Annotated in this window: 92 protein-coding genes and 2 tRNA genes (1 of these 94 only partly in view); 44 read left to right on the forward strand and 50 right to left on the reverse strand. The window is 50.7% G+C overall.

Going from position 1 to position 115,343, the window contains the following annotated elements; all coding sequences use genetic code 11:
- The 4 genes from IE054_RS01280 to IE054_RS01295 all read left to right on the forward strand — a co-directional run.
- On the forward strand, positions 1 to 159 hold the 3' portion of the coding sequence (locus tag IE054_RS01280) for a M16 family metallopeptidase (RefSeq protein WP_189403276.1). The gene continues 2,664 nt to the left of window position 1, outside the view; only the last 159 of its 2,823 coding nucleotides appear in the window; the start codon falls outside the window, past its left edge; it ends in the stop codon at positions 157 to 159.
- 188 nt (positions 160 to 347) lie between these two features.
- Positions 348 to 1,949 (forward strand): glutamate--cysteine ligase, encoded by a 1,602-nt coding sequence (gene gshA / locus IE054_RS01285; RefSeq protein ID WP_189403277.1) that lies wholly within the window; start codon positions 348 to 350, stop codon positions 1,947 to 1,949.
- A gap of 63 nt (positions 1,950 to 2,012) precedes the next feature.
- Positions 2,013 to 2,651 (forward strand): transglycosylase SLT domain-containing protein, encoded by a 639-nt coding sequence (locus IE054_RS01290; RefSeq protein ID WP_189403278.1) that lies wholly within the window; start codon positions 2,013 to 2,015, stop codon positions 2,649 to 2,651.
- A 304-nt stretch (positions 2,652 to 2,955) separates the two neighbouring features.
- The gene (locus tag IE054_RS01295; protein ID WP_189403279.1) at positions 2,956 to 3,081 is read left to right on the forward strand and encodes a DUF3149 domain-containing protein; all 126 of its coding nucleotides are present in this window, start codon (positions 2,956 to 2,958) and stop codon (positions 3,079 to 3,081) included.
- Between the two features lie 21 nt (positions 3,082 to 3,102).
- On the opposite strand, the gene smrB is transcribed toward IE054_RS01295, so the two are convergent.
- Positions 3,103 to 3,690: an endonuclease SmrB gene (gene smrB / locus IE054_RS01300; RefSeq protein ID WP_189403280.1), complete on the reverse strand. Its 588-nt coding sequence runs from the start codon at positions 3,688 to 3,690 to the stop codon at positions 3,103 to 3,105.
- Positions 3,691 to 3,778: 88 nt separating this feature from the next.
- Between smrB and prmB the strand changes: the two genes are divergently transcribed.
- Positions 3,779 to 4,717: a 50S ribosomal protein L3 N(5)-glutamine methyltransferase gene (prmB, locus tag IE054_RS01305; RefSeq protein WP_189403281.1), complete on the forward strand. Its 939-nt coding sequence runs from the start codon at positions 3,779 to 3,781 to the stop codon at positions 4,715 to 4,717.
- Positions 4,718 to 4,722: 5 nt separating this feature from the next.
- A complete protein-coding gene (gene aroC / locus IE054_RS01310) occupies positions 4,723 to 5,820 on the forward strand; it encodes a chorismate synthase (RefSeq protein WP_189403282.1) in 1,098 nt (365 codons plus the stop codon).
- A 25-nt stretch (positions 5,821 to 5,845) separates the two neighbouring features.
- On the opposite strand, the gene IE054_RS01315 is transcribed toward aroC, so the two are convergent.
- The 4 genes from IE054_RS01315 to sodB form a co-directional block, all read right to left on the reverse strand.
- Positions 5,846 to 7,363: a SpoVR family protein gene (locus IE054_RS01315; RefSeq protein ID WP_189403283.1), complete on the reverse strand. Its 1,518-nt coding sequence runs from the start codon at positions 7,361 to 7,363 to the stop codon at positions 5,846 to 5,848.
- Positions 7,347 to 8,654, reverse strand: coding sequence for a YeaH/YhbH family protein (locus tag IE054_RS01320; protein WP_189403284.1), 1,308 nt, complete (start codon positions 8,652 to 8,654; stop codon positions 7,347 to 7,349). The genes IE054_RS01315 and IE054_RS01320 overlap by 17 nt, the downstream gene beginning before the upstream one ends.
- A 28-nt stretch (positions 8,655 to 8,682) precedes the next feature.
- Positions 8,683 to 10,605 (reverse strand): PrkA family serine protein kinase, encoded by a 1,923-nt coding sequence (locus IE054_RS01325; RefSeq protein ID WP_189403285.1) that lies wholly within the window; start codon positions 10,603 to 10,605, stop codon positions 8,683 to 8,685.
- A gap of 249 nt (positions 10,606 to 10,854) precedes the next feature.
- Positions 10,855 to 11,439 (reverse strand): superoxide dismutase [Fe], encoded by a 585-nt coding sequence (gene sodB, locus IE054_RS01330; RefSeq protein ID WP_189403286.1) that lies wholly within the window; start codon positions 11,437 to 11,439, stop codon positions 10,855 to 10,857.
- A 456-nt stretch (positions 11,440 to 11,895) separates the two neighbouring features.
- Between sodB and IE054_RS01335 the strand changes: the two genes are divergently transcribed.
- The 5 genes from IE054_RS01335 to IE054_RS01355 all read left to right on the forward strand — a co-directional run bounded on the left by IE054_RS01335 (position 11,896) and on the right by IE054_RS01355 (position 20,023).
- A complete protein-coding gene (locus IE054_RS01335) occupies positions 11,896 to 12,246 on the forward strand; it encodes a Grx4 family monothiol glutaredoxin (protein ID WP_189403287.1) in 351 nt (116 codons plus the stop codon).
- A 345-nt stretch (positions 12,247 to 12,591) separates the two neighbouring features.
- A complete protein-coding gene (locus tag IE054_RS01340) occupies positions 12,592 to 15,174 on the forward strand; it encodes a TonB-dependent receptor plug domain-containing protein (RefSeq protein ID WP_189403288.1) in 2,583 nt (860 codons plus the stop codon).
- 103 nt (positions 15,175 to 15,277) lie between these two features.
- The gene (locus IE054_RS01345) at positions 15,278 to 15,826 is read left to right on the forward strand and encodes an RNA polymerase sigma factor (RefSeq protein ID WP_189403289.1); all 549 of its coding nucleotides are present in this window, start codon (positions 15,278 to 15,280) and stop codon (positions 15,824 to 15,826) included.
- A gap of 2 nt (positions 15,827 to 15,828) precedes the next feature.
- Positions 15,829 to 16,890 (forward strand): FecR family protein, encoded by a 1,062-nt coding sequence (locus IE054_RS01350; protein ID WP_189403290.1) that lies wholly within the window; start codon positions 15,829 to 15,831, stop codon positions 16,888 to 16,890.
- Between the two features lie 148 nt (positions 16,891 to 17,038).
- A complete protein-coding gene (locus IE054_RS01355; protein WP_189403291.1) occupies positions 17,039 to 20,023 on the forward strand; it encodes a TonB-dependent receptor in 2,985 nt (994 codons plus the stop codon).
- A gap of 118 nt (positions 20,024 to 20,141) precedes the next feature.
- On the opposite strand, the gene IE054_RS01360 is transcribed toward IE054_RS01355, so the two are convergent.
- Complete coding sequence (locus IE054_RS01360) at positions 20,142 to 20,336, reverse strand: bacterioferritin-associated ferredoxin (protein ID WP_189403292.1); 195 nt, start codon at positions 20,334 to 20,336, stop codon at positions 20,142 to 20,144.
- A 223-nt stretch (positions 20,337 to 20,559) separates the two neighbouring features.
- Between IE054_RS01360 and IE054_RS01365 the strand changes: the two genes are divergently transcribed.
- Positions 20,560 to 21,165, forward strand: coding sequence for a peroxiredoxin (locus IE054_RS01365; protein WP_189403293.1), 606 nt, complete (start codon positions 20,560 to 20,562; stop codon positions 21,163 to 21,165).
- A 55-nt stretch (positions 21,166 to 21,220) separates the two neighbouring features.
- Here IE054_RS01365 and rnt read toward each other — a convergent pair whose 3' ends face one another.
- Positions 21,221 to 21,874, reverse strand: coding sequence for a ribonuclease T (rnt, locus tag IE054_RS01370; protein WP_189403294.1), 654 nt, complete (start codon positions 21,872 to 21,874; stop codon positions 21,221 to 21,223).
- Between the two features lie 303 nt (positions 21,875 to 22,177).
- Here rnt and IE054_RS01375 point away from each other — a divergent pair, with 303 nt between their 5' ends.
- Positions 22,178 to 22,984, forward strand: a complete 807-nt coding sequence (locus tag IE054_RS01375) for a flagellar protein MotY (protein ID WP_189403771.1) — start codon at positions 22,178 to 22,180, stop codon at positions 22,982 to 22,984.
- Positions 22,985 to 22,988: 4 nt separating this feature from the next.
- Here the strand turns inward: IE054_RS01375 and glpQ are convergent, their stop codons facing one another.
- The 3 genes from glpQ to metE form a co-directional block, all read right to left on the reverse strand.
- Positions 22,989 to 23,990 (reverse strand): glycerophosphodiester phosphodiesterase, encoded by a 1,002-nt coding sequence (glpQ, locus tag IE054_RS01380; protein ID WP_189403295.1) that lies wholly within the window; start codon positions 23,988 to 23,990, stop codon positions 22,989 to 22,991.
- Positions 23,990 to 24,382: a lactoylglutathione lyase gene (gene gloA / locus IE054_RS01385; RefSeq protein ID WP_189403296.1), complete on the reverse strand. Its 393-nt coding sequence runs from the start codon at positions 24,380 to 24,382 to the stop codon at positions 23,990 to 23,992. Before gloA ends, glpQ begins: the two co-directional genes overlap by 1 nt.
- A 201-nt stretch (positions 24,383 to 24,583) precedes the next feature.
- Complete coding sequence (metE, locus tag IE054_RS01390; RefSeq protein ID WP_189403297.1) at positions 24,584 to 26,866, reverse strand: 5-methyltetrahydropteroyltriglutamate--homocysteine S-methyltransferase; 2,283 nt, start codon at positions 26,864 to 26,866, stop codon at positions 24,584 to 24,586.
- 151 nt (positions 26,867 to 27,017) lie between these two features.
- Between metE and IE054_RS01395 the strand changes: the two genes are divergently transcribed.
- The gene (locus IE054_RS01395; protein ID WP_189403298.1) at positions 27,018 to 27,899 is read left to right on the forward strand and encodes a LysR family transcriptional regulator; all 882 of its coding nucleotides are present in this window, start codon (positions 27,018 to 27,020) and stop codon (positions 27,897 to 27,899) included.
- Between the two features lie 343 nt (positions 27,900 to 28,242).
- Positions 28,243 to 30,375, forward strand: coding sequence for a tetratricopeptide repeat protein (locus IE054_RS01400; RefSeq protein ID WP_189403299.1), 2,133 nt, complete (start codon positions 28,243 to 28,245; stop codon positions 30,373 to 30,375).
- A 74-nt stretch (positions 30,376 to 30,449) separates the two neighbouring features.
- Here IE054_RS01400 and nth read toward each other — a convergent pair whose 3' ends face one another.
- From nth to IE054_RS01445, 9 genes are all read right to left on the reverse strand, one after another.
- Positions 30,450 to 31,082 (reverse strand): endonuclease III, encoded by a 633-nt coding sequence (gene nth, locus IE054_RS01405; protein WP_189403300.1) that lies wholly within the window; start codon positions 31,080 to 31,082, stop codon positions 30,450 to 30,452.
- A gap of 30 nt (positions 31,083 to 31,112) precedes the next feature.
- Positions 31,113 to 31,805 carry an electron transport complex subunit E gene (locus tag IE054_RS01410; protein WP_189403301.1) on the reverse strand — a complete coding sequence of 231 codons (693 nt, stop codon included), beginning with the start codon at positions 31,803 to 31,805 and terminating at the stop codon, positions 31,113 to 31,115.
- Positions 31,802 to 32,446 carry an electron transport complex subunit RsxG gene (rsxG, locus tag IE054_RS01415; protein WP_189403302.1) on the reverse strand — a complete coding sequence of 215 codons (645 nt, stop codon included), beginning with the start codon at positions 32,444 to 32,446 and terminating at the stop codon, positions 31,802 to 31,804. Before rsxG ends, IE054_RS01410 begins: the two co-directional genes overlap by 4 nt.
- Positions 32,447 to 32,463: 17 nt before the next feature.
- A complete protein-coding gene (rsxD, locus tag IE054_RS01420; protein WP_189403303.1) occupies positions 32,464 to 33,546 on the reverse strand; it encodes an electron transport complex subunit RsxD in 1,083 nt (360 codons plus the stop codon).
- Between the two features lie 3 nt (positions 33,547 to 33,549).
- Positions 33,550 to 35,730: an electron transport complex subunit RsxC gene (rsxC, locus tag IE054_RS01425; protein WP_189403772.1), complete on the reverse strand. Its 2,181-nt coding sequence runs from the start codon at positions 35,728 to 35,730 to the stop codon at positions 33,550 to 33,552.
- Between the two features lie 5 nt (positions 35,731 to 35,735).
- On the reverse strand, positions 35,736 to 36,305 hold the full coding sequence (gene rsxB, locus IE054_RS01430) for an electron transport complex subunit RsxB (protein WP_189403304.1): 570 nt from the start codon (positions 36,303 to 36,305) through the stop codon (positions 35,736 to 35,738).
- On the reverse strand, positions 36,305 to 36,886 hold the full coding sequence (gene rsxA, locus IE054_RS01435) for an electron transport complex subunit RsxA (protein ID WP_189403305.1): 582 nt from the start codon (positions 36,884 to 36,886) through the stop codon (positions 36,305 to 36,307). Before rsxA ends, rsxB begins: the two co-directional genes overlap by 1 nt.
- 219 nt (positions 36,887 to 37,105) lie before the next feature.
- Positions 37,106 to 37,182, reverse strand: a tRNA-Asn gene (locus IE054_RS01440).
- Between the two features lie 29 nt (positions 37,183 to 37,211).
- Positions 37,212 to 37,288, reverse strand: a tRNA-Asn gene (locus IE054_RS01445).
- A 1,100-nt stretch (positions 37,289 to 38,388) separates the two neighbouring features.
- On the opposite strand from IE054_RS01445, the gene IE054_RS01450 reads away from it, so the two are divergent.
- The 3 genes from IE054_RS01450 to IE054_RS01460 all read left to right on the forward strand — a co-directional run bounded on the left by IE054_RS01450 (position 38,389) and on the right by IE054_RS01460 (position 42,931).
- Positions 38,389 to 39,753: an MATE family efflux transporter gene (locus tag IE054_RS01450; protein ID WP_373293794.1), complete on the forward strand. Its 1,365-nt coding sequence runs from the start codon at positions 38,389 to 38,391 to the stop codon at positions 39,751 to 39,753.
- 14 nt (positions 39,754 to 39,767) lie between these two features.
- On the forward strand, positions 39,768 to 41,783 hold the full coding sequence (uvrB, locus tag IE054_RS01455; RefSeq protein WP_189403306.1) for an excinuclease ABC subunit UvrB: 2,016 nt from the start codon (positions 39,768 to 39,770) through the stop codon (positions 41,781 to 41,783).
- Between the two features lie 221 nt (positions 41,784 to 42,004).
- Positions 42,005 to 42,931, forward strand: a complete 927-nt coding sequence (locus IE054_RS01460; protein WP_189403307.1) for a LysR family transcriptional regulator — start codon at positions 42,005 to 42,007, stop codon at positions 42,929 to 42,931.
- A 36-nt stretch (positions 42,932 to 42,967) separates the two neighbouring features.
- Here IE054_RS01460 and queC read toward each other — a convergent pair whose 3' ends face one another.
- The gene (gene queC, locus IE054_RS01465) at positions 42,968 to 43,624 is read right to left on the reverse strand and encodes a 7-cyano-7-deazaguanine synthase QueC (protein ID WP_189403308.1); all 657 of its coding nucleotides are present in this window, start codon (positions 43,622 to 43,624) and stop codon (positions 42,968 to 42,970) included.
- Between the two features lie 94 nt (positions 43,625 to 43,718).
- On the opposite strand from queC, the gene queE reads away from it, so the two are divergent.
- Positions 43,719 to 44,393 (forward strand): 7-carboxy-7-deazaguanine synthase QueE, encoded by a 675-nt coding sequence (queE, locus tag IE054_RS01470; RefSeq protein ID WP_189403309.1) that lies wholly within the window; start codon positions 43,719 to 43,721, stop codon positions 44,391 to 44,393.
- Positions 44,394 to 45,296, forward strand: a complete 903-nt coding sequence (locus tag IE054_RS01475; protein ID WP_189403310.1) for a transporter substrate-binding domain-containing protein — start codon at positions 44,394 to 44,396, stop codon at positions 45,294 to 45,296.
- Positions 45,297 to 45,563: 267 nt separating this feature from the next.
- On the opposite strand, the gene IE054_RS01480 is transcribed toward IE054_RS01475, so the two are convergent.
- Entirely contained in the window at positions 45,564 to 46,511 is a 948-nt protein-coding gene (locus tag IE054_RS01480; RefSeq protein WP_189403311.1) for a transposase, read from the reverse strand.
- Between the two features lie 485 nt (positions 46,512 to 46,996).
- On the opposite strand from IE054_RS01480, the gene IE054_RS01485 reads away from it, so the two are divergent.
- Positions 46,997 to 48,604, forward strand: coding sequence for an OpgD/OpgG family glucan biosynthesis protein (locus IE054_RS01485; protein WP_189403312.1), 1,608 nt, complete (start codon positions 46,997 to 46,999; stop codon positions 48,602 to 48,604).
- Complete coding sequence (gene mdoH, locus IE054_RS01490; protein ID WP_189403313.1) at positions 48,580 to 50,685, forward strand: glucans biosynthesis glucosyltransferase MdoH; 2,106 nt, start codon at positions 48,580 to 48,582, stop codon at positions 50,683 to 50,685. The genes IE054_RS01485 and mdoH overlap by 25 nt, the downstream gene beginning before the upstream one ends.
- Before the next feature lie 59 nt (positions 50,686 to 50,744).
- Here the strand turns inward: mdoH and asnB are convergent, their stop codons facing one another.
- Together asnB and IE054_RS01500 are read right to left on the reverse strand one after the other, a co-directional pair.
- Positions 50,745 to 52,418 carry an asparagine synthase B gene (gene asnB / locus IE054_RS01495; protein ID WP_189403314.1) on the reverse strand — a complete coding sequence of 558 codons (1,674 nt, stop codon included), beginning with the start codon at positions 52,416 to 52,418 and terminating at the stop codon, positions 50,745 to 50,747.
- A gap of 641 nt (positions 52,419 to 53,059) precedes the next feature.
- A complete protein-coding gene (locus IE054_RS01500; protein WP_189403315.1) occupies positions 53,060 to 54,730 on the reverse strand; it encodes a M28 family metallopeptidase in 1,671 nt (556 codons plus the stop codon).
- 70 nt (positions 54,731 to 54,800) lie between these two features.
- Here IE054_RS01500 and IE054_RS01505 point away from each other — a divergent pair, with 70 nt between their 5' ends.
- Entirely contained in the window at positions 54,801 to 55,670 is an 870-nt protein-coding gene (locus tag IE054_RS01505; RefSeq protein ID WP_189403316.1) for a DUF3025 domain-containing protein, read from the forward strand.
- A 133-nt stretch (positions 55,671 to 55,803) separates the two neighbouring features.
- Here the strand turns inward: IE054_RS01505 and IE054_RS01510 are convergent, their stop codons facing one another.
- From IE054_RS01510 to IE054_RS01585, 16 genes are all read right to left on the reverse strand, one after another.
- Positions 55,804 to 56,508, reverse strand: a complete 705-nt coding sequence (locus IE054_RS01510; RefSeq protein ID WP_189403317.1) for a Yip1 family protein — start codon at positions 56,506 to 56,508, stop codon at positions 55,804 to 55,806.
- 239 nt (positions 56,509 to 56,747) lie between these two features.
- Entirely contained in the window at positions 56,748 to 58,478 is a 1,731-nt protein-coding gene (locus IE054_RS01515; RefSeq protein ID WP_189403318.1) for an SLC13 family permease, read from the reverse strand.
- 17 nt (positions 58,479 to 58,495) lie between these two features.
- Complete coding sequence (gene cysN / locus IE054_RS01520) at positions 58,496 to 59,911, reverse strand: sulfate adenylyltransferase subunit CysN (RefSeq protein ID WP_189403319.1); 1,416 nt, start codon at positions 59,909 to 59,911, stop codon at positions 58,496 to 58,498.
- A 2-nt stretch (positions 59,912 to 59,913) separates the two neighbouring features.
- A complete protein-coding gene (gene cysQ / locus IE054_RS01525; protein ID WP_373293795.1) occupies positions 59,914 to 60,711 on the reverse strand; it encodes a 3'(2'),5'-bisphosphate nucleotidase CysQ in 798 nt (265 codons plus the stop codon).
- On the reverse strand, positions 60,702 to 61,295 hold the full coding sequence (cysC, locus tag IE054_RS01530) for an adenylyl-sulfate kinase (protein WP_189403321.1): 594 nt from the start codon (positions 61,293 to 61,295) through the stop codon (positions 60,702 to 60,704). Before cysC ends, cysQ begins: the two co-directional genes overlap by 10 nt.
- Complete coding sequence (cysD, locus tag IE054_RS01535) at positions 61,295 to 62,209, reverse strand: sulfate adenylyltransferase subunit CysD (protein ID WP_189403322.1); 915 nt, start codon at positions 62,207 to 62,209, stop codon at positions 61,295 to 61,297. Before cysD ends, cysC begins: the two co-directional genes overlap by 1 nt.
- Before the next feature lie 292 nt (positions 62,210 to 62,501).
- Positions 62,502 to 63,992: a sodium/proline symporter PutP gene (gene putP / locus IE054_RS01540; RefSeq protein WP_189403323.1), complete on the reverse strand. Its 1,491-nt coding sequence runs from the start codon at positions 63,990 to 63,992 to the stop codon at positions 62,502 to 62,504.
- Between the two features lie 294 nt (positions 63,993 to 64,286).
- Positions 64,287 to 64,991: a DUF3379 family protein gene (locus IE054_RS01545; protein WP_189403324.1), complete on the reverse strand. Its 705-nt coding sequence runs from the start codon at positions 64,989 to 64,991 to the stop codon at positions 64,287 to 64,289.
- Entirely contained in the window at positions 64,984 to 65,541 is a 558-nt protein-coding gene (locus IE054_RS01550; protein WP_189403325.1) for a sigma-70 family RNA polymerase sigma factor, read from the reverse strand. Before IE054_RS01550 ends, IE054_RS01545 begins: the two co-directional genes overlap by 8 nt.
- Positions 65,542 to 65,595: 54 nt before the next feature.
- Positions 65,596 to 67,464, reverse strand: a complete 1,869-nt coding sequence (locus IE054_RS01555; protein WP_189403326.1) for a DUF885 domain-containing protein — start codon at positions 67,462 to 67,464, stop codon at positions 65,596 to 65,598.
- Between the two features lie 101 nt (positions 67,465 to 67,565).
- Entirely contained in the window at positions 67,566 to 69,296 is a 1,731-nt protein-coding gene (locus IE054_RS01560) for a BatD family protein (RefSeq protein ID WP_189403327.1), read from the reverse strand.
- A complete protein-coding gene (locus IE054_RS01565) occupies positions 69,297 to 71,279 on the reverse strand; it encodes a VWA domain-containing protein (RefSeq protein ID WP_189403328.1) in 1,983 nt (660 codons plus the stop codon).
- Complete coding sequence (locus tag IE054_RS01570) at positions 71,276 to 72,301, reverse strand: vWA domain-containing protein (protein WP_189403329.1); 1,026 nt, start codon at positions 72,299 to 72,301, stop codon at positions 71,276 to 71,278. The genes IE054_RS01565 and IE054_RS01570 overlap by 4 nt, the downstream gene beginning before the upstream one ends.
- Positions 72,294 to 72,818, reverse strand: coding sequence for a DUF4381 domain-containing protein (locus IE054_RS01575; RefSeq protein ID WP_189403330.1), 525 nt, complete (start codon positions 72,816 to 72,818; stop codon positions 72,294 to 72,296). Before IE054_RS01575 ends, IE054_RS01570 begins: the two co-directional genes overlap by 8 nt.
- Complete coding sequence (locus tag IE054_RS01580; RefSeq protein ID WP_189403331.1) at positions 72,818 to 73,777, reverse strand: DUF58 domain-containing protein; 960 nt, start codon at positions 73,775 to 73,777, stop codon at positions 72,818 to 72,820. Before IE054_RS01580 ends, IE054_RS01575 begins: the two co-directional genes overlap by 1 nt.
- Positions 73,778 to 73,786: 9 nt before the next feature.
- Entirely contained in the window at positions 73,787 to 74,743 is a 957-nt protein-coding gene (locus IE054_RS01585) for an AAA family ATPase (protein WP_189403332.1), read from the reverse strand.
- A gap of 455 nt (positions 74,744 to 75,198) precedes the next feature.
- On the opposite strand from IE054_RS01585, the gene fadI reads away from it, so the two are divergent.
- The 3 genes from fadI (at position 75,199) to IE054_RS01600 (ending at position 79,043) form a co-directional block, all read left to right on the forward strand.
- Positions 75,199 to 76,509, forward strand: coding sequence for an acetyl-CoA C-acyltransferase FadI (gene fadI / locus IE054_RS01590; protein ID WP_189403333.1), 1,311 nt, complete (start codon positions 75,199 to 75,201; stop codon positions 76,507 to 76,509).
- A gap of 1 nt (position 76,510) precedes the next feature.
- Positions 76,511 to 78,667 carry a fatty acid oxidation complex subunit alpha FadJ gene (gene fadJ / locus IE054_RS01595; RefSeq protein WP_189403334.1) on the forward strand — a complete coding sequence of 719 codons (2,157 nt, stop codon included), beginning with the start codon at positions 76,511 to 76,513 and terminating at the stop codon, positions 78,665 to 78,667.
- A gap of 178 nt (positions 78,668 to 78,845) precedes the next feature.
- Positions 78,846 to 79,043, forward strand: a complete 198-nt coding sequence (locus IE054_RS01600; protein WP_189403335.1) for a hypothetical protein — start codon at positions 78,846 to 78,848, stop codon at positions 79,041 to 79,043.
- 42 nt (positions 79,044 to 79,085) lie between these two features.
- On the opposite strand, the gene IE054_RS01605 is transcribed toward IE054_RS01600, so the two are convergent.
- The 3 genes from IE054_RS01605 to IE054_RS01615 form a co-directional block, all read right to left on the reverse strand.
- Entirely contained in the window at positions 79,086 to 79,247 is a 162-nt protein-coding gene (locus tag IE054_RS01605; protein ID WP_189403336.1) for a hypothetical protein, read from the reverse strand.
- 146 nt (positions 79,248 to 79,393) lie between these two features.
- Positions 79,394 to 83,953, reverse strand: coding sequence for an EAL domain-containing protein (locus IE054_RS01610; RefSeq protein ID WP_229804962.1), 4,560 nt, complete (start codon positions 83,951 to 83,953; stop codon positions 79,394 to 79,396).
- 171 nt (positions 83,954 to 84,124) lie between these two features.
- Positions 84,125 to 86,875, reverse strand: coding sequence for an insulinase family protein (locus IE054_RS01615; RefSeq protein WP_189403337.1), 2,751 nt, complete (start codon positions 86,873 to 86,875; stop codon positions 84,125 to 84,127).
- 172 nt (positions 86,876 to 87,047) lie between these two features.
- Here IE054_RS01615 and sixA point away from each other — a divergent pair, with 172 nt between their 5' ends.
- A complete protein-coding gene (gene sixA, locus IE054_RS01620; protein WP_229804963.1) occupies positions 87,048 to 87,563 on the forward strand; it encodes a phosphohistidine phosphatase SixA in 516 nt (171 codons plus the stop codon).
- A gap of 176 nt (positions 87,564 to 87,739) precedes the next feature.
- Complete coding sequence (locus IE054_RS01625; protein WP_189403339.1) at positions 87,740 to 87,922, forward strand: hypothetical protein; 183 nt, start codon at positions 87,740 to 87,742, stop codon at positions 87,920 to 87,922.
- Between the two features lies 1 nt (position 87,923).
- Here the strand turns inward: IE054_RS01625 and IE054_RS01630 are convergent, their stop codons facing one another.
- Together IE054_RS01630 and IE054_RS01635 are read right to left on the reverse strand one after the other, a co-directional pair.
- Positions 87,924 to 89,225 (reverse strand): HlyC/CorC family transporter, encoded by a 1,302-nt coding sequence (locus IE054_RS01630; RefSeq protein WP_189403340.1) that lies wholly within the window; start codon positions 89,223 to 89,225, stop codon positions 87,924 to 87,926.
- 179 nt (positions 89,226 to 89,404) lie between these two features.
- The gene (locus IE054_RS01635) at positions 89,405 to 90,196 is read right to left on the reverse strand and encodes a cytochrome C assembly family protein (RefSeq protein WP_189403341.1); all 792 of its coding nucleotides are present in this window, start codon (positions 90,194 to 90,196) and stop codon (positions 89,405 to 89,407) included.
- Positions 90,197 to 90,430: 234 nt separating this feature from the next.
- Between IE054_RS01635 and ffh the strand changes: the two genes are divergently transcribed.
- From ffh to IE054_RS01690, 11 genes are all read left to right on the forward strand, one after another.
- On the forward strand, positions 90,431 to 91,822 hold the full coding sequence (ffh, locus tag IE054_RS01640; protein WP_189403342.1) for a signal recognition particle protein: 1,392 nt from the start codon (positions 90,431 to 90,433) through the stop codon (positions 91,820 to 91,822).
- A gap of 461 nt (positions 91,823 to 92,283) precedes the next feature.
- On the forward strand, positions 92,284 to 93,786 hold the full coding sequence (locus IE054_RS01645) for a catalase (RefSeq protein ID WP_189403343.1): 1,503 nt from the start codon (positions 92,284 to 92,286) through the stop codon (positions 93,784 to 93,786).
- 227 nt (positions 93,787 to 94,013) lie between these two features.
- A complete protein-coding gene (locus IE054_RS01650; protein ID WP_189403344.1) occupies positions 94,014 to 94,490 on the forward strand; it encodes a hypothetical protein in 477 nt (158 codons plus the stop codon).
- The gene (locus IE054_RS01655) at positions 94,487 to 94,705 is read left to right on the forward strand and encodes a helix-turn-helix transcriptional regulator (protein WP_189403345.1); all 219 of its coding nucleotides are present in this window, start codon (positions 94,487 to 94,489) and stop codon (positions 94,703 to 94,705) included. The genes IE054_RS01650 and IE054_RS01655 overlap by 4 nt, the downstream gene beginning before the upstream one ends.
- 354 nt (positions 94,706 to 95,059) lie before the next feature.
- Positions 95,060 to 96,157 (forward strand): MBL fold metallo-hydrolase, encoded by a 1,098-nt coding sequence (locus IE054_RS01660; protein WP_189403346.1) that lies wholly within the window; start codon positions 95,060 to 95,062, stop codon positions 96,155 to 96,157.
- Positions 96,158 to 96,245: 88 nt separating this feature from the next.
- Positions 96,246 to 97,148, forward strand: a complete 903-nt coding sequence (locus tag IE054_RS01665; RefSeq protein WP_189403347.1) for a WYL domain-containing protein — start codon at positions 96,246 to 96,248, stop codon at positions 97,146 to 97,148.
- Positions 97,149 to 97,297: 149 nt separating this feature from the next.
- Entirely contained in the window at positions 97,298 to 100,981 is a 3,684-nt protein-coding gene (locus tag IE054_RS01670) for an ATP-binding protein (RefSeq protein ID WP_189403348.1), read from the forward strand.
- Positions 100,978 to 101,613 (forward strand): hypothetical protein, encoded by a 636-nt coding sequence (locus tag IE054_RS01675; RefSeq protein WP_189403349.1) that lies wholly within the window; start codon positions 100,978 to 100,980, stop codon positions 101,611 to 101,613. Before IE054_RS01670 ends, IE054_RS01675 begins: the two co-directional genes overlap by 4 nt.
- Complete coding sequence (locus IE054_RS01680) at positions 101,610 to 102,833, forward strand: phosphoenolpyruvate carboxylase (protein WP_189403350.1); 1,224 nt, start codon at positions 101,610 to 101,612, stop codon at positions 102,831 to 102,833. The genes IE054_RS01675 and IE054_RS01680 overlap by 4 nt, the downstream gene beginning before the upstream one ends.
- Positions 102,834 to 103,078: 245 nt before the next feature.
- Complete coding sequence (locus tag IE054_RS01685; protein WP_189403351.1) at positions 103,079 to 103,498, forward strand: tellurite resistance TerB family protein; 420 nt, start codon at positions 103,079 to 103,081, stop codon at positions 103,496 to 103,498.
- A 12-nt stretch (positions 103,499 to 103,510) separates the two neighbouring features.
- Complete coding sequence (locus IE054_RS01690; RefSeq protein WP_189403352.1) at positions 103,511 to 104,686, forward strand: alpha/beta hydrolase; 1,176 nt, start codon at positions 103,511 to 103,513, stop codon at positions 104,684 to 104,686.
- A 354-nt stretch (positions 104,687 to 105,040) separates the two neighbouring features.
- On the opposite strand, the gene IE054_RS01695 is transcribed toward IE054_RS01690, so the two are convergent.
- Positions 105,041 to 105,196 carry a hypothetical protein gene (locus tag IE054_RS01695; protein ID WP_189403353.1) on the reverse strand — a complete coding sequence of 52 codons (156 nt, stop codon included), beginning with the start codon at positions 105,194 to 105,196 and terminating at the stop codon, positions 105,041 to 105,043.
- A 146-nt stretch (positions 105,197 to 105,342) separates the two neighbouring features.
- Complete coding sequence (locus tag IE054_RS01700) at positions 105,343 to 105,837, reverse strand: retropepsin-like aspartic protease (RefSeq protein ID WP_189403354.1); 495 nt, start codon at positions 105,835 to 105,837, stop codon at positions 105,343 to 105,345.
- Positions 105,838 to 106,096: 259 nt separating this feature from the next.
- Between IE054_RS01700 and IE054_RS01705 the strand changes: the two genes are divergently transcribed.
- The gene (locus tag IE054_RS01705; RefSeq protein WP_189403355.1) at positions 106,097 to 106,438 is read left to right on the forward strand and encodes a hypothetical protein; all 342 of its coding nucleotides are present in this window, start codon (positions 106,097 to 106,099) and stop codon (positions 106,436 to 106,438) included.
- A gap of 52 nt (positions 106,439 to 106,490) precedes the next feature.
- On the opposite strand, the gene IE054_RS01710 is transcribed toward IE054_RS01705, so the two are convergent.
- The 4 genes from IE054_RS01710 to IE054_RS01725 form a co-directional block, all read right to left on the reverse strand.
- Positions 106,491 to 106,685, reverse strand: coding sequence for a hypothetical protein (locus IE054_RS01710; RefSeq protein WP_189403356.1), 195 nt, complete (start codon positions 106,683 to 106,685; stop codon positions 106,491 to 106,493).
- Between the two features lie 273 nt (positions 106,686 to 106,958).
- Entirely contained in the window at positions 106,959 to 110,072 is a 3,114-nt protein-coding gene (locus IE054_RS01715) for an efflux RND transporter permease subunit (RefSeq protein ID WP_189403357.1), read from the reverse strand.
- A complete protein-coding gene (locus IE054_RS01720) occupies positions 110,069 to 111,118 on the reverse strand; it encodes an efflux RND transporter periplasmic adaptor subunit (RefSeq protein WP_189403358.1) in 1,050 nt (349 codons plus the stop codon). Before IE054_RS01720 ends, IE054_RS01715 begins: the two co-directional genes overlap by 4 nt.
- 130 nt (positions 111,119 to 111,248) lie before the next feature.
- Complete coding sequence (locus IE054_RS01725; protein WP_229804964.1) at positions 111,249 to 113,000, reverse strand: ABC transporter transmembrane domain-containing protein; 1,752 nt, start codon at positions 112,998 to 113,000, stop codon at positions 111,249 to 111,251.
- A 260-nt stretch (positions 113,001 to 113,260) separates the two neighbouring features.
- Here IE054_RS01725 and rpsP point away from each other — a divergent pair, with 260 nt between their 5' ends.
- From rpsP to rplS, 4 genes are read left to right on the forward strand one after another with little or no spacing between them, the layout of a single operon-like run.
- Positions 113,261 to 113,512 (forward strand): 30S ribosomal protein S16, encoded by a 252-nt coding sequence (gene rpsP, locus IE054_RS01730; RefSeq protein ID WP_189403360.1) that lies wholly within the window; start codon positions 113,261 to 113,263, stop codon positions 113,510 to 113,512.
- Between the two features lie 23 nt (positions 113,513 to 113,535).
- Positions 113,536 to 114,057 carry a ribosome maturation factor RimM gene (gene rimM, locus IE054_RS01735; RefSeq protein WP_189403361.1) on the forward strand — a complete coding sequence of 174 codons (522 nt, stop codon included), beginning with the start codon at positions 113,536 to 113,538 and terminating at the stop codon, positions 114,055 to 114,057.
- Positions 114,058 to 114,819: a tRNA (guanosine(37)-N1)-methyltransferase TrmD gene (gene trmD / locus IE054_RS01740; RefSeq protein ID WP_189403362.1), complete on the forward strand. Its 762-nt coding sequence runs from the start codon at positions 114,058 to 114,060 to the stop codon at positions 114,817 to 114,819.
- 18 nt (positions 114,820 to 114,837) lie between these two features.
- A complete protein-coding gene (gene rplS / locus IE054_RS01745; protein ID WP_189403775.1) occupies positions 114,838 to 115,197 on the forward strand; it encodes a 50S ribosomal protein L19 in 360 nt (119 codons plus the stop codon).
- The last annotated feature ends 146 nt before the right edge of the window (positions 115,198 to 115,343 follow it).

Consider the following 115,343-nt stretch of genomic DNA (forward strand, 5'->3'; position numbering starts at 1 on the left):
ATTCGGACAGTGTCGCGGGATAAACTCAACAGAGTGGCCCGTGAGCAATTAACGACAAGTCGTATGCAGGTTATTGTGGTGGGCGATAAAGAGAAAATAATGACACAGCTCTCTTCACTGGATATACCGATTGTTGAGCGCAAACTGGTGGCTGACTAATGTCTGCGAAGCTGGCCTCGCTGAAACAAAGGCAGGGGCTGGCTGAGTGAGCATAGACTTTTTTACATCCTCCTTAGTACACTGTTACGCGCAAGACAAAGCGGACGAAGATGCGTGAAGGCTAGCGGTTTTAATATAATGCCTGGTGCCCCACACAAAGGTGACCAGCACACTCTTGGAAATCAACATTGACGGCGAATCAGAAAAGTTTTGAAGAACGGGTAAGTGCCCTGAAATCATCCGGTTTTAACGCGACCCTGACAGGCATAAAGCGCGGTATAGAGCGCGAAGCATTGCGTATTAATACAGACGGGACACTGGCAGCCACGCCGCACCCGAAGGCGCTGGGCTCAGCGCTTACCCACGACTCTATTACCACCGATTTTTCCGAGTCGTTGCTGGAATTTATTACGCCCCCGGAAACACGTACAACGACCACCATGGAACAGCTTTACGATATTCACAAATATGTGCATGACAACATAGGTGATGAGTGGCTGTGGCCGATGAGTATGCCGTGTTTTATCGACGATGAAAATGACATTCCACTGGCCTACTTCGGCGAGTCGAATGTCGGCAAAATGAAACGGATCTACCGCTCTGGCCTGAAAAATCGTTATGGCAGTATGATGCAGGCGATATCTGGTGTGCATTACAACTTTTCCTTACCTGAGGCGTTCTGGCAGCAATGGGCGCAGATGCATGGCAAACCCTATTCACCGGAGCAGGTGTCGGCAGATTACTTTGCGCTTATCCGCAATTACCGTCGGCTTTGCTGGCTTATACCCTATTTGTACGGTGCTTCGCCCTCGCTGTGTGGCTCGTTTTTAAAAAATAAGACGCACAATATGGATTTTTCCGTCACCGGCAAGGGGACTTACTATCTTCCGTATGCGACGTCGTTGCGCATGAGTGACCTAGGTTATACCAGTTCAGAACAGTCATCGCTTAAAATCTGCTACAACACACTGGATAATTATGTCCGCCTGTTGCGAGGTGCCATGCAGACGCCATCAGACAGGTTCAGTCAGTTTGCGGCCGGAGAGGGCGGACACTATCAGCAGCTCAGCAAGAATGTTCTGCAAATTGAAAATGAGTTGTACTCGCCCATCCGCCCCAAGCAACCTACGGAGTCGATGGAAAAGCCGACCGATGCTCTGGTTAAGCGGGGCGTAAGCTATATCGAAGTGAGGGCGCTGGATGTTGATCCTTATTCACCCATTGGCGTGAGTGAAACGCAGAGCCATTTTCTTGATGTCTTTTTGTTGTCCTGTCTGCTGATGCCCAGCAAGGAGTTGGATGAAACACAGATAGCCGAGGCCAATGACAACATGCGTACCATGGTGCTCGAGGGCAGAAAACCCGATGTGACACTGCAGCGTGACGGGCAGCATGTTGCGTTTCGTGACTGGACCGCCACCTTGTTTGAGCAGTTCAGGCAGGTTGCCAGCGTGCTGGATGAAGCCCACGGCGATCAGCATTATCAGGACGCTGTAAGCAGCGAATGGCAAAAAGTGAACGACCCGGAGATGACGCCTTCAGGAAAAATTCTACAGACCCTTCTCAGTGAGAACAAAGATAATGGCACGCTGGGAATGGAACTGGCCGCGGAATACCGTGATGTCTTTGACCGTTGGCACTACAAGCACCAGGATGCGGCGGTGTTTGCACAGGCAGCACAAACTTCACTGGACGCGCAAAAAGCGCTGGATGCTGAAGAACAGGAAGACTTTGACAAGTTTATCAAAGATTACTTCACCAAACCGCCGGCAAAAAAAATGCCTGACTAACAAGCCAGGCATTAAGGTTCCAGGGAAACACACACATTACTAGAACACTTTGTTGGACACGTGATGACGGAAAAGTTCAAAAAATTAACACTTTTTTTATCCGGATTTATCGCAATGTTACCGCTCATTATGGTGGGGTGTGCCACAACACCACCAAAAGATATCAGCAACCTCTGTAATATTTTTTACGAGAAAGATGACTGGTATGAAGCGGCAGCGGATGCCCGCGACAAATGGGGAGTCCCAATTCATGTGCCAATGGCCATGATGTATCAGGAAAGTTCATTCAGGCACGATGCGCTGCCGCCGAAAGACTATGTGTTTTTTGGTCTCATTCCCTGGGGCAGAGTGAGTTCTGCTTATGGCTACTCACAGGCGAAAACGCCAACCTGGGCCGATTACATCAGAGAAACCGGCAACAGCGGTGCAGACCGGGACGACTTTGATGATGCGATTGATTTTATGGGCTGGTTTATTTACAAAACCTATACCATCAATGGCGTATCGAAGTGGGATGCCTATGCACAGTACCTAAATTATCACGAGGGCTGGGGCGGATATAAACGTCGCAGTTACAACCGCAAACCCTGGCTGAAAAAAGTGGCTGTGAAAGTTAAAGCGCGCTCGCTGCGTTATGCAACCCAGCTTAAAACCTGTGAAGAGGATCTCAAGGAAGGCTGGTTCTGGGGGCTGTTTGGCTAAGATAAACGTGTTTGCAAGTTCCATAGCAAAAAAACGTGCGGGCAGACAATGCTGCCCGCACCTGACGTTAAGCCAAGACCGTTTTTTACCCAACGTCAAACAGGCAGCTTCAGATTAATGCTAATGAGAATGATTTGCAATAGCTTTTTTGCGTTGGGTCATTATTTTTTGATCTGGATCAGCAAGTAACTGCAATCCCGGGGGCCAGCCTCACTGACCCCTATGTTCTTTGATGTAGATCACAATTTCTCAGCGGATGCTGACGCATACTTCTCCTGCAGCAAATAAGGACAGGAGAAATATCATGTTAACCACTATGTTTGCCGATCCCGTCGTATGGGGTTCACTGCTTGGTATTTTCATCATCGTTGTGATGATGGGGTACTACACCTATTTATTTATGCATAACAGCGCAGACGAAGACAAATAATAGCCGGCCAAATGGCGGCTGCTACTTTGGCGTCTCGGTATCCAGCAACACCAGCAGCGCGGCCTTACCACCGTATTCTTTTGGCGCCTGGTGAAATGCACGGACATTGGGGTGCTGCACCAGGTAATGGGGCAGGGCTTGTCTTAACACGCCCTGGCCGAAGCCGTGCATTACGGACACGCAGTCAATCATTTGTTTTTGTGCGCCGTGGATAAGGGCCGTGAGTTCCTGTTTGGCAGACTCCCGGGTTAAGCCATGCAGGTCGAGCATCAGCTCAGGATAATAGTCTCCCCGACGCAGACGTTTTAGTGAGTGCGCTGGCTCATCCTGTCGGCAGTAGCGGACGGGCCCCTCAGAGGGCAGAGTCGTCTGATACATATCAGAAAACGTAAAGCTGGCCTGCTGCTGACGAGCATCCTGGATGTGCTGTGAAACTTGAGTAGCGTTGCGCTGCTTGTCTTTTAAGCGCTGTCGCGCAGTGACATTGATCTTGTCCTGTTTCAGCGGCGTTACCCCTGCCATCGCGTCACGAAACTCATCCTCTTTCGAGTCTTCGACACGTGGCGTCTGGCGTTTGGCATTTTTTAGTTCGTCGTAGAAATTACTCATCCCGATCTGTCAGTAAATTAACCATGGGCGCAGCCTGTAACTTTGGGTATGATATCAGTTTTACATCAGCCAATGTACCTGAAGGCATATGACTGACAAATTTTATCTGCAGGAAGCAATTGATGACCTGCACAGCGTGCTGGACCTGACTCGATGGGCAGCCAGCCGTTTTAGCGATGCGGCGCTTTATTTTGGTCACGGTACTGACAATGCGTGGGATGAAGCGATCAGCTTAGTCCTGCAGGCGCTGCATTTACCTCATGACGCACTGACACTGACCGGCGAAGGGTTGTTCAATGCCCGACTGACACATTCAGAGCGCGAGAAAATCGCGGAACTGGTACTGAAACGGGTGCAGACGCGGTTGCCGCTTCCCTATATTACCAATCAGGCGTGGTTCTGTGGGTTGCCGTTCTTTGTGGATGAGCGTGTTCTGATACCACGCTCCCCGTTTGCGGAGCTCATTGAGCGACGGTTTGCGCCTTATATTGATACTGCTCCTGCCCATATTCTTGATATGTGTACTGGCGGTGGCTGTATCGCCATTGCGCTGGCCCATGCGTTTGAGGACGCTGAAGTCGACGCGGTGGATATCAGCAGTGACGCACTGGAAGTGGCTGAACTCAATATTCAGGAGCACGGCCTGAGTCATCGCGTGTACCCTATTGAGTCAGATTTATATTCGGGTCTGGCCGGCCAGCAGTACCAGTTAATTGTATCCAATCCGCCCTATGTCGATGCCGAAGATATGGCAGATCTGCCGGATGAATACCACCATGAGCCTGCGCTGGCCCTGGCTGCAGGCGAAGACGGTCTGGATTTGGTGGATAAGATTTTACGTCAGGCGCCCGCGTATCTTAGCGATGATGGCTGGCTGTTTGTCGAAGTCGGCAACAGTGAAGTGCATATGCACCAGCGCTATGCGGGCCTTGAACTTGACTGGCTGGAATTCCAAATGGGTGGTCAGGGCATTTTTGTTGTGTCTAAATCGGCACTGGTTTCTTATTTTTCGACAGCTAACGAGTAGGTATTATGCCGGGAAACAGTTTTGGAAAAGCATTTACGATCACCACCTTTGGAGAGAGTCATGGGCTTGCCATAGGTGGCGTAATTGATGGGTGTCCACCAGGACTGCCGTTGTCAGAGGCTGATCTTCAGGGCGACCTTGATCGCCGCAAACCCGGTACTTCAAGGTATACCACGGCGCGCCGCGAAGACGATGAAGTGCAGATCTTATCCGGCGTGTTTGAGGGTAAAACCACTGGCACCAGTATTGGTCTGCTGATAAAAAATAAAGATCAGCGCAGCAAAGATTACGGCAACATTGCCGATCGCTTTCGTCCCGGGCATGCAGACTATACCTATCAGCAAAAATACGGGCTGCGCGATTACCGGGGCGGCGGGCGCTCATCCGCACGGGAAACGGCTATTCGTGTCGCTGCAGGTGGCGTGGCGAAGAAATACCTGAAAACCATGCTGGGTATCGAGATCAGAGGCTACCTGTCTCAGTTAGGGCCGGTTGTCATTGAGCAGGTTGATCATGGTGTGACCAATACTAACCCGTTTTTCTGCCCGGACGCCTCTAAACTGGAGGCGCTGGATGAATACATGCGTGCGCTTAAAAAGTCAGGCGACAGTATTGGTGCCAAAGTATCTGTGACGGCGTCAAATGTTCCTGTCGGACTGGGTGAGCCTGTCTTTGATCGGCTTGATGCCGATATTGCCCATGCCATGATGGGGATCAATGCGGTCAAAGGGGTGGAAATTGGCGATGGCTTCGATGTTGTCACGCAGCGCGGCAGTGAGCATCGTGATGAACTTACCCCGGACGGTTTTGCCAGTAATCATGCCGGCGGCGTGTTAGGCGGTATTTCCAGTGGTCAGGATATCAATGTCCACATGGCGCTCAAACCGACATCCAGCATCTCGGTACCGGGCAACACCATTAATGTCGACGGCGAGGCCACCGATATCGTGACCAAAGGCCGGCACGACCCCTGTGTCGGGATCCGCGCAGTACCCATCGCTGAAGCCATGCTGGCGCTGGTACTGATGGATCACGTTATCCGTCATCGTGGTCAGAACGCCGGCGTTGGCAGCAGCACGCCGGATATTGCCCGCCAGTCCTGAACCTTTTACTTGTGAGCAGCGCCGTTTATGCGATCTCGGCGGCGCGCTTGCAACTGGCGATCACGTCAATGCCATCGTCACTGACCTGCTCTAGCGTCACATCAAACTTCCAGAGCCGGTGAAGATGACGCATCACTTCCTGCCGGGAGTCGGCCAGCGGAATACCATTGTGTGGAATATAGCGTAGCGTCAGTGAACGATCACCGCGCACGTCGACGTTGTACACCTGAATGTTAGGCTCCAGATTGCTTAAATTGTACTGCGCCGATAACTTTTCCCGGATCTGCATATAGCCTTGTTTGTTGTGAATAGCGTCGACAGTGACAAAGCTTTTGTCCGCGTCGTCGTCAACCGCAAACAATTTGAAATCCCGCATGAGTTTGGGCGACAGGAACTGACTGATAAAACTTTCATCCTTAAAGTTTTTCATGGCGAAATGCACAGTTTCCAGCCAGTCTTTGCCGGCGACTTCAGGTAAATATTCCCGGTCTTCATCCGTTGGGTTCTGACATACCCGCTTGATGTCCATAAACATGTTAAATCCCAGTGCGTAGGGATTAATACCCGAATAGTAGGGACTGTTGTACTCAGGCTGCATAACGACACTGCTGTGGCTGTGCAGAAACTCCAGCATAAAGCGGTCGGTGACCAGCCCTTCATCATACATCTGATTCAGAATATGGTAATGCCAGAAACAGGCCCACCCTTCGTTCATCACCTGCGTTTGCTTTTGCGGATAGAAATACTGCGATATCTTGCGCACAATGCGTACCAGCTCACGTTGCCAGGGCTCCAGCAACGGCGCGTTCTTTTCAATAAAGTACAGAATATTTTCCTGAGGCTCGGCAGGGAAGCGTTTGCGTATCGGTTTGCTGTCCTCTCTGCCCTCGGGGAGCGTACGCCAGAGTTCGTTAACCTGTGATTGCAGGTACTTTTCGCGCTGCTTCTGACGGGCTTTTTCCTGCTGCAGCGACAGCTTTTGCGGGCGTTTGTAGCGATCTACACCATAATTCATCAGGGCATGGCACGAATCGAGGGTGTCTTCTACTTCCTGAAAACCGTATTTCTGCTCACACCTGGCAATATAGTTTTTAGCAAAGACCAGGTAGTCGATGATTGAGTCTGCGTCTGTCCAGGTGTCAAACAGATAGTTACCCTTAAAAAACGAGTTGTGGCCATAGCAGGCATGTGCCATGACCAGCGCCTGCATGGTAATAGTGTTTTCTTCCATCAGGTAGGCAATACAGGGGTTAGAATTGATCACAATTTCGTAGGCCAGCCCCATCTGACCGCGACGATATTGTTGCTCATTCTGAATAAACTTCTTGCCAAACGACCAGTGGCTGTAATTGATAGGCATGCCAATACTGGCGTAGGCATCCATCATTTGCTCGGCGGTAATCACCTCAATCTGATTAGGATAAATATCCAGCTTAAAGTTGCGGGCAATACGATCAATTTCTGTCTCATACTCGGTTAACAAATCAAAGGTCCAGTCCGGCCCATCGCTGAGGCAAGCGGAAGATTTACGGCGCGCTGGCATAACTGCTGTCTCCTGCGTCGGCGGGGTGGCCGGATTTCTTAAAGAGATCACGGAACACCGGGTAAATGTCACTCACTGTCTGAATATGTTTGCATACGAAGTTGTCATACACCTCAGCGACACGTTCATACTCACGCCACAAACTCTGGTGCTGGCGATCAGTGATTTCGATATAGGCAAAATAGCGTGTCACCGGCAGCAGACGCGAGGCCAGGATCTCTCTGCACTGAGGTGAATCATCGGCCCAGTTATCACCGTCTGAAGCCTGTGCGGCATATATATTCCAGTCACTCGCGTCGAACCGATCGCGAATAATCTCGTCCATCAGTGTCAGGGCGCTGGAAACGATGGTACCGCCGGTTTCCTGTGAGTAAAAAAACTCTTGTTCATCCACCTCTTTCGCCTGGGTATGGTGACGAATATAGACCACTTCGACATTCTGATAGGTGCGGGTTAAAAACAAATACAGCAGAATATAGAAGCGCTTGGCCATGTCTTTGGTGGCCTGATCCATGGAGCCGGACACATCCATCAGACAAAACATCACGGCCTTGCTGGTGGGCACTGGTCGCCGGTCGTAGTTTTTAAACCTGAGATCAAAGGTATCGATAAACGGAACACGGGCGATTTTTTCTTTCAGTTCACGTATGTCCTTCTCAAGCGCCATGATGGCCAGTGTATTGTCGTGGGGATCGTCCTTTAGTGCCTGCAGATCTTCTTCAAGGCGCGCCAGTTTTTTGCGGTCAGCGCCTGTCATGGCAATGCGTCTGGCCACCGACCCCTTCAGTGAGCGTATGATATCAAGATTACTGGGCACGCCGTCAGTCTGATAGCCGGCGCGGTAGGTCTCATACTGTACCACCTTGTCATACTGATTTTTCAGCAAATTAGGCAGCGCCAGATCATCAAACAGCAGGTCCAGGTATTCGTCTTTTGAAATAGAAAAAACAAATTCATCCTGGCCTTCGCCGCTGTCACTGGCATCTCCTGAGCCCGCGCCCTGACCGCCGCCGGATGGTGGCCGGTTAATTCTGTCACCGGCGGTGAACTGATCGTTGCCCGGATGGACAATAGAACGCCGCCCACCTTTACCGGTGTGAAACACCGGCTCGGTAATATCTTTGCTGGGAATGCCAACCTCTTCGCCATGATCCAGATCGGTCACCGATCGTTTGCCGACTGCATCCGAGACCGCACGCTTTATTTGCTGCTTGTAGCGGCGAATAAAACGCTGGCGGTTTACGGTGCTTTTTCCCTTACTGTTTAAACGTCTGTCAATAAAATGCGCCATAAGCACCTACTTATAATACGTGCCTGCCTTACGACGCTTTTCTTACGCGTAAGTACCATTCACACAATAGCCGGACTTGTTTTTGCGTATAGCCTTTTTCGGTCATGCGATTGACGAAGTCGTCGTGTTTTTTCTTGTCTTCGGATGAGCCTTTGGTGTTGAATGAAATAACCGGGAGTAAATCCTCGGTGTTTGAGAACATTTTTTTCTCAATCACTGAGCGCAGTTTTTCATAACTGGTCCAGGTCGGGTTCTTGCCTCCGTTATTGGCGCGGGCACGCAATACAAAGTTGACAATTTCATTCCGAAAGTCCTTCGGATTGCTGATTCCGGCGGGTTTTTCGGTTTTCTCTAACTCGGCATTCAGCGACTCACGATCAAATAGCTGCCCGGTTTCTGGATCCCGGTATTCCTGATCCTGGATCCAGAAGTCGGCATAAGTGACATAGCGGTCAAACAGGTTTTGCCCATATTCAGAATACGACTCGAGATAAGCGGTCTGGATCTCTTTACCGATAAATTCAACATAATGTGGAATTAGGTAGCCTTTCAGAAATTCGCGGTAACGATCAGCGGCTTCCTGCGGAAACTGTTCGCGTTCGATCTGTCGTTCAAGTACGTAGAACAGATGGACGGGATTGGCGGCCACTTCCTGGTGATCGAAGTTAAATACGCGCGAGAGGATTTTGAATGCGAAGCGGGTTGATAAGCCTTCCATGCCCTCATCAACACCGGCATAGTCACGGTATTCCTGATAGGACTTGGCTTTAGGATCGGTATCTTTGAGGCTTTCGCCATCATACACCCGCATTTTTGAATAAATACTGGAGTTTTCCGGTTCTTTAAGCCGCGAAAGCACCGTAAACTGTGCCAGGCTTTCCAGTGTATCCGGTGCACATGGCGCGCCGCTCAGTTCACTGTTATCCAGCAATTTGCGATAAATCCTTATTTCTTCTGACACGCGCAGGCAGTAAGGCACTTTGACGATATATACCCGGTCCAGAAAGGCCTCATTATTCTTATTGTTGCGAAAGGATTGCCACTCCGATTCATTAGAGTGAGCCAGAATCAGGCCGTCAAAGGGCAGGGCCGAAAATCCTTCGGTAGGATTGTAATTACCTTCCTGAGTAGCGGTCAGCAAAGGATGCAGCACTTTGATGGGGGCTTTAAACATTTCCACGAATTCCATCAGACCCTGATTCGCTTTACATAACGAGCCAGAGTAGCTGTACGCGTCAGGATCGTTCTGAGCGAACTGTTCAAGACGCCGGATATCGACCTTGCCCACCAGCGATGAAATATCCTGGTTGTTCTCATCACCGGGCTCGGTTTTGGCAATGCCTGTCTGATCGAGCACGGATGGATAGACCCGTACTACCTTAAATTTTGAAATATCGCCATTGAATTCGTGCAGTCGTTTGCGTACCCAGGGCGACATAATGGTTTTCAGGTAGCGCTGGGGAACACCGTACTCCTGCTCAAGGAGCCTGCCGTCTTCCTGCAGATCGAACAGGCAAAATGGATGATCATTGACCGGTGAGTCTTTAAGCATGTAAATAGGGACTTTTTGCATCAGCTCTTTAAGCCGCTCTGCAAGGGAGGACTTACCGCCACCGACTGGCCCGAGTAAGTACAGAATTTGTTTTTTCTCTTCCAGTCCCTGCGCTGCGTGGCGTAGGTATGAGACGATTTGTTCTATCGCTTCCTCCATACCATAGAACTCACTGAATGCGGGATAGCGTGCGATGACGCGGTTTGAAAAAATGCGGCTTAATGCCGGATCTGTGGACGTATCTATCATTTCCGGTTCGCCTATAGCGTGCAGTAAGCGCTCGGCGGCATTGGCGTAAGCCATTGGATCTGACTTACAAATTTCCAGAAATTCCTTGATGGTGAACTCTTCCTGTTTACGCTCCTCATAGCGACTTTGATAATGCTCAAAAATACCCATGAATACCCCTAAGAAAAAAACGGTTCCCCGTATCTTTCAGCTTAGACGGTATTTTAAAAAAAGAGATGAAATATTACTCAGATTAAAGTTGCATTTTTGTCATAAGTATTTAAAGAAAAAGTAAACTTTTGCGAAAAATGGTAAGGAGAGCAGCGTGCTGTAAGGGGTTGCGAAGTGGCTGGTCTTAGGGGCCCGGAAATAAAAAAACCTGCCGAATGGCAGGTTTTTAACGATGAGTGTCAGTCACCCTTACTTAGCGAAATTTTCGCTGGCAAATTCCCAGTTAACCAGGGCCCAGAAACCTTCAAGGTACTTAGGACGCGCATTGCGGTAATCGATGTAGTAGGCATGTTCCCACAGATCGACAGTTAGCAGTGGCAGGTGCGCATCACCAGAAATCGGGGTTTCAGCATTGCTGGTATTTACGATATCCAGTGAGCCGTCTGCAGTTTTTACCAGCCATGTCCAGCTGGAACCGAAGTTATTAACTGCTTTGTCGTTGAAGGCTGCTTTGAAATCGTCAAATGAGCCCCATTTTGCGTTGATTGCATCAGCCAGCGGGCCTGTTGGTTCACCACCACCATTCGGGCTCAGGCAGTGCCAGTAAAACGTATGATTCCAGATTTGTGCTGCATTATTGAAAACGCCGCCATCAGAAGACTTGATGATCTCCTCAAGGCTTTTGTTTTCCATGTCAGTGCCTTCTACCAGGCCGTTTAGCTTGGTTACGTAAGTGGCATGGTGTTTACCATAGTGGTAGTCCAATGTCTCAGATGAGATATGTGGTTCCAAAGCATTTTTTTCATAAGGTAATGCTGGTAATTCAAAAGCCATACGAGTCTCCATGTTGGGTTTGTGTAGTGTGTCGGGACACCAGAATTACTCTGTGCTGTGTCAGCCAACACTGGTCTTAGCGTCTAAAAAGATAAGGGCTAAATCCGATAACTCAATGACAAAGTTATGAAAAATTCCTTTTAGTGGGCGTTTTGGTGATCCTTTCACCACCCATGCCCCTTCGCATCCTGCGTCAGCGTGCTGTGTTCCCTATATCAGCAATTAGTGATCATAGCCGAATAAGGCGTTTTCAGATCACTCTTTGTGCCGCCTTAGACTGCTACGCGAAGACGGCGACCATTTACGGCGGCGCCTGCCTCGCAGTTTTGCTTTTCAGCAATCACACCGTATTATAGATGCATTCGCACTTTCCTTAAGCATAATATGCTACAGTTCCTTGAAATCTCACCAGAACGTGCCCACGTTACTGGTAAATAAAGCTGCAAAGAGGTTCTAATGGAGAATACCGATACATCGTCAACGCTTGACAATATCAAGCAACAAATCGCTGAAAACCCAATTCTGCTTTACATGAAGGGATCACCGAAGCTGCCAAGCTGTGGCTTCTCGGCCCAGGCCGTACAAGCACTGATGTCATGTGGCGAACCGTTTGCTTACGTCGATATTCTGCAAAATCCGGATATTCGTGCCGAGCTGCCTAAACATGCAAACTGGCCAACCTTCCCACAACTATGGGTTGACGGTGAACTGGTTGGGGGCTGTGACATTATCCTAGAGATGCATCAGCAGAATGAATTGCAACCATTGATAAAAGAAACGGCTGAGAAACATAAAAGCGAAGAGTGATCGACCCAATTAAGCTGATATCAAAAGCCGCTCGTCAGAGCGGTTTTTTTTATTTTAGGAAAAAATGTTGTGGCCTCTGAAACGGCTAAAAAATAGTGTAAAACCCTGCCTTTTTTACTCCCCAAATACTAATAGACAATCCACAAAACGAAATCCACTACGGGTAAAAAATAAATAGTGTTTTTTTGTAAAAACGTTTGTTTTTTAAATATTTACATCCTATAACCGGAATGGCTGACCGCCGTATTGTCAGTGCAAAAGATAGGTTTAAAACAACAACAGTCTGAGTAAATCTGAACCTGACTAACAGGCTACTCTCAGAGGAAAACATTCCGGGAAACCACTATGAAAACATCCTTAAGTTTATTGACGAAACACGTTCGCCAGGTGTTCGCTGCGTCAGCAGCAGTCTCATTGCTGGCGTCCAATGTGGCCTTCGCGCAGCAAAACGAAGAGAACGAAACTGACCCCGATCTTGAAGAACGTTATGAGCAAATAGCGGTCGTAGGTACGCGTGCAGCGCCTCGTTCGGTTGGGGAGTCGGCCGTTCCCATTGATATCATTTCAGACGAAGAGTTCAAAAGTCAGGGCGCCACAGACATGGCTTCCATGATGCAGACGGTTGTACCGTCGTTTAACGTCAATGACCAGCCTATTAACGATGCGTCGACCCTGGTACGTCCGGCTAACCTGCGCGGTATGGCATCGGACCACACGCTGGTGCTGGTCAACGGTAAACGCCGTCATCGTTCGGCGGTTATTACATTCTTAGGCGGTGGGTTGTCGGACGGTGCCCAGGGGCCGGACATTTCTGTCATTCCGGCTGCGGCACTAAAACAGGTAGAAGTGCTGCGTGACGGTGCCGCTGCGCAATATGGCTCAGACGCCATTGCCGGGGTTATTAACTTTGTACTGAAAGATGCTGATGAAGGCGGCAGCTTCGAGGCGCGCTATGGTTCTTTCTATGAGGGCGATGGCGATATGGTGCAGTTCTCAGGCAATGTAGGGATGCCGTTAACCGATGCCGGCTTTGTTAATGTAACAGCCGAATATCGTACCGCCGATCCGACGTCGCGCAGTGTGCAGCGTGATGATGCCGCCGGGTTGATAGCTGGTGGTAATACGGCGGTTGCCGATCCTGCGCAAATCTGGGGCTCACCGGAGATCAAAGATGACATCAAGCTGTTTGCCAATCTTGGTTTAGACCTTGGCAATGACAGCGAAGCTTACCTGTTTGGTAACTACGCAGAACGCGAAGTAGAAGGTGGCTTTTACTACCGTAACCCGCATAACCGAGGCGGGGTTAACAACGGGGGGATTGATGAAGATGGTAATCAGCTATTGCTGGTGGGTGATTTAACCGGCGACATGTCAGGTAACTGTCCCACTGACATCCAGGTCGGCAGCAACGTGCTTGAGAACCCGCGTTATATCAATGAAGTTGCCAATAATCCGGATTGCTTCGCCTTTAACGAAATCCTGCCTGGTGGTTTTACCCCACGTTTTGGCGGTACCGTTACAGATATGTCGCTGGTATTTGGTACGCGCGGCGAGTGGGTTAACGAGATTTCCTATGACGTCAGTGTCAATCTGGGTCAGAACGAAATTGAGTACGCTATTTCAAACACCATTAACCCGTCTCTGGGCCCGGACACGCCTTTTGAATTTGCGCCGGGTAAATACATCCAGTCAGAACAAACGCTGGATATTGACCTGACCAAACCGGTTGATGTGGGATTATATGAGCCCGTGTATGTGTCGGGTGGTTTCCAGTACCGACATGAAACTTATGAAAGTAAGGCCGGAGACCCCGACTCGTACACCATTGGTCCGCTGGCCAAGCAGGGCTTTGGGATTGGCTCAAACGGCTTCCCAGGCCTGGCGCCAGACAGCCAGGGCGAGGTCTCTCGTCACAATATCGCTTTTTATCTTGATGTTGAGTCATACCTGACCGAAACCTTTATGCTGGCCGGTGCGTTACGTTATGAAGACTTCTCCGATTTTGGTAACACCACTAAAGGTAAAATTGCATTTCGCTGGCAGGCCATGGAAAGTATCGCGTTTCGCGGCGCGTTCTCAACCGGCTTCAAAGCACCTACGCTGGGGCAAAGTAACGTAAGAAACGTGACGACTGCCTTTGGTACCGACGGACGACTGATTGACCGTGCGACACTGCCGCCGACCGATCCGGTATCGCAGCTGAAAGGCGGTGAGCAGTTAACACCGGAAGAGTCAGAAAGTATTACCTTTGGTGTGGTGGCTGATTTCGAAAATGGCTTGTTTATCACCGCGGATTACTACCACATTGAACTGACTGACCGCTTGAGTACAGCATCAGGTATTTCGTTAACCGAGGAAGACATTCAGACGCTGCTTGCACAGGGCATTACTGATGCCTCAAGCTTCTCTGAAATCAGTTTCTTCACCAACGACTTTGACACTACCACGGAAGGGGTGGACGTGGTTGCCAACTACTCGATGGAAATGCTGGGTGGCGATACCAAGTTCTCGCTGGCATACAACTGGACGGACACTACGGTTGATGAAGCGTCAGACAATATTTCATCATTCCGTATTCGCATGCTGGAAGATAACCTGCCATCGGTGCGTTATAGCCTGACCGCCAATCATACCAATGGTGACTGGCGTGTTCTGGGACGCCTGAATTATTACGGCAGCATTTATGAGGACCACCTGGATTCTGGCTTACCAATTGAGAACATCGGTTCAGAAATGACCCTGGACCTTGAGCTGGGCTATGATGTGTCAGAAAACTTTTCAGTGGTGCTAGGTGCGAAAAACGCGCTGGATGAGTATCCGGACGAAAATACCCAGTGGAAGGGCATTGCAGGTTCATTGTACCCGACGACGTCTCCCATCGGGATCAATGGTGGTTTCTATTACGTGAGAGGCTTATATACCTTTTAATCAGAAACCGACATAAAAAAGGGGGCGCATGCCCCCTTTCATGGTATAACACACAATAAAAACAGACGGGCTTCGACACCCGCAATGGAACACCGTTACAATTATGCGCACAACGTCAACACTGACTGAGACATTTCTGAAGTACCGTAACCGGCTGCGAAAGGCAATAAGCCCGATTGTCAGCGGTGACGATATTGAAGATATCGTGCAGGAAGCGTTTATAAAAAGCTATGAGGCTCAGCTCAAACAGGAAATTCAGTATGAGCGGACGTACATGCTGAAAACGGTGCGCAACCTGGCGATTAATCACGTCAAAAGTGCCGCCAGTCAGCACAATCTGAGCGTCGATAACATGGATTCGTTACCCCATGAACTCGTAGGCTATAGCCTTGATAAACATGTAGAAAGTAAAGAGCGATTTATTCACTTTTGTCGTGCAACAGACAGCTTGTCCGCCGATGTCAAACGGGTATTTTTACTCAAAAAAGTGTATGGTATGAAACAAAAAGATATTGCTGACCTTATTGGGATCAGTGAGAGCACCGTGGAAAAACATGTCGCTAAAGGCCTGTTGCACTGTTCCCGGTTTTTAAAAGAAGCCTCGCAAAATAGCAGTCGCGAAATCGCTTCCAAGGACATAAAAAAGCAGTAATCATGAGTAATATAAGGCAGTTCTCCAGTAAAGACGATCTCGAGGAGCAGGCGTGCTTGTGGATAAGCCGTCTGGATCGCGGCTTATCAGCGTCAGAGAAACAGACCCTTGATGCGTGGGTTGCCGCAAGTCAGGCGCATCGTAAGGCGCTGTTTGATGCGGCCAGCCTGTGGGATGATATGAGTGTGCTTAATGAACTCAGTGGTCTGTTCCCACAAACAAAAACCAAACAGGACAGCGGCCGTGTAAAGCGCCTTGTGAATCAGGCACGCTGGAGTGTTGCTGCAGGTTTTATGCTTGCGGTAGTGGGCGTGAGCCTAATCATCAATCATGTGATTTTCCAGCCGGATACGAGCATCGCCAAAACCGTCGAGCAGATTCGTACTGGCGTGGGTGAACAGAAAAATGTGGTGCTTGCCGATGGCTCTGAATTGCACGTAAACACCGATTCCTTGTTGTCAGTCACCTACAGTAATGCGTCGCGCGATATTGTGCTGTTGAAAGGCGAAGCCCATTTTGAGGTGGCGCACGATGAGGGGCGCCCGTTTACGGTCACAGCCGGTGAGAACCGGGTTACGGCAGTAGGAACGGCGTTCAATATGCAGTACGTGGATGATCAGGCCTTTGAGTTGGTGGTAACAGAGGGCAAAGTACTGGTTAATGACCGATTTACGCCTTTAGCTGACAATGAATCACTGTTCTCCGATAACAGTGAGACAGCCCGGGGACTGTTGATGGTCGCCGGAGAGAAGGCGAAGGTGAAAGGGGATGTAGAGGCCCGCAATAACCTCACGCAAACAGATATTGATGATGATCTTGCCTGGCAAAAGGGCATGATCGTGTTTAAAGGTGAGCCACTCTCGGCCGTGCTTGAAGAAATTGGTCGCTATACCCCGGTTCGTTTCTCTGTACAGGATCCTGCACTTAAGCAACGTCGGGTAGCGGGCTACTTTCGGGTCGGCGATATTGATGGCTTGCTGTCGGCACTGAAAAACAGTTTTAATATCGAGCATCAGAAGCTAGGTGAGAGCAGTATCCTGTTGTCCACCGCCGGCAGCAGCTAAGCGGCCTGTTTATTACGCGCCGTACTGATATTAAGCGGCGCGAATCTGTAGTGTGCCGGTTGATGACTCAACACAGCAGCCGCTTCACCAATGTATGCCACTGATAGACGCCCTCATACACTGGTGAATATTGCAGCAATGTGACACTATGTTTTTCCTGAATACCTGCCGCGAAGTTAATGCCTTGTTTAGTTTGCCCATTATCCAAACAGCCTGTCAGGTCTGCGGATTTTATCGCAGTGGCTCACGGCGTGCGGGTATCTGGCTGATTTGGTTTCCTATTTTGTTCACGCTTGGCAGCGCTTCTGCAGCGCCCGCAACATCTACGTTTCGCTTTGATATTCCGGCACAGGACGCTAATGCCGCACTTACCGAGTTGGCCAAACAGGCCAATATAACCCTTCTTTTTCCGTTCGAACTGGCAAAACAGGTAAAAACGAATTCTCTGCAGGGCACGTTTACCCTCAATGACGCGCTGCGCTCATTGCTTGAGGGCACAGCACTTGCTGTCACAACTGACGACAATGGCAGTATCAGTATTCGTTCCCGCGACAGTCTTACAGTCAGGACGCCGGCGCCGCAGACAGAGCAGCAGTCAGACACCAATGCTAATCATGGACTTGAGCGAATTGCCGTGGTCGGGACCCGGAATTCCCCGCGCAGTGTTGCAGAGTCTCCGGTTCCGCTGGACATCTTGTCTGCTGAAACACTGGGCGCTCAGGGTGATACCGATACGCTGTCGATGTTAAGCGCGCTGGTCCCGTCGCTGAATGTTAATGACCAGCCTATAAACGATGCCACCAGCCTGGTACGGCCTGCCAATTTGCGTGGCATGGCCTCTGATCACACCTTATTGCTGCTTAATGGAAAGCGGCGGCACCGCTCTGCTGTGATCACGTTTCTTGGCGGCGGGTTGTCGGATGGCGCTCAGGGCCCCGATATATCGGTGATCCCTGCTTATGCACTGAAGCAGGTGGAAGTGTTGCGCGATGGCGCTGCTGCACAATATGGCTCTGATGCCATTGCCGGTGTGATCAACTTTGTGCTCAAAGATGCCCGTGAGGGGGGCAGCGTTAGTGTGCAGAGCGGACAATACGGTGAGGGAGACGGAGAACTGCTGCAAATTCAGGGAAATGTTGGTTTGCCGCTGGGCGAAAAGGGCTTTGCCAATCTTACTGCGGAGTACCGGCAGCAAAATGCGACCTCCCGCTCTGTGCAGCGCGATGATGCGCAGGCCCTGACTGATGCAGGTAACCCGTACATTGCCAATCCTGCGCAAGTTTGGGGAACGCTGGACGTGGACAGCGATATTAAATTTGCGGCAAATTTAGGTTGGGAAATATCGGCGACAACAGAGGGGTTTGCGTTTGCCAATGTGGCGCGACGTGAAATCCACGGTGGCTTTTATTATCGTCACCCACATTTGCGTCAGGGGGTGTTCAGCCGGGAAAGTGCGGTGTCAGAGGACCCGGTACTGCTAGTCGCCGATCTGGACGGGCTGGACCAGGGTATTGCTTGCCCACAGATCTTTATTTCTGGTGATAACGTCCTGGAAAATCCGGATTATCAACGTATTGCCGATAACAGCACGGCACTCGGACAGAACTGCTTTGCGTATAATGAGTGGTATCCGGGAGGCTTTACCCCCCGTTTTGGGGGGACCGTGACAGACGTAGCTGCGTTTGTGGGTGTCACCAGTGAACTTCGTTCTGGCTGGTCGGTGGAACTGAGTGCCGGAGTAGGGTATTCCGATATCGAGTACGCCTTGAGTGAGACGGTGAATCCGTCATTAGGGCCGTCCTCGCCGACCCGGTTTTCGCCCGGCAGTGTGAGTCAGGTTGAACGTACCGTGAACCTGGATTTTGTGCGTCTGCTGGACATCGGAATGGAGGAAATGCTTAGTGTGGCGATTGGTGCAGAATGGCGCCGGGAAACGTACTTCCAGAAAGCAGGCGATGAGGCGTCCTACCTTGCTGGCCGGTTTGCCTATAACAGTGAGTCAGAATTGTCTCAGGGCTTCAGTGTCGGCTCTAATGGGTTTCCGGGCTATCAACCGCAATCTGCCGGGCACTGGAGCCGCAGAAACTGGGCACTTTATTCCGATGTCGAGCTGTATCCGACACCAGACTGGCAACTGGGCGTTGCTACCCGGGTTGAACGTTTCTCTGATTTTGGTACTACCTTTGATGGTAAAATCAGTACCCGCTACATGCTCAACGAGGCGTTTGCGTTGAGAGGATCGTTAAGTACCGGTTTCAAAGCACCGACCGTAGGGCAAAGCAATGTGATTAATGTGACGACTGCCTATGGTGCCAATGGTCTGGAAGATCAGGCAACCCTGCCGCCTACCGATCTGATTTCACAACAGTTGGGGGCGACACCTCTGACTCCTGAAGAGTCGGTTAATCTCAGTCTTGGCGTGGTGTATCAGCTGGACGAAAAATTTTTACTCACCTTTGACTATTTCAATATCCGTCTGTCAGACCGGATCAGCACGACATCAGCGATTCCTCTTACCGATGAAGACATTCAGGTGTTAGATGCGCAAGGCCGGCCAGAGGCGGCGACGTACAATGCAGCAAAATACTTTACCAATGACTTCGATACCCGTACTCAGGGCGTGGACCTGGTGTTGCACTATGATTTTGGCGTTGGCGCGTGGCAGCATAACCTGGTTGGGGCATTTAACTGGACAGACACGCAGGTTGAGCGGGTCACACTATACCCGGCGGTAGTTGAATCAGAGCGTGTCCTGACACCGAACCTGACAACAGCACGTATTCGTATGCTGGAAGATAATCTGCCTGCCTACAGAGGCAGCTTAACCTGGACGCAAAAACAAGGCGCATTGTCACTGGTGTGGCGGCTCAACCACTACGCTGGCTTTTACGAGGATCATTTGGATGCGTCTGCAGGCTTTGACATAGAGAGCGGCAGTATCACGACCCTTGACGCGGATGTCCGCTGGCAGGTAACTGATATGTGGTCACTAACATTAGGTGCAAATAACCTGTTTGATCGCCGGCCAGATGAAAATCCCTATCAGGGAGTGGTGGGAGCACGTTATCCGTCTACATCACCGTCGGGGATTAACGGTGCATTTTATTACCTTGGGACCAGACTGGCGTTCTGATGACGGAAAAGGGTTAAGGAAGATGCGAATAAGTCTGTCATCACTCAGCGGGTCCTGAAGTGCTTAGTCGCAAGGCAGGTTTCGCAGACCATGGCCGTCGCCCTTGTAAGAAACTTTCTTAACACACTTCGTGAAAGAGGGTCTCGTCTATGATCGTTGCATCAATAATTTGCTGTGCCATATGTATACATTTTCCACACTGGCTGCCCAGATCAAGTTGCTTGCGCAACTCACGGATATTCCCAGCCCCTTCATTCTGAACGGCGTGGCGAATGTCTTTGTCGGTGACCCCGTAACACATGCAAACGAACATTAGCGACCTCACTTAATTAGTGAAAATGATAATAGTTGTTATTTGAGTTCATTGCAAGCGGATCATTTATGATTGCCGATTCATCAGTCTGTTCATAAATCTCCACATCAGACCAGATATTCTGACTCAGGCGGTTGTGATCTTGTCAGTCGGACCAATATTAGCAGCGTGGCACATATAATAATGCCGCGATAATCATAATGAATTAAAAATGGAGCGAACAATGAGCGTATTAGTTGGCCGTAAGGCCCCAGACTTCACAGCAGCTGCAGTTAAAGGCAACGGCGAAATTGTTGAAGATTTCAACTTTGCTGACACGATCAAAGGCAAAAAAGCGGTGCTGTTTTTCTATCCGCTGGACTTCACTTTCGTTTGCCCGTCAGAACTGATTGCTTTTGACAAGCGCTTTGAAGAATTTCAAAAGCGTGGCGTAGAAGTTATTGGTGTTTCTATCGACTCACAGTTTTCGCACAATGCATGGCGTAATACGCCGGTGAATGACGGTGGTATTGGTCAGGTTAAATACACGCTGGTTGCAGATGTGAAGCACGAAGTTTGCCAGGCTTATGACGTTGAACATCCAGATGCAGGTGTTGCGTTCCGTGGTTCCTTTTTGATTGATGAAGAAGGCATGGTGCGCCATCAGGTCGTTAATGATCTGCCGTTAGGCCGTAATATTGACGAAATGCTGCGTATGGTTGATGCACTGGCGTTCCATGAAGAGCACGGTGAAGTTTGCCCGGCAGGCTGGACAGAAGGCAAATCCGGTATGGATGCATCCCCTGAGGGTGTTGCTAAGTACCTGTCAGAAGAAGCTGACAAACTGTAAAACAGATACAGCCGGCCCATCAGGGCCGGTTTTCTTCCGGTCAGGGAATAGCTTTTTAGTTGTTCTGCGCCGGCGTTTCCTCTTCTGGCAATGGCCATCCCCCTAAGTTGCGATAGCGATTGACAATGTAGCAAAACAGTTCGGTGGTCTTTGTTGCATCGTACAATGCGCTGTGCGCCTCATTTTGATCAAACTCGATACCCGCAGCCCGACAGGCTTTCACCAGCACAGTTTGGCCTACAGCGAGCCCGGCCAGGCTGGTCGTATCAAACGACACAAACGGGTGAAACGGTGTGCGCTTTATCTTACTGCGATCAATCGCCGCATTGACAAAGCCGTGATCAAACGCGGCATTATGCGCAACAATGACAGAACGCTGACAGTCCGCGTTTTTCTGGGCTTTGCGGACATCCTTACATAACGCCTTCATTGCCTCACTTTCTTCAATGGCACCGCGCAGGGCGCAATCGGGATCAATACCATTAAATTCCAGTGCCGCCGGCTCCAGGTTGGCGCCCTCAAACGGGGTGACATGGTGATGAAACGCGGCATCCGGATGCAACAGGCCATCGTCATCCATCCGCACAGTTACCGCTGCAATCTCTAACAGCGCATCTGTGTGTGCATTAAATCCCGCAGTTTCTACATCGATAATGACAGGAAAGTACCCGCGAAACCGGGTCGATAGCTTGTTGACGGTGTCTGACATAATATCCTTCGCAGATGGCATTGACGGGACGGCTTCACGCCGGTCAAGGGGTTGAAACTTGAACAATGGCACACGGCCATTGCTGGGACGCAATTATTACAGCTACGCGGCAAAGTATCTACCACACGACCTTATGCCGGGTAAAAAGTAGGCCATTGGGTTAAACTTTTGTGCAAAAATGACGATACTATGAAGACCAAGGCGTATTTACGTGTCTGTGCATTGTTGTAAAGGAAGGTGTAAGTGATTTTACGTATACTGATAATCTGTCTGACCGGGCTGAGTGCATGCGCGCAGGGATCGATGCGTCAGTATGCTGCCCCGGTAGAGGATTCTGACTGGCAGGTGGTTAACGAGAACCGTCTGCAGTGCGCGCTTGAACATAACGTTCCGGGCTACGGTGATGCCGTCTTTACCAGTGTGGCGTCAAAGCAGCTTAATATGGCGTTTGAGCTGGATATGCACGTATTGCCCCGCGAGTTTGGTGTCGCAGCCGTTTATTCGGTACCTCCGACCTGGATGCCTGGGCGCACACCCAAACCCATCGCCGAGATGCAGGTACGTAAACAGTACAACGGCGATTTACCTGAAAAAGCCGCCTGGACGATGTTGTCTGAGCTGGAAAAAGGCTTCTGGCCGACCATATATTATCAGGATTGGTATAACCGCTACGATAAAGTCAGTGTGGCACTTAACGCCAGTAATTTTACCCCGCAGTACCGTGAGTTTATTCGCTGCGTTTCAAATTTACTGCCGTACAGTTTTGAAGATATTGCGTATACGGTGCTCTCTTATGAGAAAAACAGTACCGATCTCACCAAATATTCGCAGAAGCGGTTAAACATGATAGGTGAGTATCTCAAAGAAGACGCAGACCTGGAACTGGTCTTGCTCGATGGGTATACCGACAGCTACGGCGGACGCTGGAATAACGAGCAGCTTTCCTTACGCCGTGCCAACGCAGTCAAAGAATACTTCTCCGCGCTGGGTATTCCGGCTCAAAGAATTGAAGTTACCGGGCATGGCGAGCGCCGTCATATTGCGCCGAACAATACCAGCGATGCCCGTGCTAAAAACCGCCGTGTCGTGGTGAGACTGTCCAAGTCGTAACGGGTCAGTCTCGCCCGTGCAGGTAAGCTTTCACTGCAGGCACCTGGTCGGTAAACACGCCATCTACGGCGAGCTGCTCTTTGAGTAATGACAGCAGCTGTATGGATGTCATTTTCCCTGGCAGGGCATCCGTCCGAAACGTGTAGGGATGAACAATCAGCCCCTTTGTTTTTGCCCGTTGCAGCCAGTCAGGTATGTCCTGTGACGCACTGACAAGGTGCGTGATCCAGGGGCCAATGCCGTCGACGTAGGGGGTAAGGGTATCAATGCCGCGGACCGTTCGAAGCGCCTGATAGTCGGTATCCGATTCCTGCCAGCTGTTATCCCCAATCAGCATAATCAGCTTGCCGGTATAGTTCAGTTCATCACGAATTCGCTTAATTTCTTTTAAATCAAAGCACTGCAGAATCAGGTTGGCATCGTTGGCAGTAAGACCATAGTCCGCCAGCGTGTTCAGCACAATGTTGCTGATATCGGCGCCCTGACGCTTGTGCCAGGACGGCGACTTAATTTCAGTGTAAAAACCCACTGTGCTATGGGTAAGTCGGTTGAGCTCAACGATGAGCTCAATATGCTCCCGCAATGTGGCAATTCTGAAATCGGTACGCTCACTGCCAAACCGCGACGGAAACACAGCTTTACCCTCGGCATTGTGGCGCTCATGAATACGCAGTGTTTTAAGTTCGGCCAACGTGAAGTCGATAGCATAAAAGCGGCCGTCTTTGCGTGCCCGCTCGGGAAACACGGATTCGACGTTTGTCACCGTTTCTAAATGGATGTCGTGCAGGACGATGGGAATGTGGTCGCGACTTAGTACCACATCCTGTTCGATATAATCCGGCGCCTGCGCATGAGCAAGTGTCGCGGCGGCCAGGGTATGTTCCGGCAGATAGCCGGACGCGCCGCGGTGAGCAATAATATCAAAGGCCTGAGACGGACTGCTAACGATCAGCAACGCTGACACGAAAAAGACAGCGCGAATCAGCGCCCGATAGTACCGGTGCATTAGCTTTTGTCCTTTGGTGCAATTAGCTCAATCGCGTAGCCATCCGGATCGCGAACAAACGCAATCACGGTGCTGCCGCCTTTTACCGGGCCGGGCTTGCGGTACACATCCGCCCCCTGACGTTCAAGGTGTGCACAGAAGTCATAAATATTATCTACTTCAAAGGCAACATGGCCATAGGCATTGCCCTTATCATAGGTCTGACCGTCCCAGTTATAGGTTAGCTCCAGCACGGCCTGTTCACTTTCATCAGCGTAGCCCACGAAAGCCAGCGTGTAGCGGTAATCGGGATTGTCTGATTTGCGCAGCAATGACATACCCATCACATCGACATAAAAAGCCAGTGCGCGGTCAAGATCCTCAACCCGCAGCATGGTGTGTAACATTCTCATTGATTTTCCTTTTCTTGCAGCCACTTGTTATTACAGGACACCCACCTTAAACAAATATGACAGGCAATCAATAACGTTCATCGGATACGGGCGGGAATGGTGGAACAGGCCGACATTGGTTGCAGGTATTCAGATTGATTTATTCAGACAAAAGGCCGGGTAGCAGCCAGCCCCGGCCTTTAGTGATTCCAGGCAGATGTGTCAGGCAGTTGCGCGATGGCGTAACTGCCTGGCCGCGGCGACCATGTTCTTAAGTGCAGGTATCACTTCTTCCCAGCGTCGTGTTTTTAAACCACAGTCAGGATTCACCCATAATTGGTCCTGCGGGAGCTTTTCCGCGGCTTTCTGAAGCAGATTAACGATACTGTGGGTGTCCGGAATATTTGGGGAATGGATATCGTACACCCCTGGGCCAATGTCATTGGGGTAATCAAAGTGAGTGAATGCGTCTAACAAAGCCATCTCTGACCGCGACGTTTCGATACTAATGACATCGGCATCGAGCCGGGCAATAGAGTGTATAATATCGTTAAAGTCTGCATAGCACATGTGGGTGTGAATTTGTGTGGTGTCACTGACACCGTTTGCTGCCAGTCGGAACGCATCAACCGACCATCTCAGGTATTTCTGCCATTCATCCTGTCGCAATGGCAGGCCTTCGCGCAGTGCGGCCTCGTCAATCTGGATGAGTTTGATGCCTGCCTGCTCAAGTGCCAGCACCTCATCACGGATCGCCAGCGCGATCTGGCGGCAGGTGGTTGAGTGTGGCTGATCATCGCGGACAAATGACCAGTTGAGCATAGTGACCGGACCGGTCAGCATTCCTTTTAGCGGTTTTTGTGTCAGCGACTGAGCGTAGCAAGTCCAGTCAACCGTCATTGCTTTCGGACGGTGTACATCACCAAAGATAACCGGCGGCTTCACACAGCGTGAGCCATAGGACTGAACCCAGCCTGATTCGGTGAATGCAAACCCGCCCAGCAACTGACCAAAGTATTCCACCATATCATTGCGCTCTGCCTCGCCGTGGGCGAGAACATCCAGTCCAAGCTGCTCCTGCTGTTCAATACACTCAGCAATACAGGCTTTTATCGCCTGCCTGTAGTCGTGCTCATCAATATGTGACTGCCTGAGCTGTCTGCGCAGATCACGGATGGTTGATGTCTGCGGGAAAGAGCCAATGGTCGTGGTAGGGTATAAAGGCAGTTTCAGCGCCGCCTGCTGTATTGCCTTGCGCTGGCTGAATTCAGACTGGCGTTGTAAGTCCTTCCTGTTAATTGACGCTTCGCGCTGTTGCACGCAGCGGTTATGTACGCGGTCTGACGCCCGGCGTGATTCAAGGGCGCACTGGTTTTTGTTGAGCGCATCAGCAACGCTTGCCCGTCCGTGTTTTAGTGCCTGGCTTAGCACACCGAGCTCGTCAAGCTTCTGCGTGGCGAACGCCAGCCAGCTTTTAAGTTCGGGATCCATTGCGGTTTCATGATCGAGGTCAACGGGCACGTGTAACAACGAACAACTGGGCGCCAGCCATAAGCGATGATTAAGCTGTGCGGCGACAGGCTCAAGGAAGTCCAGTGTTGCACTGAGATCGGTTTTCCAGATATTTCGTCCGTCAATTACACCTAAAGATAAAACCTTCGTTGCCGGCAGTTGCCTTAATACAGCTTCAACATCACTACGTCCCCGCACAGCATCGACGTGAAGGCCGGCAACCGGCAATTGAGTAGCCAGATTTACATTATTGCCCAACTTGCCAAAGTAGGTGGTGAGCAACAATTTGACGCGACTCTGGGATAGCGTCTGATAGGCCACATTAAATGCATTTTGCCAGGTGGCCGGTAAGTCGGTAGCAAGCACTGGTTCATCGATCTGAACCCATTCGACCCCACAACGTGCAATGTTTTCCAGCAACTGCTGATATTGCACCAAAAGAGCATTCAACAGCGACAATGGGTCAGTGTCGTCTTTAACTTTCCCGAGCCACAGGTAAGTGACGGGCCCGATCAATACTGGCTTGGCGTTAAATGCCTGCTCCCTGGCCTGATGGATCTGCTTGATCAGCGGTTTGTCGTTAAGTGAAAACGTGGTATCCCGATCAAATTCAGGGACGATATAGTGGTAATTTGTATCAAACCACTTTGTCATCTCACCGGCGGTCGTCTGCATCTCAGGGCTGTCATGTGGCGCACGTCCCCGCGCCATACGAAAATAAGATTGTAAGGGAGTATTGGCATCGGCCTTGAAGCGGGACGGCACATTATTGAACATCAGCGTGTGATCGAGCACATGATCATATAACGAAAAATCGCCAACGGGTTGATAGTCAAGATTAGCTTGCGATGCCAGGTTCTGAAGGAAGCGGCTCCGTGCTTGCTGCGTTAGTGTCTCTGTGTCAGTTTCCCCGCGCCAGAATGATTCCAAAGCGTACTTCAGCTCGCGTTTTGGGCCAATTCTTGGGAAGCCAAGGTTGTGGATAATAGTCATGGTTAATTCCTTATTTTCATGAGAAAAATACAAAGGGATGTGTAGACGTCTGGATGTATATTAGTGGTTGCTATGCAGAAAAATAGTGATATGTTTGCACGCAGCGATGAATAAAATTCATGAGTAGGTAGCGCGAGAGGGGGCATGGCGTATGCTTGAGCGAAGTCATTTAGAAATTCTGGCCGCCATTGAAAAGCACGGCACACTTACGCAGGCCGCTGAGGCGCTGCATCTTTCCCAGTCTGCACTGAGCCACAGTATCAAAAAGTTAGAAAGTCAGTTGTCGATTAATGTATGGGTAAAAGAAGGAAGACAACTACGGCTGACACTTGCCGGTGAGCAAATTCTGAAGATGGCAAACAGAGTGCTGCCACAGTTTCTTCACACCGAACAGCTTCTGGGTCATATCGCCAGTGGTGAAAAGGGCATATTACGGATAGGTATGGAATGTCACCCCTGCTACCGCTGGTTATTGAAAGTCATAGAACCTTTTTTGCAGAACTGGCCGCAAGTCGATGTGGACGTAAGACAAGCCTTTCAGTTCGGTGGTTTAGGCGCATTGTTGAACTATGACATAGATCTGCTTGTGACACCCGATCCGCTGTTCACGGATAATGTGAAGTATATTCCGGTTTTCGATTATGAGCACAGGCTGGTGGTGTCTGCCTCGCACCCGCTTGCCAGTCAAACGACGGTGGCACCCGAGCAACTTAGTCGCGAAGTGCTTTATACCTACCCGGTAGAGCCCCAGCGGCTTGATATTTTCAGTCAGTTTCTGCATCCGGCGCAGTGTACTGTCAGGCAGCACAAGATAATGGAAACCACAGAAATCATGTTGCAAATGGTGGCGGCTGGCCGGGGCATGTGTGCACTGCCAGGCTGGCTGGCAGATGAATATGCGCAGACCTTGCCGATAAAAAGTGTACGTTTGGGAGACGGGCTCTACAAACAAATCCATCTCGGGCTGCGGGCGGGCGAAGACAACAGTCGTTTTATTGACGAGTTTATCAATCTGGCGCGCACCATCCGTTAGGCCTGTGAGTCCTCAGACTGGCTGGTTACTCAACGTAAATACCGGCTAACTCGCTGTGGTAAACGCCTGTCTTGTTTTTATACTCACATATGTCTTGTACGCTAAGGCAATTGCAACCCCGTTTATTACAAAGGGTACTCAGAGCACAGGGTTAGATAAAACCGTAAAAGGGTGCCCGTCAGAGTCTTACTCTCGAATGGTCTTTAGGTTCATTAATGCATTAGAACGCACAACGTTAAGGTTTATTGACCGCTAATTATAAGCAGTTTTACTTGCTGGATAAAATTTGAACTGCGCCTGCTAATCCATTATGTTTAATACTTAAAAATAATGAGCAGGACGCATGACGCTTTTTACTGAGTTAAAACGACGCAACGTATTTAAGGTTGCCAGTGTCTATTTGGTCACCTGCTGGATTATCCTGCAAATTGTTTCGGTGATTTCACCCTCCTTACACCTGCCTGTTTTATTCAGCACCATTACAACAGTTATTCTGGCGATTGCTTTTCCGTTCGTGTGCATTTTTGCGTGGGCGTTTGAACTTACCCCTGAAGGGCTTAAACGCACGCATGAGGTGGATAGTAATGAGTCTATTTCTGAGCATACCGGCAGTAAAATAAACTATATATTAATCATAGCGTTGGTATTAGCTTTGGGCTTCATCGCCTACGAAAAGATTTTCCTCGCAAATACCGATGACAGTTTAGAACGATCGATCGCCGTATTGCCATTTGAGGATATGAGTCCGGATAAGTCGCAGGGCTACTTTGGTGATGGCATTGCTGAGGAAATTCTTAATTCACTGGCACGGTTAGACCAGTTAGTGGTGATTGCCCGCACCTCGTCATTTAATTTTAAAAACAGCAACACCGACATTCGTGACATAGGGCGTGCACTGAACGTTAATTACGTGCTTGAAGGCAGCGTGCGCAAAGATAAAGACAAGCTGCGAATTACCGCGCAGCTGATTGAAGTGGCAAGTGGTGCGCATATCTGGTCGCAAACCTACGACAGAACCCTCGATAGTATCTTTGCCGTTCAGGATGAACTGACCTATGCAATTACGCAGGCACTGAAACTCAACTTATTGCCAGGCGATGTATCCCATGAAGTGGGGATGACCAGTGATCCTGAAGCCTATGAATTGTTTGTTCAGGGTCGTGAATTACAGTATCAGCGTAACCCCGAAGCGCTTCAGCAAGCAGCCCGCTTATTACAACAGGCAATTGCGTTGGATGAGCAGTTTCATCTGGCCAGAGCACAATTGTACATGGTGTACAGGCTCGCGACTGATTACGGTGGTTTTACCATTACAGAGCAGGACGAAAACAAAGATAGACTGCTTTGGCCATTGTTTTCGGCACCTAATTTCCCATTGAAATTTTTGGTTCTGGCTGACTATGCAGAAAAGCAGAACAAAAAAGGTATCGCCAATCGGCTGTATGAAAAAGCCTATCAGCTCGCGCCCAGTGATCCTCTTGTTCAAAATATCTATCTGCTGAGCCTTCAGGATTACGATCGGGTTATTCGTGAACGTGAAAAAATAATAAAGACCAATCCCGAAAGCAGAATAAACTATGCCAACTTGATGAATTTATATGGTGTCACCGGACGCTATGAGGAGGCCAGGTCGCTCGCACGCAAGTATGAGCAAAAGTTTCCTGATGACGGGAGTTTATTTTTTTATCGTATCAACACTGAGTTCAGATATGCGCTAAAGCTTGAAGATACACTGCAGTACATTGAAAGCTACGCTGGTCCAAGGCCAGAAGTGGATTATATTGCTATTGTATCCGCAGGGCTTCACCTGGTAGGTGGCAATATCGATAGCGCCTTTGAGCACCTGAAACAAGCGTTGCGTTCATCGCCGGAGGCGGAGCGGGATGTGATTGATAGCCTGGTTTTGCTTGAACTGCTCAAGCAAAATCAGGCGCTAAGCCCTAAGCAGATGTCGCTCCTGGCGCGGTACGAAATAAGCGAAAAAACGAAAACGCAAGCGCGTATTGCGCTAGAACTACTACAGGGTGACTTTCGCCTTTTTGAAGAGGTTTATAAGTTAAACGCTTCTGAGGCCGCTAAGCAGTGGCAGGAAGAGGACTTCAACTACTGGAATATTCTGTTGTATGCTGCAATTAAAAAACGTCAGGGTGATCCTTCGTTTGCACAGGCATTAAAGCCGTTGATGAATATAGACCTGAGGGGGTGTCGCTACCCGGGGGCCGGTTATCCGCGGTGTATGTTAATGATGTATTTGGATGGTAGTTATTCCCAGTCGCAAATGGCTGCGATGTTCGAGAAATCGCTACACTCAATGTCTACAAGCTTCATCGGAATCGAAGCCTTTTTGCATACATCACCTGTATATTATGGTGTTCGTGATCTGCCGGAGTTTACCGATAAAGCCAACGACTTTTTGCAAAGAACATATGCACAATGGAATCCAGCACTGGTTAACCCCGCATGGTCGTCGGAGTAGATAGCTGTTAGGTGTTTAACAAAGGGCTATAAAGTCTCAAAAGCTTACTTCGGCTGACGTTTAAACATCGTCGCTTAATCTGTCTTATCTTTAAATTCACATAAGTCTTCAATAATGCACGAACCACAGCGGGGCTTGCGGGCAATGCAGGTATAACGTCCGTGTAATATCAACCAGTGATGAACATCCACTTTAAATTCCTTTGGTACCACTTTAAGCAGTTTCTCTTCTACCTTTTCCACGGTCTTTCCCATGGCAAATTTGGTGCGATTACTCACGCGGTAGATGTGGGTGTCCACGGCAATAGTGGGCCAGCCGAAGGCAGTGTTGAGCACCACGTTGGCGGTTTTACGTCCGACGCCGGGCAATGCTTCGAGTGCTTCGCGGCTTTCGGGCACTTCGCCCTGATGCTGCTCGACCAGGATCTGGCTTAAGCGATGGACATTTTTGGCCTTGGAATTGTAAAGGCCGATGGTTTTGATGTACTCCGCCAGTCCCTCTATACCCAGGTCGACAATTGCCTGAGGAGTGTTGGCGACCGGAAACAGTCTGGCCGTCGCTTTGTTCACGCCGACGTCAGTTGCCTGTGCCGATAATGTTACTGCAACCAGCAGCTCAAAAGGGCTGTCGAAGTTGAGCTCCGTAGTAGGGTGGGGGTTGGCGTCGCGTAAACGGGTCAGGATCTCACGGCGTTTTGCATTATTCATGGTGTTATCGCTCGTCTCTGCACTAGTTAATCAGGTATCGGCTGTGACCCGGGCCCGGGTGGCTTTTTCTGTCTGTTTAGGTGTACGGGCCGCCAGTTTAGCGTCGATGATATTTTTTACGGCGATCAGCAGGCCCATTCCCAGAAACGCGCCAGGTGGTAAAATTGCCAGTAAAAACGGGCTGTCAGTTTTAAATAGCGTCAGTGTCCAGCTTTCTGCAACCGGCCCGAACAACCGGTCAGCGCCGGCAAACAGGGTTCCGGCGCCCAGCACTTCACGCATGCCGCCAAGTACCACCAGCACCAGGGCAAAGCCCAGGCCCATCATTAGTCCGTCAAAGGCGGCGATACCGGGCGTATTTTTCGACGCAAAGGCTTCTGCGCGACCTATGATGGCGCAGTTGGTCACAATTAACGGAATAAAAATGCCCAGCGACAGATATAACTCGTAGGTGAACGCATTCATTAATAGCTGGATAATGGTGACAAAAGCGGCAATGATCATCACGAATACCGGGATGCGGATTTCATTGCGAACCAGGTTTCGGATAAGCGATACAGTGATATTGCTGCCGATTAAAACAAGCATGGTGGCAATGCCAAGACCCAGTCCGTTGATAAAGGTGGCGGTAACGGCCAACAGTGGACATAACCCCAGCAACTGGACCAGCGCCGGATTATTTTTCCACATTCCCTGCAGGGTAATATCTTTATAGTCGTTCATGACGCCTCACCTTTATCTGGCGCACAGAGGTTGTTAGCTTTCAGGAGCTGTGTACGCTCCTGCTCGACCAGTATCAGCGTATTTTTCACGGCGCTGACCACAGCACGGGGCGTGATCGTGGCGCCTGTGAACTGATCAAACACACCGCCATCCTTTTTAACCTGCCATTTTGACAGCTTATCCGGGTTAAATGTCATGCCACTGAAGCGATAGATCCAATCACTTACACTGGTTTCGATTTTGTCCCCCAGGCCGGGTGTTTCTTTATGCTCGATCACCCGCACGCCAAGTACATCCATTGCCATGCTAATGCCCACAACCAGCTCAATGTTGCCACTGTAGCCATCGGGTGCCGTGGTTTCAACGGCCAGTGCCACGGGTTGCTGGCCCTGGTACGCACGATAGACTCGGTGTGGTTGTGCGGAGCCAAGGCGCGGATCGGTAATTTGTGTACAATTCTGGTAGAGGAGGTTGTCGTGTAGTGCCGGTGGGATCACTTCACCGAGCACCGCCAGCAGACGCTGTTGCTGCTGGTCGCGTATTCTATCCCGTGTAGAACTGAACGTGAGACTGATCAACGCGGTGGTAACAATGGCAAACAAGGCCAGCATGACACCATTTCGGGCAATAGCAGAGAGCATCTCAGATCACCTACTTCTTACTTCTTGCGGTTGGATTTAGCGGCGTGTCCGTAGGTACGCGGCCGGGTGTAGTAGTCAATCAGGGGGACCGCCATATTCATCAGCAGCACGCCAAACGCCACGGCATCAGGATAGCCGCCAAAGGTACGGATAATGACAACCCAAAAACCAATTGCTGCACCAAATATCAGTCTGCCCCGTGACGTGGTGGAGGCAGAGACTGGGTCCGTCGCAATGAAAAAGGCACCAATCATGACGGCGCCATTGGTCAGGTGGAAAATAGGTGAAGCATAGAGATCCCCGTTTGCCAGGTGCAACATGCTGGCAAAAATAAATACCGACACCAGCAGGCTGCCGGGAATGTGCCAGCTGATCACCCGCTGCTGAATAAGCATCAGGCCGCCCAGTAAATACGCCAGGCTCACCCAGCCCCAGCCAGCACCCATTGCATCAAACAATCCGGAGTCAAATGCCGGACGGGAGAGCACCTCGGAATAGGTCATACCCTGCGTCAGACCGGTTTTTAATGTATCCAGCGGCGTTGCCGATGTCAGGCCATCGGTCAGTTGTTTTAACTGCCCGACATCATAGCCCTGCATCGTGTAGCCCGTGAAAATAACAGACAGCATATCAACGAACCCTGGCGACAGGGTGCTTAATGATTGTGGTGGAAGCCACATGGTCATGGCTGCCGGAAAAGAGATAAGCAAGACAACATAGGCGACCATGGCGGGGTTAAAAATATTAAAGCCGAGCCCACCATAAACCTGCTTCGCGACGGCAATCGCAAACAGTGTGCCGATGACTGTCATCCACCAGGGAAGAGCGGGGGGAATGCTCACCGCGATCAGCAACGCGGTGAGCAGCGCGGAGCAGTCACCCAGTGTGCGATCGACAGGGCGCTTGCGCAGATACACAATCAGTCCTTCTGCGAGGAGCGCCGTGGTACAGGCAATGACAGACTGGATAAGGACACCCCAGCCAAATATAACGGTTTGCGCGATAATACCGGGCACCATCGCATAGATAACCAGACGCATAACCTGGCCAGTATCGCGCCTGACACGCTGGTGGGGAGAGCTTGATAGCGTCAGTCTCATGGTTTATTCGTTCTCACTGTCGGTATTTCTGGCTGCTTTTTTGGCCTTTGCTTTGGCAACGGCAGCTGCAATGCGTTGCCGCTTCTCATCTTCGGCAGTATTTTCCTGTTTGGCTGCTTCATCACGAGCGCTGTGCTCGTTAGATTGACGAGGCATGTCGCGCTGCGCTTTTTTGGCCTTTGCTCTGGCAACGGCAGCGGCGATCCGCGCGTCTTTATCCGACGTCGAACTTTGGTTGTCGGCGCGCTCATCCGAGCTATCCGCTGATTCCTCCAGACTGGCTTCCCGGGCCTGTTTTTTGGCTTTGGCGCGCGCAACAGCAGCCGCGACTCGCTGTTTTTTGTCGTCTTCGTCAGCCTGTGGGCTTTCGTCACTTAACGGCGACGTCACGTCTTGCTGCTCAGGGCTATCGCGCTGGGCTTTTTTTGCCTTGGCACGGGCTATGGCTGCAGCAACTTTTTCCTGCTTGTCATCGCTACCCTCTGAAGGGGCTGCGTCTGGCTCTGATGGCAGAGACGTGTCTGACTGACGCGTTGCCTTTTTCGCCTTTGCTCGGGCGACAGCCGCGGCAACCTGAGCTTTTTTATCCTCTGGCGGCTGCGATGCTGTACCGGCGCTTTGCTGTGACTGCTTTTTGGCTTTAGCGCGCGCCAAAGCAGCAGCAACTTTATCTTTGCTGCCAGTGCTGCCTTTGTTCTCTGAAGCTGCCATACGGGCTTCTTTGGCTTTACGGTGACGCTCCTCGCGCTCACGCTTTTCCTGTTCCAGCCTGGCCTTACGGGCCTCGAACCGCAGGCGGGCTTTCTCTGCTTTGTTGCGCTCGTCACGCTCCAGCCGAATTGCTGACTTCGCCTGACGATAGTAATGCACAAGCGGAATTTCACTCGGACACACATAGGCACACGCACCGCATTCAATACAGTCGAACAGGTTGTATTCCTGTACTTTGTCGTGCTCTTTTGCTTTGGCATGCCAGAACAATTGCTGCGGTAACAAACTGGCGGGGCAGGCGTCAGCGCATTCGCTACAGCGAATACAGGGACGCTCGACATCATCGTCAGCCAGTTCACGTTTACCTGGTACCAGCAGGCAATTGGTTATCTTAACAATAGGAATATTCAGGTCGGCCAGCGCAAAGCCCATCATGGGGCCACCCATAATAACGCGCGGCGCACGTTGTTTTTCGGGCTGATATTCTGCGTGGTCAAGCAGGTGCCCCACTGGCGTGCCCAGGCGTGCCCAGACATTGCAGGGCTGTCCGGCTGCTTCACCGGTCAGTGTTACCACTCGCTCAATCAGCGGTTTTCCACTAATAATGGCATCTGCAATGGCGTACGCGGTACCTACGTTGAACATCAGTATGCCAATATCAGCGGGTAATCCGTTGCGAGGCACTTCACGGCCGGTGATAATCTGAATAAGCTGCTTTTCGCCGCCTGCCGGGTATTTGGTTTCAACGGGCACAATGCGGTAGTCGGTTTTGTCCTGACAAGCCAGTCGCAGTGCCTCTATGGCTTCTGGTTTATTGTCCTCAACCGCGATCACAATCGCTTTGGGGCCTACCAGATGCGTGAGAATATCGATGCCCTGACGGATTTGCCAGGCATACTCTCGCATTAGCCGATCATCAGCGGTAATGTAAGGCTCACACTCAATGCCGTTAATAATAAGAAATTCGACCGGCTTACTGCTGGATGTTTTGATGTGTGTCGGAAAGCCTGCGCCACCCAGGCCAGAAATACCGGCATTGCAAATAGCTTCAATCAGCTCGCTTTTTTCATAGGCGCGATAATCCGCCATTGGCGCAAGTTCAGTCCAGCTATCCTCGCCATCCGGCCGGATACTGATGCACATTTCAGTAAGGCCGCTGGGATGGGCAATGACATGGGGGGCAATAGCTACAACTTCACCCGATGAGGGGGCGTGCACGGGTACCGCGTAAGGGTTCGTGCTCTGAGTAAGCGGCTGCCCTTTTTTAACCCGGTCGCCGACGTCGACGATGCAACCGCCTTCCATGCCCACGTGCTGACGCAACGGCAGTGTGAATAAGTCAGGCAGCGCGACCCGCTGAATGCCGCTGGTGTTGGACAAGGTTTTTTTATCGTCAGGGTGTACACCACCCGGAAAATCCCACAGCTTGTGACTGTTAAGACGTTCAATAATATCTTCGTAGCTTGGAACCATCACAACTAGGAAACCATTTTAACCGGAATGTCTCCGCGTGGAGAGTCTGAAAAGTCCCACTTCCAGGAGGCTGTTGTCTGAGTCAGCGGCACCATATCAATGCAGTCAACCGGACAGGGATCCACACACAAATCACATCCGGTACATTCATCGGTGATCACGGTATGCATTTGTTTGGCGGCACCTAAAATTGCGTCAACAGGACAGGCCTGGATACATTTGGTACAGCCGATACACTCATCTTCACGGATAAAAGCGACCTTTTTTACGTCTTCTTCACCGTGGGCATCATCGAGAGGCTTGGGCTCGACACCCATAAGATCGGCCAGTTTTTTAATGGTTGCTTCACCACCAGGAGGACATTTATTTATATCTTCTCCATTAGCAATCCCTTCAGCATAAGGACGACATCCCGGATGTCCACACTGACCGCACTGCGTCTGTGGCAGGATTTCGTCAATTTGATCGACCAGCGGATCACTTTCTACTTTGAAGCGGATGCTGGCATAGCCCAGCACCAGACCGAAGATCAGTGCCAGTACGCCAATGGCGATAATAGAGAACGACAGGGCCATCAGACGCTCACCAGTCCACTGAAGCCCATAAACGCCAGCGACATCAGCCCTGCCGTGATCATCGCGATAGAGGCACCTTTAAACATGACTGGCACATCGGCTGCAGCAAGACGTTCGCGCATCGCGGCAAACAGAATGAGCACCAGAGAAAACCCCAGTGCGGCACCAAACCCATAAATTAGGCTTTCGACAAAGTTATGCTGCTCGGTAAGGTTAAGCAGAGCTACGCCCAACACAGCGCAATTGGTGGTAATTAGCGGCAGAAAAATACCCAGCAGTCGGTAGAGGGTAGGGCTGGTCTTGTGTACCACCATTTCAGTAAACTGAACGACAACCGCGATGACCAGAATAAAGGCCAGCGTTCGCAGGTATTCAATGCCAAGTGGGGCAAGCAGATACGTATCGACCAGGTAACTTGAGGCCGACGCCAGTGTTAAAACAAAGGTAGTAGCCATAGACATACCAATGGCGGTTTCCAGCTTTCCTGATACCCCCATAAACGGGCATAAGCCAAGAAACTTAACCAGAACAAAGTTGTTTACCAGCACTGTGCCAATGAGTAGAAGTAAAAATTCTGTCATGAACCCGACTTTGTAGTTGCAAAGAATCTGCGTTGGTTGCAGGTAAGCCCTGCTGCCTGATATATCCGGCGCGTATTATCGCTTTTTGTGACCAGATTAACAACTTGATCGAACTAGGTTATTTCTGGTCTGATTGCCCATTGAGCAGACCGGTTTGCGACTGGAAACTTTGATAAATTCGTGACAACACAGAATGGCGTATTTCATGATACGTCAGGATGGCTCCCCCTCCCCGATTCGAACGGGGGACCTGCGGATTAACAGTCCGTCGCTCTAACCAACTGAGCTAAGGGGGAATTGCCTGAGTTTTGTTGCATTGAAAAGTTGGCTCCCCCTCCCCGATTCGAACGGGGGACCTGCGGATTAACAGTCCGTCGCTCTAACCAACTGAGCTAAGGGGGACCTGCTTTTCAACGGAGGCGAATATTAAAGACGTACACGGGTGCTGTCAACAACCTTGTTATGTTTTTTATATCGGTTGCGCAAAAAATGTCTTTTTTGACGCTAACCGGTGAAAATTCAGCCTAAAGCGACAAAAGTCGAATAAAAAATGCACGTGTTGTGGCCAGACTACTGTCAGGACAGTTAATCTTGTTAAATGGGATGAGACTAAAAACGACTCTTCTATTTTTATTCTATTACGGCCATTTACAATAACTAAATACTCTAAATAACATTTTGACCACTGTACCTTCATACAGTTTTTCATAAATGTGTAACCTAACTGCTACCATTATATGGTTAGTCATCACTTACATAATTCTCTTGAAAACCTGTCCCGATTCACGTGTATTCTGGCTTTAAGGCAGTTATCCACTAAAACTGTGGATAACTATGTTGATAGACGAAATCCACCCCCCTGAATTTAGTGGATCGCGCATGTCTGATCAGCCCTATACCACAAAGGATCAAAATTAATTTTATTTTAAAACAAGTGGTTATAATTTAATTTAACACAATGAATAAGTTCGCGGCAGTTTTGGTTAGACAAGATTTTACTTGTGTGTTATTTCCACCTGAAGGCCTGATAAATGTCCGGATCGCGTCAAATTTGAGCGGTGAGTAACAATAAATTAACTCTCGGAGGGTTCGTCGACGGGGACTGAAATGCTTATTTCATTAGGTGACAAAGACTTAAAAGTGACACAGGAGTGTCAATTAATTGTCATATATAAGCGCAGTAAATTTTTGCCCAGAAGCAATCCCGAATTTTGACGAAAAATGACGATTCCATTCTATTAATCTGGTGAGTGAAGAAAAAGTTTTTTCTCAGTCGTAATGTAACTTCCCCAATCCTTTTACTCGTGACATGCAATGCGGCTATTTTCATGGTTTATAGGTAATTGACATAGCGTTGTATGGCTATGTGGCTTAGACTAACGCAGCCAGTCAGGCCAGAGTAAAACGTCAGTTTTGCTGGCTATGACGGGTAACCGCTTCAACCATTTATTCACGCGCGTCCATGCTGATAGCGCTGACACCCGTAATTACAGAGAGTCTGAGTGAATAGCCAAACAGCGCAAAAGAGCACATCGAATCTTACCCAGGGCAACATTGCAACCACGTTACGTCGTATGACCATCCCTATGATTCTGGGCATGGTGATGATGATGAGCTTCGGGCTTATCGATACGTTTTTTGTAAGTTTACTGGGCACTGATCAGTTAGCTGCGATCAGTTTTACCTTTCCTGTCACCTTTACGGTAATCAGCCTCAATATCGGATTAGGCATTGGTACTTCTGCGGTGATTGGTAAGTTGCAGGGGAAAGGGGAAATTACACAGGCCAGACTGTTTGGCTCTGGCTCGCTTACCCTGGCCTTTATTCTGGTGAGTGTACTCGCGGCCGTGGGCTATGTGCTCATGACACCAATCTTTACACTACTTAATGCGTCAGACAATTTGATGCCGTATATCCATGACTATATGGGGATCTGGTATTTTTCCAGCGTTTTTCTGTCTTTACCGATGGTGGGAAACAGCATTCTCAGAGCATGCGGTGATACCCGCACGCCCAGCATTATAATGGCGGCAGGCGGCGGCCTGAACGCGTTGCTGGATCCCTTGTTTATTTTTGGACTTGGTCCAGTTCCGGCAATGGGAATCCAAGGAGCGGCACTGGCAACATTGATTGCCTGGCTGATAGGCGCCAGCTATATCCTGTATCTGCTTGCTATAAAAAGAAAACTTATCCTTCCACGCTTGTTATCACTACCTGAACTAAAAGAAAGTGGCAGGGAGGTTCTGCGAATCGGCTTGCCGGCTGCCGGCGCAAATATGCTGACCCCCATCGCAGGGGGCATCATGACGGCAGTTGTTGCTAACTATGGCGCTGAAGCAGTGGCCGCGTGGGGAGTAGGTAATCGACTGGAATCAATTGCCAGTATTGTTATTCTGGCCATGTCTATGACATTGCCCCCTTTTATCAGCCAGAATTTTGGAGCAGATAAACCAAAGCGGGTAGAAGATGCTTACGCACTTACCATGAAGTTTATTCTAATCTGGCAGTTGCTGGTATACCTTATAATGCTGCTGTTATCTTCTTTTATTGCTGATGTGTTTGCCAAAGAGCAGCAGGTTGCCAGCCTGATCCAGTTATTTCTGATGATTGTGCCGCTAGGCTATGGACTGCAAGGGGTAGTGATCCTCACAAACTCTTCACTCAACGCTATGCACAATCCAATGCTGGCGTTGCTGCTAAGTATCATCCGGTTGTTTGTATTTTTCGTACCAGTCAGTGTGATTGGCAGCGTATTGTTTGATCTAAAAGGGCTGTTCTGGGGGAACGTAGTAGCTAATATCGCGACGGCCGGTGTGTCTTACTTTATCTTCAAGCGCACACTGACCAAAACCGCTTACGACGCATAGGAAATCCACTCGAAATGACTAAAGGCTTTGAACTTGTTTCTTCTTATCAGCCAGCCGGCGATCAGCCAAAGGCCATAGAGTCGCTGATTGACGGTCTGGACAGCGGACTTGCCACGCAGACATTGCTGGGAGTAACCGGCTCGGGAAAAACGTTTACGATGGCTAACGTGATAAAGGAAGTACAACGGCCAACATTGATTCTGGCACACAATAAAACCCTGGCTGCGCAGCTTTATGGGGAAATGAAAGACTTTTTTCCCAATAATGCGGTGGAGTATTTCGTCTCTTATTATGACTACTATCAGCCCGAGGCTTATGTTCCTAGTACCGATACCTTTATAGAGAAAGATGCGTCGATAAACGATCATATCGAGCAGATGCGTCTGTCAGCGACAAAGGCGTTGATGGAAAGAAGAGATGTTGTGATAGTCGCGAGTGTGTCTGCCATTTATGGCTTGGGTGATCCTGAGTCATACATGAAAATGTTGTTGCATCTGCGTCAGGGCGACACCATGGATCAGCGCGATATATTAAGACGGCTGGCTGAACTGCAGTACAAGCGTAATGATTTAGCCTTCGAACGTGGTACGTTCCGGGTCCGCGGTGATGTGATTGATATCTTTCCCGCTGATGCAGAAAAGCAGGCGGTCCGGGTTGAGTTGTTTGATGATGAAATTGATAAAATAAGCCTGTTCGATCCACTGACCGGCGCAGTGGATAAGTCTGTTGTACGCGCTACCGTTTTTCCGAAAACCCACTATGTCACGCCGCGAGAGAAGATCCTTGCTGCCATTGAAGAAATAAAGCAGGAACTCAAAGAGCGAAAGTCGCAGTTGCAGGAATCCAATAAACTCTTAGAAGATCAGCGTATTACGCAGCGCACTCAGTTTGATATTGAAATGATGATGGAGCTGGGCTATTGCAACGGCATTGAAAACTATTCGCGCTACCTGTCAGGACGCGCACCCGGTGAGCCGCCGCCGACGCTGCTTGACTACTTTCCTGCCGATGGACTGATGTTTATCGATGAGTCACATGTCACTGTGTCTCAGGTGGGCGCCATGTATAAGGGCGACCGGTCACGAAAAGAAACGCTGGTTGAGTACGGTTTCCGTTTGCCCTCGGCACTGGATAACCGTCCGCTTAAGTTTGAAGAGTTTGAGCAGTTGTGCCCGCAGACCATTTTTGTGTCTGCCACGCCGGGCGATTATGAAACCAAACGATCAGATGGCGAGGTGGTAGAACAGGTGGTACGGCCAACAGGCCTGCTGGATCCGGAAATTGAAGTCAGACCGGTGGCGACACAGGTCGATGATGTGCTCTCAGAAATAAAACTGCGGGTTGAGCGCGATGAGCGCACACTGATCACCACGCTTACTAAACGTATGGCAGAGGATTTAAGCGAATACCTGAATGAGCATGGTGTGAAAGTACGCTACCTGCACTCCGATATTGATACAGTAGAACGTATCGAAATCATTCGCGATCTGCGATTGGGTAAGTTTGATGTGTTAGTAGGTATTAACCTACTTCGTGAAGGTCTGGATATGCCAGAGGTATCGCTGGTGGCAATACTGGATGCTGACAAGGAAGGTTTTTTACGTGCGGAACGCTCGCTCATTCAGACGATCGGCCGGGCAGCACGACACGTTAGCGGCAAAGCGATTTTATACGCCGATACAATTACTAAGTCGATGCGAAAAGCCATTGATGAAACCGATCGACGCCGTGAAAAGCAGGAGGCACACAACAAGGCCCACAATATTACGCCCATGAAACTGAATAAGCCGATCACCGATATTATGGATGTCGGCGACGGGGCACACCCTGCATCCGGCAAGGTGAGACTGCGTAAGGTTGCGGAGAAGAAAAAGGAGCAACAAGCCGCCAGTGCCACAGAACTGATGGAAGAGATCACGCGGCTTGAGAAGGACATGTTTGAATACGCAAGGGAGCTGGAATTCGAAAAGGCTGCTTCGCTCAGGGATGATATTGAAGCGTTGCGAAAACAGGTCGTTGAGCTGTCCTGATCTGACTGTTTGTCAGGTCAGAACTTCGAACTTAAAGACGGGGCAGACCCGGCGAACATGATTTGGCCAGGTATTACACAAAATACCTAATAGTTGGACACCCACCGTTACAAAGTACCTAAACAACGTAGCTAAACCCAAAAAATGTAATTGTAATCGCTTCCGGTCTTGCCTATGATGCGTAATTAGTATCCAAAACTATACCTATAAGTGGTGCTATTATGCTAAATCGTTTGCAAGAGTCTGACATAAAGCTGTTGCGTGTATTCTATGCCGTTGCCAGTTGTAACGGCTTTACCGCTGCCGAGCCAGTGCTGCGGATGCAGCGACCTAATATCAGTGCAGCCATCAAAAAACTCGAAGAGCGTCTCGACCTGGTTTTGTGTCACAGAGGCCGGGGCGGGTTTCAGATGACTAAAGAAGGGGAAGTGGTTTTTCAGGAAACCAAGCGTATATTCAATGCGTTTGATAATTTCGTGTTTAACCTGAAATCTCTGCATGATGATTATTCCGGCCACATTACACTGGTTCTGATGGCAGGTTTACCACTTTCAGTGCATCTTGCGGTGAGCAAGGCTGTTAAAAGCACCATGAAAAAATTTGATGACATCCACGTGAATATTCAGACGCGGCTGTATAACGAAGTAGAACATGTAGCGTTATCCGGTGAATGTCACCTGGTATTGTCGATGTATGACATGGTGAAGCCTGAATCAGTGACGTTTCACCCTATCGGTGTGTCTTGTGAGGGACGCCTGTATTGCTCACCCATGCACCCGTTGGCCAAATACCGGGACTGCCCGCTGCCGGATGATGTCAAAATAGAAGACTACCCGGCGATAGGCATTTCTGGCCTTTCCTCAGCCAATTATATTGAAGATGACCGACGACTTGCGATTCAAACGTTCTCTGACTCCTATGACGCGGCGATGTCAGCAATAATGACGGGCGAGTATGTCGGTCTGTTACCCGACTACATGGCAAAAGAGCAGGGGGCAAGTCTGGGACTGGTTCCCATCGCCCAGGGAGCGCTGTTTAACTTTACCCATGACATGTTTGTGATGAATGGTAAAAACACACGGCTTAACCCGGTACTGCGACACTGTATTAAAGAGCTGAACTATTTTGTCGCTGAAAGTCAGAAATAATCGCGTTTGCGCCTGCCTGACGGCAGGCGATGCCGGCTATTCGTATGCGAGCGGATCCTGGCGGTTATTATCACGAAAGGCTTCCAGCCGCTCCTCGCAGGCTCCGCATTTGCCACAGGCCTTTTCGCGACCGTTGTAGCATGTCCAGGTCTGGCCGTAATCCAGTCCCATGCCAAGCCCAGCAGTCAGTATCTCGGTTTTACTTTTTGTAAGGTAAGGGGTCACTATTTCCACCGCGTCATAATTGGCAATCGCACAGACATCATTCATGCGCTCCACAAACTCAGGACGACAGTCAGGGTAGATCGCATGATCGCCGGAATGTGCGCCATAATACACCTTTGTGACACCCACACTAACGGCATAACCTACGGCCATAGACAGCAGGATCATATTGCGATTTGGTACAACGGTGGTTTGCATACTGGGTTCTTCATAATGCCCCTCCGGCACGTCAATATCGGAGGTAAGTGCTGAGCCACCCACCAGCGAATTGATGGCACTGATATCAACCACTTTGTGAGACAGACCCAGCGACTGACAGACACGTGCAGCGTAATCCAGTTCCTTTTTATGCCGTTGGCCATAGTTAAACGATAATGGGTAAGGTGTTTTACCGTCGCGAATTGCATGGTGAAGCACAGTAAAAGAGTCCATGCCGCCGGAATAGATAACAACTACATTTTCTGACATTTGTGAATTAATTTTGGGGAATTTATCCCGAATTTTATGTGATCCTTGGTAAAATCCCAATATGCAATTAGCGTGTGAAGGAAATTTGCCCGACGTGACAACACTTAAAATTAACGAAATGTTCGAAACTATCCAGGGGGAAGGCGCGCACACTGGCATTCCATCAGTATTTGTCAGACTTCAGGGGTGTCCGGTTGGCTGTCCCTGGTGTGATACCAAACACACCTGGACGCTTGATGAGGCGTTTTTAACAACAGCAGACCAGGTGTTAAATAAGTCGGAAGAAAATGAATGCTTCTTTTCAGTTGAAGATGACGAGTTGCAGACGCTGTTTGAACAACAGGGATACGTGGCTCGCCATGTGGTGCTAACGGGAGGGGAGCCGTGTATGTATGATTTGCGGCGACTCACTAAAGTGTTGCATGATGCTGGTTTCAGCACCCAGATAGAAACAAGTGGGACGTACGAGGTTTTATGCGACCCCAGAAGCTGGGTGACGGTATCTCCCAAGGTCAACATGAAAGGGGGGCTGGCAGTCCTCGACAGCGCGCTTAACCGTGCTAACGAAATCAAGCATCCGGTTGCCATGCAGCGCCATATTGATGAACTGGATGCTTTGCTGGCGCGCTGCGAATCACTGCAAGGTGTAGAGGTTTGTTTGCAGCCTATTAGTCAGCAGGACAGGGCAACCGCACTTGCAGTACAAACTTGTATTGCCCGTAACTGGCGGTTATCGTTGCAAACGCATAAGTATATTGGAATTGAGTGAATGAACGGCAAACACGGGCTGACGAAAACACAATCAGGTTCCGCCCTGAAATGGGTGGTACTTATTTTAAGTTTGTTCGTGAATGCCGTACAGGCCGCTACCTGGACACTCACTTATCCGCGTCCGCTCGACGATGACGATATGCGCTCTGAATACCCGGTGGCGCTACTGAAACTTGCTCTGGATAAAACCGGCGTCAATTACCAGTTACTTCCTTCAGATCGAATCCTCTTGCAGGGAAAGTCAATTCGTCAGTTGCGTGAGAACCGTGAAGTCAATGTAGTATGGAGTATGACTGATGTGCAGCGCGAAAAAGACTTGCTGCCAATTCGTATTCCGATTGCTAAAGGTTTGATTGGTTTACGGGTTTTTGTAATAAACCAACGCAATCAGGACGAGTTTAAAGGCATCTCAAGCAAACCGGATATCTTGAAATTGACCGCTATACAGGGAGAAGAATGGCCCGATACAAAAATACTTCAGGCCAACGGCTTCAATGTATTAACGGTTAAAGAGTATGATGAAGCGTATGCATCATTGTCACAAAACCGTGGTGACTTTTTCCCTCGCTCAGTTATCGAAGTCCTCACCGAATTAGAGGAAAAAGGCCGGGACCCGGACATCCACCTCGAGCCTGACCTGGCGCTTTATTATCCTACGGCTATGTACTTTTTCGTAAACAGAGGGAACCCCATTCTGGCCCGGCTAATCGAGACAGGCCTGAATATTGCCATTGAAGATGGCAGTTTTGATGCTTTATTTATGTCCCATCACGAAGCAACACTCAACAAACTCATGATCCCCTCACGCCGGGTATTTCGCCTTGAAAACCCCTTGCTTCCGGAAAAGACACCCACCGATAATGGTGAACTTTGGTATAAACCTCAGGGATTATTAGAATAACTCTTAGCTCAGCCCATTTTTTCAACAAGTAAGAAATGGACACCCACCTCCTGGCAGCACAAAAGCTGAGTAATGGACACCCACCCCCTAGCATCGAAAAAGCGAATACTAATCCATTAAAAGGCAGCAACGTTTATTTATGACTTGAACTTGGTAAATTAAGTTTTTAAAGGATTTTCTGAATAGAAACAAGCGTGCTGCATCATGGCGCGGGACATTGAAAAGGCCACTCACCACAGAAGCAGATAAATTGACGTATTTGCAGTATTAAGTGGCTCGAAGTATACCCAGACTACCCAGCCTCCGGTGTGCCAAAGTCAGACTCACCGAAGTGGAGAAGTGTGTCTCTATACTGCTTGCTAGCGTTGGCCAGCAAACGGTATCAAGCCCGGTGCGGGCCAGCACAGGCGTAATATCCGGTCTGATAACCCCGGGCTTGTCAGTGTGGGGGATGCGGCCGGTCATGTCGAGTAGCGTCAGGTAATCCTCAAAGTGAAAGGGCAGGGCGTGTGTCTGCTCTTCGGCCAGGCCACTGAAAGGCAGCAGACTGGCAGGCTGGCGACCGTGGCGTGCTGCACGGATGCGCCGGCAGATACTGGTGTGGGCAGAGGCCTCCGGCGTATCAGCGATACCGGCGCGTATAGGATTTAAATCGACATAGGCCATACAGGCGGCCAGTGATGCCTCGTCCATAAGCGCCTGCGATTTAAACCGGCCTTCCCAGAAACGCCCGGTGCACTCATCTTCCTCGTTGGCCCGCCGGGCAATCTGCTCATTAAGCGCTCGCATAAACCAGCTGATGTCGTACAGCCTGGCCCGGTATACCTCGGCGGTCTGGCGAACCGACTCCAGCTCAGCCGGTGAGAGAGAGGCGGCCTGTTTCGGACAACAGTATCGCTGCGTCAGGTGTGTGCCGCGAAACACCCGATGCCAGCGACTGAGTATTTCGAAGTGACTCCAGGTTTGTGTGGCAGCCTTATCTGCCTTGAGTACGACATGGGTGTGGTTACTCATCACTGAGTAGGCACACATAAGCACCGAGAAGGCCTGGACAAGGACTATCAGACGGTCTTCTACCCACTGACGGCGATGCTCATAAGACTGACCCGATAACGGATCATGGCCACACAGATAGGCCCGGCGCACACAGCGTGATACACAGTGATAGTAGGGTGTCTCATCCAGACAAATAAGCTCAGAGCGGGGCCGGGGCATGATAAATGGTCAAAGTTAAACAGGTTATACCCGTAGCATGGACGATGCGGCGGGAAAAATCACCGGGACCTTAGGCCAGAAAGGTGGGTGTCCGCAAATCTTTAGCGGAGGGCGGTGCTTTGATTGTGTCTGAGCCTGAAGTGGGTGTCTCACAATTGGGGAGGCGGCGTTTCAGGAAAATAGCAGAGTTTGCACCTGTCTCGATTATTTTAGGCTAATAAGACGTTTTGAAATGATAGTTTTTGTAGGTTCGAGCGTAGAAGAGACGTGATACAGCGTGATATTAAGCACTGACATCTTAGCTGTCTGAATTAATGGCTTCTCAGTAGGTTTCGGATAGGCAAACCACCATCCGGCTGCAGGTATGTATCTTGCAGCTACGGTTTCATCAGGTAAATATCCGCTAATCGAAATCGTTCAGTACTACATCTGGTTTTTTTGAAAGGGAAAGAGTATGTGCGTATTAGTGGTCAGGAGGAAGAGCAATGTTAAATAAGCCAGCTTTAGTTACACTAATCGGTATTAGTCTTGGGCTGCTTGCCATTTTTTTCGCGATGGGGGCCCGCTCTGTCTCAACCGACAGGATGGCCTCGCAACCAGAGAACCAGACTGATACCTCAACAGTTGCGCAGCAACCCGTGCAAGAAGAGAAAAAAAAGCAGGACCGACCAACGCATCCCTTTGACCGGGAATGGCTGGAAGACAAAGCCAAAGCGTTATCCAAACAAGCTTACGAAGAAAAAGAAATTCCTGAAGACAATCCGCTGAGTCAGTTAGATTACGACGACTATAAAAAAATTCAGTTCGAACGCGGCGCAACTATCTGGTCGCGTGAGGAAAGGCAGTTTCGCGTTAATCCCCTGCACCCCGGGTCATTGTACAGGACGCCTGTTAAGTTAAACCTGGTTGTTGGTGGTATATCGCGACGCATTCTATATACCACTGAAATCTTTAATTATGATGAAGGACAGGAAACAGTAAAAAATACCAAAACAGATGGCTACTCCGGGTTCAGTGTGGCTACACCGCTCAATCGTTCCGAAAAGTGGGACGAGTTTCTGGTTTTTCAGGGGGGAACGTATTTCCGGGCCGTCGGCCAGTCAAACTGGTATGGGTTATCTGGCAGAGGTCTGGCGATTAATACCGGTAAGCCCTCCGGCGAGGAGTTCCCTAAATTTACAGAGTTTTGGATAGAGCGCCCGTCTCCTTCTGCCGATCGCCTTGTTGTACATGGCTTATTGGAAAGCCCCTCTGTTACTGGCGCATATACATTTACGGTGCATCCTGGCAAGCACACGAAAATCGCGGTCGAAAGTACGCTGTATCCACGCACAACGATTCCGCATTTTGGGATCGCACCACTGACATCCATGTTTTTATTTAATGCAATGGACAGCGCTGATTTTGATGATTACAGGCCAGCCGTGCACGACTCAGATGGCTTGTTGATGGAAAGGAGCAATGGCGAACGCATATGGCGGGCGCTGGCCAACCCTGAACGGCTACAGGTGTCAGTCTTTCAGGATAAAAATATACGCGGCTTTGGGTTAACACAACGAAGCCGGAAATTTAGTGATTATGAAGATGCCCAGGCGCATTACCATGAACGTCCTGCTGCGTGGGTTAAGCCAGACGGCGACTGGGGAGAAGGTCATGTAGAGTTACTTGAAATTCCGACAAACGCTGAAATTCACGACAACATTGTTGCGTTCTGGCAGCCTACCCAACCCCTGCAAGCCGGTCAATCCTATGTGTTTAATTACGATGTCATGTTTGGAAGTGATGTGCCCGCAATACCAAGCGAAGGTAAAGTGATTAGCAGTGCTGCGGGACTGGCGCAGGGCTCAGAAACACTCAGAGAATTTATCATTGATTATAAGGCCGGGGATGTGCCGGAAAATTTGCAGGTTAACGCCAGTGCCAGCACAGGCCAGATTACGGAAACTGCAACCACTATTCTCCCTGATTCAGGTCATTTACGGGTAATCGTCAAGTTTGCTCCCGGTGATGACAGCTTGTCAGAATTACGCGTGTCGCTTCAACATCAGAAACAGCAATGGGGGGAAACATGGCTTTACCGATGGACTCAGTAGAGCAGAAGCAGGCATCAGTGCCGCCTTCGGCGGCGCTTGAGATGCTGCCACAGGATTTTTCAACACGGCCTGATGCCTCTCATGGCTGGCAAGGGTGGATCCCGTTTATCGCCCGACTGATCACATTCGGGGGAGCGCTGGCATTGACGGCTTTTGCGACCTATCAGATGGTCCTGATTGTTTCTGGCGGTAGTGTAACTGTTTTGCAATGGATTATGGTGGCCTTGTTTTGCATCACCTTTGTCTGGATTGCTCTGGCTGCCTGTGCGGGCTTAGTCGGGTTTCTCTTCTCCGGTAAGTCCCGGCGAGTCGGCGAGGTTGACTTATCGGAGAAAAAAACCGTGCTGTTGATGCCGGTCTACAACGAAGATCCAAAGGAAACATGCGCTGCGCTGTACAGCATGGGCATGGCCCTTTATGAAAAGCAGTTAGGAGAGCAGTTTGAAATTTTCATTATCTCAGACTCAAATGATCCAGATGTGTGGGTTCAGGAAACGGCCGCGGTAGATAAATTAAAAACTGCACTGGCCGGTAAACTGAACGTTTGGTACCGGCGGCGACATGACAATACAGCAAAAAAAGCGGGAAATGTACATGAATTCGTAAGTCGCTGGGGAAGCCGCTACGATTATATGCTGGTGTTGGATGCAGATAGCTTGCTGTCCGCCGAGACGCTGCACACGCTTATGATGGAAATGGCTTCAGATCCAAAAAGCGGTATTATTCAGACCTTGCCGTGCTTGTATCGAGGCGACACCTTATTTGCACGGATCCAGCAATTCGCCGGCGCGGTATACGGTCCCATTGTCGCGCAGGGCATCACAGCATGGCAGGGCAACGATGGTAATTACTGGGGGCATAATGCCATTATCCGCGTGAGCGCCTTTGCTGAGGCGGCCGGTTTACCAAGAATTGGCGGCGTGAAACCGTTTGAAGGAGACATTCTGTCCCATGACTTTGTCGAAGCAGCCCTGATGCGCCGGGCAGGCTGGAATGTACGAATGTTACCTGCGCTTAAAGGATCATGGGAAGAAAGCCCGCCAAGTTTAAGCGATGTGGCTGTGCGCGATCGTCGCTGGGCTCAGGGCAATATCCAGCATCTGGCAGTTTTGAAAGCCAGAGGCCTTCGCTGGCCAAACCGGTTTCATATGCTAACCGGTGTCATGGCCTACATGGCGTCACCCTTCTGGCTGGCCTTGATACTGATCGGAATTGTAATGGCCATTCAAATTCACTACGTGAACGTTGAGTATTTCTCCGAGTCCGTTTCACTTTACCCTAACTGGCCAGTATTCGACTCAGAACGCATGATCCAGTTATTTATCTTTACTATGGCCATTGTGTTATTACCTAAGTGCTTTGGACTTATCCGGGCATTTTTTCATGCGCCGCTCAGGCAACCTCTTGGCATTATCAGGATGACGCTGGGCATGCTGGTCGAGGTTTTCTTCTCTGTATTGTATGCCCCCATTTTTATGCTCATTCATAGTAAACACATACTGGATATCTTCAGAGGACAGGACTCTGGCTGGGCAACACAACAGCGTCAGTCGAGTGGTATCCCGTGGCTACAGCTGTGTAAACAACATGTCTGGCATACTGCAATAGGTATTGGCCTGACAGCACTGGTCTATTTCTATTCGCCCATGCTGCTTGTCTGGCTATCGCCAATTCTGGTGGGATTAATTCTGTCGATCCCCTTATCAGCGCTGAGTGGCAGCAAAACACTGGCGAAAGGGTTGCGGAAAATAGGGATATTGAACATTCCCGAGGAGCAACGTACTTACCCAATTTTTGAGACACGGGAAAAATTCGCAGCGCAACTGAGTCAGACTTTGGCGAGTGTAAGTATACTCAGTATGGGGCAGAACAGTGACTATCAGGATCGACATTTTCAGTTGGTTGAGGCATTGCCCCCGGTGAAAAAAGGCGAGGCGCCAATGCACAGACTGAGTGTGGAGTATAAATTAAACGATGCGCAGAATCGCGAAGAGCTACTTGGCTGGCTGGACAAAAAAGAAAAGCTGGCGTTACTTAATGAAAAACATCTGTTCGATAAGTTCTGCCAGCTAGCAACTTAATGAGCATCAGAGGAAGGGAAAATAACCCTTCCTCTGACGACACATAGCAGGTTTAGTGTTTAGTTGCTCTCGCCTGAATGCACACCTTTCATTGAGCGGCCCGATGGGTCGGCGTTGGTTTTGAAACTCTCATCCCACTCAAGGGCTTCAGCAGTGCTGCAGGCGATTGACTTTCCGCCGGGTACACAGCGCGCGGCGCTCTCCTGAGGGAAATACGCTTCGAAAATGCTGCGGTAGTAGTAACCTTCTTTGGTATCCGGGGTATTGTGTGGAAACCGGAACTCCGCTGTAGAAAGCTGTTGCTCGCTAACCTCTGCATCAACGAAGTCGCGGATAGAGTCAATCCAGGAGTAACCCACACCGTCACCAAACTGCTCTTTCTGGCGCCACAACACTTCTTTGGGTAATGTCATACCGTTATCAAAGGCTTTGCGCAGGATCCACTTTTCTATCCGCCCTTCAGTACACATTTTATCCTCTGGGTTGATGCGCATGGCAACATCCAGAAAACGCTTATCCAGAAACGGCACGCGTGCTTCGACACCCCAGGCGGACGTGGCTTTATTGGCCCGGGCACAGTCAAACATGTGCAGTCGGTCCAGCTTGCGTACGGTTTCTTCATGAAATTCTTTGGCGTTCGGGGCTTTATGGAAATACAGATAGCCCCCGAAAATTTCATCAGCGCCTTCGCCCGATAACACCATTTTAATCCCCATAGCCTTGATTTTACGGGTCATGAGATACATGGGGGTCGCAGCACGAATCGTTGTCGTGTCGTAGGTTTCAAGGTGGAAAATTACGTCACGTATGGCATCCAGGCCTTCCTGGATAGTGAAGTGGATCTCATGATGTACAGTGCCAATCATGTCCGCCACACGTTGAGCTGCTTTCAAATCAGGAGCACCTTCAAGACCAACAGCAAAACTATGTAGTCGTGGCCACCAGGCATCGGATTTGTCTTCATCTTCTACACGTTTGGCCACAAATTTTGCCGCAACAGCAGAGACTAACGAGGAGTCCAGCCCGCCGGACAACAATACGGCATAGGGAACGTCTGACATCATGTGCGACTTCACTGCTTTCTCAAACGCATCGCCCAGTTCTTCCATATCGGTTGGATTGTCCCTGACGGCATCATAGTCCATCCAGTCGCGTTTATAATAACGAGTTAGTTCACCGGTCTTACTCCACAGAAAGTGACCAGGAGGAAACTCACTGATCGTTTTGCATACAGGTGCCAACGCTTTCATTTCTGATGAGACGTAGAAGTTACCATGCTCGTCGTAACCGGTATAAAGCGGCACAATGCCAATATGGTCGCGGGCAATGAGGTAAGCGTCTTCCTTTTCGTCGTACAAGACAAAGGCGAACATGCCTTCAAGCATATCCACGAATTCCAGGCCATATTGCTGATACAGCGGCAAAATGACCTCACAGTCAGAGCGGGTCTTGAAGGGATAGCTGGTGCTCAATCCGCTTGCCAGCGTTTTATGGTTATAAATCTCGCCGTTCACCGCCAACACCTGATCACCACTTTGGCTTATCAGCGGTTGTGCACCGGTATCGACATCTACGATGGCGAGGCGCTCATGACACAAAATAGTGGTGTCATTATTCCAAATCCCTGACCAGTCAGGGCCTCGATGACGAAGCAGTTTAGCCAGATCGAGCGCTTGCGTGCGCAACTCAGACACGTCGGTTTTGATATCAAGGATACCGAAAATACCACACATAGTACGGGTTCTCTTTAGTCACTTGTTGAAAAATACAAAGGCATTTTTTCTGTCGTTTGTCGTAAAGACAGCGGAGAGTTTGTTGTTCTTTTTCTACGGACTCGAATGCGGCCCGCTGTTTATGTTTACCCGCTACACACTGAATGTGCCAGTCTGAAGTAAAAATGCAAGCACAATCTTCATATGTGGACACCCACCACTTGCCGGATTGTCAACTTTCGCCGCAGATCCAGCCTCGCCCCGATTATCTGCGAAGTTTTCCTTATCGTACTGATGTTTATTCAGGCGTATTTCCTTACAAGGCGGGGGAAGCGTTTCTGGTACAGGGATAAAGAGGGCATACATGGTGGAGTCGGATGGGGGGCAGGCTCGCAGTCAGATAGTGGGAGGTGAATGCCCAGTCTTATTTTTCATCGGTGTATGGCACCCAAAAAGTAACGAAGAGAAGGTGGGTGTCCATAGTGGCGGGCACTAAAAGCTGCGAATAAAAGGTGGGTGTCCATAGTTGCGTCGGTGGGTCATCAAGGGAATGGTGGGTGTCCATAGTTGCGTCGGTGGGTCATCAAGGAAAAGGTGGGTGTCCATAGTTGAGTAACAAAAAGCCCGGCACAGTGGCCGGGCTTTCGTTGTCAGTGTCAGGGTTACTGACGCTGAAACTCACTGGATTCAGACCATGCTGGCCATTCATCTGCGTTCGCTACGCCAACACCGACATCGAATAAAAGTTGGGTGTCCTGAGCGATGCCGCTTAAATCCCAGTTCTCGCGATACTGATCGCAGACCTGATGATAACAGCCAGTGACAATCACATTCATACGCTTGCGATATTTTGCTGTTTCCTCATCTGCTGGCGTGCTGCCCCCTTCGGCGTACAAGGCTGGTACGCCCTTCTTGGCGAAGCTAAAGTGATCGGAGCGGTAATAATAGCCAGCCTCCGGCCGATCTTCCTGAGTGAGTGTCCGGCCCTGACGATTTGCAGCGTCTTCAAGGTAGTCTTCAAGTTCTGATTTACCCATGCCGACCACCGCAACATCTTTGGTTTTACCCAGGATATTCATGGCGTCCATGTTGATATTAGCGACCGTTTTCTCCAGCGGAATCACCGGATGATCTGCATAGTACTTCGAGCCAAGTAAGCCCTGTTCTTCGGCGGTCACAATAAGAAATGAGACCGACCGTTTAGGGCGTGGGTTCAGTTCACTAAAGGCCTGTGCCATCACTAAGCTGGCAGCGGTACCTGTAGCATTATCATGGGCCCCGTTATAAATCTGATCACCTTCCAGACTGGTGTCTTTGCCCAGGTGATCCCAGTGTGAGGTGTAAATTACATGCTCATCAGGCAGTTCGGCACCGGGCACGGTTGCTAATACGTTATAGCTTTTAGACTTTTCAAACGTATTATTGACGGTCACTGACGCTTTGATCCCCATAGGCTGGTTGTACGGCCCTTCAAGTGCTTTTGCTTTCTGCTCGTCGAAGTTCATGCCGACATCAGCAAAGACTTTTTTGGCCGCATCCAGGGTCAGCCAGCCTTCCACGGCAACACGGCTCTGCCCTTTATCCGCAGTAACCAATCCGTATTGTGGACCACTCCAGCTATTGGCAACCACAGACCAGCCGTAGGAAGCCGGTGCGGTCTCATGCACAATCAATGCGCCGGCGGCGCCCTGACGACTTGCTTCTTCGTACTTATAGCTCCAGCGACCGTAGTAGGTCATCGTCGTACCCTGGAATTTGCCGCTGTCCGGATTTTCGAAGCCGGGATCATTAACCAGAATTACTACGGTTTTACCCTCTACATCCAGACCTTCATAGTCGTTCCAGCCGTATTCCGGCGCGTTGACCCCGTAGCCGACGAACACCAGTTCAGAGTCAGTCAATGCCACTGTGTCCTGTTCGCGCTTCGATGAAGCGACCATGTCATCTTTATAGGCAAACTCATTGTTACCGATTGCCAGTGTCATGTCGGGACTGGCAGTGATCTCCATCAGCTCAACCTCTTGCAGAAAGCTGTCACCGTTACCTGGCTCCAGGCCCGCTTCCTTGAAGGATTTAACCAGAAAGTCGAGGGTCTTTTCTTCGCCTTCGGTGGTGGGAAGACGGCCTTCGAATTCATCAGAGGCCAGGGTTTTTAACGGACCACGGATGTCTTCGCTGGTTATGCCAGCGTAGACCTGATCGAAATTGTTGACCTCGCTGGCCACTTCCACTTCAGTCGATGGTTTGCTTGTGTCCTGCTGGTCGCTGGCAGGGCTGCAGGCGCTAAGTCCGGCTACTGCCATAAGCACTGAAGGCACGATTATTTTTTTCATTTATTATCCCGGTTTGCTTTACACTAGCGTTTGAGTATAGAGAAAACGCAAGCAGTAACCAATAGGCAGTATGAGTTCAGAACGTACCCAGTGGCAGCCAGACGTAGTCATAGAAGGGGCAGCCCCCCCGGTGTCCGATATTCTTCAGGCTTTCGGGTTACAGGCAGACACAGCCTTTCCTGATGCTTCACGGCTAAATTCACTCGCTTCACAACTTTATGACGGTAATTGGCGCGGCCCCGATTTTATTGATCAGGGCTCGCTTGATCCCGCCGAACGCCGCTATTACGAAGCAATTATTGCGCAGGATAATTGCGTGCCTACCCGTGAACAAAGCTGGCACGACTTATTTAACGCGCTGATATGGCTTAAATTTCCGCGCTCCAAAGGCCTGTTGAACAGGCTTCATATGCACGATATCAATGATGTTGGCGCTCATCCGCGTACGCCGCGGCGCAACCGTGTCACGCATTTCGATGAATGCGGTGTGGTGCTGGCGGTGCCTGCCAGCAAACTGTCACTGGCGAACGCATTGCTGAGCGAATTAGCTGATCACCAGTGGCTTGAGGCGATGTATACGCAGCGCTCACGATGGGAGCAGGTTATTTACCCTGTCGTATTCGGACACGCTAATCTGGAGATGCTGTTATCGCCTTTTATTGGCCTGACCGGAAAGTGGCTGGCAGTGGTGGTCCCCGATGATTATGTGAATAGCAGTGCAGTCACGCAGTATGCAATGCTGGATGCAGCCCTGGAAACGCGCATCGGTCAACTTGGAAATTTCGGGCAGCAACATGTCCTAAAGCCGCTACCCTTGCTAGGTGTACCTGGATGGCATACCGCGCAGACGACGACGTTTTATGGCAATCAGGAATATTTCAGACCGAAACGCCCCTCAACCCCTCAGACGGCGCAGTTACCGCTTACCGAGATAACATAAAAAAGGCATCCGGTGGATGCTCTTAGTTCCCGCGCTTATTCGACAAGTCTGTGGTCTCCCGGTGGGGCCTGACATGCGTAGGTACAAGTCAGGCTTTGCAGTTAAAGGTCACAGACGCTGGCAGGGCGTTATCTTACAGGATAATGGCAAGTAGCCAGATACCAAGAATAACGGCAAGTGGGATAATCGCAATAACGGCCGATTTCTGGTTTGAAAAACGTGTCCACTGACGCACACCTACCATGGTCAGGTAAACCGACCAGATAATGTCCAGGCGTATCGTTTGTAGCAAACCAAACCAGTCTGAGCTCATATCGGCACCAAGAATGAAGGCCAGTGATAAGGGAGCCAGCGTAACCGGGTCGATTTGATAACCGTCTGCGACCAGTAAAAGTACGACCGCAATCAGGCTGTTAACCACAACTGGCATGCCGGTCCACCACGTAAATCCAAACCAGTCTGTGAATCCGTGTACGCAATCTTCATCGTTGCGACTTACCAGGTTCAGGTAAACAGCGATGATGGCATTGATGACCAGCAAACCAACCACGGTCCCAATCAGAGCGAAAGCGGTCATGGCCGTACGGGTCATTCCCTGTCGGTACTGATCCTGCTCGGCTGGGCTGAGTTCACCGTACTGATTACTGATGACCATATCCTGATACCAGCTTATGTCTACTGCATTGAAATACAGATAAGCGGGCAGTGCAGCCATGATGGTGACGATAAAGAATGGAAGCCAGGACCAGTTATCCTTTTCACCGATGGCATGAAAAACACCGTTTGGTTTAAAGAATATATCGTTGCAGGCCTGGAGTGGGTTGGTTACCTGATGCATTTGTTCTCCTTGTTATCAGGGATCCCTGTCAGGAAGCGTAAATCATTGATGGATGATAGAGTACGGTGAAAAGCCCTTGCCGTACAGTATGTGTTTATCATTTAAAGTGTTTCTAAACGTTACATGAGTAACCTTGGCGGACTGCAGCAGTGTGGAAAGTCGGCCTCTGCATGCTGATGGTGTAGCACGACGTGGCTGGCCGGACAATACGTTGGTCCGGCCACGTGCATACAGGTCGGTTATCCCTGCAGGTAGGTAATATCCAGCAAAATTAACACAATTGTGCTGTAAAGTAGTGAAACCGGTAAGCCGATACGGGCAAAATGACTGAACCGGTAGTTTGCGGCATTAAATACCAGCAGGTTGGTCTGGTAGCCAAACGGCGAAATGAAACTGGCACTGGCGGCGAACGCCACGGCCAGGGCAAAAGGCATAAGCGGTGCGCCAATGATTTCAACTAGTCCGTAAGCGAATGGAAACATCAGTGCCGCAGCGGCATTGTTGGTGACAAATTCGGTCAGCAGCACAGTCGCCAGATACACCACAACCAGCGCAATAAACCAGTCGGTACCCGATAGGTACGGCAACAGTAGAGTGGTAGTCAGCGCGATCACACCGGACTGCTCCAGCGCGGTTGCAAGACTCAGTGCGCCAGCAACCACAACAATAAGATTAAGCGGCAGATTGCGTTTAATTTCTGCATTAGAACTTACCCTGAAGGCCACCAGTATTGCTGCAAAAAACAGCAGGCCTACGGCCAGTGAAATAATATTGGCCGCAGCCAGTGCTACTGTTGCCAGAAAGCCGCCCAGAGTTATCCACTCCTGTCGCACCGATAAGGGGCGGGAAATCTTTTGCTCTGACAATACAAAGAAGTTCTTACTGACATTCTGGCGTGCCTGGAAATCAGGCCCGACTGCCAGCAGCAGAAAGTCGCCGGCTTTTAAGCTGATCTCCCCGAGCTTACCAGACAACTGCTCACCATCGCGACGAATGGCGACGACTGCAGCGTCGAAGAGCGCCCGAAACCCCAGCTTTTTAATGGACTGCCCAATGATCTGTGCCCGGTTTGATACCAGCACTTCCGTCAGGTTCTCGCGCATAATGCCGTCGGCTTCGGCAAACGTAGTCAGCCCCTTGATATGGCTCAGACCATCAAGCTTCTCTACGTTGCCTGAGAAAATCAGTTTATCGTGCTCCATGATGATTAAATCGGGTGTCACCGGAGAGATAAGTTGTCCTTCGCGCACGATTTCAAGCAAAAATAACTCCGGCAGATTTCGTAAGTGGTTTTCCTCCACGGTTTTACCAATTAGTTCTGAGCCGGGTTCGACATCCGCTTCCACCATATACTCACGGTACCTGTCCTGCTTGTTTTTAATCTGTGGCAGCAGGGGGGTCAGAAAGTACAGCAATACGCCACAGGCCAGGCCAGCAATTAGCCCGTAAAGGGTAAAATCCCAGAAATTAAACCCTGGGTGTCCATGCTCCTGCAAAAAGCTATCGACGATCAGGTTGGTGGAGGTACCTATCAGTGTCACGGTACCACCAAGGATGGCGGCAAAGGACAGCGGAATAAGCAGCCGTGAGGCGAGGTGGTGCTGGTTTTGCTTTATCGGGCCTATCAGCGCCGCCACAATCGCTGTATTGTTTAGAAGAGCAGAGGAACTAAAGGTCAGAAAAAACATGCGCCAGTACGACGCACTGAAGCTGGCCGTTACCAGCTTACGGCCGAGACGTTTTATAAGTGCGGTTTTGTCGATGGCGCTACTGACCAGCAGCAATAATACCAGCGTAATAAGGCCTTTATTGGTCAGGTTAAGGAGCACTGCCTCAAGTGAAAGTTGCTGAGTAAGCAGCAAACTCAGTACGGCCAGTGCAAAAACAGAAGAAGGGCGCTGACTGGAAAAAACCAGCGCCAGTATGGTGCTAAAGAAGATCCCCAGCACCAGGATCTGGTTAATGTCCATATACGCCCTTTGCGATATTACAGCTTGCTAATATCCACTGCGTTCCAGTGTGGGAAATGCTTACGCACCAACTCATTGAACTCAAGCTCAAATTCTGAGAAGTGCGCGGACGCGTGCTGTGCATCTTTATCCAGCGCATCGATGATCATTCCGGCGCCTACGGTACCATTGGTCAGGCGATCAATGACGATGAACGCGCCGGTTGCCGGATTTTTACGGTACGGGTCGCAGGCAACTTCCTGCGTAAACTTCACATCTACCACGCCAATCTCATTTAAATTCAGGTGCATTGCATCTGTTTCTTTAAGGGTATTGACGTCAATCTGATGGTCGATATGGGCTACCGTGCCGGACGTTGTCTTAGTCGCAAATTTAAAGTTGTACTGCTTGTTGGGCATCAGCGGTTCTTCTGACATCCACACCAGGTGCGTTCTAAACTGCGTTGACAACAACGGCAGATTGTCCGATTTAACGATCATATCGCCGCGCGAGATGTCGATTTCGTCTTCCAGCGTCAGGGTAGTGGCCTGCGGTACAAACGCGCGCTCCTGCTCACCTTCGAAACTGACCACCGCTTTTACTTTGGAGGTCTTGCCAGACGGCAGGGCGGTGACGGCGTCACCGGGGGCAATCTGTCCAGACACTACGGTACCGGCAAAGCCGCGGAAATCAAGGTTTGGACGGTTTACATACTGTACCGGGAAGCGGAAATCATCGTGGTTGGCATCATCGCCAATTTCAATGGTCTCAAGCAACTGCATTAATGGTGTGCCGTCAAACCAGGGCGTATTTTCACTTTTGTTGACGACATTGTCGCCATCCAGTGCAGAAATGGGAACAAACCGAATGTCCGGAATATTCAGTTGCTTGGCAAATTCCAGGTAGTCTTCGCGGATCTCGTTATACACCTCTTCGGAGTAGTCCATCAGATCCATTTTATTGATCGCTACAACCACGTGTTTAATGCCGAGCAATGAGCACAAAAACGAGTGACGCTTGGTCTGAACCTTTACGCCGCCGCGGGCGTCGACCAGGATAATCGCCAGGTCACAGGTTGATGCGCCCGTCACCATGTTGCGCGTATACTGCTCATGCCCCGGGGTATCGGCAATGATAAATTTACGCTTGTCAGTTGAGAAGTAGCGGTAAGCAACGTCAATGGTGATCCCTTGCTCGCGTTCTGACTGAAGACCATCAACCAGCAGCGCTAAATCGACTTTTTCGCCGGTCGTGCCCATTTTCTTGCTGTCTTTGGTGACCGCCGCAAGCTGATCTTCGTAAATCATTTTCGAGTCGTGTAACAATCGACCGATGAGTGTACTTTTACCGTCATCTACGCTGCCGCAAGTTAAAAAGCGCAGCAGATCTTTCTTTTCATGTTGCTCAAGGTAGGACAGGATGTCCTGCTGTAATAAAGTGTTTTCGCTATTCATGCTTATGCGCTCACAAGGAAATATGGGTTTAACACAGATTCTTCCTGGTTGTAGGTCAGCGGCTGGGCATCGGATGCCAGCGGCGCCTGCGGATCCAGTACGGTAACATTTGCACCTGCGGCGAGTGCCACAGCATGCGCAGCGCCCGTGTCCCACTCTGAGGTCGGGCCGAGGCGGGGATAAAGGTGCGCTTGACCTTCAGCAACCAGGCATAATTTTAACGAACTGCCCATGGCAACCAGTTCGGTTTCGCCATCCAGTTCGGCCAGTAACTTTTGAATTTCAGGGCTTTGGTGCGAGCGGCTGCCGACCACTTTCCAGGTGTCGCCTGGCTGATGCTTGCGTGCCTTAATCGGGGTCATTTCGCCCTTACTTTCACTCCAGGCGCCTTCACCAACAATGCCTATGTATGATTTTTCAAGGGCGGGCGCATAGACCACACCCATGACGGGTTTACCGTTATCAATCAGCGCGATATTCACCGTGAACTCGCCATTTTTCTTGATGAACTCTTTGGTGCCATCCAGCGGATCGACCAGCCAGTAGCGCTGCCATTGCTGGCGCTCATTCCAACTGATATCGGCGGATTCTTCAGACAAAATTGGCAGATCTGACAAACTCTTCAGACCTTCAACAATAATGTTATGGGCAGCCAGGTCCGCTTCTGTCAGCGGGCTGGTGTCCTGTTTTTCGTATACCGCAACATCTTTCCTGTAAATATCCATGATGGCGTCGCCGGCGGTTTTGGCGATCTTTAGCACATTTTCAGTCAGTGCATCTTTTAAGGCCATTACACCCATCCTTTCGATTTTAATAGCTCAAACAGACGCTCAGCCGTCGCTTCTGGTGTTTCATCCTGATAGGTCAGGTGAATTTCAGGCGATGCAGGCGCCTCGTACGTTGAGTCAATACCGGTGAAGTCTTTAATTTCACCACTGCGGGCTTTCTTATATAAGCCCTTGGGATCACGTTGCTCACACACGGCCAGCGGTGTATCCACATACACTTCTACAAACTCATTGTCATCAAGCAGCTTCCGGCAATAATCGCGATCGGCCTGAAATGGTGAAATAAATGCGGTGAGCACAATATTACCCGCATCGACAAATAACTTGGCAACCTCGCTGATACGGCGGATGTTTTCAACGCGATCCTTGTCACTAAAGCCTAAGTCGCCACACAGGCCGTGACGAATATTGTCACCGTCCAGCAGGTAGGTATGTTTACCCTGTTCAAACAGCTTTTTTTCCAGCAGGTTTGCGAGGGTCGATTTACCTGAGCCACTCAGGCCAGTCAGCCAGAGTACCCGGGGCGCCTGTTTCAGGCTGTCAGCCCGGGTTTGCTTATTGACCTCATGCTGATGCCACACGACGTTGCTGGTCATTAGAAGTACCCTTCCATTTTCTTTTTCTCCATGGAACCGGCGCTGTCATGGTCAATGACCCGGCCCTGGCGTTCGGACGTTTTGGTCAGCAGCATTTCCTGAATAACATCCGGCAGGGTATTGGCTTCAGACTCAACGGCGCCGGTCAGCGGGTAGCAACCAAGCGTACGGAACCGCACAGAACGCATTTCTGGTTTCTCGCCGTCTTCCAGCGGCATGCGGTCATCATCCACCATAATCAGCACACCATCGCGTTCAACAACGGGGCGTGGTTTGGCCAGGTACAAGGACGGAATATCAATATTTTCTAAGTAGATATATTGCCAGATATCCAGCTCTGTCCAGTTCGACATTGGGAACACACGGATGCTTTCCCCTTTGTTGACCTGCGAGTTATAGATATTCCACAACTCAGGGCGCTGGTTTTTTGGATCCCACCGGTGATTGCTGTCACGGAAAGAGTATACCCGTTCTTTGGCCCGGGATTTTTCTTCGTCGCGCCGGGCTCCGCCGAACGCAGCGTCGAACTTGTATTTGTTGAGGGCCTGTTTCAGCGACGCGGTTTTCATAATGTCCGTGTGCTTGGCACTGCCGTGAGTAAAGGGACCAACGCCTTGCTCTACGCCTTCCTGATTGATGTGAACCAGCAAGTCAAAGCCGTACTTCTCGGCCTGGCGGTCACGAAATTCAATCATTTCCTGGAATTTCCAGGTGGTGTCTACGTGCAGCAGTGGGAACGGAATTTTGCCGGGGGCAAACGCTTTTCGTGCCAGATGCAGAAGCACCGATGAATCCTTGCCAACCGAGTAAAGCATGACCGGATTATCAAATTCAGCGGCAACTTCCCTGAAAATTTGAATGCTTTCAGCTTCTAGCTGTTTAAGGTGTGTCGTCGACGGGATGGTATCAGTCATTTTCGTATCCGATGAAAGAGATAGATGAAACAATTATATGATTAGAAGAGTATCATATTTGACTTCGTCCGCTATATGCAATTTTCGTATTTTACATAACTGGATAGCGGCGTTCTGGCATAAGTAATACTGGCCTTTACTGCGTCAGTAACTGCCACTCTTACGGGCATGGTTAACTTACTGATCATTAAGAAAAGGTCGAGTTATGGCAGCCAGTGCGTCAATACAACAGACCGCAATCATAAAAAAACGCGCCACTTTCCGGCGCGTTTTTTTGGGTTTGCATTATCTATTAATGCAACTCTTCTTTCATTTTTTGCTGGAAGGCGTCAAAGGTATCTTCAACACCTTCGCGAGGCTTACCGAACTTACTTAGTACGATGATAGTGATGCTCGATAAGATGAAGCCGGGTACAATTTCGTACATCCAGCCGCCTAACTCAAAGTACAGCCAAATCAGTACGGTTACCGCACCCACAATCATGCCACCGAGCGCCGCACGGCGGGTCATGTTGCGCTTAAACAGGCTAAAGATGACCAGCGGCCCAAAGGCTGCCCCAAATCCGGCCCACGCATTACTAACCAGCTCTAAAATCGTACTGTCGCGATCATAAGCCAGATAAATTGCTACCAGCGCAACCACTACGACGGAAACCCGGCCGGCGATCACCAGTTCTGTGTCTGACGCATTGCGGCGCAGGAATGCCTGGTAAAAGTCGCTGGTCAGTGAGCTGGATGTCACCAGCAGCTGCGAGGAAATAGTACTCATAATGGCTGCCAGAATGGCGGCGAGCAGGAAACCGCCAATAAGCGGATGGAAGAGGATCTGAGACAGATAGATAAAGACGGTTTCCGGGTCAATGGAATTATTATTGCCGGTGACGTAGGCAAGGCCAAACAGCCCGGTCATCAATGCACCAATAATCGAGACAATCATCCAGGTCATGCCGATATTGCGGGCTTTTTTTACATCTTTCACTGTGCGAATAGCCATGAAGCGCACGATGATATGCGGCTGACCAAAATAGCCGATGCCCCAGGAAGCTAAAGATATCACGCCAATAAAGGTGATCGCTTCGCCGGTATCTGCATTGGTAAAGGGTTGAAACAGTGCAGGGTCGATATTTTTAAGTGAAGCCACTGATTCGTTCAGTCCACCCAGTTCCATCACCACCACAATTGGCACCATGACCAGCGCGATAAACATGATACAGCCCTGTACAAAGTCCGTCATACTGACCGCCATAAAGCCGCCAATCAGCGTGTAAGCCACGACCACACCAGCCGTTACGTACAGGCCAACTTCGTAGCTTAATCCAAATGAGCTTTCAAATAACTTGCCGCCGGCAACAACGCCTGATGAGGTGTACAACGTAAAGAAGATTACAATCACGACTGAGGCGATGATCCTGAGTGCCCGTGAATCGTCTGCAAAGCGGTTTTCAAAGTAATCCGGAATGGTAATGGAATTTTTAGCGACTTCAGTAAATACCCGCAGCCGTGGCGCTACCAGAAGGTAATTCGCTAACGCACCAATGACCAGCCCCACTGCAATCCAGCCGGCTGATATGCCCTGCACATACATGGCGCCGGGGAGTCCCATGAGCATCCAGCCACTCATATCAGATGCACCAGCCGAGAGTGCGGTTACTGCCGGACCAAGCTGACGCCCGCCAAGCATATATCCCTCAACGTTGGTATCGGTTTGCCGGTAAGCAAAAAGCCCAATGCCCAGCATCACCACAAAATAAAGTGCCAACGAAATTATCGTACCTGTTGCCATATGATTTTCCCTTGTTTTTTGTTTCATGCTAACAGGAACGTCCGGAAGTCTCTACGGACGACAGGCAATTCGCGCAGAGACCGGTAAAAGACACGTTATCCTGTGTACACAAAGCAATGTCTGACCCCGAAAGTTAACAGACGGCGTCGCGCTTTTTTTATTTTATGGCAGGTCTGTGCCTGCCTTTGGGATTAATACTTAAAAAGACAACAATAGGATTGTCAGGCGTATAGAAAAAGCCGTGTCCGCCCTGAACTGGCGGGCGAACACAGCCTGTTACGCGCAGGATGGTGCTCAGGTAGAAAACTGAATACGCTGTTTCACGTTATCGAGCATGGGCAGCAGATTTGCGTTTTTATGGCCAACTACCATGATGCTGGCGCGTTGCATATGCACGCCCTGACCATGATAACGGTCATCGGCAAAATTGTCGGGGAGACTTATATCGTCGCGATTCGGCACCACAAACACCGACATTTTGCCTTGCTGGGTATTTAAAATCAGGTGCAGACTACGCACGCTTTGCAGATGACAGTAGTTAACAACTTCTACATCGCCAATCATGTCTGTGAAACTGGCCCCAAAACTGGCCAGTTTAGCGTTAACCTGACGCAGATCGACAGGCACTGCAGAGTGGGCCTGTTCATCTTCTGCATACACCATGTGCGCCAGCACCTCATTGCCCAGATTAAGAGGCTGTCGGGTAAAAAGTGTAAAACTAAGGCCTATGGTAAAGGCCAGTGAAGCCGCCAGTGCCATGTACCAGCGACTACGACGTTTGTGTCTGGCAAACTCATACGCTGACTGCTGCCAGATTAGTTTATGTGCCAGATCATCCGGTATCTCTACCTTTGCCGCTTGCTTAAGGTCACGGTCGAGTTTTTTCTGTTCATTCCAGAATGCCCGCTTACCCGGATCTTGCTGGGCTGCTTTCACTACTTCTGCGTCGGTCGTGTCTGGATTGGCGTAGACACGACGCCGAAATTCTAATTCATCCATTGTGTCGACCTCGCAATGCGTCATCTTTTTCAAGCGATTCCCGCAACTGATTACGGGCACGAAATAACCGTGTCATCACGGTATTTTTATTAAGGTTTAGCTGTGCAGCAATTTCTTCACCACTCAATCCGAATACCAGCTGTAAAATTAATGGCTCCCGGTACTCCTCGCTCAGTGACGCCAGCAGACGCCGCAGCTCACGCTGCTGGACTTCCTGTTCGGCGGACATGGTCTCATCAAACACGCTGACATCTTCAATGTCGACGGTGTCAAATTGCTTGCGTTCAAAGCGGCGGGCGTTTTCCCGGCGTAAAATAGTAATCAGCCAGGCTTTCGCGGCCTGGTTGTCTTTGAGTGAATCGAGTGATCGCCAGGCCCGCAAAAAAGTTTCCTGCACAATATCTTCAGCTACGGCTTTGTCTTTAATCAGCCAATAGGCATAACGGTAAATATCGGCATGAAACGCGTGCACCAACGCCTCGTAGCGTCGCTGTTTTGATTTCATATAGGGTAAGACCTGCGTATCCACTGTTTTCTTTCGTTTAAACATAAAAAAAGCGGCTAAGCTGACCTTAACCGCTTCCTCACACTCATCATTTTTTATTTATTGTTCTTTAACCTGGGCTATCCAGTTATCGATGTTTTCTTCCAGCATCGACAAAGGAACCGGACCATAGCGCAGTACTTCGTCATGGAAACCCTGCCAGGAAAAGTCATCACCAAGTTCTTTTTGGGCTTTATCACGCAGTGCCATGATTTTAAGTTTGCCGATCATATAGGCTGTAGCCTGGCCTGGCATCGCGATATAGCGCTCGATAGCCTTAACCGAGTCATTTTTCGGATTCGGCGTGTTGTCGATAAGATACTCAATAGCTTCTTCGCGTGTCCATTTTTTCGAATGGATCCCGGTGTCCACTACCAGTCGGCAGGCACGCCATAACTCCATGGCCAGGCGTCCAAAGTCAGAGTAAGGATCTTCATAAAAACCCATATCCTTGGCCAGCTCTTCTGAATACAGTCCCCAGCCCTCCGTATAGGCGGTAAAGCTCAGGAATTTCTGGAACTGAGGCACACCCTCTAACTCCTGCGCGATAGCACGCTGCATATGGTGCCCCGGGATCCCTTCATGATACGCCAGCGCTTCAAGTTGATAGGTTGGCATGTCCTTCATATTATAAAGGTTGGCGTAGTAGATACCCGGCCGGCTGCCGTCCTGTGCAGGGCTCTGGTAAAAGGCTTTTCCTGCCGACTTTTCACGGAATGCTTCCACCCGTTTTACGACCATCGGCGCTTCCGGCAGAATTCCAAAGTAATCCGGAATGGCCTCACGCATTTCATCGATAACGCGTTTTGCTTCCGACAGGTACTTCTCGCGACCTTCAGCGGTATTGGCATAGTAGAATTGCTCGTCTTCGCGCATAAATTCAAAGAACGCAGCCAAATCCCCGTCAAACTCAACCTGCTCCATAATATCGCGCATGGCGTTATGGATACGCTCAACGTTTTCAAGGCCAATCTGGTGCACTTCGTCTGCGGTCAGGTCGGTAGTTGTAAACCAGTTCAGTCGGTTTTGATACCAGGCCTCTGCGTCAGGAAGCCGCCACACACCGTCACCTTCCGGGGTCAGTTCTGCCTGATGCCTGAGCTCGTCGATAAAGTCATTATACGCGGGTTTTACTGAGGTCAGTAACGCAGCTTTGGCTTCTTCTTTCAGGGCATCTTTCTCAACACTTTCAATTTCCAGGTTATCGACCTTGTTCTGAAAATCCTTCCAGATGGTGGAAGGGGTGTCACTGGTGTCAAACGGTGCACCTGAAATGACATTCTGTGATGCTTCGATCATCTGGTCGTAGGACCAGTCTGGCGGAAACACGCCTTTTTCTTCGCGCAATCGCATTTGATCGATAACCTGATCAAACAATGTGTCGACTTTGTCCAGCCGACTGATGTACGCCTGAGCATCGGATTTGTCACTCACACTATGAATGTTGATCAGAAAGCTTGGAACCATGGTGTGCGCCGCACGAAACTGATGAACGACATAACTGTGGTGGCGGAACTTATCGTTAGCCAGATCACGCTCAATCCCCAGTTTGAACAGCCGCAGACTTAGTTTCTCCTGCTCGCTGAGCTTGTCAGTGTCGAACGTTTCAATGGTTTCCAGGCGGTTTTTTGCCATGGCTATCGCTTTGTCTTTTGACGCTTCGGTCACCTCATCCCATTCACCATAGTTCCATTTAATGCCCAGGTAACTCTGGAACAGGGGCGAGCGTTCAAGATCCTCTTTAAACGTTCGCTCAAAAAATGCGTTAACACGTTCGGACTCTGTGCGGGCTGATTGCTCGGATGCTGCCTGTGTCGATGTCTGCTCAGCCTGAGGGGCTGTGGATGAAGCGTTGTCATTGGCAGGTGAGCAGGCCATGACACCCGTCAGCGCCAGCGCGACCGGGGTAAGTTTCCAAAATGCTTTCATTGTGTCTCCTGTTTTTGTGATAGCGCAAGGAACAGACGAGCATGCAGGCACATTCGCCTCTGCCTTCACAGGTTATCGTTATAGTCCTTATCGCGCGGCTCTCAGCCTGGGTAGAGCGGTTGCAACCGGTTTGCCGGTTCATCACCCTGTTTTCCCCAGGCTCGGCGAGCCTCTTCTATTGCTTTACGCAGCGTTTTAGTGTCAGCCGGCTGCCGCGGCTCTGAGGCTTTACCATAGCGCGTTGCATGTAACTGATCCATGATCGGCTGCAATATTGCGGTTGCCTGGTAATCTGCCGGGCTGACTGACTGTCCCTCGGGCACCAGTGTTGTCATCCAGCGTGCAAGCGCGGAGGCAATCGCGGCTGCATCACCTGCTTTGACCGCCTGTTCAAGATTTGCGTAGGCCGCTTTTTCGGTTTCATTGCCGTGAACATGCTGAGGGGCGGTATGCGCGCGCGGTATCAGGCTGTGTTGCTGGCGGCGATAATAAACAATGGTTGCAACCCAGCCTGCCAGCGCCAGGATCAACACCAGACATAACACCTGAAAGCTGGCATATTGCCAAACCGGCTTTACCGAAGCCGGTGCACTATCATCGGAGGCAGGAGTGGGCGCAGAGGGCTGGGTCTCAGAACCAGACGGCGACGGGGCAGAAGCCGGTGCAGGAGCGCCGGTGGCGGCAGCGCTGGCCGGTTCAACGGTGATGGTGCGTGCATCAAGGGTTGCGTATTCGGTTTCTCCGGTAACGATGTTAAACCAGGGGATGGTAACTTCCGGCAGTACGTAATCCCCGGCTTTGGTTGGGATAAGCGCCAGTGACTCCTGACGCTGAGCGATAAGGTTATTGTCTTTCTCAACCGTGGAAGTTGACGCCTGATCCGGGTATTGCTTAAAGCCTGGAGGATAGAAGTTGGGAAACTCTGGCAACTGTTCTTCCACCAGACCCAGAGCGGTTAGTGTAATTACCCGTGTGACTGGCTCACCGACCCGGTATTGCTCGCCTTTTGGCCACTCTTCGTCAATACGCACCATTTCGCTGGGTAGCCAGTGCCCGTCAAAATCATCAGGAACAGGTTTGACATTAACGACAATGTCCGGACCAATGCGGTTAACCTGCTGGGTGCGGTTGAAAAAGCCAAAACGCTGGCCTGAATTGGCTGCAACCACTTCGCCGGTAAACACCGGGCCGCGAATGGTAAATTCGCCGGAAGCCTGCGGCACAATCGCAAAGTTGCGCTCAATGACCTGATAGCGTTTGCCATTTTTAATATCAGTATACTGTTTGTCTTCGCCTAACTGGCGAATATCGCCATTGGCCATTTCTGGTGCCTGCAGACTGCCTCGCTCTATATTCGTGGCCAGATAAAGTTTGGCGGTGTAATAGATTTGCTGCTGCAGGTATACCGAGTCACTGGCAATCTCGGTGGTGACAAAATAATCACGAGCTTCGCCGCCGCTGCTGTTCTCGACCGGAATGACTTTAACCTCAAAAGAGGACGTCTGTTTACCTTCAATCGTGAAAGACGGGATGGTGAACGTTCCGGTATCCCGGGGAAAGAGTGTGGTTGTCCAGGTAATCGTCTTGCTGGTGTCGAAATTCACAATGGATGTTTGTGAACTGACCGATGTGCGTCCTACCACAAAATCGCCGAGCAGTGCTGAACTATCAAAGGCATCGCGCGGCGCGTCACCTTCTGCGGTAACCGTCAGGCGAATGGCTTCATCCAGCATCACCGGGTTTTTATCGACAGATGCAGATACTGCCGTCACCTCAGCAAAGGCCGGTGACAGGGTGAGCAGGCTAAGCAATACTAGGATGACAGCTTTCATTTACCAGTCTCTCCGGTTAGCGGGCAACCGCTGGCGCTGACGTTTTTGCGCCTCCAGTTGCATTTTTCGTTTAAGCAAAAAGGCAGGATCATCGGGAACACGTCGCATCAGGTTCTCCAGTCGTTGCTGAGCTTCTTTCTCTTCATCCGAGAGTTCGCCCTGGCTCGCGGTTGCAGCGCGCTGTGGATCCTGCGGTGCCTGTTGATCCTCGGCAACGCCCGATTGTGCAGGGTTATCCTGTTTGTCATCGTCTCTGGCAGGCTGTTCAGGGCTGTCCTCTTGTGATGTGTCGCTCTGGCTTTGTGGTTCCCCTTCATTCTGGGGGCGCCGGTCATTTTGTGATGATTGCTCGCCATTCTGGTCCTGACTGATCCCCTGATTATCCGGTTCCTGTGGTGTGTCCGTGTCGCCGGATTGTCCGTCATTGTTGCTGTTTTCACCGTTCTGGTTGTCGCGCTGACCATTCTGCGGGTTTTGCGGATTTTCACCGTCACGGTTTTGTTGCAGGCTGTTGTCCTGCTGGTTTTGTTGCTGCTGTTCCTGCTGGTTTTGCTGTTGCTCTTTAAGCTGCTCAAGCAGCGCTTTATTGGCCGCCGCGTCTTTATGATCGGGATCACGAAGTAGCACCTGCTCATATTTCTCAATGGCGTCATCAATCTGTCCAAGGTGCGCCAGAGCATTACCCTGATTATACAGGGCAGGTGTTGTATCAAGCTGAGAAAAGGCGTCCAGCGCCGCCTGATAGTTTTCCGCCTTATAGTGTGCAGCGCCCTGCCAGGCCGGGTGAGTAAAGGTGTTTGCAGCAACCTCATAAGCGTTTTGCTGATAGGCATGCAGGCCTTGTTGATTCGCGTTCATAAAGGGTTTTTGCCACCAGGACGGGGGAGAATAGTCCTGCTGAGTTGCCGAGGCCGGCGCGGTCTGCTGCTGTGCCACAGCCGGAGCGGGCGAGAAGGGCACTAAGCTAAGACACAAAAATGCAAACAGCAGGCCGCGGCGAAATCCGTAAGCCGCCAGCGGTAACAACAGCACCACAAGATATGGGCCAGCCTCACGCCAGGCATCGCCCTGCAGCGATGGGTTATCGTCTGAGTCAGTCTCGCGCTGAGTAAGATCCAGTGCGCTAAGACGTTTAATATCGCTGTCATCGGCTTTCAGGGTTGCAAATTCACCATTACCAGTGCGGCTTATCTGCCTAAGCTGGTCGGCTTGCATACGCGGAATCACAATACTGCCGCTGGCGTCTTTAAGCAGCTCACCGTCAAGCTGCCGGATAGGGGCACCATCTTCTGTCCCCACGCCCAGAATGTTGACGGTAAAAGGTCTGTCCCCAATGAAATTTTTCAGTTCGCTTATCTGTGAGACTTCGATACCGTCGGTGATCCAGTAAATATCGCCGCGCTGATAGCCGGCATTGGTCAGTAGATCATAGGCGGTCTGAAACCCAAGTAATGGATCACTGCCGGCAACCGGCATGATTTCAGGCCGAAGTGACGGCAGCAGCGTCGTGATATTGCTGACATCTTCGGTCAATGGACTGATCACAAAAGCATCACCCGCGTAGGCGACCAGGCCGGTTTCACCTTCTCCCAGCGCATTGACCAGATCGATCGCTTTGTATTTCGCGCGGGTAAGGCGATCCGGTGTCACATCGGTTGCCCGCATCGACAGTGACATATCAATCAGTACCACATGCCCGCGGTTGAGCTGAAAGACAGGTTGAGGCAAGCGCTCCCAGGTGGGGCCGGCCAGCGCAATCACTGCAACCATCCATCCTGCCGCGAGCAGACCATAAGGCGGGCGCGACTGCTTCAGAGTATGGCCACTGACCATATGTTTATACAGGTGAGCAGGGATCACCTGCTGCCAGCCAGAATGGCGGCGTTTCATGTAAACAAGCAAAAGCAGCAAGGCTGCCAGTGGCAACAGCGCCAGCAACCACTCAGGTCGCAGAAAGTGAAAGTGTTCGAGTGCCGCACTCATGGCTGTCCTCCTGAGGCCATACCGCGGCGCGACGAAACCTGACGAAACAGTTGCGCCAGCATCGGCAGCAGGGCGAGCAGTACGCTAAGTCCCAGTGCCAGCGATAACGGGTAGTAAAATAAAGCAGACAGCGGACGCATCTTGCGACTTTCTCCCTCGATCGGCTCCAGTTCATCTAATTTTGTATAAATCGCATCCAGTTCCTGGGCATCCCGTGCCCGGAAATACTGACCGCCAGTGGCTGTGGCAATATCAGTCAGCATGTCTTCATCAAGCTCCTGAGACGGGTTGATGCGACGGCTACCGAATAAACTGTTCACGACCATCTGATCAGCACCGACCCCAATGGTGTAAATGGTCACATCTTTGCTGACCGCGAGCTCTTTGGCTTGTTCCGGCGTGATATTGCCAGCGGTATTCTGGCCGTCGGTGAGCAGGATTAGTACGTTGTTCGAGTCTTCTTCCTCATCAAAGCGTTTGACCGCCAGGCCGATAGCATCGCCAATGGCAGTGCGCTCGCCAACCAGGCCAATCACAGTTTCATCCAGCAAAGTGGCCACCGTATCCCGGTCAAACGTCAGCGGGGCCTGCACGTAAGCAGTATCGGCGAACAGTATAAGCCCCAGACGGTCGCCGACACGCCGCTTAATAAAGTCGTAAAGTACATGCTTGGTCATGGTCAGTCGGTTGACGCTGCGGCCATTTACCTGCATATCATCAATTTTCATGCTGCCGGACAAATCTACCGCCAGCATCATTTCTCTGGCTTCATTGGGAATACTGACCGACTCGCCCAGCCACTGCGGACGTGCAGCAGCAACAACCAGACACAGCCATATCAGCCAGATGAGTCCGGCGCGCCCACGCTGCCGGGCTATGCCAGGCGCGGGTTCCTGCTGCGTTGGGTTAAGTCCCGGGACCCGCAGTGCGGCGCCGCGTTGTGCCTGCCTTGCCGGTAACAGGCGTACAAGCAGCGGTAACGGAAGTGCAAAAAGCAGGTACCACCAGGCAAATTCAAACATGTTCTGCCTCACTACCTGACTGAATGTCGGCTGGCTGCGCGTTTAGCTTTGCGTGTTTTAGCCAGAGTACACAAGCAGAATGACAGGTGTCGAAATCTGCTGGTTGGGTACCTGACTGGTATTGCAGAGCGGTCAGCCGGTTAAGCCCTGTATCCACGCGTTGCCGGAAGCGGGGGGGCAGGGTGGCTGTCAAAAACGCGAGCCACTGCGGCCCGTAGAGTGACGCAACCGATCGCGTATCAAAATAGGTCAGCGCCGTTCGCTTGAGTAAAGTATTAAGGCGGGACGGCCAGTCCGGCTCTGTTGCTGTGATTTGCATGACCTGCACGAGCGCTTGTCGCCGCGCCCGGTTAAACTGGTACTGACGGTAAAGTTTAACGATCAGGTACCCCAGAAACAGGGTAGTAATAGCTATCAGCACCCACCAGCCCCAGGCCAGCGGCCAGGCAGACACATCGGCAGGTGCATGAATTCCGGCAAGGTTTGCCAGCGGGTCCGGCCCGTTCGCAGACTGCATCAGCGTGGCCTCCTCATCGTCTGAATCTGGTCCTCAAGGGCGCTGCCAGCACTGATGCTATGCAGACGAATACCATTTTGCTCCAGCGTTTGCTGGATTTCTGCATGTTGTGCCTGCCGCCACTGGGTATAACGCTGCTGCTCGGTGCTGTCACCTAGCAACCAGGTTTGTTCTTCTGTTCCGTCGGTCACCGAGACTTGCTGCGCTGCGCTTGCCTGTGGCAGCGCATGCTCCATCGGATCGCTAATCAGCACGGCCCGTACCTCACAATGCCGGGCCAACTGACTGATGTGCTGGCGGGCTGTCTCATTGACATGCTCAAAATCAGAGATCAGATAAACCAGGCTGCCAGGACGAGCCAGCCGACGTGCCCGCGCGCAGGCATCGGCAAAGGCCTGATAGGCGTGGCTCGCATGCTGGGTCGTTTCTGCTGAGGCGCTGTGCATTGCAATTAACTCATGGCATATCCCCAGAACTGCGCGTTTTCGGGCCTGTGGCCGACATTCGCGGTGGCGTATTGAACCAAACAATAATGCCCCGATTTTGTCACCACGCGCCGCGGCAGACCAGCTGATCAGTGAGGCGGTATGTGCAGCCTGAACGGCTTTGGTTAATAACTGCGTACCAAAGTGCATCGAGGCTGAAAAATCGCACAATAAAAACACCGGGCGCTCACGCTCTTCGCGATAAATCTTGGTATGGGTCTTACCGGTGCGCGCGGTCACACGCCAGTCAATGGCGCGGATATCGTCCCCGGGCTGATAATGTCTGGCCTCATCAAACTCCATACCGCGACCTTTATGCTTGGTCAGGTAGCTGCCAGCCAGGCGTGCCTGGGGCCGTCGTGATGGCGTCAGATCAATCAGCCGCGCAAGTTGCTGATAGCGCACCAGTTCTGCCACCGACAGGGTAACCCCGTCGCTATTTAGCCGCGCGAGTTGTTGAGCAATATCCTGCATAATGGCAACTTAAGGAACGGCGACGGCAGCGACAATCGTATCCAGTACTTCGTTTACAGAAATCCCTTCCGCCTCGGCCTGATAGGACAAAATGATACGGTGCCGCAACACATTGTGCATGACAGCCTGAATATCGTCCGGGCCAACAAAGTCACGACCCGACAGCCAGGCGTGTGCCCGTGCACAGCGATCGAGGCTGATGGTGGCTCGCGGGCTGGCACCAAATTCGATCCAGTTTGCCATTTTTTCATCAAAGCGTGCTGGTGTGCGGGTAGCCATGACCAGTTGTACCAGGTAGTGCTCCAGTTCGGGTGCCATATGCAGCGACAGGGCAGACTGGCGGGCCATAAAGATATCACGTTGGGAGAGCTGCGGTGGTGTCACAGGATCACCAGCCAGGGCTTCATCGCGGGTCAGGCGCAGGATTTCAAGTTCTGTTTCAGCGCCGGGATACTGAATTTCAACATGCATTAAAAACCGGTCGAGCTGGGCCTCAGGTAACGGGTACGTGCCTTCCTGCTCAAGCGGGTTCTGGGTTGCCATTACCATAAACAAATGGGGCAGATCGTAGGTTTTATTGCCGACTGTTATCTGCCGTTCCGCCATCGCCTCAAGCAATGCAGACTGTACCTTGGCCGGTGCCCGGTTAATTTCATCAGCCAGTACCAGGTTATGAAACAGAGGCCCCTGCTGAAAAACAAACTCGCCGGTCTCAGGCCGATAGATATCGGTGCCGGTCAAATCGGCCGGCAACAGGTCGGGGGTAAACTGTACACGGTGAAAATCGCCGTCAAGGCCATTGGCCAGTGCATTAATGGCCCGGGTTTTTGCAAGTCCGGGCGGACCTTCTACGAGTAAATGTCCGTCGGCCAGCAGCGCGATAAGTAACCGTTTAGTCAGGGCGTGCTGACCAATAATCTGTGAATCAAGGTACCGTTGCAGTTGCTGAAATTGCTCTGCTGCCATAACTGTTACATCCCGTTACGTTGTTATTCTTTGTTTATAGCGTGACTGAGCGCGTTGTCAGACATATGTATAGTCTGCCCCTTATGGGGGATGACTGACGTCACGACACTGTTCACGTACGCATTAGTGACTGTTAAAAGCATATATGGTTCAACCACAGAGATATCAAGTCGATAAATTAGCAGAAATTTTCGTTGAGCAACGATAGACTTAGTCGCATCTTCTTTTGTGTCACACCGCATACAAAAAATGATCTCTGCTATGCTAAGGATAAATTTATCGCATCTTCCCATAGCATTGCCGTACCCGGTCTATTGCCCTTACCGGGCAATCTCTTCACCGTAATTCGCGTATACGTAAAAAACGTCGGGTATTTGCTATTTTGTTCATTGTTTGTAAAAATCATTCGCAAATACAGGTCAGACCACTTCGTGTGGCAAATATTTAGGTGCATTATGGCAACAAAACAATCCGTTACGACCCGCGAGGGTGACCGTATCGCCATCGTTGCAGGGTTACGAACGCCCTTTGCAAAAATGGCGACCTACTTTCATGGCGTGCCAGCAGTCGATTTGGGCAAAATGGTCGTTAATGAACTTCTGGTGAGACATGGCGTGGATCCGACATGGGTAGACCAGGTGGTATATGGTCAGGTCGTGCAAATGCCGGAAGCGCCAAATATTGCGCGGGAAATTGTACTGGGCACCGGGATGAGTGTGCATACCGACGCGTACAGTGTGTCACGCGCCTGTGCTACCAGCTTCCAGTCTACCGTCAACATTGCGGAAAGTATGATGGCAGGCACGATTCAGGCGGGCATTGCAGGCGGTGCAGATTCGACCTCAGTGTCTCCCATAGGCGTGTCTAAAAAACTGGCCCGCGCCCTGGTCGACTTGCAGAAAACCAAGACCATGGGGCAAAAATGGGCGGTGCTGAAAAAGCTGGGCCTTAAAGATTTACTGCCGGTGCCGCCGGCTGTCGCTGAATATTCAACGGGCTTGTCGATGGGAGATACAGCCGAGCAGATGGCCAAAACTCACCAGATATCCCGTCAGGAACAGGATAAGCTCGCGCACCGGTCACACTCGCTGGCAGCCGAAAGCTGGGAAGCGGGTAAACTTAGCGATGAAGTTATGACAGCCTATGCGGAACCGTTCAAAGGCGCGCTTGAGCGTGATAACAATATTCGCTACGACAGCCAGCTTGAAGGCTATGCAAAGCTGCGTCCGGCCTTTGACAAGAAACACGGTTCGGTCACGGCGGCCAACGCGACGCCACTGACCGACGGGGCGTCAGCGGTGCTTATGATGACCGAGAAGCGTGCGAAGGAACTTGGCTACACGCCGCTAGGCTATATCAAAAGTTATGCCTTCAGCGCCATTGATGTGTGGGAAGACATGCTAATGGGCCCCTCGTATGCAACCCCCATTGCACTGGATCGTGCGGGCATGTCACTGAACGACCTGACCTTAATTGAGATGCATGAGGCGTTCGCAGCGCAGACGCTGGCCAATATTAAGATGTTTGCCAGTGACAAGTTCGCCAAGGAAAAACTGGGCCGCGATAAAGCGACCGGCGAAATTGATATGGATAAGTTTAACGTGATGGGCAGTTCCATTGCCTACGGGCATCCCTTTGCAGCAACAGGTACCCGTATGATCACGCAGATGCTGAATGAGTTACAGCGCCGTGGCGGCGGGTCTGGACTGCTGACCGCCTGTGCGGCCGGTGGGTTGGGTGCAGCGATGATTGTGGAGACGGAATAATATGAGTCAGGAAACTACACAAACAAATCAGACAAATACGTCAGGCGCTTTCACGCTTACTAAACAGGATAGCGGTATTGCTATTTTAAGTATGGATGTCCCCGGCGAGTCAATGAACACCCTAAAACCGGCATTTGCGGATGAAATATCTGCCATGCTGGACGAAATTGACGCCGACAATTCGATTAAAGGCGTGGTGATTTGCAGCGGCAAGTCAAATTCCTTTGTTGCCGGTGCAGATATTTCGATGCTGGCCGACTGCACGAGCGCAGAAGACGCGCAGGCCATCGCTAAAGGCGGGCAGGATATCTTCAACCGCATAGAAAATATGCGTCCTACCTTTGTTGCAGCGATCCACGGCCCGGCGTTAGGCGGTGGCCTGGAACTGGCTCTGGCCTGTCATTATCGGGTGTGTACCGATGCATCAGCAACCCAGGTGGGACTGCCTGAAGTTCAGCTTGGTCTGTTACCCGGTAGCGGTGGTACCCAGCGTTTACCTCGCCTGATCGGTGTTCAGCAGGCTATGAAGATGATGCTTACCGGTTCGCCTGCCCGCGCTAAACAGGCGAAAAAGTACGGTATTGTTGATGATATGGTGCCACACAGTGTGCTGATGAAAGTCGCACAGGAGTACGCAGGTAAGAAAAAACCTGAACGTGATGCGCCGCAGAAAGGGCTGATGAACAAGCTGCTGGAAACAACCGGTCCAGGCCGTAATATGATGTTTAAAAAGGCCAGGGAGCAGACGCAGTCAAAAACCAAGGGCAACTATCCGGCGCCGGGCTACATCATTGATGTAATTGAAACCGGTATCAGTGATGGCATGCAAGCGGGGCTGCGTGCAGAAGCCGAAGCATTTGGCAAGCTGGTAATGACGCCAGAGTCTTATCAGTTACGACAGATTTTCTTTGCCACTACAGAAATGAAAAAAGAGCGTGGTGTCGAAGGGGTTGAACCGCGTAAGGTGCAAAAAGCCGGTGTGCTTGGTGGTGGCCTGATGGGGGGCGGGATCTCCTACGTCACGGCCACAAAAGCCGGCGTGCCGGTGCGTATCAAAGACATTCAGGCAGACGGTATCGCCGGTGCCATGAAGTATAGCTATGACCTGTTAAACAAAAAGGTTAAGAAGCGCTTTATGCGCAAATCCGAGATGCAAAAGCAAATGTCGCTGTTAACGGGCACACTGGATTACAGTGGCTACGGTGATATTGATATTGTGGTAGAGGCAGTGTTTGAAGATCTGGATCTGAAACAGAAAATGGTCGCCGACATTGAGGAAAACTGCAAAAGCGAAACCATTTTTGCCTCGAACACCTCCTCCATTCCAATTACGCAGATAGCGGCGAAGGCCAAGCGGCCTGAAAATGTGATTGGCCTGCACTATTTTTCTCCGGTCGACAAAATGCCGCTGGCGGAAGTTATTGCCCATGAAAAAACGTCGGATGAAGTGATTTCTACCACCGTCGACTTTGCCCGTAAGCAGGGTAAGACGCCAGTAGTAGTAAAAGACGGTGCCGGATTTTACGTCAACCGTATTCTTGCGCCGTATATGAATGAGGCCGCGAATCTGATCCTGGCCGGCGAGCCAATTGAGCATATTGATAAGTCGCTGGTGAAATTTGGCTTTCCAGTAGGGCCGGTCAAGCTGCTTGATGAAGTCGGTATTGATGTCGGCACCAAAATCATCCCGTTTCTGGTGGAACAGTTTGGTGATCGCTTTACGGCGCCCGAAGCCTTTGACAAGGTGCTTGCTGATGGTCGTAAAGGAAAGAAAAACAAGAAGGGCTTCTATCTGTACGACGATACTAAAAAGCCAGGTAAAGAGGTGGACGAGAGTATTTATAGTCTGCTGAGTCTCAGCCCTTCACGGAGTCGCAGTGAAAAAGATATCGCTGAACGTTGTGTACTGATGATGCTTAATGAGGCGGCACGCTGTCTTGATGAAGGTGTTATACGCAGTGCCCGTGATGGTGATATTGGTGCGATATTCGGCATTGGCTTCCCGCCATTCCTTGGTGGTCCGTTCCACTACATGGACACCTTGGGACTTGAGCACGTAGTTGAGCGTCTGAATTATTATTCCGGCACTGTCGGAGATAAATTTGAACCGGCACAGATACTCAAAGATATGGCTGAAAAGAAAGCAACATTTTATTGAGTTGTAAAATAACTGTTAAAAACCGGGGCTTCCCCGGTTTTTTTATATCTAATGCTTAAAAGTGCTGGTTTATTGCGCAGAGACAAGTACAATCCGCGCACAATCCCGATCTGGCATACGTCAACATTTTGACGAAGATTCATTGGGTTAGTCCATTATTCTATTGAGGTGAGTTGTCGTGTTGGTTTTTGCGTTAGTTGCCCTGTTAAGTAGCCTGTTTTATTACGTGGAAGCGTTCCGTTGGGGAATGAGCGCCAAACGCTGGGCTGTAGCAGGACTCATGCTGGGGCCAGTACTACTGCCACTTTTCTCTATTCAGCGCCACGTACAATGGCGTCGCGCCGTAGGTTTCAACAACCTCGTTATTCAGGCATAAAAAAAGAGAGCATACGCTCTCTTTTGTATTGTGCATGTGTGTTTAGAAGCCGATGCCGATACCGTGTCCGGTCTTCGGACGATAGGTTTCTGGCTGGCTAACAGTCTCTTTTTGCTTCTCAGGTGCCTTTACACCGTCTTGTTTATCAGCTGCTACCGGCGTAGCGGTCGAAAGTACAAGTGCGACTGCGTATTCTTTAATCATGATTTTTCCTCTGATTTTTATTTTTGAACAAACAAACAAAACCGACTAACAAGGAAGTGGCCGGTCACAGAGGATATTGCAGCTAGCGTGCCAGAATTAAAATTTTAATTAAAACAGTGGGTTAGGTGGGTGGCGTCAGAAAGCCGTCACAGGCTTTTCTGACCCATCAGATTGTGCAGCTTATGATTTTCACCCAACAGCCGCTCAAAGCGCTCGGCCGTAATAGGGCGGGAATAAAGAAAGCCCTGCAACATTTCGCAGTCATAGCTGCGTAGTATGGTTAGCTGTTCTTCGTATTCCACGCCTTCCGCAACGACTTTAAGGCCCAGGTTATGCGCAATATTGATAATGGCGGCGGCCATGTGCCTGTCGACATTGCTGTGCGCAATGTCATCAATAAAGGCCTTGTCGATTTTAAGAGTGTTCAGAGGGAAGCGTTTTAAATACGCCAGCGATGAATAGCCGGTACCAAAATCGTCCAGCGCCAGATGAATACCACGCTCACGCAAACGCTGCATCATTTGCAGGCCAGCATCTGGGCTCTCCATCAGGGTACCTTCGGTGATCTCGCATTCCAGGTGCAGGGGAGACAGTCCCACTTCATTAAGCACCTTGAGAATACGCTCATCCAGATCAGGCAGCTCAAATTGCTTACCTGAGATGTTCACAGCAACACGACCGGTAAATAATCCGGCATTGACCCAGCGCTTGGTATCGGCGCAGGCTTTGCGTAATACCTGCTCACCTATTTCGATAATCTGTCCTGTCTGTTCTGCCAGCGGAATAAACTGACCGGGGCTGACCACGCCTTTGTGCGGATGTTCAAAGCGTACCAGCGCCTCCATACTGACCAGTTTGCCGGTGGTAATATCGACTTTTGGCTGATAGTACACGGTGAACAGATCGTCTTTAATTCCCTGGCGAATAAGGTTTTCAATCTGCAGCTGTCTGACGGCATTCTGATTCATTTCACCACTGAAGAACTGATAGCTGTTGCCGCCATTATTTTTAGCGAAGTACATGGCCGTATCGGCGTTTTTCAGCATCTCCTGTGGGCTGGTTCCATCTTCCGGATAAAACGCAATGCCGACACTGGCACCTAACACAAACTCCTGCTTGTTTATCACAAACGGACGAGACAGGTTATCCAGTATGCTCTGTGCGTAATGCGTGATGGTATGGATGTCGGAGTATTCTTCCATCAGCACGCTGAACTCATCGCCGCCCAGCCGGTAGCAGGTGGCATTATTGCCGGTAATGCGCTGCAGACGCTTGGCAATTTGCTTAATCAGAATATCACCGGTCTGATGGCCCAGTGAGTCATTAATTTTCTTGAAATTATCCATATCCAGACACATCAGTGTATGGGGAATAGATTTGCGCACCAGATTCTGGTGGCTGGCCTGGAAAAATGAGCGGTTCGGCAAATCTGTCAGCGGATCTGTATTGGCCAGCTTAAGCAGCTCTTTTTCGGTATTTTTGCGCGACGTAATATCGGAAAATACGCCGACGAAATGACTTATCTTACCGTCTTCATCATGTACGGCATCAATATTCAGCTCCATTTCATAGCGTTCACCATTGACCCGCGCCGACTCGACTTCACCTGACCAGTTTCCTTTGGTCTTAAGGGTCTTCTTAATCTCCTGCGTGAACGCTTCCGGGTACTGATGGAAATACAGGTAACTGGCCAGCGACTGTTCACGGGTTTCGCCGGTGTAACGACAATAGGCATTATTCACCGAGATAAATTTAAACTGGGTGTTGGTAATAAACACACCCTCAGAAATGTTCTCAATTGAGCGTTTAAACAGGTTCAGCTGCTCTTCTGCTTCTTTCAGGTGATGAATGTTTTTGAGGGTACCGGTCATGCGAACCGGTTGCTGGTTGTGATCGCGTTGTACCACCTTGCCCCGGTCAAGCAGCCAAATCCATTGATTCTTGAAGGTTTTGGCCCGGTAGGCGAGTTCATAGAAATCGGTTTTCCCTTCAAGGTGTTCGCGCAGCGTTTCCTGAACCCGTACAATGTCATACGGGTGAATATTTGCTTCATAGGCGCCCGTGGTACGAATGCTGTCCTGCGGGAAGTCCATGGTTCCCCAGGTATTGGCCCGGTACACCTGACCGCGATACACATCCCAGTCCCACAGTTCGTCACCCGAGCTCCACAGGGTCAGCTTCAGTCGTTCTTCGGACTCCTTTATGGCCTGCTGATTGGTTTTACGCATTTGGTACTGACGAATGATATAGATAAGGACAATCGTCATCAGCAGGGCATAGAAACCCAGTGCCACTGAGTGCAGCCACGGCGGGCGGCCAATATTGATGGCCAGCGTACGACTGTCTGACCATTGTTGCGCGGAGGCTTTGGCCTGCACTTCAAAGGTATAATGACCAAAAGTAATGTTGTTAAATTGCGCGGTGCGGCTGTTATCGGACAAGGTCCATCTGTCATCGTAACCGGCCAGACGGTAGCGGTAGCTGACGGCAGAGGGAAACAGCGCATTAATCAGCCCAAATGAAATACTGAAGCGTGATTCATCGTAGTCAATTTTGCGTACTGAATCATACGTAATATTTGATGTGGTTTTGGTAGTCAGGGTTTGGTCGTCGTTATGATTCGTTAAGTCCGAAGTCAGCGCGTTCCTTTCGCCAAAAACCGTGAACTCAAACAAATCCGGTTTTCTGGTTTGCTCATCGCGCTGAGAAGCCACAATTTCAACTTCAGTTGATACCCTGTTAAAACCTTTACTGCCACCAAAAACCAGTTCGCCATTATCGAGACGAATAACCGCACTTTCGTTTAAGGCGTTAAACTCTAATTGTTCCGGAGAATAGGTTTCACTGATTTCAAGGCGGGAAAGATCGACACGATGAATCCCGGCATTATCGGCATACCAGACGAAATCACCTGCCCCTTCTGACAGGTAAATAAACCCATTGTTTTTTTCTCTGCGTTGTTTTTGCTCTACTTTGAGAGTGCGTTTATTAAGTCGCAAAACACCGTCAGACCGGGTAGTGAGCCAATAGTTCTTAGCAGTTTCGTAGACATTAACCGGAAGTGACTTGACACCATCCTGTTCGGTCAGCGACTTAACAATCGTTCGCTTTTGCGGACTATAAATGCTGATGCCGGTCTGTTGTTTAAGCCATAGCCGGTTATTTTCGTCTTTATAGAGTGGTATAAAAATACCTTCACCTTCTGGTAAAGGGTGACTCATTAAAAACTGATTACTATCTCCCGTCTGCGCATAATTTTTCAGCAGACTGGGACGAATAGATTTAAGTCCGGAATCCGTCCACAACCAGATTTGCTGTCCGTCAAAATAGAGGTAATCAATGAATGTGCCCTTGAACAATGTTTTTTCATGGCTTATTTCATTCTCTGAATGCGAAAAAATATGCAGGCCGTTAGATGATGCAACCCAGATTTTATCGTATTGGTCGATGACGATATCCCAATAGGTCTGTTCGCCGTCTTCGTGGGTCAGGGGAGGGAAGTAGGTTGTTGACCCCGATGATTTATCGTATTTTCCAAGTCCCTCTTTTTGCATGGCGAACCAGATATTACTACGTTGATCCTGAGCCAGTCCCCATACCGTCGCGCCGCTTTTAATCTCCTGAAACTCACGCTGATTAGTGTGTAATTTGACCGCATTAAGCCTGGGATGGTATCGAAAAACGCCCTGGAAAGTGCCTATCCATACGCTGCCCGTTGAGTCTTCAACTATTCGCGGGATGAACTGCTGGGTCAGTCCGGTTAAATGAGAAAACTCAGAATTTACACTGGTAATGGAGCCAGATACCGATTCAGAAGATAACTCAATTTGGTCCGGAACGAAAAAAAGGCCCTGGTCTGTGCCTAACCAGACACTGTCTTCCCGTTGTTCGATGGTGCGTACTTTTGGCGTCGAGACGCTGCCTAACAACCGGTTATCAATCGTCAAAGGCGCGGTGTCATCAACCGAAAAAATGTGCAGCCCGGTGTCGGTTCCAAGCCAGTATTTACCGTTAATGACTTTTATATCAAATAATGAAGCGGCGTTAAGCTGGAAAGACCAGGGGTTGACCTCTGCAAGCGGGTAAAGAATATCTTCGTTCTTACTGTAGATGTGACCACCCTGTTTGGCCGTTCCTACCCATATCCGGTTCTTCTCTGCCATTAATGTCTGTGTGTGTGAAGGGATGCGGGTCTCAGTAAATAAAGTCAGTTCACCCGTATCAATGTTGACCGTGTAGAGGTAGCTGTTATCTGCCAGCAGCAGGTTACCGTCATACGTACTGGTGACTACCTGAATAAAGTTTGATCGCAGCGCTGAGTTAGCCTTGTGATAGACTTTGAAGTTGTCTGTTTCAGGCTGATATCTGGCCAGGCCTTCAAAGGTGCCTGCCCACAGATTTCCTTTACTGTCGACATGTAGCGAGCGCACTAAGCCGCTGGGTAGAGAGTTTTGATCGACATCAGACGGATAGTATTGCTTGATGCTGTAGCCGGAATAGCGGTTCAGGCCATTCATGGTTGCGAACCACAGGTAGCCTTTATTATCTTCAGCAATATCCAGGATGGTGTTATCGGACAACCCATCCTTCAGATTCAGTTCCTGGAATTGTATATCGTTGAGATCGACAGCCATGGCATTGGCGGTAAAAAGTCCAAATACCAAAAACCACATGATCCATGCTGTTTTTATCGGGGTTGCGCGCACCTAATACACCTTTGGCGTGTCAGCCTTATCATTATAGTTACTGTAATATTTTGGGGCGTTGTCCTTTACTCCCAGTAGCCCAATATGCCGAAATACCCGATTACCTACAAGGAATTTTTGGTGCGGCAGCGCTTTACAGCAACGAATTACGCCGGGTTGGTCAGATAACACTCAGCGAAAATAGGAAATGCGCTGTTTAAAACTGCTGATGCTGTTTACAGAGCGGTCTTCCGGTACGTCAATGCCGGCAAACCTGCCCCGGGAAAACAGCACCAGTTCACCGAACAGAGAGCGCTCAGCCAGTGAGTGCGCATACGACTGGATATCTTCGAACGTCAGCTGACTCACCATAGCCGCGAGCTGCGCGTTGCGGTTAAAGCCTCTGTCCTTGATGCCCAGACTGACCCACAGTCGTTGCGATTTCATCGATAAGGAAAGGTCATGCTCCTGCAACTGCTTCAGAAGGTTTTGTTGTATAGTGGGCCAGTAGTGACGATAAAACTCTATTTCCCCAAGCTGTTGGAACAAAAAGGAAGTAATAGCGCTAAGTAACGTAGACGGTGACTGGTTTGGACTTTGTACGTAAAACGCAATGCCAGGGTGCTGATTGTGAGGAACGTAACCCGTCCCGACGATATAGCCCAACTGTTTTTCCGTGCGCAGTACATTGAAAAATGGCGCGGCCAGCATTTGCTCAAGCAGCATACACATCGCAGTATCCTGCAGGTTAGCCGATGGTGCCTGCAGATAAAGGACAACGGACGCATCGTCGTGCTCGCAGGGCACTTCATGATATAGCGGCGCGCCCACAGGCAAGCGCGACACCGCCCGGGACAGCGGCTGGCCGTTTGCATCAGCGCAGGCTTTATCGACGGTATCCGCAAAACTATTGGCCTGGCTGGCTGACCAGTTGCCATGCATCAGACCTTCAATGTAGTAACTGTCCAGAGCATGTGCCATGGTCGTGCTCATTGAGGCATAAGACACCTCACAGAGTGCATCAATCAGTTCCACGGGGGCCTGAGTATTGCGTTGAATCAGCACACTTAAACGTGAAAACAAGCGGTTAGTAGGCTTGTTTAGCAGCGTATTCTGCAAGTTTTGGCGCTGCATCGCCTTATGGTGCTCAAAGGTTGCCTGATCGGGTGTAAAAGACATGATTGCCGATAGTAGTTGCTCAGCCAGCAGGCATTGCTGGTTGGTAAAGCCCCGCGTGTGCAGTGTTAGCCCACACTGATGGCCATAAATACGGTAGTGCAGGCCAGCGATTTCCGCGCGGTAATATTTCGCCTGCAGGTAGTCATTAAGGGTTCCTAGCCAGATTCGTTTGGCAGCAACATTATGCAAATTGTCACTAAAAGCCGGCACATCAAACGACAGGTAAATATCCCCTTTAGGGCTGTGGAACTGCTGGTCCTGCGCAAACCAGATTTGTTTCCCCGGCTTATCAGTGATGCAGTGAGGTGTGTCCTGTCCGGATTCAGGCAATGTCAGCTGATAATCCCCACCCAGATAAGGGTTAGGGGGCGGCAGGGCAAGGCCGTCAATCCGTTGAGGTGTTCGTAGCTGTTCCAGTAAGGCATCATCAAGGGGATTGACCTGATACTTTGCCTCGTAAAAGCGACATGTCTGACTCGTCGCCACTTCCGGGGCGATCACTTTCACGCGCATATTATCAGGCGTAAAGTAACGCATTGCGTTGTTGATCAGCGTCGCGTCAAAACTGTCGACCAGAGAGCGAAACTGGCTGATTTCCTCGGCACTGTACATAAACAAATATTGCGCGTAATCACACACCAGTGTGAGCGGCTTGATGTTCTCGTCGTATTGATTTGCCAGCGCAGCCAATTGCGCTTTTTCATGAAACCGCCAGGGGGTGTCAACCGACTGCTTGACCAGCTCTAAATAACTGAACAGGGCATTAAGCACCTGCTCACGGTCTTTTAGACCCTGCTTTGTAAGCTGAAAGCTGATGTTGAAATCTTTAAACGCATCGCCCTCTATGCCAGAGCCAGCAATAAGGTTACTGGCCCAGCCACGTTCCTTAAGATACGCAAGTAAACTGCCTTCGCCTTCGTCGCCCAGTAAGTGGCTGATGTAGTTCAGCGGTTTGGTTTTAAACTCATTGTGCAAGCCCGGCAGCGCGAACGTCACGATCAGCCTGCGTGCTTGCTGCAGTGGATTAATCGCAATTTCAATCCCGAGCTGGTCAGGTGTGTACAGCAAAGGCCAGTCTGCCGGGGCCAGCTCACCCGGTGCGAATCCACCGAAACTCTGTTCAAGTAAGTTCGATAATTCGGAGACAGGCAACGGCGTAGCGATGCACAGACACATGTTTCTGGCACAGTAATACTGCGAATGAAAGTCTTTTAGCAGTGTGCGAAGTTTGTCAGCCGAGTGCCTGGTGAAGGTCTCCTGGTTGCCTACAGAGAACTTGGAAAACGGATGCGCCGGGTTACAGGTTTCTTTGTGAATTTGGTAGAGCCGACGCAAATCGTCTTTGCGCTTAAATTTAAATTCCGCATCAATTGAGCGCACTTCGTTTTGTATGGCATCGATATTAAGAAGCGGCTGGCGCAGAGCGTCAGCAAATGCGGGCAGGGTTTGCTCCAGAGCATGGCGTTCGCAGGAGTAATGGAAGTTGGCGTATTCCGTGCCGGTCCAGGCGTTCAGGTTGCCGCCAAAGCGCTCAATAAAATCATTCAGGGCATTGGGTTTGGGTAAATGCCGGCTGCCCATAAAGACCATATGTTCCAGCAGGTGTGCAAGCCCCTGGCAATCATTGGGATCGTAGAAGTGTCCGGCGCGCAGTGACAAAGAGACAAAACAGGCGGGCAGACTGTTTTGCTGACACGCCATTACCTTCAGTCCGTTTTGCAGCTCAAAAAATTGTGCGTTTTCCAGGGCCAGTGTCGATGTCAAAGTAGTAAAGATCCGCGTGTACAAGTGGAGATGTCAGCGCCATCTGACATCGTGAACGCCGGCAACCTCTGGCATAATAGCACTTTATCGTGACTATCAACGGCAATTGCTAGGCGCGGGCACAGCTCTCTGTTATCGTAATAACATCTCATTTCATAGTATGCATATAAATATGTCAGGTCAAAGTAGCAGCGACGACATTTTGCTTTTCATTATGCGCCATGGTGAAGCGGAACCGCCGCGGTTTGACGACAAAAGCCGTCAGCTTACCGATAACGGCAGAAAACAGGTAACCCTTGCAGCACAATGGCTTATCGACACTTACTGTGACAATCGCACGATTGATCTCGCGCTGGTCAGTCCTTATCGCCGGACCCGTCAGTCCTTCGATATGCTGTCACTGGATATTGCGTTTAACGCAATGGAAATCAGTGAAGACATAACGCCTGATGGCGACCCAGAGCTTGTTAGTGATTATCTGGCAGCACGGATCAGTTCAGCACAGGCAAAAGGGAAGCCGATTCAACGACTGATGCTGGTAAGCCATATGCCATTAGTGAGTTATCTGGTCGATACCTTAAGCGATGCCTACACCACCAGTTTATTTGCCACTGCCTCTGTCGCCGTGATCAGGTACTCAGTTGCAGACGGTAAGGGAAGCTTACAGGCGCATTATCAGGGTCGGTGACAGGCCCGTCCTCCTGATTGGCTACCCGGTTTTTCCTTATGGAAGACAACCAGATACAAGAAAAGCCAAATTTTTACTTCAGATGCCGGCTGCGTGACCGATACAAATTGCAGGTAGGAGAGGTCTGCCAGTCTGCTTCAATTTGGTTAACGAGAGTATCGGGAACGTCATAAGCCATGACCAGTAAATCTATTCCTGAGCTTCTTAAGCGCTCACTCCAGTCACATCTGGAGGACGCGGATCTGCATGAAGATGAGGAGCTACAGGATATTATCGGCAAGCTGAGTTCGCTGTCTACGAAAGTAGCAGAGGCGAAAGCGAAAGCGCTCGCCCGGCGTGCTAAAAACAAGGGCGGGTAGTTTACCGCGCCGTATCACCGCTTGTAGCTGCCTGCGGCAGATAAAACTCCGGCAACACCCGCACGGTTTTAATCATATTCTCAGAAATATCCACAATCTCGATCGGGTAGCCCGACAATCTGACGCTGACCTTGTTTTCCGGGATCTCCTGTAAGTACTCCAGCAGTAAGCCATTGAGCGTTTTCGGCCCTTCTGTGGGCAGCGACCAGTCCATTTCCCGGTTTAAGTCGCGAATATTGGCGCTGCCATCAACCAGCACTGAGCCATCCTGCTGAATATGCACCTCTTTACTGTGATCTGGCACCATGCTGGTGGTAAAGTCACCGATGATTTCTTCCAAGATATCTTCCAGTGTGACCAGCCCCATAATATCGCCATACTCGTCCACGACCAGGGCTATACGTTCCTTTTCGGCCTGGAATTTGTACATCAGGGTATGCAGCGGCGTAGACTCCGGCGTAAAGTAAATTTCGCGCACGGCGCGCAACAGACTGGCTTTAGTGAACTGATCTTTGGACAACAGACGCAGCGCATCACGCAGATGCACAAAGCCCACCGCATCATCAATACTGTCGCGGTACAGCAATACCCGGGTATGCTGGGCATTAGTTAGTTGTTTCTGAATTTTTTTCCAGTCGTCATTGATGTCAATCGCCACAATCTCGGCACGCGGTACCATGATGTCTTCAGCCGTCACGCTCTCCAAATCCAGTATGCCGACCAGCATTTCCTGGTGTTTTTTAGGAATGAGCGTGCCAGCTTCATACACCACTGTTCGCAGTTCCTCTCGGCTAAGCGCATCATCACTGCCACCCAGAGGGCTAATGCGTAGCAATGCCAGAAAGCTGTTGGTAATGCCATTAATAAACGCGACCAGCGGGTAGAGCAGCGTGAGCATGGGCAACAGAATAATAGAGCTGGGAAAGGCGATTTTCTCCGGGTACAGCGCGGCCAGCGTTTTCGGCGTGACTTCAGCAAAGATAAGCAGGATCAGCGTGAGGCCGAACGTGGTAGCGATGAAGCCCCAGTAATCGCCAAACAGGCGAATACAGATAACGGTCGCGATGGAGGACGCAGCAATGTTTACCAGGTTATTGCCGATCAGAATAAGGCCAATCAGCCGGTCTGGCCGGTCGAGCAACTTTTGTACACGCTGGGCTGCGCGGTTGCCCTCATTTTGCAGATGCTTCAACCGGTAGCGGTTGATAGACATCATGCCTGTTTCAGAACTGGAGAAATACGCAGAAAGTAAAATGAGTACGCCGAGCGCGATAAACAGCGTACTCGTTGATATGTCGTCCAACTATTGGGTTCCTTTTAACGCCCGGCAGACCAATGTAGTAATTCGAGCAGCTCGTTTCAAGCTAATTAACGCGTCAGGTAAGATGCGAATCAGTCTATCGTTACTCAGCGCGAACTTAAGTGTGTAGTTGCACGCCAGGTTTCGAAGTCAAAGGCCGTCGCTCTTGGTAAAAAGCTTGCCTATAGTAACACTTCACGAACTACTCTGCTGCCAAAATACGCCAGCGACAGCAGAATCACGCCAATGACGGTGAGACTGAACACCTGTTTACCGCGCCAGCCCCACAGTCGTTGCCCGGCAACCAGTATGACAAACACGACCAGCGCGGCCAGTGATAATACCGTTTTATGCGCATAGGCTTTGCCAAACATATCGTCCAGAAACACAAACCCACTAAGCTGTGCGACAAACAATAACACCGTGCCCACGGCCAGCATTTTAAACAGAATCCCTTCGACCAGCGTCAGTGGTGGCAAGGATGAGTGGATAAGAGACGCCCCTTTTTGTTTCAGGCGGTAAGTAATAAATGACATCTGCAGTGCATACAGAAAGGCAATCACCAGCACACAATACGCCAGCAATGACAGAACAATGTGGATCACCAGGCCTGGCTGTAATTCAATATGCATAATATGCCGGGCGGGAATAAGCACAGTGACCAGCAGCGTTAATGCTGAAAAACTGAAGACTACCGGCAGTAAGATGGTATTGGGCACAAACCGGGACGACGCCAGCAAAACCACCGTGATAAGCCAGGCTGTGAGAGACAGAACATTGGTAATACTCATGTTCTGTCCAGGCATACCTAAAATTTCATGGACTAAAAACAGAAGGTGTAACACGGCAGCCAGACCACCGAAAGCCAGCGCCAGCGAAGGTTTGTTCTTCATAGCCTGTGACAGGCGTGCGCTTAGCAGTACGGCTGCAATCAGGTATAAGCCAATAGCTAAAAAAGCGAGGAAAATGTCCATTTACTGTCCTGTTAGGTCGTCGGGGCAGGCCAGTGTCAATTCACTGACTCAGGCAGTATTGATACTGTAAGTGTCGTTTAAATTCAACCATCTGACTGCTTTTCGTAAGGGTGACGGCGCCACCGGTTACTCAGTATAAAGCGTCTGTATAAATTTTGTCGGTTTCGGTGGTACGGTCAGACGCCAATTTACGCTACAATAGCGCGAATTTAGTAATCGAAGAAGCTCCTCGATATGTTTGAGAATTTATCTGAACGCCTTGGACAGACGTTAAAAAACGTCAGTGGTCGTGGGCGACTTACCGAAGACAACATTAAAGATACGCTGCGCGAAGTACGCATGGCATTGCTGGAAGCCGATGTTGCACTGCCGGTTGTCAAAGAGTTCGTGGCGCAGGTCAAAGCCCGCGCCGTAGGCACTGAAGTCACTAAAAGCCTGAAACCCGGCCAGGTATTTATCAAAATTGTCCAGTCTGAACTGGAAGCGGTGATGGGTGAGGCCAATGAAAAGCTGAACCTGGCAACGCAACCGCCAGCGGTTGTTTTAATGGCAGGTCTGCAGGGGGCGGGTAAAACCACCAGTGTCGGAAAGCTGGCAAAATATCTCACCGAGCGTGAAAAGAAAAAGGTCATGGTGGTGAGTGCGGATATCTACCGCCCGGCCGCGATCAAACAGCTGGAAACGCTGGCTGATGAGGTCAATGTCGGTTTCCACCCATCAACGGCTGATCAGGATCCGGTGGATATCGTCAATGGTGCCATCAGCGCCGCTAAGAAGCAGTTTGCTGATGTGCTGCTGGTGGATACGGCGGGCCGGTTGCATGTTGATAACGACATGATGGGCGAAATTAAAGCGCTACATGATGCTGTAAAACCGATTGAAACTCTGTTCGTCGTCGATGCCATGACGGGTCAGGACGCAGCGAACACCGCCAAAGCCTTTAATGATGCGTTACCGCTGACCGGGGTGATCCTGACCAAGGCTGACGGTGATGCCCGCGGTGGTGCCGCGTTGTCGGTCAGACAAATTACCGGTAAGCCGATTAAATTTATCGGTATGGGTGAAAAATCCGATGCCCTGGAGCCGTTTCATCCTGAGCGGATTGCTTCACGTATTCTGGGTATGGGCGATGTGCTTAGTCTTATCGAAGATGTCGAGCGCAAAGTTGATCGCAGTAAAGCAGAGAAATTTGCCAAGAAAGTCCAGAAAGGAAAAGGCTTTGATCTGCAGGACTTTAAAGAGCAGCTTGAGCAGATGAAAAACATGGGCGGCATGATGGGCATGATGGATAAAATGCCTGGCATGGGCGGTATGGCCGACAAGATAAAAGAGCAGGCCGGCGACAAGCAGTTCTCGCAGATGGAAGCCATTATCAACTCAATGACGCCTAAGGAACGCGCACGCCCGGACGTCATTAAAGGCTCGCGGAAACGGCGTATTGCGGCGGGCTCAGGGACACAAATTCAGGACGTGAATAAGCTGCTGAAGCAATTTACACAGATGCAGAAAATGATGAAAAAAATGTCGGGTGGCGGCATGAAGAAAATGATGCGTCAGATGAAAGGCATGATGCCACCAGGCGGGGGCGGCATGGGCGGCGGTGGCGGTATGTTCCCCCCTCGCTGACATACAGACCAAGCGGCGCCTTTCGGCGCCGTTTTTGTATCTGTAATGTGTGCAGAATAAACCGCTTTTTCCCGCTAATGTCAGTTGTGACTGCATTGGATTTTGCGATTAACCTAATCGTTAGCTTCTATGCAATACAAAGCATGAAACCGCGCCGACTAACCTCGCCACGCAGAGCAACGTTACTATTTAAATGACTGGCACCGGACGCAAGCCCCGTCAGCCCTGGCTCTCACGATCTTCTATACTATAGCGGGACGTCTGTTCTTACGCTGATACGTCGCATAGTTGTTACGACGTTTTGTGCATTTGCTGGTCTCCGTGACCGTTTCCGGGGCCTGCAAGGACTTGTTTAGTTAAATTCAATGAGAACCTAACGTCAGTGATTCGCGTAAAGTTACCTATCAACGTATGAGCAATTCAGCTAAAGACTTTTTCAGGTACATGTCAAAGGAAAAAAAATGGCGAAGAAACCACAATTAACCACATCAGCAGGCAGTCCAGTTGCCAGCAACGAAACATCTCAAACTGCCGGTGAACGCGGTCCGGTATTATTGCAGGATTATCAGTTAGTCGAAAAGCTGGCGCACCAGAACCGTGAGCGGATACCAGAGCGTGTCGTTCACGCTAAGGGATGGGGCGCGCAGGGGACATTTACGGTCACCCATGACATTACCAAATACACCTGCGCCGATATTTTTTCTGAAATCGGTAAGAAAACCGAGGTGCTTAGCCGCTGGTCAACCGTTGCCGGTGAATCTGGCGCTGCCGACACCGAACGTGACGTACGCGGCTTTAGTCTGAAGTTCTACACCGAGCAGGGCAACTGGGATATGGTAGGGAATAACACGCCTATCTTCTTTATCCGTGACGGCTTTAAATTCCCGGACTTTATCCGCACCCAGAAGCGTCATCCCAAAACGAACCTGCGCTCACCGGAAGCCATGTTCGATTTCTGGGCGGCGCATCCAGAGTGTGTGCATCAGGTCACTATTCTCATGTCAGACCGCGGAATTCCGGTGTCACCCATGCATATGAATGGCTATGGCAGTCATACGTTTAGTATGTGGAATAAGGATGGCGAGCGCTACTGGGTAAAATTCCACTTTAAAACGCAGCAGGGCATTAAAAACTACACCAACGAAACCTCGGAAAATATCATTGGCAGTACCCGCGAGAAATATCAGGAAGAGTTGTACAGCGCCATTGATGAGGGCAACTTTCCCAAATGGACCATGTACATACAGGCTATGCCGGAAGAGGAAGCGGGCAAGCAGGACTACAACCCCTTCGACCTGACCAAGGTATGGCCGCATGACGATTATCCGCTGATTGAAGTGGGTGAGCTGGAGATGAACAGGAACCCGGATAATTACTTTCAGATGATTGAAAATGCTGCCTTCAGTCCATCGAATGTCGTGCCAGGCATTGGCTTTAGCCCGGATAAGATGTTGCAGGCCCGTATTTTCTCTTATGCTGACGCCCACCGCTATCGTCTGGGCACGCATTATGAAGCCCTGCCAGCGAATGCGCCGAAAAATGCCAAGGTCAACCACTATCACAAAGACGGCGCAATGCGCTTCTTTACCAATGATTTTGGTAACCCGGATGCGTACTACGAACCTAATCAGCACGAAGGCCCGGTTGCAGACGAGGGTGTCAAAGAGCCACCACTTCGCATTGATGGCGATGCTGATCGTTACTATCAGGCGGACGAAGACATTGACTATGTACAGCCACGGGCGTTGTACAATCTGTTTTCAGATGATCAGAAACAGCGGCTTTACAAGAACTACGCCGCCGCCATGGGACCGTGCTCAGACAGTGTGAAAGCACGCTGGTATGCGGTACTGGAAAAGGTGCACCCGGACTATGCAGCCGGCGTGAAAAACGCGGTTGAGTCACTGGATACCGATGTGAATACGGTACCTATTACTGAAAACACGCCGATTGAGGACAATTGATCGGCACGTAATGCAAAACAGTGAAAAGCCGGTGTTGTGACACCGGCTTTTTTTATGGGGAGACATCTACGTGTAATACCGGACAGTTCTGAAGTGGTATAGAAGATGTTATTAGTCTCAGATAACATCTAAAAGTAATATTTATTGTTCATTGTGTTAAAAATATTTGACATATTGTCGGTGTGAGTTTACTTTTTGTATTGTTTTCGAATCATAGGATAAGTTTGATGAGCTTCTCATACCGGGAAAAAAGTGTGTGGGTGTCATTGCTGGCGACACTGATCGTGGCTGGCTATTTTTATAACGACGTAATACGTTTTCTTGCGCCTGACGGGCAGGCTGAGGCAGCGTCGGTGGCTATGTTATTGTTACAGGTGGCAGGCGCGATGACGGTCATCGAGATCGTGCTGCACGCGTTACTTGCCATGAAAAATCAGGAAGGGGCAAACGACGCGGAAGACGAGCGTGAAAAGCAGTATCGACTAAAGGCCAATGAGCTGGGCTATTGGGTATTATCAGTTGGTGTGGTTGCCTGTGTTATCCAGCAGCTGATAGTACAGCAGCTTATCGACATTGACCCGAATGCTTATGAAGGATACCTGCAAGGACCGATTGAACTTAAACTCATTGTTATATTCTGGCTGTCTGAAGTTGTGCGCTTTGTCACGCAACTGTACTTCTACCGCAGGGACGATGAGTTATGAGTCGTTACGTAATCACCAATAAAATACGCGAACTGCGCTTTTTTGCTGATGAAATGACACAAAGTACGCTGGCGAAAAAGGTGGGGGTCACCAGGCAGACCATCATGGCAATCGAAAAGGGCAAGTACTCCCCGTCGTTAGAGGTTGCGTTTAAAATTGCACAGGTATTTGACACGCCCTTACAGGATGTCTTTTTTTACGAGCCGGCTGAATGACATCGGTTGTAACAACTTGTGCGTGGCATCCTGCGGTTTAGTTAAGGAAGGTGCGAATAAGTCTATCGCCGCTCAGGCTCACAGCCAAGTGCCTGGTCAAGGCGGTCTTTTGCAGGCCTAACAGGTTAAGTCAAAAAAGACCAACGCAGAGTAGGTGCTTGGCTGTAAGACCCAAAGGGCGAGCCCTGAGGCACGCATTCGCTGCGTTAGCTTTCTTACCAAGGGCTTTGGCCATTGCCCGCGAAACCTGCCTTGCGACTACGCACTTCAGGACTCGCTGAGTGATGATAGACTTATTCGCATCTTCCTTAATATACTGGCGGGCTTAAAAGTTTGTCTGGCAAGAGTGTTGATATGGCGTCGTCCCGTACTTTCAGCGTGTTATTTCTTTTTGTGTTACTCGCGGCTCTATTGTCGGGATGCAGCGTTTTATCTCAACCTAACAATGTTGAGGTTATCACGCCAGCATCCGGCCCGGTAGCCAGAGCCAGTGACGGCAAATATGAAAACCTGTATCCCGGCAAAAAATCGTACCCTGTTACCTGCCAGCAGGACTGCTACCCCCGTGTTTCTGACATTACCTGCGACGACAGTACCGGCCTTTGCCAGTTCACCGGAAGCAATGCTGCGCCAGCCCTGTCCACCGGATTTACGGTCTCCTGGCTGGGTCATGCCAGCTTCTTAGTCTCTCTGCCTGACGGTACCCGAATGCTCATTGATCCGGTCAGTGGCCAGTTTGACTGGCCCATTGACTGGCTGCATGCACTCGCTGGTGGCATAACACGGCAAGAGCCGGTATGGCCTGACAGCGTGACGGATGTCGATGCGGTGTTGTATTCACATCTGCACTACGACCATTTCAACAAGGCCGATATTGACAGGCTCGGCAATGCACCGCAGTACTTCGTCCACCAGAGTACGGCAGACTATCTGCCTCAGCGCGGACTTGATGTTAAAGAGGTAAGCTGGTTCAGTGGCTATCAGTTAGGTCCGGTGTCGATTAACGCGGTACCAGCGCATCACTTTAACAGTCGCTACTGGGTGCCGTATATTTACAACGACGATGAACAGGCTCTGTGGGGCGGCTGGTTACTTGAGTATAAAGGTCATACTCTGTTTTTTGCCGGAGATACAGGCTATTCAAAGCATTTTGGCGATATTAAACAGCAGTACGGTACGATTGATATCTGCCTGCTTCCGATTGCGTCTTACTATCATGCCGAATATGGCGCCTGGTATCGCTACGTGCATACGACGCCAGAAGATGCACTTGTGGCGGCGCAGGAGCTTGAGTGTAAAGTGATGATCCCGTGGGGCTACGGTAACGCCAGCTGGCAAATGGGGGATCATTCATCGCATTCTGCCCTGCGTCGCCTGCTAAAAATGCATCCGAGAGTGAATGCATCACAGTCTCTGCTAATACTGAATGAAGGCGACACGGTGTCACTCTGATCACCGGCAACATGACAACAGTACGCTTGACATCATCATAAAGATGCCCTCATTATGATGACACAATAATAAAAAAGAGTTGTCGATTATGCAGGATGCCATTTCGCCCGAACGCAAAGAAAGCCTTAATGAGTTATCGCACGCACAACGCGAGCGACTTGCCTTCATTGATTTTAGTCTTCAGTACTTTGGTCAGGTGACCCGTCAGGATCTTATCGCCCGGTTTGCTACCGGTCTGGCTGCCAGTACCCGCGACTTTACGCTGTACAAGCAGTTTGTACCTAACAACTTAATCCTTGACCAGACTACCAAACATTATCGCCGCCAGGCCGGGTTTACGCCTCTGTTCAGGCATAACCCTGAAACCATATTGCACAGCTTAAGCCGCGGGTTTGGTGACGGGCTGTCAGGGCAGATAACGCCATCGGAGCATTGCTTTAATGCGGTCGGGCTGATTCAGCCTGACGCTGATATTATTGCCGGTATTATGCGGGCGATCCACAATGGTCAGGTCATCAATGCCGACTACGTCAGTCTGACTTCCGGTCAGAGCATACGGGAGATGGTGCCCCACGCTATCGTCAATAATGGCCACCGATGGCATGTCCGGGCTTACGATCCGGCCTCCGCGTCATTTCGTGATTTTGTCTGCACCCGGTTTGTCAATGTCACGGTCAATGGCCGTGACCGCATGGAAAAAGAATGTCCCGAGCACGACAGCGCGTGGCAGCAAACCGTCACCCTGGAACTGGTGGCGCACCCTAATCTGGACAACCCCAAAGCCGTGATGCTGGACTACAGCATGCAAAACGGGCAGAAATCGGTTACCACCCGCGCCGCGCTGGCTGCGTATTTACTGCGATACTGGCAGGTCGACTGCTCTGACGGTCATCGTATTGAAGGGCAGGGCTGTCAGTTAGCGCTGGCTAACCGTGAGGTGCTCGATGAAATTGAAAGTGCGCACCTCGCCCCAGGTGTTACGCGACGCTGACGGCTGGGCATCAAAGGCAATTCATACTACACTTGCGCGTTATTTTAAGCGCAATCAGAATTTTCCGCTGGGTGTGACAATACACAGCAACGGCGTGTCGCCGGATAACAAAAGTGAAAAGTGAAAAGTAAAATAAAGAACAGGACGCTATGGCTGGATTAAAGCGAATTATCCTCATTGATACTCACCTACCGGGTATTGTTGAGCTGAAACTGAACGGTCACACCAATATTTGTGGCACCAACGCCTCGGGTAAAACCACGCTGCAGCGGCTCATCCCGGTATTCTACGGTGAATATCCCAGCCGCGTAGTGCCGGCAACCCGTGACAGCTTTGAGCGCTGGTATTTGCCGCGCACCTCAAGTTTTATTATCTACGAGTATGCGCGTGCGGATGGCGATCTGTGTCAGGCCGTACTTTCTTCTAATGGTACTGGGGTGAATTACCGGCTGGTGGGCAAAGCGTTTGATATTGACGATTACCTGTTTAAGCAAAAAAACGGTAAGCATGCCAGTGTCAGCAGCAATGATTTAGCGCGGGCCATGAAGCGTAATAATGTGCTGGTCAGCAGTCTGCTTAATACCAAAGATTTTCGCGCGGTACTGCAAAACGACCAGGGCGTGCTAAACCAGAGCAGCAATGCCCGCGAGCTGCTGGGTTATGCTAAGATCTTCAGTATTTGTATTGCCGGTGAACATGTACGCCACATCGAAAAGCTGGCCAAAGCGGTACATTCCAAAGAAGGCAAGATGGAAACCATCAAAGCCATGATCGCCGCTATTCTGGAGGAAGACGGTGTGCAGCCGCCGGCCTCAAACTTGAGTCGTCAGCGGGTGGATGACTGGATCCGAGAGTGTCACCTGATCAAGCAGTTCGACACTATTCGTCCTGAGTTCAGTCGCCTGGAACAGGCAGATATGGCGCTGAGTACCACTGAGGCGACACTGGCCGGGCTTAAGCAGCGCTTTGATGAGGATAAAAGTCAGCTTCTTGCTCAGTTGGAAAAGAATAAAACCGCACTGGAAGATACCCGTCATCAGGTAAAACAAAACGATCGCGAGTGGCAGGACAGTCGCGATCATCTGAACCAGGTGGCCTCATCCGCGCGCGCGGATGTGGATAAGTATACGGCCGAGCTCGATACCGTCGAAGCTGAGTACGAACAATGGCAGCAACAGAACATCGATCAGCTAAAAGAGGATGTTGAGGCCTTGCCGCAGTGGCAAAACGAACTTGAAACCGCCAGTGGCCGTTATCAGTTGCTCACTGAGAAGCATCAGGATATTGAGTCGGCCTATAACCGACAGGTGGCGGAACTGGGTGAGAAGCTCAGTGAAACCATTGAGCAGTTGTCGGCGACCCGTCAGGAAACCGCAGACAGAAAGAGCGAACTGCAGCAGCAGGAGCGCGATGCACTACAGGGGATCCGTGAAGATTTTACGGCGCAGTTAACTGAACTGCAGGAAGCCTACCAGTCCCAGTTAAGTGAGCTTAAAGTTGCGGAAGCTGAATTGAATGCCTCACTTGGTAACGCAGGCTACAATGAATTCGAACAGTCACAGCTGGACCTGCTGGATGCGGGGATCAAAGAAGCATCGACCCGTGAAGACAGTGCCCGGGAGGATTTGCGCCGTGCACAGCAGGCGCATTCCAAAGCCCAGCAACAACGTCAGCACGCTTCCACTGAGCTGGACAAAGCCCGCGGTGTCTATCGTAAACAGGAAGCCAGTGTTGAGCACATCAAGGGCCTGTTATATCCAGGCAAAGGTACGTTGCTGGAGTTTTTACGTGCAAACGTAGATAACTGGGAACAGCACCTGGGTAAGGTGGTACGTGAAGATCTGCTGGCGCGCACCGATCTTACCCCTTCAATGGCAGACAATGACAGTCTGGCGTTGTTTGGTGTGACACTGGCATTAGATGAACTTGAGGTGCCGGAATATGCGCGCAATGAACAGAGTCTGCGCGACGCACTCAAAGAGGCCGAGGACAAGCTGGCGGAAGCGCTTAATGCGCAGAATGAGAGCGAAACCCGGCTGGCCAAAGCCAACGAAGACGTGCGTAATGCCGAGCTGGCCATGACCCAGAAAGATAATGCGGTGAAAAGTGCCGAAGCGGCCCGTAAACGTGCCCAACAGGACCGTGATACGGTACTAAGCGAGTACCAGCAGGCGCTGTCTGAGCGTAAAAAGAAAGCCAGAAGCCGGCTTGAGAATAACCGTCAGTCGCAAAAGAAAGCACAAAGCCAGTTTGAAAGTAATCGCGATGAGATTAAAGATCAGCAGCGTGAGGCAGAAACAGAGCACAGCTTCCACTGGCAGCAGTTAATCGCCGATACTGACGCACGTATTGCCAAGCTCGACAGTGACAGCAAAGCGGCGCGAGAAACGGCGGCGCGGGATCGTAAAGAACTGGATAACTACCTGGCCAACGAGTTAAACAACCGCGGCGTTGACGTGGATGAGATTGGTGAGCTGAAAAAACGCATTAAAGCATTAAAAGACAGTATTGCCGCGACGCAGGCCGCCCGGCATAAAGTGACAGACTACGAGCGCTGGTACACCAATGTATTCACCGGTCAGAAAGTCAGCTGGCAGCAATCGCTGAGTAAGGCCCGCAAAGCACTCGGAGAGGCCGAGCGCAGTCTGGCTCAGAAGCAGGCGAGTTATAAAGAAACGCGGGAAACGCTGACCGATACTCAGGCCAGACTTGAAGCCGAACATACGGCTGCCAGTGCCCAGGTTGAGCAGGTCACGGCTTTGATGAAGTCATTGTCGAAACTGACATTGCTGGCCAGGCAAGACGATGAGCATGTGGAAGAGACCAGTATTGCGCAGCGTCTGTCACAGGCCCAGGAATTGCTGCAGGAGCGGGAAACGCTGTTAAGCGACATCCGCAATTATGTTGAGCGCTTTGATCAGCTGATCGCCGCGCAGGCGGGGACCGGCTTGTCCGATACCTGGGAGCGTGCCCGGGAAGAATGTGCGGTGATCAATGCCCACGGTGTTAAAGGCATCGACCACCGGCGTATGGTGTCGCACCTGTCGCAACTGCTTAATGTGATTGTGCCGCAGAAACTGCAGGGCCTGCGTGAGCAGGGCCGGATCTTTGGCGCCGACTTAAGTCAGTATTATTTTGTGCTGGCCGACATCGACAAACGCATTGTGGCGCAGAGCCGCCGTATTACCCAGGAAGTAGACAGTGAACTGTTCTTAGACGGGGTCTCGGAATCGGCCGTGAAAATTCGCTCGCGGATCAGTGAGCTGGAGTTCTGGCCTGAACTGGAAGCCTTCCGTAAGCATTATGAACACTGGATGGAGACCGGTACCGATGCGCTGCCTGATGATGAATATGGCCAGAGTATGCGTCGCGTGCTGGATATTCTGGGCCGCGCAGCGCTTGGCGGTGGCATCAGTAAATTACTGGATATCGAGTTGCACCTGCGCGAGGGCAACAGCGATCTGGTGATCCGCACCGACCGCCAGCTTAACGAGTCATCCAGTCATGGCATGGCGTATCTTATTTTGTGTAAATTTCTGCTGGCCTTTACCCGGTTGTTGCGCGGAAACGCCGACGCCACTATTCACTGGCCTATCGACGAGCTGGGTACGCTGCACCAGAGCAACGTGAAGAAAATTTTCGATGCCTGTCACAACAACAATATCAGCGTGGTTGGCGCGTTCCCGAATCCGGAATCCGATGTTCTGACGCTGTTTGAGAACCGTTATCTCATCGATAAAGTTACCCGTAAATTGCAGGTTGTCGAACCAAAAGCTAACGCTATTGCTGCGCGCATCGAAGCGCGCCGCCGTCAGGGGGAGGAAGCATTATGATGACCGAACAGGGCCGCGTACTGGCGAAACTACTGGGCGGCGAGTTTATTTGTCAGATCACCGACGAGGATGGCTGGCGCTTTCTGAAAAGTCACGACAACGCGCAGCAACTGGAGCCTCACCTGAATATGCTGAATCGCACGCTGTCGGCAACGGCTGAGGGCGAGGTGTTCTTCGCCTCTTACCAGACCATTACGGACGATGAGCGTAAAGGCCTGAGTCAGCAGTTTCAGGACACTACCTCAGCGCTGGTGCCGCTGGTTGAGTGGCTGGTGCTGGTGCAACAGGCGAGTGAATCGGATGTGCCGGTGACCATGGGCAGTGCCATTCGCTTAAGCGAATTGCAGGGCATTATTGAGGATACCCCGGCGTATGCAGAGCAGCTTGAAAAGTTATCCCGTTACCGGCTGTTCGGCTCGACCAGTGTCAATCTGGACGGACAGATGAAGCAGGTGTTTAAGCGCCTGACCGACATGGGCTATCTGATTAAACCCAATCCTGAAAAACAAATTTATCTGGCGACCGGAAAAATCGAGCATCTGTATGAAATGATCCGCTTTATTGATGAAACCGAATCGCTGTCGTTATCTGAACAGGCCGACGCCGCTATTTCCCAGGGCAGCCTGTTATGAGTCAGGTATTACAGGAAGCCGGCACGCGTTTGCTGAATGCCCTTGGCCGTCATAGTGATATTATTATGGCGGCCTACATTAACGGCTCAGTCAGTGAACGGGACTACAGTGCTAAAACCCTTGAGCAGCTCGCTCAGCTAGGGGTGCTGTGGCGACCCGATCCACAAAGTGATCTTCGCTTAAAAAGTGCAGTTCGCAGCTTGCTGGAAGGCAGTCTGCAGGATGAGCGTAACCGTACCATCAACGCGAATATCGGCGCGGCACTCGCCGGGCTTAAAACGCTGGCCGCGCATTATAAAGAATCCCTGCATTTTGGCCGGTACACCGAAGCCTCCTCGTACATGGGGGAGCTGACTGAGCATGTGTATCAGCTCTCCGAATCCTTAAGTAACAGTGTGCGCGTGGTGTTCAGTCGCATTAATAACGAGTTTGGCTATGTGGCCTCTGTGGATGCCAAAATCCGTGAAAACGAGCTGGCCCAGGGACAAGTGACTGAACTGCTGGCACAGCTTGAATGCTTTCGCTTTGATGAGCTAAGCGATATTGCCGGCAGTAACCGTGAGTTGCGCCACCTGCTGGTCGTTGCGTTGCAACAGCGTTTCTCAAAAGCGGCGCAGGAACTGTCTGTGGCGCAGGCGAGACTACTCGATCTGATGGGACGTTTTCGCGAATTTCAGGGCAAAACCCGGCTACTCAAGGGCTTTTTGCTGCACATGGAGCAGCATCCTGATTTTACCCCCGGCAACTACGCGGGCTTAAGTCAGGTGCCGTCACTGTTCAATCAGGCTCAGGGGATGCTTAAGCCCGCCAGCGCCGATGTAAACCGGGTTGAACACGAGGCAGACTACCAGCAGATTGTTGCCTCGCTCACCCATGTGCACCGGCGCAAACAACAGGATGACGATGCACACAAAGCCGCGCAGGATATTGATGTCAGTGAGCAGAGCCGTGTGGCGCTGGATAAGGATCCGTTGCAAAAAGCCGTGGATGATTTTTTCTGTGATGTCATTGATAGCGGTCAGCCCATGTCGGCGCTGTCCTACTATGCAGGAAAAGATCTGACATTCGATCAGGAAGTCTGGCTGTACCAGGTGATTGGCGGTTATCAGTCGCTCGATGATACCAATAAAGCCTTTTTCGCACTGGACACCCACGGCGAGCCAGATAAGGTTTTTGATGGAAATTTCTACATTAACGACATTACCGTAGGATTGCGGTAATCCGTTTATCATAAACTTAGGTATTAACTGCGCCTGATAGCCGGGCAGGGAGCACGTCGCAATCACTCCTACCCGGACTTGAATATTTTTACGCAGCACATATTGTTAATGTGTTGTAAACTAAGTAGGTGGTTCAGCTTAACGAACCCATGGCGTGACGCCGGGCTTTTCGCCTGGTGTCATTAAATAGTAAAACGCCATGTGCAGTATTGCGCATAAGCCGTGTGCAACATGAGGATGTAGATATGCAGTTATCCCCCCTTCAACATTTCAATGAAGCGTTAATCAAACTTGCTGTCATGCTGTATCAGGTAGACGGTACCGTGACACTGACCGAGCAGGATTACCTCTCCGCACTGGTTGACGAGCTGGACTGGCAAAGCCCGATTTGTCCCGAAGCCTTTTTGAATCAGTCAATCTATGATGCCCGGCGTGCGCTGGATTTAGGCGAGCAGTTACCTTACCTGCGTGAATTACAGAGTGCGCTGGAGTACGACGCCGATAAAGCACTGGAAGTGGCGATGGCCATTACCGGCGTAGACGGCGAGCGCAGTATTGAAGAGACAGAAATTTTGTCACTATTAACCCATAAGCTACTTGCCAGAGCGCTGGTCAGTCAGTCGCGCACACAGCCGCCTGCCGGCGAGCCGATGGTTGCAGGCTAAGCCATTCACCGGATGTTTTCGCTTAGGGCAGGCAAAGAGAACAAACTAACCGGGGTGTTACTTGCGGGTGTGGCGTTGCTGCTAGTAAGCTGCGCCAGCACAGACACGCCACGCTTTAAGGCGTCCGGTTCCGATATGCCCACCCAGGTGCAGCCATTTGCAGACTATCTGACACAAACCACAGCCTGGCTGGAGGACAATCGTCTGCCGGTCACGGACAAGCCACAATGGGAAGTTTCTCTGAATGCCCCGTTTGAGTGCGGCACCGGTTCGGATGTAGGTCTGTTGCTGGTGCATGGTCTGGGCGATTCGCCGTATTTTTTCCATGATGTCGCGCAGGATCTTTGCCAGCAGGGCGTGTGGGTGCGGACGATTTTGTTGCCTGGTCACAGTAGCCGGCCCGGTAATATGCTGGATGTCCGTTTTGAAGACTGGCGTGATACGACAGACTACCACATTAGCCAGTTCGAAAATGAGGTCGACACGCTGTTACTGGGCGGCTTCTCAACCGGCGCTAATCTGGTCTCACTAAGCGCTGTAACGCGCCGCGATATTGCGGGACTGGTGCTGTTTTCTCCCGCGTTTGATTCACGCTTCTCAGCTAGCTGGTTTGCGCCATACCTGACGGGAATTTACCCCTGGCCGAATGTGGAAAAAGAGGATAACCCGACCCGCTATAATTCTATGGCCATGAACGGCTTTGCCGCCTACCAGGGCAGCGTCGCCGCGCTAAAAGAAGCACTCGAGCGCACCACAATAACCATACCGGTCATGATGGTGGTGGCCGAAGGTGACAGTGTAGTGGATGTGGATTATGTCGCAGATCAGTTTGCAACGCGGTTTACTCATCCAGACAAGCATCTGATGTGGTTAGGCGATTCGCCCCCTGCGATGGACAACCTCAGCGCCTTCCCGATGGACCTGCCGGATCGCCGTATCGGTGCGGCCTCACACATGAGCCCGCTGTTTTCACCAGGTAACGTGCTGTACGGTCAGAAAGGGCGTCTGCGCATTTGTGACAACGGGCAGGGCGAGGAGAAAACCCGTCAGTGTCGCGACGGCGATCCGGTTTGGTATGGTCCCTGGGGGTTAACCCACCCGGACCGGGTTTATGCTAGGTTAACGTACAACCCATATTATCAGCAGATGTTACGTCGTCTTAAGGTATTCATTGCTGAGCTTGACTGACAGCATCGTACACGCCTCTGCCAATGCCCGCGCCAAAATCGGTAAATGCATTAAAGCTCATAAAAAATAACATAATGCTGATTAGGAGCCATGCTCTGAGATTAGTGGCAGGGCGAACATTGTGTGGAGTATTCATTATATTCTTCCAGTGAAAGGGCAATGCAATATTGTCATTGCCCTGTGTGTTGCTAATGTGTCAGATCGTATATCCAAATCCCCAGGTCATGTCCTGCAGCTCCGCCGAACACATACCCCAGGCTATATCCAACATCATAGCCAAATTCACCTATCGAGTACGCGCCCGACACGTGCATAACGTCCTCTGTGTTGAGTATTTGCATGATTCTTTCTCCGCTAATGAGTAGCGTCGTAAATGCCAAAGCCAAGGCCTACACCAAACTCAGTAAAGGCATTAAATGACCCAACAAACCCCGTCACTATGCTAAACCCAACAACAAGAGGGTTTCCCCCTGTGACCACTTCTACTTCCTGTATCGTTAGCTCTTCCATGATTTTTCATTGATAGTTTTACCAGATGTCCGGTGTGTTACCAGACACAATAAGCATAACCTATGGAGTTTAAATGTGGACCGATCACAGGGACAGAATTTGCTATACCTCTAACTCGCGCAGGTTTCCGGGAAACCTATCATTATTTATTCTGTGTGAACGACGGCGATTTTTTCACGTGGCTTACCGCAGTGACTTAGCCGAAGCTGTGCAGGGTTGGCATAAATTGCAAATGGGGCGGATGCTGAGAGCAGACTCATTCCCAGTATATTATTGCTTTTATCCATCACAGCCACTTCTACGTTAGTGAACCGGCAGTCGGGTCCTAATGACAACGATGAAATGAGGTAGCGATCAACCAGTTTTATCTGGCCGCTGGCCAGCCGTGCCCCCATTGGTTCAGTTTTGGTCACAACATGTCCGCTGCGCCGCAACTTTGCAAAGGTCGACTGATTAAGAACAACCACGGATGATCCGGTATCGATCATAAAACGGGCAGAGATACCCTCTGCCAGTATGCCATCTACGTACAGCGTCTGTGCACTGCTTTGTATAACGGCGACCTTTATCGGAAAGTCCTGTGCGCCGACGTTGGAACAATAGCCTGTAAAAAAGCACATTAATAATAAAATCGTGCGCATATCACGCCCGCCGTCCCGTAAAAACGATGTCAGGAAGAATTGCAATCTACCTGCCAATCGTAACAGTCTGATTTTCATAACTTTTTATGATGCTGCTTAACCAGGCTGCATTATGCTGGTGCATATGTCGCTGATCGCGCTGACAGCTGACTTCCGGGGCTTACCTGATAGCTTTTGTCTATCGTGAGAGAGGGGTGAAATTTAATCAGTGTTTTCAATACATTACTAGGCGTAAATCAGGCCACAAAATGAGGAAAGTATGAAAGGTTTGGTGTTAATGAGCGTGGTTACCAGTGTGCTTTGTTTTGGTGCAAATGCTGCGGAAGCAGGCAACGCGAAGGTACAGGTTGTCGATACTCAGGGAAAGCCGCCATTTAAACGCAAGCTTGTAGATGCGCCGGTTAAGGACGTAGCACAACTTGAAGCAACCGATGTGGTAAAGACGGTAAAAAAACGTGTGGTCGTCAGCTACCAGGGAAAACCACCTTATACACGTCGCACTATCGAGGTGCCGGTGCAGGATATTGCTCAGTTTGAAGATGCAAGTGAGCCAGACAGTGGCGCGTCAAAAAAAGGCTCGCGCCCTCCTTATTCGCGTTAGCCCTCAGACTCAGACCGCAGGTGGGATGCGCAGCCGCGCCCCCTGCTTACCGTCAGTGAGCTGGCGTATTTTTTAGTACATCCGCAATCTCGTGACTGCCATTAAGTTCAGCCAGTTCAATTAGGTATTTTTTCTGTAATTTATCTAAAGCCTGATCGCCCAGTAGTTCTTTGACACGCTGCGTCTCACCGTTGGTGATAGCTGCCTGCAGGCCTTCCATGTTGGCAATAGAATGGTCAGACGTCATAACTCCTCCTTCATGTTGCATTGATGGCTCAATAATAGCTCTGTGCCCTTGTACGTGTGGCGTGGCCAAAACGAGCACTCCGTGCCAGAGACTTAACTCAACCGTGACAGAGCGGTCAGCCTGTACCGCAGCGGAGTAATGCAGGAGACGATCAGTCTGTCAAACGTGCAAAACTGGATTCAACTAAGCGGGGCATCGTGACGTGCTTTTACGCTGTCTAACGGCAATAGGGCATAACGCAATAAAAAGCCCCGGCAAAGCGGGGCGTTTTAATTACGAAAGGCTGTCAGCGGCTTCCATTTCCCGTTCAAGCCGTTTGGTTTCATCTGCACGAGGCTTCGTAAAGCGGGCAAGGGCAAGATACAGCACGGGCGTCAGATACAGCGTAAAGACCACGGCAATACCCAGTCCGCCAAATACAACCCAGCCAATGGCATTGCGCGCTTCCGCGCCCGCACCGGTTGAAAGAATAAGAGGCAGTCCGCCTAAGATTGTTGAAACCAGTGTCATCATGATAGGGCGCAGGCGTACCTTGCCAGCCTCCAGTATTGCATTGTAGACACTGTAGCCCTTATCCCGAAGCTGGTCGGCAAACTCAATCAGCAATATGGCATTTTTCGCCAGCAGGCCAATCAGCATGACCAGTCCAATTTGCGAGTACACGTTAATGGTGGTACCGGTCAGAAACAGTGCATAGATGGCCGCAGCAATGCCAAAGGGCACGGTCAGCATGACCACAATCGCGCTGTTGACGCTTTCAAACTGGGCAGCCAGCACCAGTAGCACGATAACAAAGGCCAGAATGTAGGTCATCATGACCTGCTGAGAGGTTTCCTCGAAGGTCTGTGCTTCACCTAAAAATACCAGGCCGATACCATCTGGTAAGGTGTTAGCCGCAATGCCACGGATCTCCTCGACCACATCACTGAGCGGCACATCCTCCGGCAGATCCATTTCCATCTCGATAGCCCGGCGCTGCGCCTGACGTTCAAGCTCTGCCGCCACACCCTCCTCACTGATGTAGGCGACACTGGATAAGGGGACCAGGTTACCGTCAGTGGATTTAACAAACAGGTTAGTCAGATCTGACGGATTACTGGTACTGCGATTTCGGGTTTGCAGCATAATAGGGATTGCCTGATCGCCCACATTCAGATCTGCGACATCAAACCCATTCACGGCTGCGCGCAGGGTGCGGGAAATGTCATTGAGCGGCACGCCCAGCTCTTCGGCACGGCGACGGTCAATATTGACCCGCATTTGCGGCTGCGTAGGTTCGTAACTGATACGCGGCCGGCCCAGTTCCGGCAAGGCTTTTTCAATCGCTTCAGCAAATTCCAGTGACGCATCATGAATATTGTCATAGGTGTCACCGGTCAGTGCCAGCTCCAGACCGCCGCCCTGACCCCGCAGGTTCAGGCTGTTACCACCAAAGGCATTACCAGGTGCACCGGGAATAGACTGAAGCAGAGGCCTGATTTCATCGACGACTTCCTGCAGTGATTTATCACGATCATCCCAGTGTTCAAGCGGCGCGGTAATAAACACAATGTTGGGGTCCCACTGGCCGACGACGGTATAAATGGAATCGATCGTGTCGTTTTCGACATACGGCAGCAGGATCTCCTCCATTTTCTCCGCCTGGCGATCCATAAAGTTCATGCCGGCGCCATCCGGGCCCCGGGCAAAAATTCGAATAGTACCGCGGTCTTCACTGGGCAGTAATTCATTGTCGATGTTATTAGCAGTAAAGTAAGCACCAATACCGGCAGCGATACACAGCGCGACAACCAGCCAGGCATATTTCAGTGACCATTTAAGGCTACGCTCATAGCCATGCAGCGCGGCGATGCCTAAACGGCCAAAAGTGCGCGTGAACAGCCCGTTTTGCTGGCGCGCTTTGGATTTAAGCGGCAAGCGGGCGGTCAGCGCAGGCACTAATGATAACGCGACGAAGGACGAGATGATTACTGCACCGGCCAGCACGCCGCCGAATTCGCGGAACAGCCTTCCTGCTGTTGACGGTAAAAAAGCAATTGGAATGAATACCGACGCCAGTACAGCGGTGGTTGCCACCACGGCAAAAAACACTTCGCGGGTTCCCAGTACTGCCGCCGCGCGTGCGCCCAGCCCCATGCCCCGGCGACGCTGAATGTTTTCAGATACTACAATCGCATCATCGACAATCATGCCGGTGGCCAGCACCAGGGCCAGCAGGGTGAGGATGTTAATAGAAAAGCCCAACGCCCAGATAATGGCCAGTGCGCCCGCCAGGGAGACAGGGATCGAGACCGCCGGAACGATGGTGGCCCGCCAGGAGCCAATAAACAACAGCAGTGTGACAATCACCAGCATGATAGTCAGACTGAGTGAAATCACCACTTCTTTCACCGAGTCACGGATAAACTCGGCATCATCAGAGGTGACCACAATGTCCATGTCGGTGAAACGCTTATCCAGGTCCCTGACCATGGACAGCACTTCATCAGAAATTTCAATGGTATTCGAACTGGCCTGTCTGATTACACCAAGGCCGATCACCGGCTTGCCGTCCAGGCGCACCACACTGGTGGTATCGGCCGGGCCAAAGAAAACGCTGGCCACATCGCCGACACGGATATCGCCACTGATGACAATACGCTCTACATCTTCGGCGGTGACTGACGTTGCGTCGGCGCGCACAATCAGCGCCTGATCCTGCGACTGTATACTGCCGGCCGGTACATCAAACGGGGCAAGTTCCAGGGCGGCGGAGACGTCGGTCATCGACAGCCCAAAGCTGGTCAGGCGCAGTGGGTCGACCGACACCCGCAACACTCGTTGGCGATCACCACGCAAGCCGACATCTGCGACGCCGGGAATGCTTAAAAACAGTGGCGCAAGGTCGGTATCCACCCGTTCGGTAAGGGTTTCCATGTCCAGCGTGTCGCTCGATACTGCCAGACTGACCACGGCCTGCGCATCATTGTCGGCGCGGATAATGGCCAGTTGCTCAACGTCCTCCGGCAGTTGTCGCTGTACGCGACTGACCGACTCCCGGGTTTCATTGGCGGCATCCTCTAAATTAATACCGGGACGAAATTCGACCCGCACGCGGGCTGAATTTTCTTCACTCTGGGCGTAGATATTTTTAACGCCACTAACCCGCGCTACGGCACCTTCAAGACGACTGGTGACCTCAGCATCGACAGTTTCCGGCGAAGCGCCTGGGTAATTTGCGGTAACGGTAACCGTTGGCGTATCCACATCCGGTAATTCCCGGACTTCCAGCCCGTATAGCGCCGACAGACCGGCAATGGCAATCAGCAGGTTAACAACAACAATCAGTACCGGGCGACGAATCGCCAGTGACGGTAGATCACTGGCCGGTGGCGTTGGCGCACTCATTCTACACTCCGGGCAAGTTCGGTAGTGATAGCCTGACCATCACGCAATTGCTGAATACCTTCGGCAATCAGTGTGTCGCCTTCCTGCAGGTCGCCGGATACCAGGATGGTACCGCGCAAACGCTGATGAACCTGAACATCGACTTTTTTGGCCTGTCCTTTTTCTGCCATCCAGATATATGCGCCGGTAGCGCCCCAGAGTAATGCCGCTTCAGGGATGGCGGCATACTGGTTACCCTGAATCGACAGGTTTACCCTAAAGCTCATGCCCGGACGATATCTGTCGCTGTTGTTATCCAGAACAGCGCGCGCGCGCAGAGTTCGGTCGGCTTCATTGATGCGTGAATCGACCTGGGCAATGTCGGCGTTTAATTCTTTATCACGGTTGGTCCAGGGTTCGAGCGTCACTTTAGGTGAGTCGAGCAATACATTCAGCGACGCTTCCGGTGCGCGAAAATTAACAAACAGTTTGCTGCGATCATCAAGGGTAGTGACGGCGGTTTGCTCGGTAATACGATCGCCCACTTCAACATCGGTCAGGCCGACAACGCCGCTAAACGGTGCTACCAGATGACGGTCTTCCAGATCAGCCCTGGCATCGTCAACATCGACCTTTGCGAGATCGCGCAGAGTCTGTGCATCATCCAGCTGGCTTTCAGGGATTGCCCCCTGTTCATGGCTGTCTTTAAGGCGCTGGTAGGTGCGCTCGGCATCCTCCAGTTGCAGTTTAGCGCGGCGCAGAGCAACCTGCTGTTTCCGGTCATCCAGCCTGATCAGAAGACGGCCCGCCTCGACTGACTGGCCTGGAACAAAATTGACTTCCATTACTTCATCGGCCACCGCCGGGTAGAGTACCACCGAGCGTACGGCCTCGGCGGTGCCCACAGCTTCAACCTGCTTTTGTTCATACTGAAAACGCACGGGCTCGGTGACCACCAGTTTTGCCTGGTTGTCGCCCCCCCACTGCGCGGTGGTATGGAAACTCAATGAACATAACAATGCAGCGCACATCAGCGTGCGTGCAAGCCGGGCTATTCTGCTAACCATAGTGATTGATGATCCTTATACAATTGCCGAAATTAACGCGTTCGACTCTCACCGTTACGGCGAGCTGACCTGGCCGCTTTTTGAACGGGTGTTATTATAATTTCAATTACGGTATGGCATCACACACAGGTCAGGTAAGCAATTGCAGTTCAGCGTACCCGCGATACAGCGTATCGCTTTTCAGCAGCTCATCGTGCGTACCGGTATTTTCAACGCGTCCATTGTCCATCACGATAATCCGATCGACATTCTGAACAGTTGCCAGTCGGTGGGCGATGACCAGTGTAGTGCGCCCCTGCATCAGCGTTTTAAGTGCCTGCTGAACCATTTTCTCACTCATGGCGTCCAGCGCACTGGTCGCCTCGTCCAGTAGCAGGACCGGGCGGTCTGACAAAATTGCCCGCGCAATAGCAATACGCTGGCGTTGTCCGCCAGAAAGTTTGACGCCCCGTTCACCTAACTGGGTATGATATCCCTGATCCAGACGGTCAATAAATTCGTGGGCGAACGATGAACGTGCGGCCTGATGGACTTCCTCATCACTGGCGTCGGGTCGCCCGTAGCGGATATTTTCCAGCACACTGTCGGCAAATACCACCGGTTCCTGCGTGACAATGGCGATTTGTTTGCGTAGCACATCCAGGGGCAGCTGATGAACAGGTACATCGTTGAGCGTTACCTGACCAGCCTGCACATCGTGAAACCGCATGAGCAACTGAAATAACGTCGACTTTCCCGCACCACTGGGGCCGACCAGCGCGACAGTTTCGCCGGCACTGATATGCACAGTGAGGTCATCAAACAACACAGGGGCATCCGGATAAGCAAACTGGATCGCCTCTATATTAATGGCGGGCGGCGAGCGGCGTGAAGAAAGGGATAGCGGCTGACCGACAACGGTCAGTGGATTCTCTGCGCTGAGTAATTCCAGCAAGCGCTCGCTGGCCCCTACACCTCGCTGCACTTCACCAATCACCTCGCTTAAGGTCGCGACACTGCCACCGGCCATCACCGCATAAAACAAAAACGCCGACAACTCGCCGACAGTGATACTGCCGTCGAAAACCTGACGTGCACCGACCCAGGCAATAAACAGCATTGAAACAAGGCTCAGCAACATAATACCGCCAATCAGCAGCGACCGGTAATGTATGCGTTGTTTGGCGGCATCCATCGCGGCTTCAACCCGGGACGAAAACAACCGTGCCTCGTGTTGCTCGGCGGTATACGCCTGCACGGTGGTAATTTCATGCAAGCTCTGATCAATGTGTGAGCCTAAATCTGCAATCCGGTCCTGACTGAGCTTGGCATAACGGCGGACTTTGGGGGCCAGCAGGCGAATAGGTACCAGAACTGCAGGCACTGCAAGCAGTACACAAAAGGTCAGCAGAGGACTGGTAATGGCCATCAGAATCAGTGCACCTATAAAGGTGATAGCTGCACGAATAGCCATCGACAGACTCATCCCGACCACGGTTTGCAGTACTGTGGTGTCACTGGTGAAGCGGGAGATCACTTCACCGGTTCGCATTTGCGCAAAAAACGCTGGCGGGAGGTGAAGAAGGTGATGATAAACCTGCTGACGAATATCGGCACTCACCCGTTCACCCAGCCAGGTCATCAGATAAAAACGGGCATAGGTGGCGAGTGCGGCGATCACGCAAATAGCCAGCACGCCCAGTGTAGCCTGATTCAGACTCTCAGGGTTGCTGGCAATCAGGCCGCTATCAACGGCATAGCGGATCCCCTGACCCAGCAACAGCCAGGCGCCGGCCGCCACAAGCAGTGCGATGCAGGCGCCCCACACCCGCCGTTTATAAGCGGACAAGTGGCCAGCCAGCCAGCGTATGACGGCAGTAGTAGTAATGGAAGATTGCGTCACAAAAAAGCCCTGAATTGCGCGTAAAGTGAGAATGTTACCCCACACCATAACGATATACAGCGGGAATTGGTTTTTGTTTGCGACCGCAGTACGTGAATACGGGATTAAACTACCCCTGAACTAAACAGTTAAAGCCGGGATAACACTTGCATTCACAGGTCAGATACGTATAATTCGGCGGCCTTCTGTTGGGCGCACATTTTATGTACGTCCAGATGAAGGTAAGTTAACGGTAACGCTACAACGAGTTTGAGGCATTTATGGTTACTATTCGTTTACAGCGTGGTGGCGCGAAAAAGCGTCCATTTTATCAACTAGTGGTGGCTGATAGCCGTCGCCAGAGAGACGGACGTTTCATCGAAAACGTTGGTTTCTTCAACCCAACTGCTCAGGGTCAGGAAGAGCGTCTACGTGTAGACCTTGACCGCATCGATTACTGGGTAGGTGTTGGCGCACAACCTTCAGAGCGCGTAGCTAGTCTGGTAAAAGAAGCAAAAAAAGCAGCAGCGTAAGCTGATTGCACAGGTGGGTATAGATGAGTCAAGCGTCTGACAAAGTGGTAGTTGGCAAAATCGGCGCGCCGTATGGCGTAAAAGGTTGGGTCAAAATCAACAGCTATACCGAAACACCGGACGGGATATTTGATTATGCTCCCTGGTTACTCAGTGGGGATAAAGAATATCACGTCGACCAGTGGCGTTTTCATGGCAAATCCATGGTCGCGAAAATACAGGGTGTGGAGACACGGGATGATGCTGAGCGCATCAAGAACCTGGATATCACCATACTCACCTCGCAGTTACCCGATTTAGGGGATGAGGGCGTGTATTGGCGTGAGCTGACCGGAATGAAAGTGATGACAACAGAAGGGTATGACCTTGGCGTTGTCAGAGAAGTTTTTAATAACGGTGCCAATGATGTGATTCAGGTAAAAGCCAACCTGAACGACGCCTATGGTCAGAAAGAGCGGTTGCTGCCGTTTGTGTTCGACGAGGTCGTGCACACGGTGGACAAAGAACAAAAGGTCATTACGGTTGACTGGGATCCGGGGTTTTAAGTGACACCGGCTAAGTGGTTCGGGGTCGTCACCCTGTTTCCGGAAATGTTCGCACCATTTACGCAGCAGGGCGTAACCGGGCGGGCAGTAAAATCCGGCAAGGTAGCACTCGACACCTTTAACCCACGCGACCATACCTTTGATCGTCATCGTACTGTCGATGATCGCCCCTACGGAGGCGGACCCGGCATGCTGATGATGGTCGAACCGCTTGAAGGCGCAATTAAGGCCGCTCGCGAAGCGGGTGGCGAAAATGCAAAAGTGGTTTACCTGTCACCGCAGGGTACACCGCTTGACCAGTCAGGCGTTCAGCGTCTGGCGCAGTCAGACCGCACAATTTTATTGTGTGGCCGTTATGAAGGCATTGACGAGCGCGTAATTGAGCGCCATGTGGACGAGGAAATCTCCATTGGTGATTACGTGTTAAGCGGCGGCGAACTGCCGGCCATGGTCCTGATGGACGCGGTGGCCAGACTGGTACCAGGCGTACTGGGGCATAAAGCATCTGCGGTTGAAGATTCCTTTACTGACGGTCTTCTGGACTGCCCGCATTATACGCGGCCAGAAGTGCTGGATGGTCAGGCTGTACCCAGTGTGTTGTTAAGTGGTGATCACGAAAAAATTAGGCAGTGGCGATTAACGCAGTCTTTATTGAGAACCTGGCAGCGTCGCCCTGAGTTGTTTCAACACCTAGCTCTGACTGAGGAGCAACAGCGATTATTTGATGAAATCACATCGCTGTCGCGGCAAGATGACAGTTAACTAGGACGAGAGGATATGATGAGTAAAGTCAGTCAAGATATCATCAAAAAAATCGAGCAAGCACAGCTCAAATCTGATGTGCCTGAGTTTGGTCCAGGCGATACAGTAAGTGTTAAAGTGCGTGTTACTGAAGGTGATAAAGAACGTCTTCAGGCTTATGAAGGTGTTGTTATTGCTAAACGTAACCGTGGCCTTCACTCGTCTTTTACCGTACGTAAAACATCTAGCGGCGAAGGCGTAGAACGTGTGTTCCAGACACACAGCCCGGCAGTTTCTTCTATTGAAGTGAAACGTCGTGGTGCGGTTCGTCGTGCTAAGCTTTACTACTTGCGTGAGCGTTCAGGTAAATCTGCACGCATCAAAGAAAAGCTTAACTAAGATTACTAATCCCTGCGTTATCGTTAACTTCAGAAAGCCCGCTTTATGCGGGCTTTTTTGTGTCCATTTGTTCATGTCTAAATGCTTTTGCTTGCCTATAGAGTAAAGTAATATAACGCAGCGCTTGCGCCTTTAGTTTTAAATTG

Origin of the sequence: Alteromonas halophila (assembly GCF_014651815.1) — a bacterium.
GTDB lineage: Bacteria > Pseudomonadota > Gammaproteobacteria > Enterobacterales > Alteromonadaceae > Alteromonas > Alteromonas halophila.

Coding starts and splice junctions, on each gene's coding strand:
- IE054_RS01290 (WP_189403278.1), top strand. CDS start 2,013: ATGACGGAAAAGTTCAAAAAATTAACACTTTTTTTATCCGGATTTATC.
- IE054_RS01295 (WP_189403279.1), top strand. CDS start 2,956: ATGTTAACCACTATGTTTGCCGATCCCGTCGTATGGGGTTCACTGCTT.
- smrB (WP_189403280.1), bottom strand. CDS start 3,690: ATGAGTAATTTCTACGACGAACTAAAAAATGCCAAACGCCAGACGCCA.
- prmB (WP_189403281.1), top strand. CDS start 3,779: ATGACTGACAAATTTTATCTGCAGGAAGCAATTGATGACCTGCACAGC.
- aroC (WP_189403282.1), top strand. CDS start 4,723: ATGCCGGGAAACAGTTTTGGAAAAGCATTTACGATCACCACCTTTGGA.
- IE054_RS01315 (WP_189403283.1), bottom strand. CDS start 7,363: ATGCCAGCGCGCCGTAAATCTTCCGCTTGCCTCAGCGATGGGCCGGAC.
- IE054_RS01320 (WP_189403284.1), bottom strand. CDS start 8,654: ATGGCGCATTTTATTGACAGACGTTTAAACAGTAAGGGAAAAAGCACC.
- IE054_RS01325 (WP_189403285.1), bottom strand. CDS start 10,605: ATGGGTATTTTTGAGCATTATCAAAGTCGCTATGAGGAGCGTAAACAG.
- sodB (WP_189403286.1), bottom strand. CDS start 11,439: ATGGCTTTTGAATTACCAGCATTACCTTATGAAAAAAATGCTTTGGAA.
- IE054_RS01335 (WP_189403287.1), top strand. CDS start 11,896: ATGGAGAATACCGATACATCGTCAACGCTTGACAATATCAAGCAACAA.
- IE054_RS01340 (WP_189403288.1), top strand. CDS start 12,592: ATGAAAACATCCTTAAGTTTATTGACGAAACACGTTCGCCAGGTGTTC.
- IE054_RS01345 (WP_189403289.1), top strand. CDS start 15,278: ATGCGCACAACGTCAACACTGACTGAGACATTTCTGAAGTACCGTAAC.
- IE054_RS01350 (WP_189403290.1), top strand. CDS start 15,829: ATGAGTAATATAAGGCAGTTCTCCAGTAAAGACGATCTCGAGGAGCAG.
- IE054_RS01355 (WP_189403291.1), top strand. CDS start 17,039: ATGTTTTTCCTGAATACCTGCCGCGAAGTTAATGCCTTGTTTAGTTTG.
- IE054_RS01360 (WP_189403292.1), bottom strand. CDS start 20,336: ATGTTCGTTTGCATGTGTTACGGGGTCACCGACAAAGACATTCGCCAC.
- IE054_RS01365 (WP_189403293.1), top strand. CDS start 20,560: ATGAGCGTATTAGTTGGCCGTAAGGCCCCAGACTTCACAGCAGCTGCA.
- rnt (WP_189403294.1), bottom strand. CDS start 21,874: ATGTCAGACACCGTCAACAAGCTATCGACCCGGTTTCGCGGGTACTTT.
- IE054_RS01375 (WP_189403771.1), top strand. CDS start 22,178: ATGCGTCAGTATGCTGCCCCGGTAGAGGATTCTGACTGGCAGGTGGTT.
- glpQ (WP_189403295.1), bottom strand. CDS start 23,990: ATGCACCGGTACTATCGGGCGCTGATTCGCGCTGTCTTTTTCGTGTCA.
- gloA (WP_189403296.1), bottom strand. CDS start 24,382: ATGAGAATGTTACACACCATGCTGCGGGTTGAGGATCTTGACCGCGCA.
- metE (WP_189403297.1), bottom strand. CDS start 26,866: ATGACTATTATCCACAACCTTGGCTTCCCAAGAATTGGCCCAAAACGC.
- IE054_RS01395 (WP_189403298.1), top strand. CDS start 27,018: ATGCTTGAGCGAAGTCATTTAGAAATTCTGGCCGCCATTGAAAAGCAC.
- IE054_RS01400 (WP_189403299.1), top strand. CDS start 28,243: ATGACGCTTTTTACTGAGTTAAAACGACGCAACGTATTTAAGGTTGCC.
- nth (WP_189403300.1), bottom strand. CDS start 31,082: ATGAATAATGCAAAACGCCGTGAGATCCTGACCCGTTTACGCGACGCC.
- IE054_RS01410 (WP_189403301.1), bottom strand. CDS start 31,805: ATGAACGACTATAAAGATATTACCCTGCAGGGAATGTGGAAAAATAAT.
- rsxG (WP_189403302.1), bottom strand. CDS start 32,446: ATGCTCTCTGCTATTGCCCGAAATGGTGTCATGCTGGCCTTGTTTGCC.
- rsxD (WP_189403303.1), bottom strand. CDS start 33,546: ATGAGACTGACGCTATCAAGCTCTCCCCACCAGCGTGTCAGGCGCGAT.
- rsxC (WP_189403772.1), bottom strand. CDS start 35,730: ATGGTTCCAAGCTACGAAGATATTATTGAACGTCTTAACAGTCACAAG.
- rsxB (WP_189403304.1), bottom strand. CDS start 36,305: ATGGCCCTGTCGTTCTCTATTATCGCCATTGGCGTACTGGCACTGATC.
- rsxA (WP_189403305.1), bottom strand. CDS start 36,886: ATGACAGAATTTTTACTTCTACTCATTGGCACAGTGCTGGTAAACAAC.
- uvrB (WP_189403306.1), top strand. CDS start 39,768: ATGACTAAAGGCTTTGAACTTGTTTCTTCTTATCAGCCAGCCGGCGAT.
- IE054_RS01460 (WP_189403307.1), top strand. CDS start 42,005: ATGCTAAATCGTTTGCAAGAGTCTGACATAAAGCTGTTGCGTGTATTC.
- queC (WP_189403308.1), bottom strand. CDS start 43,624: ATGTCAGAAAATGTAGTTGTTATCTATTCCGGCGGCATGGACTCTTTT.
- IE054_RS01475 (WP_189403310.1), top strand. CDS start 44,394: ATGAACGGCAAACACGGGCTGACGAAAACACAATCAGGTTCCGCCCTG.
- IE054_RS01480 (WP_189403311.1), bottom strand. CDS start 46,511: ATGCCCCGGCCCCGCTCTGAGCTTATTTGTCTGGATGAGACACCCTAC.
- IE054_RS01485 (WP_189403312.1), top strand. CDS start 46,997: ATGTTAAATAAGCCAGCTTTAGTTACACTAATCGGTATTAGTCTTGGG.
- mdoH (WP_189403313.1), top strand. CDS start 48,580: ATGGCTTTACCGATGGACTCAGTAGAGCAGAAGCAGGCATCAGTGCCG.
- asnB (WP_189403314.1), bottom strand. CDS start 52,418: ATGTGTGGTATTTTCGGTATCCTTGATATCAAAACCGACGTGTCTGAG.
- IE054_RS01500 (WP_189403315.1), bottom strand. CDS start 54,730: ATGAAAAAAATAATCGTGCCTTCAGTGCTTATGGCAGTAGCCGGACTT.
- IE054_RS01505 (WP_189403316.1), top strand. CDS start 54,801: ATGAGTTCAGAACGTACCCAGTGGCAGCCAGACGTAGTCATAGAAGGG.
- IE054_RS01510 (WP_189403317.1), bottom strand. CDS start 56,508: ATGCATCAGGTAACCAACCCACTCCAGGCCTGCAACGATATATTCTTT.
- IE054_RS01515 (WP_189403318.1), bottom strand. CDS start 58,478: ATGGACATTAACCAGATCCTGGTGCTGGGGATCTTCTTTAGCACCATA.
- cysN (WP_189403319.1), bottom strand. CDS start 59,911: ATGAATAGCGAAAACACTTTATTACAGCAGGACATCCTGTCCTACCTT.
- cysQ (WP_373293795.1), bottom strand. CDS start 60,711: ATGGGTGTAATGGCCTTAAAAGATGCACTGACTGAAAATGTGCTAAAG.
- cysC (WP_189403321.1), bottom strand. CDS start 61,295: ATGACCAGCAACGTCGTGTGGCATCAGCATGAGGTCAATAAGCAAACC.
- cysD (WP_189403322.1), bottom strand. CDS start 62,209: ATGACTGATACCATCCCGTCGACGACACACCTTAAACAGCTAGAAGCT.
- putP (WP_189403323.1), bottom strand. CDS start 63,992: ATGGCAACAGGTACGATAATTTCGTTGGCACTTTATTTTGTGGTGATG.
- IE054_RS01545 (WP_189403324.1), bottom strand. CDS start 64,991: ATGGATGAATTAGAATTTCGGCGTCGTGTCTACGCCAATCCAGACACG.
- IE054_RS01550 (WP_189403325.1), bottom strand. CDS start 65,541: ATGTTTAAACGAAAGAAAACAGTGGATACGCAGGTCTTACCCTATATG.
- IE054_RS01555 (WP_189403326.1), bottom strand. CDS start 67,464: ATGAAAGCATTTTGGAAACTTACCCCGGTCGCGCTGGCGCTGACGGGT.
- IE054_RS01560 (WP_189403327.1), bottom strand. CDS start 69,296: ATGAAAGCTGTCATCCTAGTATTGCTTAGCCTGCTCACCCTGTCACCG.
- IE054_RS01565 (WP_189403328.1), bottom strand. CDS start 71,279: ATGAGTGCGGCACTCGAACACTTTCACTTTCTGCGACCTGAGTGGTTG.
- IE054_RS01570 (WP_189403329.1), bottom strand. CDS start 72,301: ATGTTTGAATTTGCCTGGTGGTACCTGCTTTTTGCACTTCCGTTACCG.
- IE054_RS01575 (WP_189403330.1), bottom strand. CDS start 72,818: ATGCAGTCTGCGAACGGGCCGGACCCGCTGGCAAACCTTGCCGGAATT.
- IE054_RS01580 (WP_189403331.1), bottom strand. CDS start 73,777: ATGCAGGATATTGCTCAACAACTCGCGCGGCTAAATAGCGACGGGGTT.
- IE054_RS01585 (WP_189403332.1), bottom strand. CDS start 74,743: ATGGCAGCAGAGCAATTTCAGCAACTGCAACGGTACCTTGATTCACAG.
- fadI (WP_189403333.1), top strand. CDS start 75,199: ATGGCAACAAAACAATCCGTTACGACCCGCGAGGGTGACCGTATCGCC.
- fadJ (WP_189403334.1), top strand. CDS start 76,511: ATGAGTCAGGAAACTACACAAACAAATCAGACAAATACGTCAGGCGCT.
- IE054_RS01605 (WP_189403336.1), bottom strand. CDS start 79,247: ATGATTAAAGAATACGCAGTCGCACTTGTACTTTCGACCGCTACGCCG.
- sixA (WP_229804963.1), top strand. CDS start 87,048: ATGTCAGGTCAAAGTAGCAGCGACGACATTTTGCTTTTCATTATGCGC.
- IE054_RS01625 (WP_189403339.1), top strand. CDS start 87,740: ATGACCAGTAAATCTATTCCTGAGCTTCTTAAGCGCTCACTCCAGTCA.
- IE054_RS01635 (WP_189403341.1), bottom strand. CDS start 90,196: ATGGACATTTTCCTCGCTTTTTTAGCTATTGGCTTATACCTGATTGCA.
- ffh (WP_189403342.1), top strand. CDS start 90,431: ATGTTTGAGAATTTATCTGAACGCCTTGGACAGACGTTAAAAAACGTC.
- IE054_RS01645 (WP_189403343.1), top strand. CDS start 92,284: ATGGCGAAGAAACCACAATTAACCACATCAGCAGGCAGTCCAGTTGCC.
- IE054_RS01650 (WP_189403344.1), top strand. CDS start 94,014: ATGAGCTTCTCATACCGGGAAAAAAGTGTGTGGGTGTCATTGCTGGCG.
- IE054_RS01655 (WP_189403345.1), top strand. CDS start 94,487: ATGAGTCGTTACGTAATCACCAATAAAATACGCGAACTGCGCTTTTTT.
- IE054_RS01660 (WP_189403346.1), top strand. CDS start 95,060: ATGGCGTCGTCCCGTACTTTCAGCGTGTTATTTCTTTTTGTGTTACTC.
- IE054_RS01665 (WP_189403347.1), top strand. CDS start 96,246: ATGCAGGATGCCATTTCGCCCGAACGCAAAGAAAGCCTTAATGAGTTA.
- IE054_RS01670 (WP_189403348.1), top strand. CDS start 97,298: ATGGCTGGATTAAAGCGAATTATCCTCATTGATACTCACCTACCGGGT.
- IE054_RS01675 (WP_189403349.1), top strand. CDS start 100,978: ATGATGACCGAACAGGGCCGCGTACTGGCGAAACTACTGGGCGGCGAG.
- IE054_RS01680 (WP_189403350.1), top strand. CDS start 101,610: ATGAGTCAGGTATTACAGGAAGCCGGCACGCGTTTGCTGAATGCCCTT.
- IE054_RS01685 (WP_189403351.1), top strand. CDS start 103,079: ATGCAGTTATCCCCCCTTCAACATTTCAATGAAGCGTTAATCAAACTT.
- IE054_RS01690 (WP_189403352.1), top strand. CDS start 103,511: ATGTTTTCGCTTAGGGCAGGCAAAGAGAACAAACTAACCGGGGTGTTA.
- IE054_RS01695 (WP_189403353.1), bottom strand. CDS start 105,196: ATGGAAGAGCTAACGATACAGGAAGTAGAAGTGGTCACAGGGGGAAAC.
- IE054_RS01700 (WP_189403354.1), bottom strand. CDS start 105,837: ATGCGCACGATTTTATTATTAATGTGCTTTTTTACAGGCTATTGTTCC.
- IE054_RS01705 (WP_189403355.1), top strand. CDS start 106,097: ATGAAAGGTTTGGTGTTAATGAGCGTGGTTACCAGTGTGCTTTGTTTT.
- IE054_RS01710 (WP_189403356.1), bottom strand. CDS start 106,685: ATGACGTCTGACCATTCTATTGCCAACATGGAAGGCCTGCAGGCAGCT.
- IE054_RS01715 (WP_189403357.1), bottom strand. CDS start 110,072: ATGAGTGCGCCAACGCCACCGGCCAGTGATCTACCGTCACTGGCGATT.
- IE054_RS01720 (WP_189403358.1), bottom strand. CDS start 111,118: ATGGTTAGCAGAATAGCCCGGCTTGCACGCACGCTGATGTGCGCTGCA.
- rpsP (WP_189403360.1), top strand. CDS start 113,261: ATGGTTACTATTCGTTTACAGCGTGGTGGCGCGAAAAAGCGTCCATTT.
- rimM (WP_189403361.1), top strand. CDS start 113,536: ATGAGTCAAGCGTCTGACAAAGTGGTAGTTGGCAAAATCGGCGCGCCG.
- rplS (WP_189403775.1), top strand. CDS start 114,838: ATGAGTAAAGTCAGTCAAGATATCATCAAAAAAATCGAGCAAGCACAG.